This is a genomic window from Motilimonas sp. 1_MG-2023 (assembly GCF_030547455.1).
In the GTDB taxonomy this organism is placed as follows: Bacteria; Pseudomonadota; Gammaproteobacteria; order Enterobacterales; family CBDFNC01; genus Motilimonas.
Window position 1 is genome coordinate 1 of sequence record NZ_JAUOPX010000020.1, and the last position, 82072, is coordinate 82072.

The window sequence follows — 82072 nt, forward strand, 5'->3', positions numbered from 1 at the left end:
CAGATAGCTCAGTCGGTAGAGCAGGGGATTGAAAATCCCCGTGTCCGTGGTTCAATTCCGCGTCTGGGCACCATATTAAAGGCCTCGCTAAAAGCGAGGCCTTTTTTTTACGTTGAATTTGTCCGAACACCACTCTGTCTATACATTTATCATTTGGCTATCTTTATCTCTCGGTGAGGGCGTGTTGTTTAAATTACGATATTGGTTGCTACTGCCGTTAATCCTTACGTTTTTGTTCCATGTTGGCAGTTCAATCTATTACGCTTATGGTGGATACAATGGTGCGCATTGCGCAGGATTGCTTGGTGCTGTTTGGTCATGTTCATGGCTCGAATATTATTTAGACTATCTGCTTAACCCATTTGCTCTGTTTACTTTGGCCTTCTATCTGAGTGCTTATATGATTATTATTGTGCTTACATGGACGGTTATTCGGGCAATAAAAAAAGCGCCGTAGCGCTTTTTATTTAAGTGGCAGGTTTTGTTAAACCTTAAACTGTGCGACCAGTCTATCCAAGTTTTCACACTGTTGCGCCAATGACTCGCAAGCGTTTTCTGCACTAGCGACCATTTCAACCACCTGGTGACTATTGTCGGCGATACGTTGCACATTACTGCTCACTTCTTCGCTGACATGGTTTTGTTCTTTCGCTGCGGTGGATATTTGAATATTGAGATCGTTGATCATCGCGATAGCGTTGACAATCGCATCCAGTGACGCACCAGCTTCGCCAGCCTGCGTTGCTGTTTGCTCTCCACTTTCTTGGCTTGAAGTCATGACACTGACGGCTTGCTTGGCGCCGTTTTGCAATTTTTCAATCATATTGTGAATTTCGCCAGTACTGGCTTGTGTTTTACTGGCGAGGGAGCGTACCTCATCGGCCACAACAGCAAAGCCTCGACCTTGTTCTCCAGCTCTGGCTGCCTCGATCGCGGCATTTAAAGCGAGTAGGTTAGTCTGGTCTGCAATGCCTCTAATAACGTCTAAAATTGATGCAATATCACCTACATCATGTTCTAAGGTATTAATCACTTGTGATGCTTGAGCCAATTCATTCGATAGCGCTTGAATTGACACTACGGTCGTGCTGATGATGTGTTTTGCGCTGGTGGCTTCATCATTGGCATCTTGACTTGAGTGAGCCGCGTCTTCAGCATTCTGACTCACGGTTTCGCTGGTGGCGTTGAGCTCATGAACTGCTGTGGCTACCGCATCACTTTCTAGTTGTTGGTTACTGGCGCCATGAGCAACCCCCTGAGTGATAGATTGAATGTTGGTCATCTCAGCACGTACCGCATTCGATGAGATAATCACTTCAGTGATAGTCTCTTGTATTCTTTGGGTAAAAGTATTGAACGACTCAGCTAGATCGCCAATTTCATCTTGGGTCTCAACGGGCACTCGTGCGGTTAAGTCACCTTCACCCGATGCGATATTTTTCATGGCTGTGGTTAGGCGTTTTATCGGTGCGATCAAAATATTACCGAGTAGCCAAGTGATCGCAGCGGCAGCGACCAAGGCGCTGATACCGCCTACTTCCATCATCATTTTTGCACTACTAATACTGGCAAGTTTATCTTGTTCGAATCCATGAACAGTATCAACAAGGTTATCTTCAATGCGTTTTAGCGCTTCACGCATAGTATCAAAGGCTTGCTCTAACTCTTCCCCATTAACGGCGAATAATTGAGGAGCTTGATTTGGATTATCGATATAAGGCTTAGTCATAGCTAACCAAGCATCAAAGGTACGTGCCATTTCATCTAAGTGAGTTTGATTTGATGGGGCGAATAGGCCGATATCGATTAAGCGCTGCGCTGCCAAAATTCGTTTCCGTGCTTTTGGGGCGTTATCGTTATACTCAAAAACTTGTTTTTCGATCAGTGCTTTATTGCCATTGGCTATCACTAAACCTTGGATGGCCGCAGTGGCTTGGTAAAGGTCGCGATAACCGTCACCTAAATCTGCTAGGACAGGCTGTATTTCTTGGCTATATAAAATATTGAACTCAGCTTGTTGATTGAACTTGTGAATCGTGAATAAGAAAATAGCAACGAATACTACTGTTACTAGCACCACCGGGATGGCTAACTTGGCTCTAAAGTTTAATTTTTTTAACACGTGACACCTCATCGAATGGCTGAATGTGGAACTAAAAGTAGCAATATAAGTTTTACAGCTAAACTAAAAGTATGGGTTTATAAATAAAATATCTATGTAAGTATCAGGTTTTTTGATGTTGTACTTGTTGTTTTGGCGAATTAATCTAACTTCATCACGAAATGCAAACATGGATGTTTTTTAATGCCTGCCAAGCAGCATGATATTGTTTGAATTTTTCTGGAGACTGATAACCACGATCAGGATGATAAATGAGGGCAAGCTCTCGCCAGCGTTGTTTTATTTCGGCAAAAGTTGCATCTTCATTCAGTTGAAATAGTTCTAGCGCTTGCTGTTCACTTAGGCTGGATGGTTGTGTAGGCTGTTGTTGAAATTGTTGCCAAAACTGGGCGAGTAATTGGGCTATTTCCTCATTACTGGTGAGGTAGTTTTGCCAATCTAAATAGTAGGCTTTCAAGTTATGAGTGGTGCTTGTGTTAACTAGCTGAATGTCCCTTTCCGGCTTTACCAGTAACTCGATATGCAAGCTGCTTATCTGTAGATAATATTCGTTGATAAGCTCATCTTGCAGCTGGTAAAGCGCATTCATAATTAAGAAGTTAAGCTTAAATAGATGGCTGTTGGGGTCATCGTCTAGTTGAGCTTGTTGTAACGGCTTGAGGGCTTGACCTATATCGTGAATCTTCAGTGGCTGTTGGGTGTTTAGTAACAGCTCGAAAATTGGTTCAATAAATGGATTCTCCATATTCAGGCTCCTACTAATCCTATTAAATACTGGCCACTGCTTTGCAGTGGCCAGTTGGGCTTTAATGGAAGGGGAAGAAGTAGCTCATCCAAGATGACATACGTAGCAAAATCTTACGCATTATTGCTACATGGTGGAAGTGGTCGGAATAAACCGCTGCTTGACCAAATGAGCCACCAGGCACTTGATCACTAAATTCGTCAAATGCAGGATCGGTTATTTTTAATAACACAGCAACCCGACCTGCTTGTGGTGCGGTAAGCGGTGAAATCATAGTACCAGATGGTTGCACTTGACCTTCAACCATTGCTGGAGCGACGCTGGCCACTTCTGCTGTAAATACGCGTCCTGGAATACCATCAAACGCAATCTCGGCCTCATAGCCTGGCTTCAAGCGCAGTAGGCTGTTTTGTCTAAACCAAGCGGTGTAATAGTTTTGTCCGTCTTTGTTAACAAAAATCATTACTGGTCGCAATGGCATCGCCACTGCAAGCATTCCTGGATATAAAGCCTGCTGTACAACGTAGCCATCACTCATGGCTTTAACTTCGGTTTGTGCCAATTTAAACTCAGCACTGACTAATTGTGCTTTGATGTCGTCAACAGAGGCGCGGGCGACATCGACATCGCGCGCTTTACCTACGCCACGTTTTTTTAGTTCAATAGCACGGTTAAGATCATCATTGGCACTTTTTAAACGTGCTTTGAGAGAGTCAACTATGCTTTGGAATGGGGTGGGATCAATCTTAAACAGTAAGTCGCCTTTTTTCAGTGGCACATTTGGTTGCACAGGTACTTCTATCACTTGCCCTGTTACTGCCGGCACGATAGGGGTGGTGACATAATATTCACGGGCCATCTCAGAGTAAGGATGGTTGTAATTCATCATGAAAATTAAGGTGCCAATTAAGGCTATACCGCCAAGCACAGCTGTGGGTACAGTCCATTTATTTAATGGAATTTTAAAGACTTTGAATACCACTACGCAGATTGCGGTGTAAGTCAGTACTAGTAGTAAATCCATTTATTTGTCTCCTTCGCTTTCTAGTTCACGCAAACGACTCTCTAATTCGTCTACTTTGAGACAAAGGGTTTCTACCGTATTGTCTTGGCCTGTTGTGCCGAAGCCCCAGCCACGATCCTCTCGATATAACGTGGCCCAAATCCATAAAAATGGCCACAGTACGTGTAAAGTAAATAAGCTAACCCAACCAGCAACATGAATCGCATCTTGATGTGGGTGATTGCGATGTTGCGCAATTTCATAAGGAATATCATGTATGGCAATCACGCCATAGAAAAAGGTGATGGCGACGAACACCAATAACCCAAGAGCAAAATAATCAAGCACTATTTGATCCTTTTTTAATGTGGTTGTTAAATTTTTTTAGTATATGTGTTTTATGTGTCAGAAGGTAGTTTGAAATTGTCTAGGGGAAATATTGTGGTATGAGCGACCCTTTATTTTTCTAAGAGCTTGTTGAAGTTGTATTGTAAATAAGATGCTTAATTCTAACCCTTTGTAGTCGTTCTGCTGAACGATAAAAATCAAGATAAAATGGTTAAATAGTCTCAGAGATTACTAGACATTTGGGCTCTTGCTCCTTAGCATGCGCGCGAATGCTGATTATGCTAGGCCTTAATTATTAAAAGCCATGGCGGGAACAGGGTGTAAATCCCTGACTGACGCGCAGCGGTGATAGAGAATACTAAAATACCGAGGGCAACCTCAGACACTGGAGCCGATAGTTTAACTTTACTCTGGGAAGTCGTGTTTTAGCGCCCACTTGGGCAGTCTCTTAAGTCCGAATACCGGTCAGCAACTAAGCGATGGACGCTTAGGTTTTTAACGCGAATAAGGTTTTCAAAAAATGAAAAAAACACTTCTCGCAGTGGCATTGACGCCGCTGTGCTTGCCCTATGCAACCGCAAAAAATATTGCTGAGGATGACACTATTATCGTCACCGCTAATCGAACCGAGCAGCCATTAGCTAGTTCATTAGCGTCGGTCGCTGTGATTGAAAAGGAAGAAATCGAAGCGATTCAAGCCAAGTCATTTGCTGAGGTACTGCGTCGTTTACCTGGTATTCAAGTCAATGAAGGCGGCTTCGGCCAGCAAACTGACATTTTTGTTCGTGGCTCCTCCAGTAAGCATATTCTACTGTTAATCAATGGCGTGCGTATCGGCAGCGCGACCACTGGCTCGGCAAACTTTGGCCAAATACCGTTAACCGGAATTGAGCGCATTGAATTTGTGCGTGGCCCGCGTGCGGCGATTTATGGCTCTGATGCCATGGGCGGCGTGATTAATGTGATCACCAGTTATCAAGGCGAAGAGTACGGTGAATTGAGTACTAGCCTGGGCTCTCGTGAGTTTTCTAGTATTGAAACCGCAGCAGCAGCGGCGCTTAAAGACGACGCTTGGGTTAAATTTGCAGTCAAGCATGACAATGCAGAAGGTTTCTCCGCGCAAAAAGCGCCGGTCGATCAAGATAAAGATGGCTTTCATAACACTAGTTTTGTGGCTGAACTGGGCAAGCAATTTAACCAACAGTGGCGTGCCAGCTTGCAAGGGTATTTTCAGCAAGGTCAATCTGACTATGATAGTGCATGGGCTGAAGATACTTATAGTGAAACTGAAAACTACAACGTGGCTGGTAAGCTTAATTACCAAGGGGAGTGGCTATTTGGTGAACTAACGTTGGCGACAAACCAAGACAAAAGTGACGACTATTCAGCAACATCCCATGATGTATTCAAAACTAATCGTGATTTAGTTAATCTTTTAGTCAGTGCTGCGGCTAATGAAGCTGTCACTATTACTTCTGGTGTTGAGTGGTATCAAGACGAAGTGGGCACTGATAGCGCGGCTTATGCTAAGTCGACACGCGACAACAAAGCGATTTATATCAATCTAGATTATCAACTTGCGCCATTAAGTATTGAAGCCAGCGCGCGCCTAGATGATAACCAAAGCTATGGTAGTAAAACCACGTGGCAATTAGCGACAGGTTATCAAGTTGTCGAGCAAGTACGCCTGCTAGGTTCAATTGGCACTGCATTTAAAGCGCCAACCTTTAATGACCTGTATTATCCAGAATCGCCTTACAGTAAAGGTAACCCAAAGCTCAAACCAGAGCAGTCGTTGAGCTACGATTTAGGCGCAGAAGTGGTGCTTGATAGTGTTGATTTTCGTTTCACTGCCTATCAAAGTGAGATTGAAGACCTGATAATTTGGCCTGCCCCTAATTATTACATGCCTGAAAATGTAAGTGAGGCAGAGATAAAAGGCCTAGAAATTCAAGCCGAATTTGCCACGGGGGCGCTAAATCATCAGTTGTCATATGATCATGTTAATGCCAAGGATAAAAAAACAAATAAGTATTTGCCTCGCCGCGCTCGACATTTAGCCAAATGGAATCTGAATTATCGCTACCAAGACCTCCAGTTTGATGTCATTACCTTATATCAAGGTGATAGTTACGATAATGCTGCTAATACAAATAAGCTAAAGGGGTACTTCTTAGCTGACCTAGCAACTAGCTATTACTTCAGTAACGGCTTGGTGTTACGAGGTCGTATAGCTAACTTGTTCGATAAAGAATATGAAGTGAAGAAAAACTACAACACCGCAGAGCGTAGTTATTATGTAACCGGCTCATACCGCTTTTAAGTGTTTTAGTTGTAGCGCTAAATGAACAAAGGGCCAAAAGGCCCTTTTTAGTGTCGTTGTCTTTAACTTAGCTTACTCGTCCATAAATAACGCTAATAGTTCATTCAAATAGCGATGGCCGAGTGGGCTAACTTGCCACTGCTCATCCAGATCCAGTAGTAAACCTTTGCTTAGTGCGGCATCAATTGCTGTTTGCAACATATCTGGTGATTGGCCGGTGCGTTGGCTAAATTCGTTTTTATCAAACGGCTCAAATAGGCGCAGGCGGTTCATCATGTACTCAAAGGGCAATTCATCCGGCTTAACTTCATTAAGCTGATCTAAATATGCGCGCTCAGGATCAAGATAGCCATTAGGATGTTTCACCTTAGTGGTGCGGATAATCTTATTTTGCTCTGGCAGCGTCACTTTACCATGAGCGCCACAGCCAATACCTAAGTAGTCGCCGAAGCGCCAGTAATTTAAGTTGTGCTGACATTGCTTACTAGGTTTCGCGTAACCGGATATTTCATATTGCTGATAACCTGCAGCAATTAAGCGCTGGTGGCCCTGCTCATAAATATCCCACAAGATATCGTCATCAGGTAGCGTTGGCGGTTTAGATGCAAATTGCGTATTGGGTTCGATTGTTAGTTGATACCAAGATAAATGGGGCGGCGCTAAATCGATTGCGGTGGTTAAATCAAACAGTGCGTCATCAAGGTTTTGATTTGGCAAACCGTGCATCAAATCGAGATTAAAGCTATTGAGTGGGCTAGCACTGGCAAGCTTGGCGGCATTAACGGCTTCATCTTCGCCGTGAATGCGGCCTAACAAATTGAGCTTAGGTTGTTGAAAGCTTTGCACGCCAATGGAAATACGGTTTACACCGGCGGCGATAAAGCCAGCAAAACGCTCGGTTTCTACCGTGCCAGGATTTGCTTCCATGGTGATTTCAATATTTTGGCTAAACGGGATTTGTTGTGCAACGCCTTTGAGCAGCCTTGCCATCGCTTCTGCGGTTAATAGGCTCGGCGTACCGCCACCAATAAAGATACTGTGCAGCGCTCGGCCTTGGACATATTGCGCTTCAAGGCTTAAGTCTTCGAGTAGGGCATCAATATACTCAGCTTCAGGAATGTCGCCTTTTAAGCCATGGGAGTTAAAGTCGCAATACGGGCATTTTTGTACACACCAAGGTATGTGAATATATAAGCTCAGCGGTGGCAGGGTTAGCATTATTGGCCCAGTTTCTTGTTGATTTTAGTGCTCAGTAACTGCAGCGCTTTGCCGCGATGGCTTAATTGGTTTTTACGCGATTTATCCAGTTGCGCACTGACCACGCCTTCTGTTGGCACAAAAAATACGGGGTCATAACCAAAGCCATTTTCGCCGACGGCTTCGGTGGTGATGTATCCTTCCCATTTACCATGACAAATAACGGGGGTGGGATCATCAGCGTGGTTCATCAATACTAATACACAATGAAAGCGAGCAGTGCGTTGTGACTCAGGCACTCCTTCGAGTTCTTTCAGCAATTTATTGATGTTATCTTGGTCGGTAGCGCGTTCGCCAGCATAGCGGGCGGAATAAATACCCGGAGCCCCCTTTAGAAAGTCAACTTCTAAGCCTGAATCATCAGCAATCGCAGGTAAGCCAGTAATATAAGCAGCATGACGCGCTTTAATAATGGCATTCTCAACAAAAGTGGTGCCGGTTTCTGGTACGTCTGACACCTTAAAGTGGCTTTGTGGTAATACTTCTAGATCAAAAGCGGCTAATAATTCACTTAACTCTTTTACTTTTCCTAGATTACCTGTGGCTAATACTAATTGTTTCATGCTGGTCTCAATTATCTTCAACGTAGAATTTTTGAATGAACTTCAATTTGTTACTTTTTCCTTGGCTTTCCACCTTAATGTCAAAGGTGAAGGTTTCTTCATTGCGAAACGGCACTTCGGCTAAATAATAAATGGCATTGCCTTCTTTTACTTCGCGAAACGCTAAAGTGATGCTGTTGCCTAATAGGTTTCTGGCGGTACCAGTTAATTTTGCTTCTACTCCGGGATTGCCAACTTGGTTGGTATCAAGCACGCTGATATTTATCAAGCCGTTATAAGCACTGCGTTTAATCTTGTAGGCTCGGGCAATTTTTGGCGTTAAAAACGTTGAGTTTAAAGCGATGTAATGAATATCAAGGTTGGCAAAGGTTTGTTTTTGCTCTGCTTGACCCATTGGGCTAATGAACAGCATTAGGCTGGTTATCAAGCCTAATATAGGCAGTTTGAGGATTGACATTACTAACTCCGGTTTGGCTGTGCTGAATGGTCGTTTTAAGTATGATCTATTAGTGGTAAAAGCGCTGATGGGATCACTTTGGGCGCACAGATCCGCACTTGTTTATGTCGGCCTAACTCACCTTTCTCTATCAAGATCTGACCCTTAGCAACCTTACATATTTTACTGAAAAATTTAATTAGGTGACTATTGGCTTTGCCGTCCACAGGCGGTGCGGTAATGCTCACTTTCAGCTCGTCACCGTGTAGCCCCATGATTTTATCTTGGCTAGCCTTAGGTTGAATATAAAGGCGAAGCACTAAGTCTTCGCCTTGTCGGGTTATGGCATTCATCGACTAATCTAGAGCATTAGCCAAAGTGGGCCGATTAAGCTCAACATACCGTAATTGATAAACTGCAGTAGGATAAAAATCACTAATATGGATAAATCCAGTCCGCCCATTGAAGGGAGCATACGTCTAATCGGCGCCATGAGAGGTTCAGTTAACTGATACATTACATATTCTATAGGGCTACGGCCTTGGCTAACCCAGCTTAATATGGCGCGAATAATCAGTACCCAAAACAGCAAGTAACCGATTTTCTTTAGGGCAACTAATGCCGTTATTAGCAATAAACCACCGACACTGTTCATGGCATAAGGTAAAAAGTTAAGGTATTGCAGCAACAATAACTTAGCTAATACGATAATCAGCAGTAACACCACACTGGCAAAGTCAAAGCCACCAAAGCCGGGGATCACGCGGCGCAGTGGTTTGAGCAATGGGTTTGTTGCCTTTACCACAAACTGACAGAATGGATTATAAAAATCGGCCCGAACTACTTGTAGCCACAAGCGTAAAATAACCACTGAAATATATAAATCAAACAGGGTGTTAATTAAAAAATCAAACGGGTTAGTGCCCATTTTGCCTCCTAGAAGAGTTGTTCCATTTGCGCGCCGCGCTTGGCAGCTGCGGTCATGGCTTGCTTAACTGTGTCAGTTAAACCTTGTTCGTTAAAAGTGCGAACAGCTTCGGCAGTGGTACCACCTTTAGAAGTAACATTGGTGCGTAAGGTGGCTAAATCAAGGTCAGGGTTTTGTACCACCATTTGCGCGCTGCCTAATGCTGACTGTTGCACCAATAGACGTGCTTGCTCTGGGGTAAAGCCCATTTCAATCGCAGTTTGCTCCATTGCTTCCATGAATAAGAAGAAATAGGCCGGCGCACTGCCAGAGGCGGCGATAATGCCGTTAATTTGTGCCTCGTCTTCAACCCAAACGGTTTTACCTACCGCTGCCATTAGATCGCCTGCAAAGGTTTTATCGCTGTCACTGACTTGAGCAGATGCAAATAAGCCGGTCATGCCAAGCTGTAACAGGGCTGGCGTGTTGGGCATGGTGCGCACTACTGGTACGTTACCTAAAATGCCTTGTAAACGTGACACCGAGATGCCTGCTGCAATTGAAACAAATAGTTTACCGGATAAGTCGGCGCCTTGGTCGACGATGTCTTGGCACACTGCAGCCATAATCTGTGGCTTAACCGCTAGTACAACCACATCTGCCCAAGCTACCGCTTCTGCGTTGTTAGTTTGGGTGCCAATAGCAAACTGTTGCTGCATTTTGCTGCGGTTTTCATCACTAGGGTCACTGGCTAATAAACACGTTTTATCATAACCGTCTTGAAGTAGGCCGCCGATCAAACTGCTTGCCATGTTGCCGGCACCGATAAAGGTAATCTTTTTTTGTTCCATGTGAGTCTCTTTATAAATCCGTTGTTAATGTTATGCGCTGATATCTTAAGCGGAATAATCGCGCGCGCCAAAAATGGCGGTTCCCACTCTAACCATGCTACTGCCATTAGCGATGGCCGGTATCATATCACCACTCATGCCCATGGATAGGGTGTCCATCTCGGGGTAGGTTTGCTGTAGTTGCAAATATAACCGATGTAATTGTTGAAAGCTGTTATTTAAGATGTTTTCGTCATCGGTTGCTTGCGGTATGGCCATGATGCCACGCAGTTTTAAACGTGGTAATGCACTTACTTGTGATGCGAGTTCAATAACTTGAGATAAAGTGGTTCCCGACTTACTGGCTTCTCCGCTAATATTGACCTGTAAGCAGATATTCAGTGGCGAGAGGTGTGCGGGGCGTTGATCGCTTAGGCGCTGCGCTATTTTTAAACGGTCGATACTTTGTACCCAATTAAAATGCTCAGCCACGGGTTTAGTTTTATTTGATTGCAGTGGTCCGATAAAATGCCACTCAATTGGCTCAACGATATCTGCGTCTTGGCTGAGAGCTTGAATTTTTTCTATGCCTTCTTGCACATAGTTCTCACCAAACAGGCGTTGGCCTGCGGCGTAGGCCATTTTAATTTGTGCTATTGGCTTGGTTTTACTGACCGCCAGTAGTTTTATTTCATGTTTTTCTCGATTAGCAGCGGATGCCGCTTGTTCAATTTGAGATAAAACCGTAGTGAGTTGCTTCGATAGTGTGCTCATAATAGTTTACTACAGGAATCTTAGGTTATGGATATTACAGAGTTATTGGCGTTTAGTGTAAAGCATAAAGCGTCGGATCTACACCTTTCTGCCGGTGTATCACCCATGATCCGTGTTGACGGTGAAGTGCGCAAGATTAACTTACCGGCTCTCGACCATAAGCAAGTACACAGCTTGATTTATGACATCATGAACGACAAGCAGCGTAAAGATTTTGAAGAAAAATTAGAAACGGATTTCTCGTTTGAAGTGCCAGAGTTAGCGCGTTTTCGTGTTAACGCCTTCAACCAAAATCGCGGTGCCGGTGCGGTATTTCGTACTATCCCAAGTGAAGTATTAACCTTAGATGATTTAAACGCCCCTGATATTTTCAAGAAAATTTCAAAGACTCCCCGTGGTTTAGTGTTAGTTACCGGGCCAACGGGCTCGGGTAAATCAACCACCCTCGCGGCGATGATCGATTACATTAACGACAACGATTACAAACATATCTTAACCATTGAAGACCCGATCGAATTCGTCCATCAAAACAAAAAATGTTTGATTAACCAGCGTGAAGTGCACAAAGACACCCATGGCTTTGACGCCGCGCTGCGTAGTGCGCTTCGTGAAGACCCGGATGTGATTCTGGTGGGTGAGATGCGTGACTTAGAAACCATTCGTTTAGCATTAACAGCGGCAGAAACGGGTCACTTAGTGTTTGGTACCTTGCACACCACCTCAGCTGCGAAAACCATTGACCGTATCGTGGATGTATTCCCCGGCGCGGAGAAAGACATGGTGCGCTCGATGCTGTCGGAATCGTTGCGTGCAGTAATTTCACAAACCTTGTTAAAGAAAAATGGCGGTGGCCGTGTTGCAGCCCATGAAATAATGATGGGGATTCCTGCAATTCGTAACTTGATCCGCGAGGATAAGATTGCTCAGATGTACTCTGTGATCCAAACAGGTATGACTCATGGCATGCAAACATTAGATCAGTGCTTGCGTCAGCTAGTTAATACGGGGCAAGTTTCTCAAGCCGATGCAGCGACCAAGGCAAGTGATGCTAATACTTTCTAAGGGGCAAGTGATGCTAAAGCGACAATTACAACTACTGTCTAGGAGTTACGGATGACACTGGAGCAATTATTAACCGGTATGCATAAGCTGAAAGGCTCGGATGTCTATATTTCGGTAGGCATGCCGCCAGCCATTAAAGTAAATGGTCAGCTGCAATCAGCGGGCAAAGAGTCATTTTCAGAAGCGGCTGTCTATGAGCTGGCTAGCCAGGCCATGAATGAACAGCAGCTGGCGGAGTTTAAAGAGAAAAAAGAATCTAACTTTGCTTTTAACGTTGAAAAAGTCGGCCGGTTTCGTATTAGCGCATTCTTTCAAAAAGACATGCCTGGTATGGTTATTCGCCGCATTGAAATGCGCATCCCCACCTTTGAAGAGCTGCACTTACCGCAAGTGCTTAAAGAAGTATGTATGGCAAAGCGCGGCCTGATCTTGTTTGTTGGTGCGACAGGCTCGGGTAAGTCGACCTCACAAGCCACGATGATCGGCTATCGCAATATGCATGCTAGTGGTCATATCATTACAGTTGAAGACCCGATTGAATTTGTGCATCAGCATGGCAAATCCATTATCACACAGCGTGAAGTGGGGTTAGATACCGAGTCATTTGAAATGGCGCTGAAAAACTCATTGCGTCAAGCACCTGATGTGATCCTTTTGGGTGAGATCCGTACACGTGAGACTATGGAGTTTGCCATTGCGTTTGCAGAAACGGGGCATTTATGTATGGCGACCCTTCACGCTAACAATGCTAACCAAGCGCTAGATCGTATTTTGCACTTAGTGCCAGAAGATATGCAGCGGCAGTTCTTATTTGACCTGTCGGTTAACTTGCGCTGCGTGGTGGCCCAGCAATTAATTAAAACGCAAGACGGTGGTACTCGTCGTGGTGCATTTGAAATTTTGCTCAATACGCCTTTGGTATCAGATATTATTCGTAAGGGTGAGTTACATGAACTGAAAGAGATCATGAGCAAATCGACCGAGCTGGGCATGAACACCTTTGACCAAGCCTTGTTTGAATTGTTCCAGCAAGGTTTAATTGGCTACGCTGATGCCCTTGCTCATGCTGATTCTCCGAACGATCTGCGTCTAATGATAAAGCTAAAAGGCAATGATAATCTGGGCACAGGCATGATGGATGATGTCACAGTAGACATGTAATGTCAGCGCGGTAAGATGTCACTATTCTAAGCCCAGTTCGCGTACGCGGCTGGGCTTTATTGCTTATAAAAAGAGTATTGTTGTTATGTTAGTGCTAATTTCTCCTGCAAAAACCTTAGATTATGAATCTCCTTTAGCGACAGACACTTTTAGTCAGCCTGAATTTGTTGCGCACAGCCATGAGTTGATCAAACGTTGCCGTGAGCTGACGCCATTGCAAATTTCGCAGTTGATGAAAATCAGCGACAAATTAGCTGGTTTAAATGCGGCGCGGTTTGCTGAGTGGCAACCTGAGTTTAACTTAGAAAACTCACGCCAAGCCTTGCTTGCGTTTAAAGGGGATGTTTATACCGGATTAGATGCGGCGAGTTTTAGCGAGCAAGACTTTGCCTTTGCTCAGCAGCATTTACGGATGCTGTCTGGCCTTTATGGCTTACTGAAACCGTTAGATCTAATGCAACCCTATCGCCTAGAAATGGGCACAAAATTGGATACCGCTCGCGGTAAAAATTTGTATGAATTTTGGGGCGATATAATTACCGACAAAGTTAACCAAGCCCTTGCAGAGCAAGGTGATGAACTGGTGGTTAACTTAGCATCTAATGAATACTTTAAAGCGGTAAAACGTAAAGACCTAAAAGGTAAGTTAGTCACCCCTGTTTTTAAAGATAATAAAAACGGTCAGTACAAGGTGATCAGTTTTTACGCGAAAAAGGCGCGCGGCTTAATGGCGCGCTACATTATTCAAAATCAGTTGACGACTGTGGCACAACTTAAGCAGTTTGATTTAGATGGGTATTTCTTCTCAGAAATAGACTCTAAGCCTTATGAGTTAGTATTTAAGCGCGATCAGCAAGATTAATTTTGCTGAAAGGGCACCGTAAAATGGGGGGACTCCCCATTTTACACAGCTGGGTTATTTTTTAAGACGTTTTTGAATTTGCTTTTCTTCCCAATCCTTGCCAAATTTTGGCCAAATATTAAATACGCCTAGAGCATGATTAACAATGCCGATACCCCAACCTAGCATTGGCCAAATTGCCCAAAAGTAATAGGGACTAAAAAATAAATTGATCGCAGTAAGTAATAACATGACCAAGACATAGGTTGAAAGGTGACTGTAAAAGCCTTTCAGCTCTTGCACCTCAGCTTTGGCTTGGGCTAGTTTTATCGCCTCTGGATCTTGTGGTTCACTAGCTTGACTTGTGTTCATGTTGGCTTCCTCAGTGTTAGGCATATTCTGTAATTTTTGAATGTCTACGTCCAAGGTTGCCGCAATGGCTTTTAGTGTCTCAAGTGCACCTTGTCCGCCTTTTTCTAAGCGTTGAATGGTGCGTACACTGACGCCACTAAATTCCGATAGTTGCTCTTGCGACCAAGCCTTTTGTAAGCGATATGTTTTAATCATATTGGGTTTCGACATCCTGTTATCCTTTCATGCCTCTAAGGTTACTAGAGCATACCTTTTTAACCACGACATGCAAGTGACACTAAGGTGACACGTATTTAATATCAATAACTTAGCTTTGTTTTCTTATTGGGAAGATTTGGTTCAGAAAAGGGGATGTCGGGTCTGTCAGTTGATGTAGGCAATAAAAAGGCCACCGAAGGTGACCTTGAAAAATGCGATTAATTGAGCAATTACAACGCAGCGATGGTCGCCTGTTGCTCGGTAATTTTATCGAGTGTACCTTGCAGCTCTTCCTGCTTGGCACGCTCTTTGGCGATAACCTCTTCCGGCGCTTTACCAACAAATTTCTCATTGCCTAGTTTCGCGGTGACCTTATCAAGATCTTTAGTCACTTTCTCAGCTTGTTTCGCTAAACGTGCCAGCTCTGCTTCTTTATCGATTAAGCCCGCCATTGGGATTAATAGCTCCATTTTGCCAACTAAATTAGTGACTGAAGCCGGAGCAATTTCGCCTTCTTGCAGTACCGTGACTGTCTCTAATTTTGCTAGCGAGTTTAAGAAACTACGGTTGTCGTTAAAGCGGCGTTGATCTTCCGCGGATGCATTTTTAAGTAACGCATTCAGTGGCAGGTTAGGGCTAATGTCCATTTCACCACGAATATTACGTACCGCGAGGATCACCTGCTTAACCCATTCTAAATCGGCAATTGCAGTGGCATCGAGTTTGCTGTCATCACATTCTGGGAAGGCTTCCAGCATGATGGTATCGCCCGTTTTACCTGCGAGTGGCTTCACGCGTAGCCAAATCTCTTCAGTGATATAAGGCAGCATAGGATGTGCTAAACGCAGTAGCGTTTCTAACACGTCAACCAAGGTTTGACGGGTACCACGTTGCTGCTCTGGCGTACCTTTAAACAGCACTGGTTTGGTTAGCTCTAAGTACCATGAACAGAACTCGTTCCAGGTAAAGTCGTATAAAGTGTTTGCCGCTAAGTCAAAACGGTAGGCATCAAGGTGATCGCGGTAGGTTTTGATGGTTTTTTGTAGTTGACCTTGGATCCAGCGATCCGCCAAGCTAAATTCGCCCGCGCCTGCTAAGTCTTGGTCTTCGGTGTGCATGAACACATAGTTACTGGCGTTCCAAAGCTTGTTACAGAAGTTGCGGTAGCCTTCTAAACGCTTCATGTCCCAGTTAATGTCACGGCCAGTTGAGGCCAGTGCCGCTAGGGTGAAACGCAGGGCATCGGTGCCGTGGGTTTCAATGCCTTCAGGGAAAGCTTTGCGAGTGTTCTTTTCGATTTTTGCCGCCAGCTGTGGTTGCATCATGTTGCCGCAGCGTTTATTCACTAAACTTTCTAAGTCGATGCCATCAATCATGTCTAACGGATCGAGTACGTTACCTTTAGACTTTGACATCTTATCGCCGTTTTCATCGCGAATAAGACCAGTAACATAAACGGTTTTAAACGGCACTTGCGGTTTGCCATTCTCATCTTTGATGAAGTGCATAGTCATCATGATCATGCGTGCCACCCAGAAGAAAATGATGTCAAAACCGGTGACCAACACATCGGTAGGGTGGAAGGTTTTTAGGGCTTCCGTATCGTCTGGCCAACCTAAGGTTGAGAAGGTCCACAGGGCGGATGAAAACCAGGTATCGAGTACGTCATCATCTTGGCGCAGTGCAACATCGGCAGGGATGTTATTTTCGCTACGAACTTGTGCTTCGTCATGGCCTACGTACACGCCGCCTTTATCATCATACCAAGCTGGAATGCGATGGCCCCACCAAAGTTGGCGTGAGATACACCAGTCTTGTACGTCACGCATCCAAGAAAAGTACATGTTCTCGTATTGCTTAGGCACAAACTGAATATCACCATTTTCAACTGCTTCAGTGGCGGTTTTGGCTAGCGGTGCAACACGTACATACCACTGGTCAGTCAGCATTGGCTCGATCACCACGCCACCACGGTCGCCGTAAGGAATGGTTAAATCGTGATCTTTGACTTCGTCTAATAAGCCCAGCTCATCTAATGCTGCAACCACGGCTTTACGCGCGGCAAAGCGCTCGAGGCCTTGAAATTGCGCTGGTAATTCAGTGCTGTAAGCATCTGATTTTTCACCATTGGTGTTAAACACTTCGGCGCTGTCGCGAATTTCTGCGTTGAAGGTCAGGATATTAATCATCGGTAGTTGATGACGTTTACCTACCTCATAGTCATTAAAATCATGAGCTGGAGTGATTTTTACACAACCCGTGCCTTTTTCCATATCGGCATGCTCATCAGCAACGATAGGAATGCGGCGGCCTACTAGAGGTAATTCAATAAATTTACCAATCAGGCTTTGGTAGCGTGGATCTTCTGGGTTGACGGCGACACCAGTATCGCCCAGCATGGTTTCAGGACGTGTGGTGGCGACAATAATGTAATCTTTACCATCTGCTGTGGTTGCGCCATCGGCTAATGGATAGCGGAAATGCCACATAAAGCCTTTTTTCTCTTGGTTTTCAACTTCCAAGTCAGAAATAGCGGTGTGCAGTTTTGGATCCCAGTTGACTAAGCGCTTACCGCGATAGATTAAATCTTCTTGGAATAGCTTAACGAATACTTCTTGTACCGCTTTTGACATGCCCGGATCCATGGTAAAACGTTCACGATCCCAGTCTACCGAGGCACCAAGGCGACGTAGTTGTTTGGTGATGGTGCCACCTGACTCGGCTTTCCAATCCCAAATTTTTTCAATAAAGGCTTCACGGCCGTAATCATTTTTAGTTTTGCCTTCTTCGGCGGCAATTTTACGCTCAACCACCATTTGCGTGGCGATCCCGGCGTGGTCGGTGCCTACTTGCCACAGTGTGTTTTTTCCTTTCATACGTTGGTAACGTACTAAGGTATCCATGATCGTATCTTGGAAGGCATGACCCATATGCAGGCTACCAGTGACGTTTGGCGGCGGGATCATGATGCAGTAGCTGTCTTGGGTGGTATCACCATGGGGTTTGAAATAGCCTTTCTGTTCCCAGTTTTGGTAATGCTTTTGCTCAATTGATTGAGGGTTATAGGTCTTTTCCATATTCAGTGTCAGCTTCTGTCAAATTAATGCCATGCAAGTAAACAGCTTGCATGTCGGGTTAGCTCTTAGCCAGAGAATGCTCTCTGTCGGCGGTATTCGTTACTGGTTATTAGGCGTTGGCATAACATACCGTGGACGCTTATTCCAGTTGAGTGGTTGCAAGCGTTATGCCCCATTGTTTGTATGTGACATAACGTTGCCGAGCTTGCTGCTTGAGCAGTTCGTCTATAGGGACGAAATCTACCACTTGTGCAAACTCAGTTGCAAATTCTGGCGCTATTTTACGCAAGTTAATCAGTACTTGTCGTCTTTGTTTTGATTTTTGCCAGCCTATTTCAACTGGCGTGCCGTAATAGGGTGGTTCGCCTGTTAAATTATGTGGCACAAAACTGTCGCCACTAAATTGCCATAAGTATTCATCGAGTAAAAATGCATCGGCTTGATTGTCGGTGGCGATAAATACTTTTTGCCCTTGTTGGTAGTGATATGCCGCCAATTGGCAAGCATAAGCAAAATGAGCCGGAAGGTTAACTTCCGGCTCATTTGCCTGACTCATTAGGTAAAACAGCCCTTGAGTCATTATTCTTCGACGCTGACGCCGCTTTTGTTGATTAAAAACTGTGTCAGCATGGGCACGGGTCGCCCGGTCGAGCCCTTATCTTTGCCGCCACTGCGCCAAGCTGTGCCCGCTATGTCTAAATGAGCCCAATGGTATTTCTTAGTAAAGCGCGCTAAAAAGCAAGCTGCGGTGATTGTGCCAGCTGACTTACCGCCGATGTTAGCCATATCTGCAAAGGGGCTTTCGAGTTGCTCTTGGTATTCATCGGCCATTGGCAAACGCCAAGCGCGATCGCCAGCTTGTTCGGAAGCATTGATTAATTCATGGGCCAGTGGGTTATGGCTGCTCATTAAACCCGTGATGTGGTGGCCCAATGCAACAATACAAGCGCCAGTTAAGGTGGCGACATCAATGACTAGCTCTGGTTCAAAGCGTTCAACATAGGTTAGGGCGTCACATAATACTAGGCGGCCTTCAGCATCAGTGTTGAGTACTTCTACCGTTTGCCCTGACATCGTCGTTAAGATATCCCCTGGGCGATAGGCATTTGCGTCTGGCATGTTTTCTGCCGCTGCGATGACGCCAATGACATGTAACGGTAAATCCAGCTCAGCTAAAGCGAGCATAGTACCAAATACACTGGCAGCGCCGCCCATGTCATATTTCATTTCATCCATGCCAGCGCCGGGTTTTAATGAAATGCCGCCAGCATCAAAAGTTAAGCCTTTGCCCACGAGTACAATGGGCTTGCCGGATGCGTCGCCTTGTTTATATTCAATAATCGACATTTTCGATTCATTATGCGAGCCACGCCCTACGGCTAGGTATGAATTCATTCCTAGTTCGGCCATTTCTTGCTCGCCAATAACCTTAGTGGTGATCGTGTCGTATTTTTCCGCTAACTGCAGTGATTGTGTGGCAAGGTAGTCAGGGTTACAAATGTTGGGCGGTAGGTTGCCAAGATCTTTACACTTTTTAACACCGCGCGCGACAGCTAAGCCATGAGCAATGGCACTTTCGCCTAAGCCTAGCTCTTTACGTGTTGGCACATTAAAGACCAGTTTGCGTAATGGGCGGCGGGTTTCACCTGGGTTACTTTTTAATTGATTAAAAGTGTAGAGACTGTCATCTGCCGCTTCGACGGCTTGGCGTACTTTCCAGTAGGTGTCACGGCTTTTGACATGTAACTCTGTCAAAAAACAGACCGCTTCCATTGAGCCTGTTTCATTCAGGGTACCAATGGTTTTACGAATAATTTGTTTGTATTGGCGCTCATCGAGTTCGCGCTCTTTACCACAACCAACAAGAAGTACGCGCTCACTGAGCATGTTTGGTACATGGTGTAATAGCAGCATCTGTCCGGCTTTGCCTTCAAGATCACCGCGGCGCAATAAAGCACTTAAATAGCCATCACTCACTTTATCTAACTGCTCAGCAACGGGAGTCAGGCGGCGAGGTTCAAATACACCCACCACAATACAGGCGCTGCGCTGTTTCTCTGGGCTGCCACTTTTTACGCTAAACTCCATGGACTCTCCTTCATTATGAGGTCAAAAGCTGCTATTTTTCGCATATCAAAACGGCGCTGAAGGCCAATATTCGCTTTTGTGTTTGATTTAGTAAGTGCTAAAAATAATAAGTTTACCTAAAATACAGGTCTACGCCAGTAAAAACACAAGTTTAGCTAGGAACGCTCGTGATTCTTTTCCGTTATTTATTAAAAGAAACAGCCAAGACACAAATTGCTGTGTTGTTCATTTTACTATTGATTTTTATTAGCCAAAAATTTGTTCGGGTATTGGCTGATGCGGTCAATGGTAATATTCCTGCCGACTTGGTGATGACCATTTTGTGGTTAAATCTGCCTTCACTCGGCACCTTAATGATTCCCATAAGTTTATTTATTGCGGTGTTGTTTGCTCATGGGCGGCTACACGCAGAAAGTGAAATGGTGGTGATGACGGCCTGTGGCTATAGCCCCAGAAATGTGCTAAACGCGACCATGGTATTAGCGCTTATCACCGCTGCCTTTGCGGCCTACATTACTTTTTATATTTCGCCTGCAGCGAACTTAAAAGAGCGGCAAGTGATTGAGGAGGCACAGGCTGATGCTGGACTTGCCACTTTAATCGAAGGTCGTTTTCACTCTGCACCGGATGGCTCGGGAGTCGTTTATGTTGAAAATTATTCCGAAGGTTACAATTTAAGTAAAATTTTTGCTGCTCACTGGCCCAAGGAAGGAGAGCAGCGACCGTCGGTGCTGACTGCCCGCACTGGTAAGGTGGTAGAAAAGAAAGGCGCTGAAATTCTGACCTTATATGACGGCCAACGTTATGAGGGGATACAGGGACAAAAAGATTACCAGATCACTGAGTTTGATAGCTTTTCCATGGTACTAGAAAGCCGTGAGGTAAAGGAGAGTCGGCGTAAGGTTGATACTATTCCCACTGCTGAGCTAATTGGCTCCAAGGACTTAGCGGAGCAAGTGGAGCTGCAATGGCGTATTGCGCTGCCTATTTCTATTTTGATCCTCACGTTTATAGTGGTGCCGATGGCGGTAGTGAACCCTCGTCAGGGTCGTTATGCTAAGTTATTTCCTGCCCTGTTGATTTATTTATCCTATTTTCTATTACTCAGTGCAAGTCGTAGTGGCATTGAAGATAAGACTTTGCCTCTGTTAAGTATGTGGCTAGTACAAGGGATTTTCTTATTGGTGGGCATCTATCTCAACATTAAAGATGCTCCTGCGATTGCTCAGTTATTTAACAAAACAGCCAAGACAGTGGCAAGCTCAGGAAAAGGTGAAAGATAATGGGGATTCTTGATCGTTATATTGGCCGTACCATTATTGCCGCAACGTTATTGTGTTTGCTCACGTTAGTTGGGTTAAGTGCCATTATCAAGTTTGTAGAACAGCTGGGTAAAGTGGGTGAGGGCGATTACGATGTGATGCTTGCCGGGTTATATGTGTTACTTAAAATGCCGAAAGAAATAGAGTTATTTTTTCCGATGGCGGCATTACTTGGCTCTTTAGTTGGTTTGGGCTCTCTTGCTAGTAGTAGTGAATTGGTGGTGATGCAGGCTGCTGGCATATCAAAAATGCGCATTGCGCTGTCGGTATTAAAAACTGCAGTACCGATTATGGTCTTAGTGATGGTGATTGGCGAGTTTGTTTCGCCAGTGTCTGAAACGGCAGCGAAAGAGCTACGACGAGGGGCGACTTATGGCGGCAATGTCATTAGTTCGCAATACGGCGTGTGGGCTAAAGACGGAGATAATTTTGTTAGTATCGGTGAAGTGAGAAATAAAACACAAGTGTTTGATGTTAAAGTATTTGTGTTTGATGATGAATTAAAGCTAAGCCAGTCTGTACATGCCGAAAGAGCTGAGTTTACCGAGCAAGGTTGGCAGGCATTTAATATTCAAAAAACCTTCTTCAATGAGCAGTCTGTTACATCTACATCAATCGAACAAGAAATTTGGCAGTCTAGCCTAACGCCAGATAAATTAAGTGTGGTTACGATCAAACCCGAAGATATGTCGATGCGAAACTTATGGGCTTATATTGATTATTTAAAAACTAACCGACAAGATGCTAGCCGTTACGAGTTAGCATTGTGGCGTGCGGTAATGGTGCCATTTACGGTATTGGTAACTATGTTATTGGCGATTTCGTTTATTTTTGGTCCGTTGCGTACGGTAACAATGGGGGCCAGATTAATGATGGGGATAGTCGTTGGTTTTACATTTTATGTTTCTAATGAAATGTTTGGCCCTGTTAGTTTGGTTTTTAACATTCCACCTTTTATTGGTGCGCTTGCGCCAAGCTTCGGTTTTATTTTACTTTCTGCCTTCTTACTTAAACGGCAAAGCTAAAACAACCATCGTTTAAACACAAAAGGTCACCCAAGGGTGACCTTTTGTTTGTCGGAGCTTGCTGGTTAGTACCACTTAATCCCTTTGATTGTGACTCGCTGGTTCAATTCTTTTGTTAATACTACTACTTCACATTCAGCCCAATGATCTTGGAAGCTACGGTGTTTAGGCTTGTTGAATGGCACGAATAAGTTACCTAGGCCACAGGTTGCGGTCGCTAATCGGATCACCGCTTGTGATTTAGTTATCGGGCTACCATCTTCATTTTGGACACGCAAGCGCCATGCTCGCATGCCAATGGTTTGCCCACCTCGAGTCCAAAAGAACACATAAAAGCTAATAAATACAAACCAAATCCAAAGTTGATAGAAAATGTTATGGCTTAAGTAAGCTGCCATATCGACATGACCCGCGGTTGAAATAAGCCCCATCTTTTCCAATAGAATGGCTACCACGGCGCCCAGTGCTGCGGAAAATAGCATCACAGCTATAACCACCAGTGCATCGTATATGAGTGCGCCCAAACGTCGCCCTAAACCCGCAGATGGCAGACCGATAAAGGGGTTCACTGGCTTGCTAGGGGTTGCAGTCTTATTCTTCTTATTTTTTTTCATCGTTCGTCTACTTTAAATAATAGTGTCAGATTATGGAGCGCCAAATAACAGTGCTAGATTTTGGAGCGGTGATTGTAGCAAATTTATTTGATTTAGCAGTGTGATAGGTCATTAAAATTGCTGAATTGCTGAATTGCTGAATAAGTGAGCGGTTGATTTGATTGTCAAACAGATTGGCATAAAAGCACTTGCCAAGGCGTTTGCCTTGAGTATAATCGGCAACACTTAACAGGGAATAGCGTTTAGGCTAAACCCAAATTGTTAGCCCGAGTGGTGAAATTGGTAGACACGCCTGATTCAAAATCAGGTTTCTTCGGAAGTGGCGGTTCAAGTCCGCCCTCGGGCACCATTTTTAAAAAAAAGCCTCAACTTATGTTGAGGCTTTTTTTTGCGGTTATTTTATTATAAGTAGGGCGGAGTAACCATTTCATCACTGACTAAGTGGTCTAAGATGGGGGTCATTAGCACAGGTGGATAGCTTCGCAAAATTGCACTGACCATTTTCTTTCGAGCTTCTTGATGGGAATCATCCATATTAAATGCCGCTTCCCAGCATGCTTTACTGGTCCACTGGCTATAAGAATACCAATTATTGTCACTTCCTTTATGTAGTTTGGAGCCTAAGGCACCGTATTTTTCAATATTACGATGAACGATTTCAGTCCAACCTTCTTGGAAGGATCTTAGGCGTTCAGGAGTAAGCTGCCATTGATATAAAACTACAAACATATTCACCTCCAAAACAACTTGCTAATAGTAATTATTATCATTAAAGTGTTTTCCATATCCATTTATTTAAGCATAGACGAAACTAAGTGATTGTCTTTATTGTTTTTTGAGCAGAAGTAACAAAAGGATTTTATGGAGATGAACGTTTTAGTTGCCGTGTGTATTTTAATCGCTCCTGTATTGTTAATGGTACCTTCGATGCGGCCGTTTATACTTATATCGCCAATGTTTACCTTATTTGCATTGGCGATATTGTTGGCATTCGAACACGCTGGATTTAACTAGTCAGAGTTATTATTCAGTATCTTTTGGTTCGCGGCTGAATTTGATTTGTTTTTCATCAAACAAAAACGCAATAGATTCATCAACGGCAGCTTCAACTTTTTGCTTTAAAGATGTTTTATCTTCATCTTTCATGTAGTTATACATGTCGACATCGTATCGAATGTAATGGACGGGTAATTTATTTAGCACAATACAGGCTAAATCTTCTAAAAATTCACTATCAAATCGACTATATAAGTCGAGCTGTTTAAAGCGTTCGCTTACGAATCTTTCTGTGAAGTTATGTACATCAATACCAAGTGCCATAATAAACCCTGCTTATATGTGATTTTTTAAGTATACCCAAACATCTACAAAATGCCTTTAGCATGATGCATATTCATTATGCTGGTCATAAAGCGTAACGTTCTAGAGCTTTGGCATACAAACGTTCGTATTGAATAACCGATTCAGACCAGTAGAAATGAGACTGCATTGCTTGTGTTTTCAACCTTGTAATTTCATCTGGGCGCTCTATGTAAAGCAATAAAACCCGGCGTAATAGGTTAATTAAATCAACAGGCTCAGGTTCATAAAACATAAAGCCGTTGCCGTTATCATTGTCTTGATCGTAGTCATTCACTGTATCTTTTAGCCCGCCAACACCCCGTACAATCGGCAAGGTGCCATAAGCTAAGCTGTATAATTGGTTTAAACCACAAGGTTCAAATAAGGATGGCATTAAGAAAAAGTCAGCTCCGGCTTCCACCAAGTGAGAAAGGTAGTCACTATAGGTATTCACAAACTTAAATTTCTCAGGATGATGTTGCTCTAATGAACGTAAATGACCTGTGATAGCGGGATCGCCAGTGCCGACAATAATGAGCTGAATATCGTGCAGCAATAAATCTTCTAATGCTGGCAGTAAAATATTAAAGCCTTTTTGCTCGGTTAAGCGGCACACCATACCAAAGATGGCTTTATCTGATTGTGCTAAGCCAACCTCTTGTTGTAGCTTGGCTTTACAAACGGTTTTGCCGGATAAATCTTGGGCTGAATAGTTTTGTGGTAGATGCGGATCAACCTCAGGATTCCAGTCATTGTAATCGCAGCCGTTGATAATGCCTTCAAAGTCTCGGATTCGATTAACAAAGCAATGCGACATGCCATGTGAGCCAAGTGGTGTTAAAAGCTCAGAGGCATAGTTAGGACTGACGGCGTTAATTTTGTCCGCATAAAGTACCCCTGCTTTGAGGTAGTTAATGTAGCTGTAATTCTCTAGTACTTGATGATCCATACAGCTATTAATTTCTGGAATTAATTTCAGTTGGGACTTATCGAAAATGCCCTGATAAGCTGCGTTGTGACAAGTGAGGACCGTTTTTGTATGACTAAAACGGCCATTATCGCGGTAGCGTGTTTTAAGTAAAAAGGGCACTAACGAAGTATGCCAATCATTACAATGAATGATATCGGGAATAAAATCTAAGGTTTCACAGCTTTGTAAAATAGCTAGAGAGAAAAAAGCAAAGCGCTCGCCGTTATCATTGTAAGCATGATCATCTTCGCCGTAGAGACCTGCGCGATCAAAATAATGTGGGCTGTCGATACCATAAACGGGGACATTACCCATTTTTAATCGTTTTATAGCATAAGGGATTTCAGGCAAGCCACTTTGAGGGCACATGGTTTGGTTACATAAAAACTCAGCTGTTTCAGCACCTTTTACCGTGCGATAAAGTGGCATCATGACGCGCACGTCATGGCCATGCTCATGCAAGGCTAGAGGCAGTGCTTTGGCCACATCGGCAAGCCCACCTGTTTTCGCGAAGCCTTCAACTTCGGAAGCAACAAACAGAATTTTTAGTTTTGTATCGGTCAAAATGCGCTCCTTTTGATGCGCTGTATTTATAGTTCTAATTTTAGAAACGAAAAAGCGGCCAATCAGCCGCTTTAGGAGTGGCTAAAAGCCGACTTTAGAGCCCTTAGGAATAACAACTATCCCCTCATCGGAAACGGTAAAACGACGACGGTCGAGTTCAAGATCTTCACCGATCAAGGTACCAGGTGCAATCTCAACATCTTTATCTATGATAGCATTTCGGATGACGCAGTTTTCACCTACCTTGGTATTACCTAGCATGATGGTTCCGCTGATCCTTGAGCCCGCTCGGATGTGGCAGCGAAAGCCAAGTACACTTTTATCAATACTTGAGCCCAAAATGTAACAACCGCCAGAAACCAACGATTGGCTTACTTGAGTTTCATGGCTTTCACAGTCTTTAAAGGTCGCAGGTGGCAGCGGTGGATAATAAGTGTGTAAGGGCCATTTACGATTGTATAGTGAGAATGGTGGCTCATCTTCAAGTAAATCCATATGAGCCTGCCAGTAAGCACTTATGGTCCCTACATCACGCCAATAGCTTCCCTCTTGTTCACCATTAATTTTGTTATCGTTAAAATTGTATACAAACACTTTTCCATTTGGATAAAGTTTCGGAATAATATCTTTACCAAAATCGTGGCTAGAGCTTTCGTCTTCGGCATCACTTTTTAATTCACGCATTAAACACTTAGCTTCAAATACGTAGTTACCCATGGACGCTAAGACATGATCTGGGTCGCCAGGGATAGTTTTTGGATTTGAAGTTGGTTTTTCTTCAAAACCTATCATGCGACCTTCTTCATCCACTTCAATAATGCCAAACTGGTTGGCCTCACTGACAGGAACTTGAATCGCGGCAACGGTCAACTCAGCCTCATTGTGTTGATGGAAGTCTACCATCTGACGGATGTCCATCTTATAGATATGGTCACTACCAAAAATACATACATGGTCAGGCTCATCAATTTCAATAAAGCGTGAATTTTGATAAATAGCGTCAGCGGTACCATCATACCAGCGTTTACCCATGCGCATTTGTGCCGGTATTGCATCAATAAAGCGATCTGTTATGCCAGTTAAGTGCCAAGCTTTACGTAAATGCACGTTTAGCGATTGTGATTTAAATTGTGTTAATACGTAAATACGTAAAAAGTCCGAGTTGACAAAGTTGTTCAGCGCAAAGTCGATCAAACGATAACTGCCACCAAAGGGAACCGAGGGCTTAGAGCGTGATTGTGTGAGTGGATAAAGGCGTGTGCCTTCACCGCCAGCCAGCACCATGGAAAGAATTCGTGCCATTAATACATCCTTAATTTAATTCATTTATTTGGGGGGGGCCCCTGCCTTGGCCCTATATCAATCTGTTCACAACCATTATTATTATTTTCTTAGTGTGTTGTGATTAGTCTGCCTAATTTGTTAATTAAGACAGTGCGGTAGCTCAAGCTTTAAGATATCTGCTTCAGTTCCGCGTAGTGATCGTTAAAATCCAACTTTAGAGTTTTTCGCGATGACTACAATGCCGTTTTCAGATACGGTAAAACGGGCTTTATCTTGCTCTAGATCTTCACCAATAATGGTGCCTGGTGCAATTTCAACGTTTTTATCAATAATTGCACGAGTAATTCGGCAGCCTTCACCTATTTTTACACTGCCTAGCATCACGGTTTCGCTAATTTTAGAGCCGCTGCGAATATGGCTGTGAAAGCCTAAAACACTGCGTTCAATCACGGTTCCAAGGACAAAACACCCGGCTGAAAGCAGAGATTGGCTTACTTTTGTTTTATGTCCGTCACTGTCTTTAAAGGTGGCTGGTGGCAGTGGTGGGTGATAGGTATGAAGTGGCCATTTTCGGTTATATAAAGAGAAAGGGGCTTCATCATCGAGTAAGTCCATGTGGGCCTCCCAATATGCATCTAAGGTGCCCACATCACGCCAGTAGACAGCATCCGGCTCACCAGCAATTTTGTTCTCATTAAAGTTGTAAACGAAAACCTTACCTTGCGGGTATAAGTGCGGAATGATGTCCTTGCCAAAGTCATGCTCGGAGTCTTCTAAATCGGCATCACGTCTTAATTCACTTAATAAGGTGTCGGTTTCAAAGATGTAGTTACCCATGGAAGCTAACACATGTTCAGGATCGCCTGGGATGGTTTTAGCTTCTTCAACGGAAGGCTTTTCTTGGAAACCTATCATGCAGCCATTCTCATCAACTTCAATAATACCAAAGTGATAGGCTTGATCTTTGGTTACTTTTATTGCCGCAACGGTCAACTCTGCCGCTTTACGTTTATGGAAATCAACCATTTGGCGAATATCCATTTTATAGATATGGTCACTGCCAAAAATACAGACTTGATCAGGCTCATTACTTTCAATGGACTTATCATTTTGGTAAATCGCATCGGCGGTACCGTCATACCAACGTTTGCCAATGCGCTGTTGCGCTGGAACGGGGTCAATGAAGCGGTCTGTAATACCTGACAGGTGCCATGCTTGTCGCAGGTGGATATTGAGAGATTGTGATTTAAACTGGGTCAGTACGTATATTTTTAGAATGTCCGCATTAACAAAATTGTTGAGTGCAAAGTCCAGTAAGCGGTAGCTGCCTCCGAATGGCACTGCGGGTTTAGAGCGAGTCTCTGTTAGGGGGTGAAGGCGTTTTCCTTCCCCTCCCGCGAGGATCATCGCGAGAATACCGGCCATATGTTCTCCATTTTAAGTTATTAGATAAGCACAAGAATTTTCGGGTGTAGTGAGTTCATTTGAATAAAAAATCATGACACTAAAATGAATTCTGATATTTTTATTACTTATTAATAGTTTTATCTTTTTTTGCTTATTTTGTGAATAGTTAATATCTAGAAATGGCGGTTGAAGGGAGGATATGAGGACTAAGCCGCTATTTTTGCGGCTTAGGAAGGATTGTTGCTGGTTTTTTAATCGGGATAATTGCTCAAAAGCTTAAACTTAGTGGTTTCTGTAAGTAATTCGCAATGGGTGAAGGCTTTTTCGAATAAAGGCTCGTAGCGTAAAAATTTATTCGCCACTAAAATCAGCCGGCCGCGGATCTTTAGGTGCTGTTTGGCATCAGCGATTATTTGCTCGACCGCGCCATAATTGGTGTTTAATCCAGCATGGAAAGGCGGATTGGATATTAAGGTGGTATATCTTTGTTTGACTTCGCTATAAACGTCACTAGGGAATACATGGGCGTTTAGGCCATTTTTTGCCAAGGTAAGCTTGGCCGATTCGACCGCTAGTGCACTTACATCGGTCATTTCAACTTTTAGCTCAGGGTTTTGTTTAAGCAAAAAGCTGCCAATAACCCCTGCACCACAGCCGATATCCAAGGCATTTCCTTTAAGGGGGGCGATATTTTCTAACAGTAAACGCGTGCCAAGATCGAGCTCTTTAGCACTAAATACACCTGGTAGGCTAACTATGTCGAGGTGTTCGCCTTTCACTTCGCAAGGATAGGTTGTTAGCCAGTCGTCAAGTTGGAAAGGCTGACACTGTTGAGATATTTCCAGGGCAAGTAAGCTGCAACGGCGTGCACTGTCGAGCTTAATGGCTTTATTACCGTAGGGCTGTAATTGTTTATCTACTGATTTTATGCCGCCGCGATTATCGCCGACGAGATAGAGTATCCCACCTATTTTGATTTGTGGCACAACATTAGCGAGTAGGTAGTCAACTTCTGCTTTTGTTTTCGGTAAATATAATATTGCCGCATCAACTTCAAGTGGGCTTTCTGGTGCAAAGCTCGCACCAAAGCTTAATCCAATCTGATCCGATTGTTGCAAAGCTTGATAAGCGGAATAGTAGGTTGTAAACACGTGAACTGAACGACAACTGTTAGCTAATTCAATTGCATAAGTGTCTTCAATGGCACCGGTAACGAGTACAGACTTATCATTAAATTGGCTGATATTTCTTTCTAACACTTGGCTAGCTGAGGTTGGGGATGAACTTATCGCGGTCATATTGAGGCTTATAGCAAAAAAAGTGTTGCTATTATACCCGATGAATAGCCCCCAAACAGCCTTTGGTGGCTATTTTAGTTGTAGTTAAGTTTGAGGTTTTTATTAAAAGCCATTAAAGGGAGTCATAAATATTACCTAATTAGGTTATAGCTAACGTTTTTTATTGATTGTATGTATTAGTTTGGCTTGCAACAGGTGAAGTCAAAACCTTGGTTTAAAGGCCTGTTATAATCAGGTGTAAGAAGTGCTCCTCTATCGCACTAATTGGTTGAGGTGCTGAACCAACAAAGCTGGCTTGGATGTTATGGAAGAAAACAGTTTTTTTGCATTATTAACCCAGCAAGTGGCTGCAGCTGGCGATATGACGGGCGTATATCAGCAAGCCCTCGATGAGCTGCAACTGTACAGTGATGCGGATAACTGCGCGATTATTTTAGTGCATCAAGGCTTTCAAGTATTAGCGAAAAAGAACGGCTGCGATGATGTGGTTTTTTACGATGGCGACTCAACGTTACGTCAACACACTGACTTACCTGAATCTTTCATTAAGTCAGTTGCTTATTCTAAAAAGTTTGAATATCAAATTAATTTTCAAGCGGAAGATGATATTTGGCAAACACAATCTTTAGATATCCATGAAAGCGTACAGGTCGCGGCACCTATTTTTCATGACGATATGGTATTTGCGATTTTATTTTTAGAAACCAATCATGATGTTGATGCGCTAGAGCTTGATGAACAGAACATTATCAAACTGTTCGCTCAAACCATCGGTGCTGAGTTTGAAAAGCGTTACCTCTCCGAGCAGGCCCAGCTTGCGCAAGCTGAGAATGTAACAACGGCTAAGGCGCTTGGCGAAAAAGTTGCACAATCTGAGATGTTTTTGTCGTTACTCACACAATTACACCGAGTGAGTATTGAGCTATCTCAAAGCACCACTCTGAATGACCTTTACTACAATTCAGTACGCTTAGCACAGCAGCACCTGCAAATTGACCGCATGGCGATTTTTTTGATCGATCATGAGTCAAATAAAATGTTTGGTACCTATGGCACCGATGAAAATGGCAAAGTGGTGAATGAGTCATATTTTAGTAGCCCGATTCCAGAACACCCCGTGGTACAAGAAACCCTGCGACGTAAAGACTACGTTATTGTAATAGAAGATACCGCGTTGCAGCACAATAAAAAAGATGTTGGGCGGGGATGGAATGCCATGGTCGCTTTATGGGACGGCGATCAAGCATTGGGTTGGATTGCTGTCGATAATTTGATTAACCAAAAGCCACTGGAATTACATCATAAAGAAGTACTTAAGCTGTATGCAGCAAACCTATCTCAGCTGATTTTTAGAAAACGTCAAGACGAGAAGTTAGTTCAGTTTAACAAAGAGTTAGAACAAAGGGTGTTAGAGCGTACCGCGGAGTTAGCATCGGCAAACAATGCTTTAGAGAGTGCAAACCGTGCATTAGAGTCTGCCAACATACAGCTTGAGCGCCTTTCTATGATGGATGGATTGACTGGCGTAAGTAATCGGCGCTTTTTTGATATTTCCCTGCAAGCCGAGTGGGACCGCGCACAGCGACATGGCTATCGTTTGACTCTACTGATGATCGATGTCGATAAATTTAAAGAATATAACGATTGTTATGGCCATATTGAGGGCGATAAAACATTGCAACGTGTTGCGCAAAGTTTGCTTATTCATGCTCGTCGTGCTGGCGAAGTGGTTGCTCGCTATGGCGGTGAAGAGTTTGCTATTTTGCTTCCGAATATGGCAGAGGCAGCTGTACATGCAGTGGCGGATAATATTTTAGAGGGAGTTAAAAAGCTGGGTATTATTCATAAAGCAAGCAACGTTGGTGGTGTTGTAAGTGTCAGCGTAGGTGTGGCCAGTATTATTCCTAACAAGGAGTTGTTATCAACTGAGTTGGTTGAACAAGCAGACAAAGCATTGTATCGGGCAAAAGCACTGGGGCGTGATCAATGTGTATTCACTTAGGAATAATAGCTTGCGGCTTGCTCTTTGCTAACGACTAATTTTCTATTTTAATCAGTTTATCGAAATGAGCAATTTTTAGAATTTTTAGCACAGTATTAGAAGGGTGACTGATTTTTACTGTGCCATTCTCAGATTTTTCGGTGTGCTCCTTTAACAGCAGCATCATCCCCAATGCCGAACTATCCATGTACTGGGCTTCACTAAGATTGATGTTATAAACCAAATCAGGCTGCTGGTCTTGATAGCAGGCCCTAAACTCACGATGTAAAGAATAATCAAATCGGCCATGGATGATAATTTCTAATTCCGAATCGTTATTTATTAAGCGTTTAGTAATTGACATAATCTTATCCACTTAAGTGTGATTTGACACTAAGCTGCAAGCAGCGAATAGTTTTTAGCGATTTCAAAGCTCTATAGGAATATAGCAGCAATCTGCTTATTCGTTTATTTTAGCTTCGATATATTTGACTATCTTTTCACATAATTTATGTGTTGTTAATAAGCTATCTAAATAATCATGCTCTGGCTGGCTTTTTTTGATCTGAGATAGCCAGGCATCTAATAAATTGTCAAATCCACGTTTGTAGAGTGTGCTTTGCCAATCTGAGAACAACATAGGGGTCATGGTGTTGTCGCTACAGTGTTGGCCTTGTCGTAAATTATCAATTTGCCAGTTTTGGTTGTCTGTAAATGCTTCAATTCGTTCAAATGTTTGCCCGCTGATACGGTTCATGCTGCCTTCTAATAAAGTATTTTCGGTGGCAATGCGTAAAAACACGGCAGCCAGTTGTTGTTCTTTCATGACAAAGCTAATTTGTGGCTCTATGGGAGTGGCTGGACGGCCAAAATAGAGCAGGCTGTCAACAACATGAATAAAGTCATCATAAATAAACTGGCGAATGTTGCCGGGTAGGTTGTGACGATTTTTTTGCCAACGCAATTGATTGAGAGGGTGGCCTTTTAGGGGCTGCAACAAGGGGGCAAAACGACGGTTAAAGCCGGTGCACAAAGGCGTGTTATTTGTCTTTGCTAAATCGATTAACTGGCAAACTTGTTCTATATTATCGCTAATAGGCTTGTCGACTAAGGTGGCGATGCCTGCTTTTATGCTAGCAGAGGCTATCGCAAAATGGCTGTCGGTAGAGCTGTGGATCATTATTGCATCAGGGGCTGCATTAATCGCATCTTTTACATCTGTATAGGTCTCTTTGACGCGGTACTGTTGCGCTAGCTGCGATAAGGTCTCTTTATTCCGGGTGCAAAAAATAGGCTCAATTTCGGGGTGCTGACAAACTATGGGGAGCCAAGCCTTTTGCGCTATATCTCCTAATCCCACTAATGCGATTCTGACTTTTTTTGTCATGACCATGGCTTCCTCAATCATCAAATGTGGTCGTAACTGAGCGGTTTTTTCCCAGCTAAGTGTTTGCTAGTGTTATCATAGCGCCACCTTATGAGTCTGTACCAGAGTGATAGTGAAAATAAGTCGAGCTCCCGTTGTATTTATTATATTAAGTGTAAGCTTATTGGCTATCATGCTGTTTTCTCTCATGATCGGCCCGCTTTCTTTCAGTCCTTGGCAAAGCTTGCAAACCTTAGGGGCGCTGTTAGTGCCACAGGCATTTCCTGAAATAACCGCCACACATATCATGGTGATGCAAAACTTACGTTTACCTCGTACCTTGTTGTGCCTGTTGGTGGGAGCTAATTTGGCGTTATGTGGCGCTATGATGCAAGGGTTGTTTCGTAATGCGCTTGCAGATCCTGCCATCATTGGCGTTTCAAGTGGTGCGGCATTGGGGGCGGCGGGAGCTATCTTTCTCAGCAGTTTAGTGATTCCTTTTACCTCGACGCTCAGTACTGAACTGCTAGTGGCTTTGTTTGCTTTTTTAGGGGGCTTGATTGTTACTTTTTTAGTGCTCCGCATTGCATCGACTCGTCATGGTACGTCGGTTAGCGTGATGTTATTGGCAGGGATTGCTGTTACAGCACTCGCAGGAGCTGGGATTGCGATTTTGTCTTATTTTGCTGATGACACTGTATTGCGCAATATCGTCGCATGGCAATTAGGCAGTTTGGTTGGAGCTAACTGGGTCATGGTTAGCCTTTGCGCCCTGGTTAGCATGGCATTATTTGCTTTTATTATGCCCGTTGCCAAGCCTTTAAATGCATTATTACTTGGCGAGTCAGAAGCGCGTCACTTGGGCGTTGATGTGCAAAGGTTAAAATATACATTAGTGGTGTTGACAGCTTTAGCGGTTGGCGTCAGCGTAGCTTGCGTGGGTTTAATTGGTTTTGTTGGGTTGGTGGTACCGCACTTAATTCGTTTACTCGTTGGACCTGACCATCGCTATTTGCTACCACTTTCTGGTTTACTTGGTGCGTGCTTTTTATTACTGGCTGATTTGTTGGCTCGTACCTTATTTATGCCGATAGAGCTACCTGTTGGCGTGGTAATGGGGTGCATTGGAGCGCCATTTTTTATCTTTTTGTTAATGCAACAAAAACAGTACATGGTTTGATATGCTGCAAGCTGTAAATATTAATTTAACCCGTGATGATAAGGCCGTGTTAACTGAGGTTAATATTGCGCTTAATTGTAATGAAGTAGTGGCTTTAGTTGGGCCTAATGGGGCTGGCAAGTCGAGCTTATTTAATGTCATCAGCGGTGAGCTTTTTAGTACAGGGCAAGTCTTGATAGAGCAGAAGCTGAGAGCTACATGGCCGCCACGTGAGTTGGCTGAGCGGCTGGCTATTTTGCCACAAAGCTCGCAGCTGAATTTTCCATTCTCCGCATTTGAAGTTGTTAACATCGGGCGAATGAACAAAACGACTGGCCACCTCGAAAATGAACAGGTGATTCGGCAAGTAATGAGCTGGACTGATATTCAAGATAAAGCGCAGAATATTTACACTCATCTATCTGGCGGTGAAAAGCAACGAGTGCAACTTGCCCGAACCTTTGCTCAGATATGGGAAAAGCCTAGCCTAGGTGGACGTTATTTATTATTGGATGAACCAACAGCAGCACTCGACTTGTATCATCAACACCAATTATTAAGCCTGCTCAAAGAATTAGCTTTACTGCAAATTGGCTCGTTAGTTGTACTTCATGATTTAAATCTTGCGGCGAGATATGCTGATCGCATTGTTGTGCTTGATCATGGCAAGGTGGTTGCGCAAGGCACGAGTGGTGAGGTTTTTACTCAGTCATTGCTAAAAAATGTGTTTTCATTAGAGGGGGAAGTTATTACTCACCCGAAATCAGGCTATCCGGTCATTTTATGTTAGCAAGTACCGAAAAAGGAGACAAACAATGCTTTCTGAGCAACAAGTGGATCATTATGGCCAGCTACTTTGGCATGATCTTGTGCTTTACTCTCCACTAAAGGCTGCCAGTTGCATCATAGTGATGGGCTCTATCGATATTAGAACGGCGCAGCGTGCAAGTGAATTAATCCTGCAGGGGCTTGCACCTTATGTGGTATTTTCTGGTAATTGTGGCCGTAATACAGAGGGACTTTTTAAAAAAACAGAGGCCGAAGTGTTTGCTGACGTTGCCCGTCAAGCTGGTGTGCCTGCAAGCCATGTTCTATTGGAGCCTAAAGCAACCAATACCGGTGAAAATGTTAAATTTTCAATGGCATTGCTGGCAGAACGAGGTATTCAGGTGGATAGTGTTATTTTGGTACATAAAGACTTTGCAACAAAGCGTGCTTTCGCTACGTTTAAACAACACTTTCCTGATATTGAGGTGATGGTCGCTGGGCCGCAGCTGACTTATTCCTCTTACCCCAATGATGTGATAGATAAAACTTTACTTATTCATACCTTGGTTGGCGATATGCAGCGTATGAAGCTATACCCTATGCTGGATTACCAAGTCGAAATGCCTATTGATAGTGAAGCTTGGCAAGCTTATCAAGCATTAGTGTTGGCAGGGTTTACAGAACAAATTATCCCTTAAACTTTTTTGTCTCGTATCTCGAGAAGGAGTGTAAATGAAGACTAAATCTGTCGGTATTGTTGGCGCTGGTAACGTTGGTGTTGCAGGTGCATATGCGATTTACTTACAACAGCTTTGCAGTGAAATTATTTTAGTTGATCTTGATAAGGCGCGAGCGGAAGGTGAAGCATTAGATCTTATGCATGGCCAAGGGATCACTGGACGAGTGAAGGTGAAGGCAGGGGATTACGCAGATCTAGTTGATTGTGATGTGATCATAGTGACAGCTGGCGCCGCGCAAAAACCGGGCGAGACGCGATTAGATTTACTCAATAAAAATGCCGCTATCTTTAAATCGATTACCGCTGAATTAGACCATTATGCGCCAAATGCTATTGTGGTCATCGCCTCTAATCCGGTTGATATTCTAACCTACATTTTCCAAGAGCTATCTAGCCGCCCCAATAGCAAAGTGATCGGAACAGGCACAGTATTAGATACAAGCCGCCTTAAGTCGTTGCTTAGTGAACATTATGATGTCGATCCGGCCTCTATTCACGGTTACATTCTGGGAGAACATGGTGACTCTGAGTTTGCGGCTTGGAGTACGATCACTATTGGTGGCGTCCCTGTCGTTGGTAATGAAGTATTAGGCATTCCTTATAGTCAGCAAAATATTGACCAATTGTACGAACAAGTAAAAAGTGCTGCATATAAGATTATTGCCGCTAAGGGCTACACCAATTGGGCGATAGGGGTGGTGCTTGCTAAGCTAGTGTCAGTGCTCATGTCTGATCGTGCTTCTGTGCAACCTATTAGTGTGCGTTTAACTGGAGAATACGGCATTAAAGATGTTTGTATCAGTGTTCCTGCTAAAATTGGCATTAAAGGTGTTGAGCAGATTGTTGAGCTCAACCTGTCTAAAGACGAACTGAAAAAATTACGTATTTCAGCTGATGTGCTGAGGGATAATTTGGCCGGGATTGACTTAGCGTAACGCTACAGTGCTAAAGCCTCTTCTTTTTAAGCAAAGGGAGGTTTTAGCCTGTTATTTATGCGATGCGCTTTTTTACCACTGCATTGGATTTCTGACTGCGTTCAACATCAACAAACTCAGTTCTTCCAGTTTCTGCATTGTACCAAAGCACACGGGTGCCAAATCCTTGGCCATCTGCTTTTCTCAGCATTTCTAAAAACATTTCGGTCGAACTGGCTAAATACACATCTTCTAGCATTTGCATAAATGAAAAGATGGCTTCTCGGAAGTAGAGTGGGGTGCAGTTTACTGGAAACATTAACCTAAGGTTCATCTCGTCATCTTTTCCGAGCATCCTGTAATTTAGGCAGCAATGCATCGAAAATATGGTGGATTTTATCGAACCATCTTTATTTCTTAATTGGAAGGGCTCCTGAGCTTGGATCATTTTCTGATACAACTCAGTTTCGATCAGTTGTTTTAATGGAGCCACAAAACTTTCACGCGCTGGATCTAGCTGAGTTTCGTAAAATGGTTTGACTAATTCCATTGTCACACCACAAGGAAGCAACCAATCAAATCGGGCCAATGCGCCAGTTGGCCTGAATTGGCTCACAGAAGCTTGGCAACTGATTTGCTTAAATAGGTTACATAATGGCTGGTAAACAGAATTATCTAAATGTGGGAGCACTTTAAATTCTAGGCTAAACATTCCTGCCTCACTGTATGACATATTTTACAGCAGAAAAAGCACAGCCAATATTAAGGCTGTGCAGATAAAAGATTACTCTAAGCAGATAACCAGAGCTGCTTTGTCTTGACCCCAAGTTATAGGGATTACAAACGAGCGTATTTCGCGGGGTAATTTAATATCTTCAAGCTGACCTTTTACAATGACCGGAACAGAGATAACAAACTCAGGCCCTAAATCTCTGCGAGCATTCCCTGAAACGGTATTGGCTACTTCACCTACCACATCACATAAGTTGTCATCTTCTAAATCATCTTCGCCTAAAGCTTGCAGTAACTTTGCCAATAATCGACCTGGCGCAGAAAAGTAAACACAGCCTTTTCGCGCGCCTGCAATACCGATAATGCCTGTGTAATCAAAAGCCACTTTAGTATCGCTAGAGACTAAATAAGGAACGCCGACATCGACTTGTTGGCCGGCAAAGGTGCTAAAGAAATATTTTGTACCTTCAATAAATACTTGTAATTGTTCTTCTTTCATTTTGCTTAAATATCCTCTAGCAATTGCTCAAATGCATCATTGAGCTCATCTTCCGTAAACGGTTTACAAATGAAGCCTCGAGCGCCAATCGTGAGGGCGCGAATTGCGGTTGCTTTATCCGCTAGTGCTGACACAACCAAAATGCGCGTGTCAGGCTTAACTTCTAGAATTTTTTCAATACTTTCAATGCCATCCATCTCTGGCATAGTTAAATCCATGGTGACTAGATCGGGTTGGGTTTGCTTTACAAGTTCAACAGCCTCAAGACCATTACATGCACTGCCAACAACTTCTAGATCACCTACTTTATTGCTTCGTCTAATTTTACGACGAATAATATTTGAATCATCAACTATTAACAACTTCATGGTTAACCTGCTCTACCCCAATATTTTGATCTGTTTCATTATAAGTTTTTGTTGTCGTTGTAATTTTACCTGGTAATACAATCTCAAAACGACAACCTTTATTTTGTTTGTAGCTTAGCTTCATCTTACCGCCAGCTTCCATTACAGATTGCTTAATTACATCCAGTCCAACGCCACGACCTGCGTGCATAGATACGTTTGATGCAGTGGAGAATCCTGGCTGGAAAATCAGATTGAGGATTTCACCATTAGACATTTTTTCAATATCTTGCTCAGACACTAAGTCGTTTTGTAGCGCATGACGTTTGATGCGATTAACCGATAAACCAGCACCGTCATCAATAATGGTTAGTGAGTAATTGCCATCAGATTTTTGTTGGAAGCTTGCTTTTACAGTTCCTTGCGGTGATTTACCTAGTTCAACCCGTTTGTTTGGCTCTTCGATACCATGAACAACAGCGTTACGTACTAATTGTATTGCGACTTCACGCACCTTACGAATATATGCCGGTGGAACATGATGGCTGTCTAGTCCTTGAGTGACTAGGTTAACCATTTTGTTTTCATCTTCAGCAACGCGTTTAACCAAGCTATTTATTTCAGCAAACGACTGCGTATTTGAGTGTGTCACTGGCTGTGCCGTGTCTGAATGCTGGTCGCTAATGTTCGCAATTTGTTCACTTAAAAGACGCAAGCTACCAATCTGTGAAAATAGTTCGTCAAGTTTTACGGTGAATGGTAGGAAACTATTACCCGTGATTTCATCGCTATTGCGAATGTCGGTCAATACATCTTCCATTTCGTGAGTCTTCTTCTCAACAGGGGATACATCTAATGCCGAAGCATCGCCTTTGATTGAGTGAATAATGCGCTGGAATTGCACCACGTTTGCCATATAGGCTTTGTGGTCTTGATTGGAAGACTTTAACTCTTCATTGATTAAGTTAATGCCGTCGCTAGCCTTGTCAAGAAAGTCGATAAAGGCACTTTTCTCGATACTTAAGATACTCACTAAGCTATCAACTTCACCTTTTGCTTTGGTTTTTGCTTCTTCTAGTTCGCGTTCTAGCTCAACCTCAACGGTTCGATCCATTACGGTTACCAGTACATGTGATACCCGTTTATTAACGCGTACACGGTTGAACTGGAAGGAAAGATACTTAGTTTCAAACAGACCAGTAGGACCAAGCAGGTTTACTTCAATTTGTTTTAGCGGGTTTAAGCTTTGGATAAGGTTTTCATTTACGTGTTCTTTAAAGAGTAGGCCGATGTAATCTTCAGAAAGCTGTAGCTCGCTGTCTGATACCATGTCTTTTAAAAGTACCGCTAGTTTTTTACCGTCTAAATCTTGGCGACCAAAGATGTTAACCAGCTCTTGAGAATACTGTGAGCCGATGATTAGTTCTTGGTCAAGTAGGAATAAGCCTTCTTTTACCGTACCAAGAATTTCGGCGTTTTCTTTTTGTGACAGCTCAAGTTGTTCATCGTTTTTCTTCAAACGACCAACAAAAATAAACATGATAACAAAGAAGTTCAATATCGCCGCAACCACAGCTGCTAGCTCTACGTACTGCAGCATCTGCGTTTTCTCGTTAGCTTGCTGCTCCATGTAACGGGTTAAATCGTTCATGAATGTAAGTAGTGTTGCGTTCGTTTCTTTTACCGTGGCGATTGACTCATGGATATCAAGAAGTGAAACCTGCTCGCTGCCGTTATTTATGATAGGGCCGAGTATTTCCCGATATTGTTGCCAAAGTTGTAAGCCCGCATCCACTGATTGCATCGCTGCTTCAGAGTTTACCGGTTGAACTTCAATTTGTTCGGTATCATTGATATCGGTGACTGGTACCATGCCACCTTCTTTTAGCGCTACGAGCGTGACATCAAACAACTCGAAAGTATCAGCAAACTCCTGAAAATTATCTGTAACGTCAAGGTTTACAGCTAAGTCGTCCTGTAACTCGTAAAGAGATTTTAATAGCTTTTGCGTCAACATCCCTTGTCGACCAGCTAAATTAACACTTTCAGTTTCTTGTTGAATTTCTTTTGACACGAAATAGTTCAGCGCCAACACACAGGTATCTAAGACAAGAAATAAAGTAATTGCAGCTACAATACCGCGGTATTTGCCCAAATCGTGCAACAACATGGTTTAACTTCCTTATACAAAGCTATTGAAGATTTAAAATATCTTTATAAACAATAGGTTTTAATGTTTAACACATTTAATTGTCTGAATATAACATGCCGTTTTTAGAAAACCTAGTTACAACAATTCGCTATGTGAGCTTAAGCAAGTAACTGACACCTTTAAACTAGGTCGATAGGGTTAATTTATCTTGTAGTTTATTAAGTCTATAAGCTGGTTTAAGCCTACCTTATTTACGCTTTCCAAATCATCGACTTCACATTGTAAGGCCTTCTCTATTTCGACTAAATTAAAACCTGAGGAAAAACAGGCGTCTAGAATTGTTGTTAACACGCTCTGGTTTATGGTGCCAGTTGATTCTAACTCTAAATTAGCTTGTTCTATTAATTGTGTTAGAGAGGGGAAATTATTTTGCGGAAGTGAAAATTTCATGCTTATCCTTGGCTGGCATTAGCGATGGCTGAGTGTGAACTTGAGGGCGTTGCTTGCCCTTATAAATATTATTCTTTATTCTGCCAGACTCCCCTCGAAGGGCAAGGGTTTAGGTCATATATAAGGATAATGTCACCATGAACGTGCAAGAATACATGCAAAATTTAGGTAAAAGCGCGAGAGCGGCGTCACGTCAGATTGCCGCGGCAACCTCTGGCACTAAAAATAACGCGCTACTCGCGATCGCTGATGCATTAAATGAAACACGTGATTTTTTGATTGCAGAGAATGAAAAAGATTTACAGGCGGGTCGTGAAAAAGGGCTTGATGAAGCCATGATTGACCGCTTGGCCTTAACGTCTCAAGGCATTGATAAAATGATAGAAGGCTTAACTCAAGTCGCCGCATTACCCGATCCTTGTGGTGCGATTACTGACCTAAACTACATGCCTTCAGGTATTCAAGTGGGCAAAATGCGTGTGCCACTGGGAGTGATCGGTATTATTTACGAATCGCGTCCTAACGTGACGATTGATGCGGCGAGTTTGTGCCTTAAATCTGGCAATGCAACCATCTTGCGTGGCGGTAGTGAAGCAATACATTCTAATCGTGCTGTCGCGCAATGTATTAAATCGGGTTTACAAAAAGCCGGATTGCCGGAAACGGCTGTGCAGGTTGTTGAAACAACAGATCGCGCGGCGGTAGGTGAGCTAATCACTATGGCCGAGTATGTGGATGTGATTGTGCCTCGTGGCGGCAAGAGCTTAATTGAGCGTATTTCTAAAGATGCTAAGGTGACAGTGATTAAACACTTAGATGGTATTTGTCATGTCTACATTGATGATCAGGCCGATTTAGACAAAGCTTATGACATTGCCATTAATGCTAAGACTCATCGCTATGGGGTTTGTAATGCAATGGAAACCTTGTTAATCAACCAAGCGGTCGCGGCTGATATTCTTCCTCGCTTAGCAAAAGGTTACGGTGAAAAAGGGGTGGAGTTAAGAGGTTGCCCAGAAACACGCGCAATTATTGCTGCAGAAGTGGCCACAGATGAAGATTGGGCAACTGAATATTTAGCGCCTATTTTATCGATTAAAGTCGTACCCGATATGGATGCCGCTATGGATCACATAGCTAAATACAGCTCTGCACATTCTGAATCCATTGTTACTCAGGATTATTCAAAAGGGCGTCGCTTTATTACTGAAGTTGATTCAAGCTCTGTCATGATAAATGCGTCTACGCGCTTCGCCGATGGTTTTGAATATGGGTTAGGCGCTGAAATTGGCATTTCAACTGATAAAATTCATGCGCGAGGGCCTGTTGGATTGGAGGGGCTAACCTCGCAAAAGTGGGTTGTGCTTGGTGATGGGCATATTCGTCAATAATCAAATGCTAACAAGAAAAAAGCCGAACATAGGTTCGGCTTTATTGTATTAACTAACTGAGCTTTGAAAAAGTACTTTTTAAAGCCAGGGTTTAAACTAAGAAAAATTTCTCAGCATATCCGGTACAAAAATTAGCGGTAGTAACGAATTTCAACACGCTTGTTAGCTTGTTGGCCCGCTTTCGTATCATTAGTCGCGACAGGTTGTGTTTCGCCGTAACCGACGGCTGTCATGCGTGATACTTCAACACCTTGAGATGCAAGAAATGCTTTTACAGATTCAGCGCGTTTTTGTGATAGCGTCATATTGTAGTCATCGCTACCTGTACTAGATGTATGTCCAGCAATTTCTACATCGCTAGATTCGCGAACTAGGCGAGATGCAACAGCTTCAAGAATTGTTTTCGCTTCTATAGTTAGCTCTGCAGAAGCTTCACCAAAAACAACACCTGGTAGATGTTGGACTTGTGTGTATGTGCCAGTCTCTTCTTTAACGATTAATTGTGAAAGAAGTATTTTTAGCTCTTCAGTACATTGAGTGCTGGCTTCTTCTTTATACATAGCAGCATTATTCGCGGCTTTTTCAGCTGCTGAATATTCAACTTCACTTAGTTGGCCATCAGATGCTTTTCCAATTAGTCTGTTCGCTTGCTCTAATGCTTGAGCAGTGTTGTGAATGGCAACAATACATTGACCACTAGCGTTATTTTGTACTTCATTGATTGTTTGTTGGATTGGTTCAACATTTTTATTAGTTGAACAGCCAGCAAGAACTGCGATTGCTGCGGTAGTTAGTAGCAGTTTTTTCATCGTTTTTCCTTTGGTTGGTTTTTTTGACTATAGAAAATACAAAAACAAATATTGATCCTAACCAGTTTAATATAATACAGAGTATGTATTATGACTGGTTTTTTATTTAATTTTGATTTTTATCACTAATTATATGCTAATTCAAGAGTGTTGCATCATTGTGACACAAAAAAAGCAGTTGTAGATTTTAAATTATTAATTTCAATTGTTTTTATTTTGTTGTTTCTATTTGTATTTTTCTCATGTAATGGACTCAATACTATCACGTTAGGCAAGCCAAACCGAGTTATTTTAGTGACGCCAATAGGAGGTGGGCTCGTGATTGTCAAGCCGTGATCTTGGCTTTGTTTTTCTTGTCTGCTCTCAATTATATTAAAGAAACTGGCGAGTAAGCCGATAATTACCTAGCTTTTATAATAATAAGGTAACCGTTTAGTTACCTAGGCTGCAGTAAGCATGATTGAGGATGCAAAATGACACTAAAAACAAAAGTATGGGGCATGGCTACGTTGACCTTAGTTGCCCTCTTAGGGGTTATGCTAATGGGCCTTTATACCTTGAGGCAGGCCAGTGATATCGATAATAAGTCGAGAATATATCAATTACTTAAGAGTACCTTTTCTACTGTTAACCAAATCGAGTTGTATGTCGCGTCAGGCAAAATGAGCGATGAGCAAGGTAAAGAGTTGGCGGCGCAGATTCTTCGTGAGAATAAATATAATGACTCCGAATATGTCTACGTGGCTGACGAAAATATGAATTTTGTGGCTGCGCCTCATGATCCTCAGCTTCATGGCACCAGCTTCCATGATTTTAAAGATGCGCAAGGGGCAAGCGTTGGACAAATTCTACTGAATGCGGTGAAAGCAAACCCCAATGGCATTGTTGAATATGAGTGGACGTCGCGAAATGCAGATGGTGACGTTGCTGATTTACTTTCTGTTGCTCAAGTGTCAAAACGCTGGAAATGGGCTGTCGGAACGGGGATTCGCTCTACTGAAGTAGACGAACGTTTTTGGAATTCGGCACAAAATCAGCTGATTCTGTGTTTAATTATTGCTGCTATTCTGGGCTTTATCATTATTACGACGATTCGCAAAATAACGACTGACTTAGGTGGTGAGCCTGAAGATGTATTGACCTTAGTTCGAGCGGTTGCTGCGGGGGATTTATCAACCAAAGTGAAACGCGATGGTGAAGATTTTGATGAGTCGAGCATTTATGGTTCGGTAGTGACCATGCAAGCGTCACTACGAGATATTATGAACAGCGTTGCGGCTGCGACTGCTGAGCTGCGCAATGAAGCAACCAATGCTGATAGTCGCTCAAGCCAGGTTGATCAGGTATCGGATGTACAGCGCAGTGAAACGGACATGGTTGCCACTTCGATGACAGAAATGTCATCGTCTGCTAGAACCGTTGCAGAAAGTGCAAATAATGCTGCAGCCTCAACTCAAGAAGCGGACGCAGAAGGTCAAAGGGCGCAAAATATCGTATTAAGTTCGGTTAGTTCAATTGAAGGCTTGGCTTCTCAAATTGATGAAGCCGCGCAAGTGATTGGTGAGCTTGGACGTGATGTAGATAATATCGTGTCGGTGTTAGATGTTATTCGAGGCATTGCTGAGCAAACTAACTTGTTGGCGTTAAATGCAGCAATTGAAGCAGCAAGGGCTGGTGAGCAAGGTCGTGGTTTTGCGGTCGTTGCAGACGAAGTGCGAAATTTAGCGAAACGAACTCAAGATAGCACCGCAGAAATTCAGCAAATGATAGAACGCTTACAAAGTGGTTCGCAAAAAGCCGTCAGTTCAATGGAGAACAGTAAAACGTCAAGTATTGATACAGTATCGGGCGCGCAAGAGGCGGCACAAGCCTTACAACAAATTGCTGATTCGTTAGGCACTATAACCGAAATGAACCATCAAATAGCCAGTGCTGCAGATGAACAAACTAAGGTAGGGGATGATATCTCTCATCGTATCAACGCTATTGCTGACAGCTCTCACCAAGCTGCGGAGCTCGCCCGTGAAAACCGAGCTTCGACTAACGTTATAATGGATTTAGCCGATAACCTAGAGCAGCAAATACGTAAGTTCAAAGTAAGTTAATGGCGCTTGCCGATATGAAAGCGCAGCATTAAGCTGCGCTTTTTTTTGCCTAACGAAGAAGAGGCCTGCTTTTTGTTTGATCCCAACGTTGGCATCACTGAGTTAGCAGCGGTATGATGCGCCCTAGGGATATTTATTGCTGTCACCTGAGCTTTAGCTAAGCAATTTAGTCTGTTTTTAGCTATGAAAACAAAGCTTATCAGTGAAAACATACTTGATATTATGAAGATAAGTTAAACAGAGTTACAGTGATTGTGGTAAACGAGATAGGTTAAATGTAGTTAGCGACGCTTTGTAAGCGTCGCAATTTGGAGTCAAGCATGAACGATTTTGAGCAAGAATTAAAAGCAATGGAAGAAGAAGCGGTAGATGAAACACCGCTTCCGAGTATTGAAGAGCAGCGAGCCATTGTTGCTAAATTGAAAGCATTAGAGGAAAAAGGCGAACTCACTCCGGAAGTGATGGCTGAGCATTTTGCCACTTATGCCACTGAAACTAATCGTGTTAAGAATTTGGCGGCAACGGAAGAAGAAGAGTAATTTCAAATACTCGAAACAATGTAAAAAGCATAGCTCGCGATGGTGTTGACAAACTAGAGCTATGCTTTTTTGAACTGATTAGTTAGTGACTTGTTGCCAAGCCCAGCTTAACCATGGAAGTAGCGCTTCAAGATCACTGGCCTCAACCGTGCTACCACACCAAATTCGTAATCCATCTGGCGCATCGCGGTATGAGCCAATGTCATAGGCCACGCCTTCATTCTCAAGTAATTTAATGAATTGTTTCACTTGGTCTGCACTCGCTTTTAATGTAAAGCAAGCACTGGTATTTGAAATGGTTTCGGGGGCTTGAGCAAGAAATTCAATCCAATCATTTTCTGCTACAAATTTCGCTAATACAGCGAGGTTGTCTTTCGACTTTTGGATCGCTGCCGGTAAGCCTCCAATCCCATCAACCCAATCTAATGCATCTTGATAATCCGCAACACACAACATTGAAGGTGTATTAATTGTCGCACCACTGAAAATCCCCTCGATTAATTTGCCTTTAGCGGTTAAGCGGAAAATTTTTGGTAGCGGCCACGCTGGGGTGTAACTTTCAAGGCGCGCTACTGCGCGAGGGCTTAAAATAATCATGCCGTGTGCGCCTTCACCGCCCAGTACTTTTTGCCAGCTAAAGGTGATTACGTCTAGCTTTTCCCAAGGCATTTCCATCGCAAAAACAGCGGATGTTGCATCGCAAATCATCAAGCCTTGGCGATCATCTTTGATCCAATCTCCGTTAGGTACTTTTACCCCTGAAGTAGTGCCATTCCAAGTGAATACCACGTCATTATCTTGATTGATGTTGGTTAGATCGGGTAATAAACCATAATCAGCAAAGTGGGTGTTTACATTTTCAAGCTTCAGCTGTTGACTAATATCCGTAAACCATTCTTGACCAAATGATTCCCAAGCAACCACGTCCACCCCACGGGCTCCGAGCATAGACCACATGATCATTTCCATCGCACCAGTATCAGAGCCTGGAACGATACCGACTCGATAGCCTTCAGGTAAACCTAAAATGCGCGCGGTATCATCAATCGCCTTACCTAAAGCATTTTTACCAACAGCGGCACGGTGCGAGCGGCCTAAAGTCTCAGTTTTTAACTCAGCTAAGCTGTAACCAGGTCGTTTGCTACATGGGCCTGATGAAAAATTTGGGTTCGCGGGCTTGTTCAAAATAGTCATATGTTCCTGAGATCCTTGGTATTAAGATATTATATTTGTGGGCTGGCGCCCAAATTGAACGAGTTAACCAAACTATGCTAAAAAGATGCGAAAAGTGAGGTTGGTATTATCAGGCTTAGTGTGCGATAAGCGCGTTAATGAGGCAAAAATACCACGAAGCTTTAACCTTAATCTATAGTTTTAACGATGGCTTTCGTCATTGTCGCGTCACTAATAAAGGTTTTTAATATAAGGAAACTGGCATGGCAATAAATATCACCAGTCAAGAACGGGCATTGCTCAAAAGTATCAGTATTCCACCTCGGCCTGCTGTGTTACTAACTGTTGCCGAAGAGGCAGGCAAGCCTGAGCCGGATGTTTCAGTGATAGCTAAAGCCATTAGTTCCGATGTCAGTATTGCTTCTGCTGTGTTGCAAGTTGTCAATTCAGCGGCTTTTCGCCGTGCTAAAGAAATACAATCAATCAACCAAGCCGTCATGATGCTAGGGTTAAAACGAATTATTCCTCTGGTGAAAGCGGTCGCCCTCAGATCGGCGATGAGCTCTCATGCGTTACTTGATGATTTTTGGGAGCAAGCAACGGAAGTTGCACAAGCAAGCTCTGTTGTCGCCAAATTATTAGGTAAAGATGCCTTGGTTGATAACGCTTATATGCTAGGCCTATTCCATTTATCGGGTGTACCAGTGATGATGCTGGGTTTTGAGCAATACCCTGCGCTTTATGCTCAACTTGATGAGTTAGGCTGGCCTGCTTTGACAGAGCGAGAGCACCAATCATTTGGTACTGCACACACAACGATTGGCGCTTTATTGTCACAGCAATGGATGTTGCCAAAGGCATTAGTTGAAATTATCTACTACCAACAAGATGCCGCAGGTTTTTATCAATCTGGCGAGATGCCTCCTGTGGCGTTAGATTTATTATCTATTTTAAAAATCGCGCGACATGTGGTGTTGAATAATTCCGACTCGGAATGGGCTCAGGTACAAGTCCCCATTGGCGAGCACTTTAATCTGGATGATATTCAATTAGAGGAGCTTCTTGACCGCGCAGATGAAGAATTAACAACCCAATGTTGAGAGCCAGATCACGTAAACTCGATAACACGGTGATAAATTCAGCAGTCGAAAATAATTTGTCATAAAAGGCTTTACCTTTAAAAATCATTTGGTATTATCTGCCTCGTTCTTCAGCAGGGGTGTAGTTCCAACGGCAGAACGTCGGATTCCAAATCCGAATGTTGGGAGTTCGAATCTCTCCACCCCTGCCACATTTTAAAAAGCCTGACTTAGTGTCAGGCTTTTTTCGTTTACAATTCCTGCTTTTCTTCAGTTCTAACATAGCTACCAGTCAGACATTTCGGTAATATTCTTTTTCTTACTTCTGCGCTAACCGAGCTAATGAATCAATACCAAGCTTTTATATTAAAAGAAATGGGCATTACACTATGGCTGTCAAATCAAAGCCTAGATCAACCTATCAAGGATGACTTATCGGCAGCCGATGATCCCCTTATCATTGATGATGAAACTGAAATAGTCATTTTGGCTGAGTCGGACGTGTTGCAAAATGAATTTGTTAGCGCTGTGCTTAAATCGATGGGGCTTACTGTAGCGCAAGCACAGGTCGTCACGCAGGAACGTTTTTTGCAATACCAAGGCCCGTTACCTTTGTGGGTATGGAGTACTCAGTCACCACTTGCGCTTCGTCGTTCAACACAGGTAATAAACAGCGCCAGTATTGATCAAGTCAGTCAAGACCCGCTGCAAAAGCGAGGTTTATGGCAGCAAATAAAATCCTATCAGACACAATAGAGAATATGAATGACTGATTATTCAGAGCTTTGTATCATGCCAATGGCCCTTAATGATTTACCACAGGTGATCCGTATTGAGGCTCAAGCTCATGCTTTTCCGTGGAGTGAGAAGTTATTTAGCAGTAATTTTGGTACCCGATATTTTAATCATGTTTTGTCACAAGATGAGCGGGTGCTTGGCTACTATGTCGCGAGTCAGGCGGGTGTTGAAGCAACGTTACTTAACATTGCTATTGCTCCAAATGAGCAAGGTAAGGGGTTGGGACGTAAACTACTAGAGCACTTACTTGACCACGCAAGTACTAAGCAGATCGAAGAAATTTGGCTGGAAGTTAGAGAGTCAAACCAAAGTGCTCATCATTTGTATAATGAACTAGGTTTTGTCGAAGTAGACCGAAGGAAAGGTTACTACCCCACAGCAGAAGGACGCGAAGATGCGATTGTTATGTGTTGCTACCTTGATCCCGTTGTTTAAATATGTGCTAGCGGTCTGTTTGACGATGAGCGTCTGTCTCCCGAGTTTGGCTGCTCGCGATGTTTATAAATATCAAGATGAGCAGGGTAACTGGGTGTTTACTGCTATTAAACCTCAGGTCGTGTTTGAGGTAGAGCATGAGCGTGTGGCAGAGCCTGAGGTATCTCCCGTGCGCGTGTTACATAAAGTTATCAACGGGGAAAACCAAGCAGAAGTGATTGCTGTTAACAATTATGGTATGCCCGTGACCGTTAAATTAGCGTTTACTGAGCTGACTAACACAAAAACTTCCATCTCAATACCTGAGGCATTTGCACTCGCACCAAACAGCCGGCAAACGTTATTTACTATCTTTCCTGAGCAGCCTGGCCAATGGCGTTTTCAGTATCAATATAGTTTCACCCCCGGTAAGCTGGATCCTGAGTTTTACGCTGATTATGCTTATCAAGTGCCCTTTAACCTGCCCCAAGCCGCCTATATCTCGCAAGGTTTTAATGGCAGTTTTACGCATTCTGAGCCTCACAGCCAATACGCAATTGATGTTCCGCTACCTGAAGGGACCGAAGTTGTTGCCGCAAGAGAGGGCACTGTCGTTGAAGTGGTCGAAAACAATAGTGGCGCTGCAACGGCTGACTTTGCCAAAACGAAGGCTAATGTGGTCCGCATTGCTCATGCCGATGGTACGATGACGGTTTATGCCCACCTTAAAACCTTTTCTTCTAAGGTCAGAGTCGGGCAGTTGGTGAAGCGGGGTGAGCCTATTGCCTTATCTGGCAACACGGGGTTCAGTACAGGTCCTCATTTACACTTTGCGGTACAAATTAATCAGCAACATGAATTAGTCGCGGTGCCATTTTTGTTGCAGATAAATGGTGCCGTGGTAGAGCCTAAACCTGGCCTTAAAATAGCGCCTCAAGGTTAAGTCATTATTTATCTGAGTTTTGCTTAATGAGGGGTTTAGTGGAATAATCCGCGGCTGCATAAATAGGAGTAAGAACTCGATGATCACCAAAAATCAAATTAAGCTGATTAACTCTCTCGCACAGAAAAAATACCGTAAACAACACGGTTTATTTATCGTGCAAGGTGAAAAAAATGTCGTCGAGCTATTTGCATCGAACTTTGAAATTCATCAGGTTTTTGCTACTGAATCATTTTTAGATAAATATCAAGCTCATCTAACCACTACTCACTTTGTCGCCGCCACGTCAGAGGAATTAGCGAAAGCGGGTACTTTTAGTTCCAATAACACCGCGATAGCCTTAGTTAAAACGCGACAACTTGCGTTACCCGACAACAATTTAAATGAACTGGTATTGGCCTTAGATGGCGTATCTGACCCCGGTAACCTAGGCACCCTAATCCGCCTTGCTGATTGGTATGGCATAAAGCAGATTGTAGCAAGTGAAGACTGTGCGGATGTTTATAATCCAAAAGTGATCAGCGCTACCATGGGCTCATTTTGCCGAATTAATGTGGTTAATACCGATCTTGTCGCTTACTTGTCGCAGCAAACTGTGCCAATTTATGGTGCTTTTCTAGAAGGTGAAAATATTCATCAAGCAGCATTAAGTCAGCAAGGGGTGATACTGCTAGGCAGTGAATCTCACGGTATTCGGGGGAGTGTATCTAACTTAGTTAGCCACAAAATAACTATACCGAGTTTTGGTCTGGCTGAATCGTTAAATGTGGCCATGGCTGGGGCAATTATTTTAGATAACTTCAAGCGGCTATAAGGACAACTGAAGCTTAATTATTGGGTGGATAGCCAAGATGTTCCTTGGCTTAAACCAAACTGTGTATCTTGATCATAGTTTTTTTCCGCGTTAGCTATTTTCAATATATGTTGTTGTGCTAGGTCTTCAGCTTGAAGTTTGATCTCTTCGCAGGTTGCTGCTGCAGGTAATGTTAATATCGACTTTTCTATCGCCTGTAGTGCTTCTACCGCAATTTTTTTATGGCCATCTAAGTGCATAAAGATACCTTGATAAAACCCCTCCCACTTGAGCTGTAATGCTTCCGGTGCTGTGGCTTGATCAAGCCAGCGCGGTAACCGGTAATCAATTTTGAGCCAAGTGTTTACGTGGGTGATTTTGCAGCCTGATGGTGATTCTTTCGTGATCAGTACCCAACCTTTTTGCCAATGGTTGTCATTGTGAAACACCTTGTGCTGGGCAAAGTAATCATTTTGCTTACTCAGTTGTTCACTAATCGCGTGCTCTGTTTGACCATAAAAGCCAAGGTGCTTGTAATGGATGGTAATTTCAGGTGTCGCCCAAAGTGGAAATGAAATCAACACTGAGAGAAGACTAGATAAACAAAAAAATAATCGGATCATATTGTCTTCTTTATTATGTCTAAGAAAGATTGCTATTCAGCAGGTTGCATTATTATAACGCTGACTTATAGTTTTTTCTTAGCGTCTCAAGTGATTATTTGGTTTTATTACATTAATTTGATTATGGAGTAGGGATACGCCAGCGTTGCCAAAGAGCTAGTTTCACGTGCCTTTTGCTGTCTTATTGATTTTGATTTACCTGAAAGCAAGTATTTTAAAGTTGAAGTACATCGAGGGGCATAAAAAAGGCCTCATTAAGAGGCCTTAAGGGTAACTTGCTTACACTCAGATACTTGCTTCCTGCGTTGTACCTAATCGGGTATAAGACCAAATTGATTACCGTGAAAAACTGGTTTAAGAAGCTATTTACTAGCTAAAGATTGCTTTCAAGGTGCTGAGTCTATTGAGCATATCTGTTAAGTAAGACCGAGCATTTTTGTAATGGTTCAATCTTTTTTCTCTTTTTTAAGAAATATTTTTCAACTGGTTTAAAAGTCGAGTTAAATCAATATCTGACGCCAACTTCAACTGTTGCGCAGCTGATTTACTCTGGGTTAATTTCACCGCTATGTCAGCTTGTGACGCAAATACAATCCAGTTGCCAGAGCTAACATGGCAACCATACAGGTAAGGGAAATTTTTTCTTAGGGCGGCGGCAAAGTCGTGATTTTCACTGTGTTCATGCCAACAATTAAGGACGAGTATGCCTTCAGCTTTTAACTGTGAGCAACAGTGCTGTAGGAAGTCATCACTTAATTGGGCTTGATCAACCCCTAGTGCGTGATAAATGTCAGCAAACAGCAAGTCTACTTTTTTGTGCTGATTTTGCTTAATGAAAGCCACGGCATCATCATTGATTAAGGTTATTTTTTTACCATGAGGGAGTCGAAAAAAACGTTTTGCAATTTCGATAACCGCGCTCCTTAATTCCACGGCGGTTAGTTTTATACCAGGAACCGCATGATGTAATGCACTCACCAAGCAACCTGCGCCTAAGCCTAATACCATGGCACTTTTCGGCTGACTGAATAACAGGGCTAATAACATCCCCTGAATATATTCATGCTCAGGTAGGTGGGGATGACGTTTGTCTTGACGGCTTTGTTCATCACCAGGACCAAATGAAAGTTTACGAATAGTACCTTCTTCACTCACTTCAATGGGGCCCCATTTATCTTGAGTTTGAAACAGTAATTGCGCAGACATATAACTTGGCCCTAATGCGAGAAAAGCGGCATTATCCTGACTATTTCAAGGGGGGTCAATCTAGCGCGTTATGCTGCGTGAGTTGATATCCGTCAAAACAGTGAGTTCGCAGTGATTTTTTCGTACTACTGATACTTTCTACTCGCGCAAAAGTGCTCGCTTGTTTATATTGTTTTGTTTTTATATAGATGATTTAAGTTGAGGGTAAGATGCAAGGTACGGTTTTAGATATCAATGAAGCAGCGCAGACTGGCCTGATCAAATGTGATGAAGGTGATCGTTATGAATTTTCACTGGCAATTTGGGGGGGAAATATCCCGCCGAAAACCTTAGATAAGGTTGAATTTTTTGTTGAGAATGGGGAGGTCAAGCATATTGCTCCACTGGGCCAGGTCCAATCCAGTGCTCCTAGCCAGCCGAATCTTGCCGCTACAATGCCGAACAAGCCTGTAGAAACATCGCCTTTAGCCGTTGTGAGTCTTATTTTTGGTATTTTAGGTATTTTTATCTTTGGCTCACTTATCGCGATTATCTGTGGCCATATCGCACGCAGTAATATACGTCAAAGCCAAGGTAAATTATCCGGAGATGGCATGGCCTTAGCGGGATTAATAACCGGCTATATTGGCATGGTTTTGTTTATTGGCACTTTAGTGATGTATGCCATTATTGGTGCGGCAGAATTTGGCTATTAACAGGGCATCGATGATTTTTGTTGTAGTTAAACTTAGATCTCTTATTTAATCGCTTTTAAGTAGCCTATGCCTAATTGCCGCATTTGCTGCCTGATCCATTGCTCGCGCTTTATTTGATAAGTACTCGGCGCCGCGGCGCTGAAACGATAAGGGTTAGGTAGCACTGCGGCCAATCGCGCACTCTGCGCCGCAGAAAGTTGCTTAGCGCTTACGCCAAAATAATGCTGACTCGCCGCTTCTACGCCATAAATGCCGGGGCCAAACTCAACAATGTTGAGGTAAATTTCTAAGATCCGTTGCTTATTCCATTGCCACTCAATTAGTAACGTCAGCCAAGCTTCAATGGCTTTGCGCGGAATACTTTTACCTGACCACAAATACAAATTTTTTACCGTTTGTTGGCTTAGCGTACTTGCGCCGCGAAAACGTTTACCACTGATCATATCGTCGATTGCTTGCTTAGTAGACTCAACATCAATGCCATTATGGCTTAAGAATAATTGATCTTCGGCCGCTATCACCGCCAGCTGCATTGAGCTAGAAATGTCCTCAATCGATACCCAGTGATACTTAGCATCTTCGGGATAGAGTGCTGGAGGATTGAACTCACGTTGTAGTTGCCAACTCCAAAAAATGGGGTTGATATATTTAAGGGGGAAAGTGATCAAGAGTGAGCTGACAACAATAAAAACCCCAACCGTAAAGCAGGCTTTTAACAACCATTTCATATGCATTTCCCCTGACGTTAGAGTGCTAATATATAAAGGTTTGTAAGGGATTGAAAGGGGTTGGGGGCCAGAGGTTGGCCGCCAACAGTTATTGATGAGTTTACAGATGCAGGAATACTGCGATTACATAATGAGTCAAGCCTAGTTCGGCCGGACTAGTATTTGATAAGTGAGCTATGAGTTTGCGGACTGCAAAATAGTGCTGGTTAAATAATTAGCGACGCCGAGTTGATGTGCATGGCCAATGATCTCAGCGTGCGGCACCGCGGCTTTAACACTTTCGGCGGCATTGAGCATCACTTTTGGGTGGGCGGCATATTGTAGCATTTCAATGTCGTTTTCACCGTCGCCAAACGCCATCACTTGATGAGCGGCCAAGCCTAGATGTTTACATAAAGCATCAACTGCGGTGGCCTTTGAAATGCCTCTTGGCATAAGCTCTAAACAATGAGGTAGCGAAAATAAGCAATCTAATTGGCCTTGGTATTTTGTTGTTAGCTCAGCTTGCAGTGCCAATAGTCCCATACGGTCGCCCCATAAGAAAAATTTTACCGCTTGTTTGTCTTGAATAAAGTGAGGTGTTACTAATTCACACTTAAAGCCCGCCTTGTCACTGTATGCTTCTAGCTTGGCATTGGTTTCGGTGGCATACCAATTAAAGTCGGTATACATGTTTAAAAATACGCCTTCTGGCATTGGGTGATGCACTAGTTCTTGGGTAATGTGATCTGGAATGTAAGCACTCGCTATCACCTCGCCATTTGGCGCAATTGCCATACCACCATTACAGCTGATCATGCCAATGGGGCGGTCAATTTTTTTTGCTAAATCAGCTACGTCAGTGTGGTGGCGTCCTGTGGCGATAGCAAATATGCGTCCTGCATCATGTAAGTTACGAATAGCGGCTAAGGTCTCAGGCGCTAAGGAATGATCTTCCTGTAATAGGGTTCCATCAAGATCACTAACAAAAAGCACAGGCATGGCATCTCCAGTAGATAATAGGAAAAAGGGAAAAGCAGTGGCAGTCTATCCTTTGCCTGCGGCTAAATAAAGAGCAAGTGTGTTACTAAATGTAACTTGCTCTTTATTCGTATTATTTCAAAATACAAGGGATGAGTTGCATTAGTATTGCTGATAAATGCTCAGTTTATCTTCAGAAAAAGCTATCACATCAAAGCCTTTATACGGCTGGCCTGGTAGTGCCATGCCAGGCGAATGCTGTGGCATACCGGGGGCTGCTAAGCCTTTAATATCGGTTGGACGCTCTTTTAATAAACGAGCGATATCTGCTTCCGGTACATGGCCCTCAATAAGGTAACCATCAATGACAGCGCTGTGGCATGACTGCAGTTGTGGCGGCATAAAGTGGGCTTTTTTCACGTCGGTCCAATCAGACTGGTGATGCACATTAACGGCATAGCCTTTTTGCTCCATGATGGTGGCCCACTCGGTGCAACAGCCACAAGTCGGCGATTTATAAAGTTCTATGGTCGGATTGGCGTAAAGCCAGTTGCTCCACATGAGTAATACAAAGCTTGATACATAAGCGATTTTTTTCATTGATAATTCTCTTGATTAGTTGGTAATGAAGCACCAAGGTTAATTGGCGCTTATTATTCGTTGAGATTAGAGTTGAATGTTTTTCACCATTCCCGCTTCGCTGTGGCCGGGAATATTACAAGCAAACTGAACTTGAGTTTCACCATGGAAATGCCAAAGTAACTGCTTTGCTTTACCAGGCTTAACGGTCACAGCATTACCACTTTCATGGGCGTGACTGGCCATGGTTTTCATCATTTCACGGTGCTCTCGCATTTCCTCTATTGAGCCAATTGCAAATTCGTGATCAATTTTACCTGTGTTCATCACCACAAATTGCACTACATCATTGGGCTTGATAGTGCCTTCTTGCTTAAAGGTGATTTTCATATCATCACTTAATATCACATGCACCACTTTGTCTGGCTTAGCACCGGGTGCAGGCATACCCACCGCGGTCATTCCCGGCATTCCTGCCATGCTGGTGGCATCCATTTGAGAATGATCCATATTGGAATGGTCTACTGTCTCTGCAGGCATTTCCATCTGGCTGTGATCCTCCATTTGCGAATGGTCCATATTCGAGTGATCCATTGTTGAATGGTCAACCTTGTCTGTTGTCGCCCAGCTGGTGGTTGATGCTAGTGTGATGGCTAATGCTAATAATGATTTTTTCATGGTATTTATCCTTTTAAATTAATTTAGTTTGATGTTTCAGTTGTTTGATTAATAAGTGCGTGGCGCTTAATTTCTTGGTTTTTCCACAGTTTGAAAATAGCGGGAAGGACGAGTAAGGTCAGCATTAGCGCTGAGGCCATGCCGCCGATCATTGGCGCGGCAATGCGTTGCATCACTTCTGAGCCGGTACCTGAGCCATACATGATCGGGATTAAACCTATGATCACCGTCAGTACCGTCATCATCACCGGGCGTACGCGCAGCCCTGCGCCTTCTTCGATGGCTTGGCTTAAATCTTGCGCCGAGATGGCTTGCTGATTTTCTTCGGCATGCAATTTTTTGTAATGCCACGCTTGGTTTAAATAGACCAACATGATCACGCCAATTTCGACTGCCACGCCTGCCAGTGCAATAAAGCCCACACCCACGGCAATAGAGAAGTTATAGCCAAGCACATGCATTAGCCATAAGCCGCCGACCATGGCTAACGGCAAGGTTGCCATGATGATTAGCACCTCACCAACACGGCGAAAACTTAAATAAAGCAGCAACATAATGATGGACAGCGTGATCGGCGTCACGATGCTCAAGCGTGCCTTGGCGCGCTCCATATACTCATATTGTCCAGACCACGCGAGGGAATAACCTGCGGGTAAGTCCAGTTGCTCGGCCACCACTTGCTTGGCGTCTGCTACATAGGAGCTAAGATCGCGCCCTTCAATATCGACAAATACCCAGCCATTGGGGCGGGCGTTTTCGGTTTTGATCATTGGTGGACCGTCTTCATAGCGAATATCTGCGACATCGGCTAATGCAATGCGGGCACCATTAGGTGTGACTAAAGGTAAATTTTGTAGCTTCACGACCGAATCACGGTAATCTTGTGGATAGCGCACATTGATGGGATAGCGTTGCAGCCCTTCAACGGTTTCACCGACATTCATGCCGCCCACGGCAGTTGAGATCACTTGCTGCACCTCATTGATGTTAAGGCCATAGCGTGCGGCATGATGACGTTTAATATCGATGGTGACATAGCGACCGCCTGCTACGCGCTCGGCGTAAACCGATGCGGTGCCTGCTACTTGGTTCAAAATAGGCTCAAGGGCGGCGCCGATGGCTTCGATCTGTTTCAGGTCGGGACCCGCTATCTTGACGCCGATTGGGGTTTTTATTCCCGTTGCTAGCATGTCGATGCGGGTTTTAATCGGCATGACCCAAGCATTGGTGATACCGGGAAATTGAATTAGCTGATCGAGTTCTTTATGCAGTTTTTCCGGTGTCATGCCTTCACGCCATTGATCGCGCGGCTTAAATTGGATCACCGTTTCTATCATGGTTAACGGCGCTGGATCGGTAGCCGATTCGGCGCGGCCGACTTTACCCCAAGCCGTTTTCACTTCAGGCACGGTTTTAATCAGCTTGTTAGTTTGCTGCAAGATCTCACGCGCTTTACCAATGGAGACACCGGGGAAGGTGGTCGGCATGTACATTAAATCCCCTTCATCGAGTGGCGGTATAAATTCACCGCCAAGCTTAGTGATGGGGTAATAAGCCGAGGCCATTAACGTTAAAGCCACCACTATCATGGTTTTAGGGAAAGTTAAGCTGAGCTTTAACAAAGGACGATACAGCGCCACTAAGCTGCGGTTCACTGGGTTTTTATGCTCAGGTAAAATGTTACCGCGAATAAAATAACCCATTAATACCGGCACTAAGGTAATGGCGAGGCCCGCTGCGGCGGCCATGGCATAGGTTTTAGTAAACGCCAGTGGCGAGAACATTTTGCCTTCTTGACCTTCTAAGGCAAACACCGGCACAAAGCTTAAGGTAATGATTAGCAATGAGAAAAATAGCGGCGCGCCGACTTCTTCAGCGGCTTTGCCGATCACCTGCCAGCGGTTTTTGTCGGTCAGCGGCGTACGCTCAATGTGTTTGTGTACGTTTTCTATCATCACTATCGCGCCATCAACCATGGCACCAATCGCAATGGCAATGCCGCCCAATGACATGATGTTGGCGTTAATGCCTTGCCAATGCATGATGATAAAAGCCGACAGAATGCCGACAGGTAAACTCAGTGCTATGACCAGTGATGAGCGAATATGGAATAAAAACAAGGCACAAACCACTGCTACCACAATGAATTCTTCGGCTAGCTTGGTCCAAAGGTTATCGACCGCGGCATTGATCAAAGTCGATCTATCATAGGTAGTGACAATTTCGACGCCATCGGGCAAGCCTTTTTGCAGCTCGGCAAGTTTGATTTTGACATTGTCGATCACTTCACTGGCATTTTCGCCAAAGCGCATCACCACCACGCCGCCGACAGCTTCCCCTTCACCATTGAGCTCCGAAATACCGCGGCGCATTTGTGGCCCTAAGCTAATATCAGCAATGTCGCCTAACAATAATGGCGTGCCTTTATCGGTGACCTTTAACGGCAGCGCTTTAATGTCTTCGATATTAGACAGGTAGCCAGTCGTACGCACCATATGCTCGGCTTCGGCGACTTCAATCACCGAGGCGCCGGACTCTTGGTTACCGTTTTTTATCGCCATATTAACTTGTTGCAAGGTCAGGTTATACGCGCGCAATTTGGCTGGATCGATTTGCACCTGGTATTGCTTAACCATGCCGCCAACGGTGGCTATTTCCGACACGCCAGCAACGGTTTGTAGCTCGTATTTTAAAAACCAATCTTGCAAACTGCGCAGCTCTGCTAAATCGTGTTGGCCGGTTTTATCTTGCAATACATAATTGAAGATCCAGCCAACCCCAGTGGCATCAGGGCCTAAGGTTGGTTTAGCGCTCTCCGGTAATTTCGGGGCTACTTGACTTAAGTACTCCAGCACTCGCGAGCGCGCCCAGTACATATCGGTTTGATCATTAAAAATAATGTAAACGTACGAGTCGCCAAAAAATGAGTAACCACGCACCGTGACTGCGCCGGGTACCGCTAGCATCGCGGTGGTAAGTGGATAGGTGACTTGATCTTCCACTACTTGCGGCGCTTGGCCGGGATAGCTGGTTTTGATGATCACTTGCACATCGGATAGATCCGGCAAGGCATCAACGGGCGTGTTTTTTACGCTGTATAAGCCGCCAAGCACTAGAAATACCGTGGCTACTAACACCAAGAAGCGGTTGTTAATGGACCAGCGAATAATCAGTGGGATCATAATTTATCCCCTTTATTAACCACTTGGATTAACTGAAATGCTTGCCCCTGTTTTTGCAGTAAAAACCTCACCTCTTGTCCTTCGGTAAACTGGCGGAGATCAATCTTGTTTGCTGCGCTGTCGTTAACACTAAAGTTCATTTCGCCCGCTTGCCAATTGAGTTCGTTCACGGCTTGATGGGCGATAGTGAGTATGCCAAAGTCCGCCATCAGCATCGAAATCGTGCCACTTGCCCAAACTTCAGTCGGGGCTGTGCTTTCGCTCACTTGGTAATTGATGATTTCATAGCCACCGGCAGCAGTTTTTTGCATTTCAAAATCAATATTTTGACCTACTTTTTCATCTGTTAACTGCAAACCATCCGCTAAGGTAAAATCCATCACCATCCCCGGCCAATCCCATTCTTTTACCGGCTGGTGGTTGATAGTGAGCATGTTATGCCCCGCCATCACTTGGGTGATTTCGCCTTTGGCCCATACGCTGTTTAGCGCCGGCTCAATACCATTGATACGCGATAAATCGGCGGTTTGGCTGGATTCTGAATCCAATAAAAAATGCGCCGAGGTCACCACTAAATCTTGCTCGGTTAAGCCCGCTAAAACTTCAATTTGCTCGCCCGCTTCTCGGCCCACTTCAATGCGCGCCGAGCGGTATTTGCCATTACCTTCAGATAATACGACTCGGGTCATACCACCAGAGCGGATCACTGAAGATCTCGGAATGGTCATCACGGCTTGCTGAGTTTGTGGTTGTAAGGTGATGTTGGCAAACATGTTTGGCTTTAGGGCGTAGTCTGCATTGCTAAATTTTAAACGCATTCTCAAGGTGCGCGTTTTAGGGTCAAGGATCGGATAGACGTAATCCACTTCTCCTTGCCAATTTTGCCCTGGCAGTGCGTCTAAGCGCATGCTGGCTTTTGAGCCTGCTTTGATCCAATGGGCTTGGCGCTCAAACACTTCGGCATCAACCCACACTTCATCAATCGGACCGCCGCTGATCACCGCTTGCGCAGGTGAAAGGTAGCCACCTTCGCGAATGTTTAAACTGGCGATGATGCCGCTGTCTAAGGCTTTTACTTGGATGTTTTGTTGCGCTTTGCCTTGGCGCACGATTTGTTTTATTTGCGCGCGATCCACCCCTAAGGTGACTAACCGCTCGGTTGCGCCCTTAATCAGTCCTGAGCGCTCGGTGCGATAGGCGTTGAGTAATTCTTCTTGGGCTTTGACTAGTTCAGGTGAATACAAGGTAAACAGGACATCGCCTTTATTGACTCGCTCACCGACGGCGTTAATGTTGAGTTTTTCTACCCAGCCACTGACGCGCACGTTCGTTTGCCAAAGACGACTTTCATCAAAGGCGATGTAACCGACGGTTTCAATTTGCGGGGTTAAGGGCGCAATGGTGACGCCTTGGGTTTTAACACCTAGGTTATTCTCCACTGCAGGGTTAATTTTAACGGTGCCCGCAATGTCATTATTGCCCGCTAAATCTTCAGCATAAACAGGAACTAAGTCCATGCCCATCGGGGATTTACCCGGCTTGTCGCGCTGATAGTTGGGATCCATTGGCGCGACCCAATAAAGGGGCTTATCACTGGCGGCTGGGTTTTCTTGGTTTGCTGCTGCGCCAGTCAGTGCAACAAGATAAGGCTGACCTGCATCACTGGCGACATAACCGAGTGCAACGCCCACTAATAAGGTGATGGTGGCAATACTAAATGTTTTCATTGTTGTTATTCTCTATTATTTTCTTGCACTTGGGCGCGCAACCTGAGGCTGTTCAACCTGATAATCAAAACCGCCTAACAGGGCAGCAAGATTGCTTTGGGTGATATTCAAGTCGGTGACTAATCGCGATTGTTCAAGGGATAGGGCGAGCTCAGCTCTGACCGCGCCGATGACGTCATTAAATTGTGCGGTGTTATTTTCATAACCGCGCTCAACCGCTTTCGTGGTGGCCTTGGCTTGTTTGAGCAAGGTGTTTTGATAGAGAGCAATGCGCTCATTGAGATTATGTTTGTCTACCAACAAAGCATTCACTTGGGCATTCATTTGCCGCAGCAGTTGATCGCGCTGCGCCTTGGCCGCGCCCAATTGGTATTGCGCCGCGGCGTGATTGCGGTCTTGCCGGTTGCCGGTGAATAAAGGTACATCGACCGTTAAATAAGCGCTGATTAAATCGGAGGCCGGTTTACCGCCCATGCCGTTGGCTTGGCGATTGGCATACATCACTTCAATACTAAACTCAGGTTTGTAGGCCTCGTTGGCGATAGCCACTTGGGTTTGATTACCTGCAATACTGGCTTTGGTTATGGCAATCATAGGGTGTTTTTCTAACAGCGAGTAATGTTCGTTATTGTGCTGATTACGTGACAATAACTCGTCAAGTTTAGGCCATTCTAGCTGGTTTGAAGTGGCCAGTGGGCGGCCGTCTTTAAGCCAATCTGCACCTAACCATTCAGAGAGCTGTGACATAATACGGCGCTGCATTTGTTGGTTAGCTTGCAGCTTTTCATCAAGTTGGCTGACTTGCAGTTGTGCTTGCAGTAAATCTTGCGTTTCACCTTTGCCAATGGCGTAGTTGGTATCAATAAAGCGCACCATTTCTACCATTAAGCTACGATTTTGCAGCAAAATTTGTTCAGCTTGCTGTTGATAACCTAGCTCTAGCCAAAGCTTGGTCATGGTATTGGCGATTTCTAATTCGCGTACACCCAGTTGCAGTTCAATGCTATCTGCTTGTTGATTCATCTTTTGTTGTTGTAGCGCGAGTGTATCGCCACGGCTAAATTGCTGCATAAAGCCAATGGCTATATTGGTCATCGGGTCGTCATCGAAACCTAAGGTATCAAGGGGGAGGCCGCCTACACCGATTTTTACTTTAGGGTCCATTAAGGTGGCACTGGCCATGCCAGTTTCGCGTATGGCTAGAGACTGGCTAAGTAATTGCTCACGGCTAAGATCACGTTCAAGCGCATATTCAATCAGTTGCTTTAGGCTAATTTGTGTTTCGCTCGCCCAAACATGGACGAAAAATACAGGGCTAGCAACGAATGCTAACGCTAACATCGTAAGTTTAATATTCACGATAAATTCCAATATTTAGTAAAAAATAGGATAAGAAAAGGCCAAGGCCTTAACAGAAACAGACTTTTTTACTTCGACATATTCGCACCGTAGGGGGGGGCTCAATATGCGTTGGAATTAGCTAATAGGGGGGCGATATAAAGAGGATGCACGAACGATAACTTGACCAGCGCTCTCAATGGCAACTTGGGTGCGATGAGGCTGGCGTACAATAAGCTGTTCGCTGGGGGTTAAGGGAAGCGCTAAACTAATACATACCGCAGGACAACAATCATTAGCGGCCATTTTACTGCAATGGTCGGCACTGCTAGTTGTCGTTGTAAGGGGAGCTGAGTTAGGCGTGCTCATCATTTGTTCATTACAATGAGGAGCCTTAGTCTTGGACATTTGCTCATGCCCGATGTCCACATCACCTGCTAAAGGCTGATGTACCATAACCGTATTATTGATTAAGCTAGTCATTTGCATATTCATCATTGCGGAACTGGAGGCACTGCCTGACATCACCAAGGCGGCGAGTGTGAGTAAGTTAATCCAAATTTTGTGAAAGCTGTTAAGCCGCATCACAATATCCCCAATAATTATACGCTTTGATTATAACCACTTTTTATAAGCAAAAGTCAATTATAAGGTTAAGCTTTGAGTTATTGATATAAAATAGTTTTTCTTATTTTAATTTAACCGAACTTGGTTGTTGCGCGAGATTCTGAGTAAATAACCAAGCCACAAAATCATCTTCAGACATAGGTTTAGCGTAGTAGTAGCCCTGGTAAATATGACAGCCTAATGCGGCCAACCGGTTTGATTGCGCTAGCGTTTCCACACCTTCGGCGATCACGCTAAGATGCATACTTCTGCCAATTGAAATGATCGATTCTGTAATAGGGGAATAATCGCTCGTGGCGAGCTCGTCGATAAAGGTTTTATCTATCTTGAGTAAATCGAGCGGCAGATCTCGCAAGTAGGCCATTGACGAGTAGCCTGTGCCAAAATCATCTAAGGCTATTTCTATGCCGAACTTACGCATTTGAGAGAGTTTTTGGATAGTATCAGGTATGTCTATCAGTAAGCCCGTTTCTGTTACTTCTAGCATGATAGAGCTTGGTTTAATGCCTTTATTTTTTACTGCATGGATAATGTCGTCAGCGAATGCGGGTAAGGCAAATTGCCAAGCTGATACGTTAACCGAAAGGTGTCCTTTAAAGGGAATAGAGTTTTCTTGCCATTGCTCTATACGATGCAAAGATTGGTTAAATACCCACTCGCCAATGCTGTGGATCAACCCAGTTTCCTCAGCTAAAGGAATAAATTTAGCGGGTGAGACAAAGCCAAAAGTGGGTGAAAACCAGCGTAGTAAGACCTCCGCACCAAACTGTGAGCCATCTTGCCTAACTTGAGGTTGAAAAAATAATGACAGCTCTTCGTTGGCAATAGCGTTTTTCAATGCTTGTTGCATTTTCATGCGCTCTTGCGCCACTTTTTCTAAGTTATGCTCGTATACCTGATAGCGTCCTCGGCCATTGCTTTTTGCTTTATATAAAGCCAGTTCGGCATGGCGTATGACATCGAGTGCAGTTTCATCGGTCTTAGGAAATAGACAAATACCAAAACTCGCTCCTATGTCTATTTTATGTTCGCCTATTTGCAACGGTTGATTGATTATTTTTTGCAGTTTATCGAGTGACACTTTGATCTGGCTGCCATATAAGCACAGGTGACGACTGATTAAGGCAAACTCATCGCCGCCTTGACGAGCAATGAAAAATTCATCAGAACAGTGCTCTGCTAGGCGTTTACCTATGTGGCGTAAGATGTCATCGCCAATATCATGGCCTAACACGTCGTTAATGGTTTTAAAGTGGTCTAGATCCATCACGATGAGCATGGCTTGCTCTTGGCTAGATTGTAGTTTGGCAATCTGCCCGTTCAAGTGTTCAAGTAGCAGGGCTCGGTTAGGCAAATGGGTGAGGTAATCCTCAAACGCCATTTTCCTAATATCGGCTTGTGCTTGGCTGCGTTGCATTTCGGCGCCTGCTCGCGATGAAAAAATATCCAAAATATCACGAAGTTGCATATCGTCGGGCATTTTTTCGTCATGCATTAATACAATCAGCCCTTTTGCTATGCCATGTTCGTCTTTGATCTTGGTGCAAATATAACTCTCAATTGCTCTTTCTTTAATTAGCGCATCATTTGGGAACAGTGTTTGGACTTGATCTGGGAAGCTGCATACATCGCATTGAGACAAATGGGTACAGGGTGAATGAGTGAGTTCATAATTAAAATTACTGACTACCTTGTCATTTTCTACTACAGAGCAAGTTCTAATGATATTTTTGTTTTGTTCTGAGAGAAAGCCGATAAAGCCATACTTGGCATTAAATAACTTGGCTAGGTTGGCGATCAGATCATGATAAAAGTCGTCACCTTGTGCGGAAGCAACGCCTCGAGCTATATGGCGAATTGCTTGTTGTTGTTGCTCTTGAGCGGTGACATCAGAGCAGGAGACGATGATTTTTTTCGCCTGATTATATTCACGAGTGATAAAAATTTTAAATGTTAAAATAGACTGCTTACGGTGCTCCGCAAAATAAGGTGTGCTGTATTCGTTAAGACTAACAGGAGGCAGGTGGATATTTTCTTTGTGGCTAATATCGGTAATTTCACCACGTTTTTTTGGGTAAAGCAGGCATAAAAAATCTAGAAAATTCACCCGCTCTACAGCTAGCTGACGGTGCCAGAAGTTATCACAAGCTTGATTACATTCAACGACGAAACCGTTTAAATCTAAAATCAATAAAGCAGAAGGAGATTGGTCGACGACTTGAGCCATCATATTGAGACTTTTTTGCGCAATTAAACGTTGACGACGTTCTGCGGTAAGCTTAACGGTTTGCGCGACAATGCGCTGGTTGGTTCTTCTGAAGTCAAGAGCAAGACTAAAGCTCATTAGCATCACTAAAATTACAAAGGCAAAGCCGACGGTGTAGAATATTTTTATCAAGCCCGCGTCGATCATGATGCCTATGATGGCAGAGCTTAGTTGAGCCAAAATATAAAGACTAAAGAAGATGGCAATTCGGGGTTCATTTTTTTTAAACAGCCTCCAGCTACGGTAAGCAACCCAGAGCAACAAAGCTTGGTAGAGGCCGTGCATTAGCTTACCCCAAGGTGAAATTTCGCCTCTTATCAAATTAATACTTTGCTGCCAAGGTAACACTATGTTGACGCGCTCAACTACCTGTTCAAACCTTATTGTGAGTGGCTGTTCATAGTTAATAAACATCATAAACAAACAAACTAACGTGATGATATTAAAAAATATTTTGTAGTTTTTTTGCTGCGTATAAATTGCAATAAAGATAAAGAATGAGGGCGTAAGAGCAAGCACAGAAAATACCTGCCAGCGTAATAGCTCAATGGCAGCGTAAGTGTCAGCTGCAATAAGATACTGAACCGAAAATACTTGATAGCTTGCTATGCATAAACATACCCAAGCAAAGTGAAGGAATAGCTTTTCTTTTTGCTTTAATAAGGCAACGAAGCCGCTAAAGCTGGCGGCAAAAATACAAATTCCTGCGGAAACATAATACAGAGCTTCTAACAAGAGCACTCCTAAATTCTAAGTTAGTATACTTTTGGCTTTCAGAAGTTAGTTTAGTCAAAAACAAATCATGTTGAGTTAAATGTTTATTTCGAGGTTAATTTTGCAAATACAATGACTCTAGGCATAATGCTGTCGAGATAGTCTAAGGAAGTACAGCGTTGGAACTTTTACACCTGCATTTTTTCGATAAACCATTACGTTTGGAGGGCTCTACCTCTGGTGAACAGAAGCTATTTTGGAATGAAGTATTAGTTTCTCAATCTCCAGCGATAGACGGTTCAAAGCGTCAATTCATTCATACTTTTCAATTGCAAAAAGCCGCAACAGACGAGGCAGAGCCGAGCTCGATAGATGCTATTGAGGTCAAATTAGAGATCGACTTAACTTGGCAGCCTTTTAGGTTAGTATATTGCCTAAGCCATAATGACGTGATTGACGCACAAGGCGAGCGCACTGAGCGCGATATCGAGCGTCAGCAAGTAAGCCAACCCATAGTGGTAGAGAGAAAGTGGAGCACGCTAGGGCTTATGTCCTTGGGCTTTAAGCTGTTTAAGAGTGCCAAGCTGATTAAGGTTGCGTTAGCTGGAGCCAGTTTAGCCGCTTACTCTTGGCTGTTTTCGCTGCAGTTTGCACTTGCGTTATTGGCTTGCTTAGTTTTTCATGAGTATGGCCATATTCGGGCCATGAAATATTTTGGTATGAAAACCAAAGGTATATACCTAATTCCGTTTTTAGGTGGGTTAGCGCTCAGTGATGAAAAAATTAATACCCGCTGGCAAGATGTGGTGATCTCCATCATGGGGCCATTTTTTGGCTTGATCATGTCTATTGCCTGCTTAGTTGCTTATTGGGTAACGGGAAATATCTTTTTTGCTGGCTTAGCGGCGTTTAATTCTTTATTGAATTTATTTAATTTGTTGCCTGTCTTACCCCTTGATGGTGGCCATATATTGAAAAGTATCAGCTTTTCGATGAACACTAAAGTTGGCCTGATTGCTTGTTTAGCGGGGGCGGGGTTAGGCGTTTGGGTAAGTTATTCTTTTGGTCTCGCGTTACTCGGCTTTTTGTTGCTGATTGGCTCAATAGAGATTTTGCTCGAATGGCGGATGCGTCATCAAAGTCATTTATTGCCCCTGAATCGCTATGCTCAAACCGTGTCGCTGGTTTGGTATGTGGCAACAGTTGCCGCCTTTGTTAGCATTATTTGGCATCTAGCGGGCACTGGTGATGCAATGTTGGGCTTGCCATTACAAATATTAAGTAGCTAAACAAAGCCGCTTTAAATCTACTTTAATACTAAGGTCGCTGTTGCTGGTGGCCCCATTACTTTTACAATTGGAAACTACCATGGCCATTGGCGCTACAATTATTAAAGCAAGATTACAACTTGCTAATATGGATACTCACCTTTACCAAGACTTTAATCTAACCTTGGCGCAGCACCCTTCAGAAAACGAACAACGATTGATGGTGCGTTTATTGGCATTTGCGTTAAATGCCAGTGATGAACTGATGTTTACTAAAGGCCTTTCATCTGACGATGAGCCTGAGCTGTGGGCTAAATCCATGACCGATGAAATAGATCTTTGGGTTGAGCTGGGCACACCGGAAGAGAAACGTTTGAAAAAAGCCTGCTCACGAGCTAAAAAAGTCGTGTTATATACTTATGGTGGCGGCACTGCAGATGTTTGGTGGAAGCAAAACCAAAAGCAAGCCAGCAAGTTGAGTAAGCTAACGGTGGTTAATTTACCATTGGAACAAACTCAAGAGTTGGCCGCTATGTGCCAAAAAAGTATGGATATTCAGGTTTCAATTCAAGATGGCGAAGTATTAGTCAGCTCTGAGCAAGGCAGTGTTGCGGTGACGCCGATTATCTTGCAATAGCCACAGCAAAGGAAACTAAGTCATGATTAAATTAGCGATCGTAGGTACAAATTGGATCTCCCGTCAGTTTGCAGAGGCCGCGCTACAGAGCCAGCAATTTACAATTAGCGCAGTCTACTCGCGCGATATTGCCCGTGCTCAAGACTTTGCTCAAGGTTTGGCATGTTCGCATTATTTTGATGATTTAAATGCGTTAGCAAATAGTGATGAGGTGGCCGCTGTTTATATAGCGAGCCCTAATTCGTTGCATTACGAGCAAGCTTTATTGCTGTTAAATCAGGGCAAGCATGTTATTTGTGAAAAGCCGATGGCGGCTAATCCGATACAAGTAGCGACGCTATTGGCTGCAGCAAAAGAGCATAACGTGGTGCTGTTTGAAGCCTTTATGACCCAGCATAGGCCGAATTTTTTTCAACTAAAGCAGCACATTGAGAAAATTGCCCCCCTGCGTCAAGTGCTACTCAGTTATTGTCAGTATTCATCGCGTTATCCTGCTTACTTAGCGGGGGATAATCCCAATACATTTAACCCCAATTTTGCCAATGGCTCTATTGTGGACATTGGCTATTACTGTGTTGCCACTGCTGTTGCGCTATTTGGTGCGCCGCGTCAGGTGTTGGCAAGTGCTTACTTGCTTCCTTCTGGGGTGGATGGCCAAGGCTGTGTCATTTTACAATATCCTGAGTTTGAAGTGATACTGCGCCATTCAAAGATCAGCGATTCTAAATTGGAAAGTGAGCTTCAAGGAGAGGGCGGCAGATTATTAATCAGCCACCCAGTGTCACTGTGCCAACAGGTGCAATGGGTCGATCAAGATGGCGCCGTGACTGATATTTCTTTAGTGCAGGCAGACAATCCAATGCGAGAAGAAGCATTGGCTTTTGCGCAGCAAGTTAAATCGGGTGCGATGGATCCTGTTATGTGTCAGCGCTCGCAGCAGGTTGCTGATATTTTGTATGAAGTGCGCCGTCAAACGGGGGTCGTGTTTCCAACAGATGAGGATTAACCTTAGTTAGGTCTTAGCCATTTCATACAGTTCGATACTGTGAGTATGGTTAAGACCGGCTTAAAAAATAGTATTTTCTTTGCTGGTTAAGGCATCTTCATTGGCTCCCAGTAAGGACATGAGTTGTTTTAATACTTGGTGCTTCTGATAGACCCAGCGGGTGTAGGTTAAGGGATACAAAATGAGCCCCGCGCGTTGAAATATTTTGTAGCGGCTTAAATGATAGTAATCTTGCGATTCTCCCGGATAGCCAATTAAATCTAAGGCAACGGTATTCTCACCATATTGGCAGACTAAATCTAATTCAGCGCCCGCAATGGGGTAGTTTTTCCAAGTATTGATACCGTTTATTGTCAATAAACGCGAAACCTCTGCCTGAAATGCATCAAAGTCACTGACATCATCTAGCGAGTAGCTTTGGTTACGTTCTATGCTATGGATGTACTCAAATAACAGCGATTGAGATGGCAATTTGTGTGGGCGAGTAGAGAGGAATATATATTGCTCATCACGCGCGCGCGTGATGGCTACATTAAACACGTCTTCACGATTCATGTAACGATATTGTTGCCCTGAGCTACTCTCATCGACACACATACTGATTAACATAATGTCACGCTCTTCCCCTTGGAAGCCATAGGCGGTTTCTATTTTTATTTTATGGCGCTCAATTTGGTCTGGGGAAAGATACTTACCAATTAATTTGGTGAGCAAAATGGTTTGTTCACGAAATGGCGATAGGATGCCAATGCTAGAAGTCAGCTCCATTTCTGTGAGGTTGTGGATCTTGTTACGCAAAAATTCTAATAAGGTGATGGCTTCTTGTTGGTTTTTGCCACTGTTATATTCGCCCTGACATTTAATGATACTGATTGGGTATTCACCTTGATTTCCGGGCTTATGGCGCATGATCTTGAGTTGACGGTGATAAAATTTACGGTTACTAAAATCAATCAGTGCACTTTTACTACGAAAGTGTTCATCTAACACCACAATAGCATGTTGATTTTGAATACGTCGATTAGCCAAATCTAACGCACTGACGTTGCGATAGTTAAATTCGTCAGTTTGGCTGGCTAAATCATATCGCGCCTGTAACTTATTTTGTTTCTTACTGGATAAAAAAGAGATAAATCTGAGCTGTTTATTATCGCCTACTATCACTAAGTGTTTAGCTCGATAGATAGCGGGTAATACACTGGCGATATCACATTGGCTCGCTTCATCAATGATCACTAAGTCAAACAACTCAGCTTTAAGGGGTAAGCTACGGTGCAAGTCACCTAAAGTTCCAAGCCAAACTGGCATAGCTTGCAGCAGGACACTGTAGTCAATTTTGTCAAAACTGGCCTCTTGCTGCGCTGAGTTATTGGCATTAATAGCTTCACGAAAGCTATTAAGCTGGCGACGATGATGGGTTAATACTTTGTGTAAGCGCTTGCGTCGACTTTCACTAATGTAGTGGCCTAAAGCCACATGGCGAATACGTTGTTGTTGAGTTATTTGGGCAAAGACATCGAATAAAATATCTTGATTCAAGGTGGCACGTTTTGCCCACCAAGCACTAAAGCGGTTTAAAAAATTGGCATTTTGCTGCACTTTCCAAGTCGACATTCCGTAACGAATGGCTTTTTTACAGCGCTTGGCAAACTGTCGCTCCAGTTTCTCCATTTTTAGCTTTTGTTTTTGCAGGCTATCGAGTGGTGTATGGGTTTCATTTTGCTGCGTTAGGTAACCACTTAACAAATCTTTTAAGTAGCGTTTTAATTTTTTATGGTAGCTAGCGTTACCGACGCGTACCACAAAGTCTTGCTGACCTAACATAGATTCAATTTTATCGCCAACAATGTTGACACTTTCATTATTTTGACCCACCACAAGAACCGATTCGCCTTGTAAATAACGCTCAAGTGCGAGACAAGCTATTGTGTATGACTTGCCTGTTCCTGGCGGCCCGATTATTTGACTAACAGTATGGCGCGAGGCGTTATATAGCGCATCACGTTGAGCTTTACTGAGTACCGCGGGAATATTATCTGGCATGGCAGGCGCAAGCTGAGGGGTTGGGCGCAGATCGTCAGGGGGTTGTGGCCCATATTTATCGTTAGGCCTGTTTTGCTCGTTGTCGTTACTTTTCTCACCAAGCAAAAATTGCGTCACAGAGTTGGGCATATATGAGGCCACGGCCATGGCTTTTAAGTCATGGAGTATCCCTCTAGAGGCGACCGAGTAGTTGATTAAAGTAACAGCAGAGGCGGCGATTAAGCTAAACTGGTCGGTTTTTATTTGAGTTTGTTTAGCCTCAATTTGCTCCGCCGTGGCCAACTTTGGATAATGATAAAGCTCTAAACAGTTTATGTTATTACTTAATGAGCTGATCCAGTGGCTTAGTTTTGCAACATCGCGTTCGGTAATATCTTTATTAATAAACTCAGGCTCTGAGCTTTGACTCGATTCCGCTAAGATCCAGCGTAATAAAGGCCAATTAACAATAGGCTTGCTCTTTTCAATGGTGAGGTAATATTCGTTGTTTTCCACGCTCACTTGTGCTTGATAATAGAGCAGGGGGGCGCAAACCGTGCGTTTGCCTGGGTAGCTGGGGGGCAATTTTCCGAGTAAAAAAAAGCTACCGTAGAGTAATGTCTTTTCGCGTTTGTATAGGGTTTGCGATTGATATAAACCTTCACCATAACTGCGTGGCAGTGGATAACGTGGCAGCTCACCTGATATTAACGACTCTCTACCTTGAATAAACCGCGTCGATTCGCAATTTCGATGGAATACATTGAACAGAGTTAAATCTCGATTATCAGCTTGATAACAAGCACGATAATATCGAATGAGATTGCGACAACTCCGGTCTAACATAAAATTCCCTGAAATAATGAACTGTGCTGATGCATCAACAGGACATTCTGCAATGCTAGGCAAAAAATTTAAAGCTGCTAAATAGCAAAATTTGAACTGGGCGAAGAGAGATACTCTTCGCCGCGTAACATATCAAGTTAACTTAGGAGGGAAAACCGGAATTCTATTAATTATTGTTTAGAAATTGAATTCGCTAGGTTAGAAGAGGCATTAGCCCAACTTGGTCCATAACCGCTCAAACTCATAACTAAAAGCTTGTACTAACTTAGGGTTATCGGTAGTAGCGATATTCTCTTGGTTAAATTTTGAGGCACTTCGGGTCCAGTTAAAGCTGCCGTTTAACAGAATTTTCTTGTCAAATAAGGCAAACTTGTTGTGCATATGATGCTCAGTGCGATCGACCACTACTGGAATACCGGCTTCATCAAGTTGATAGACATCTGACCCTTTGTCGTTGCGCTTATCATTATCCGAGATGATACGCACATTAATACCGCGTTGGTGGGCCTTAAGTAAGGCGGCGGTAATCTCATTACATGAGATAGTAAAGACACAAACATCAATACTATGGCGTGCTTGGTTACACAAGCTAACAATGCGGTTTAAGCAATCGTTACCTGGGCTAAAACAAGCGTCGGCGACGATGCTAGGCTGCTGGCTATTTTTGTCTAAGGTTTTGACCACATTCTCTAGCCATTTGATGGCGCGAAACTGTGCTTCGTTAAAATCACCTTGCTCTAACAGAACCGCAAAAGCTTTATTACGGATAAAACTAATTTTATCGGGCTGATTTTGCAGTTCTTGGGTTAATTCCGCTAATTGATTTTTCTCACTTTGATCAAGTTTATTGTCGGCCAAGCTGTCAATTAACGCTTGTTCTATCTCTTGTTGATTCATTCTTATTTACCTTGTTCGTGTTTGGGCTTTTTGCTAATACTCACCTGAGTTTTACCTGTTTCAGTGGTGGTACGCTTAAAGCGATAGCGAGTTTGACTTAAGGTATCGTTAATGCCGGTTAAGTTGGCATTAATATCAAGTAATTGCGATACCGCTTTGAGAGTCATGTCGCCATCACCGCCTAAGGTTTTATGTTTAATAAAATCGGCTTTTATTTGCTGCCAGCGTTGAACTTGCTCGGCAGTCATGTTGCCACGTAACTCGGCTAATTTAAGTAAGTTTTCTTCGGCTCCTGCGGCGAGCATTTGCGCTTCGCCTAAATAGTGGTCTTCAATCAGTTGCATCAGTTCATTGTCATTCATCACCGATGAGACCTTTTCCGCCATTTTATTCATGTTACGGTAACTACCTTGTAACTTGAACGGTGGCTCTTGGCGGTATTTATCAGCTTGCGCAGCAGAGGCGATATAACTTTGGTTTACCGACAAAACAACTTCTTGAATACGTAGCAACTTGGCCAATACGCCAGTGATTTCATTGAGCTCAGCGCCACTGTAACCGTGCTCTAGCTCACTGCTATCGACTTGGTTGCCTTGGGCCATGTTCACTAGTTTATAAATATCTTGCTGTGAACGCGTAGCCAACGGTGCCAGTACTGGGTTTGAGGTCATGGCATTTTCCAAGTAACTCAAAGCAAATGCTTCGTCCATGCCACCTAAAATATCGCCTAGGTTATAAATATCGGCGCGGTTAGCCAGCATGTCTGGAATTTGGAATGCTTCACCTGATTCGGTGTAAGGGTTACCTGCCATGATGACGCAGAATTTTTTACCGCGTAAATCATAGGTTTTCGGTTTTCCTTGCCAGATACCTTCAATACGGCGAGTACCATCACACAGCGAAATGAACTTTTGTAGGAACTCTGGGTTGGTGTGCTGAATATCATCAAGATACAGCATCACGTTGCTACCCATTTCTAGACCTAAGTTAAGTTTAATCAGCTCTGCTTTTGCCGTCGCGTTCGGTGCTTGTGCAGGGTCGAGAGAGTCAACTTCATGACCAATTGATGGACAGTTGATCTTCATAAAGATCAAGCCTAAGCGACTGGCAATGTACTCCATCAAGGTGGTTTTACCGTAACCCGGCGGTGAAATGAGCATTAATAAGCCCATCAAGTCGGTACGCTTGGTGTCGCCCACAGTGCCCATTTGCTTGGCGAGGTTATCACCAATAATAGGTAGGTAAGCGTCGTTGATCAGTTTGTTGCGAACAAAAGAAGACAACGGACGCGCTTTAAATTCAGAAAGGCGTAATTGTGCTTTCTGATTTTGCGTTACCTGGCTGCGTACTTGTAAAAATTCATTATAACCGGGCAAGACAACCTGCTGATGGTGCTCAAGGCGCTGCAAAAAGTTATCAAGTGATAAGTTTAAGCTGCGATCTTTGATCCGCGTATGTTGTCCCATTAAGCCGCTAACCGTGAAATCAAGATTGATATCTAATACGCGACGGCTAACTCTACCTTCACCATTGATGAGGGCAATAGCTTCCGGGATGTAGCCTTGGTATGGCTGCATTTTCTTGTTGCTGACTAAGGCTTGTAACCAAGCTTGGGTGAGTGCCCAGCGTTGTCCTATTTGTCCTTTGAGTTTCTCTAAGGTGTGCTGATAAGAGTTCCACGATGCCGTATCCATGGCGCGTTTCAGCTCATCTGCTAGATGGGTGGCGTATTTGCTACTGGAGAAAACCACAGGCTCTTTGGCGAGCTCTTGCACTAAATAGCGCGAAGCTAAGTCAATCGCGGTGTCATCAACCGGTAATTCAAACTGCTGAGCAAATGCTTGCTGCGCTTGTTTTATTTCACGCTCAAGTAGTTGCTTGGCATCGCTGGAGCCAAACAAGGCTTCCATGCGCAGCGCTGATTTAGCGCGCTCAACCCAAGTTTGTTGCTGCGGCTCTTGTTGGTTGTTGGCCCAATAAATCGCGGCAAAACCACGGCTGAGTGGTGGATACTTGAGCACATCTGCACCAGTTAGAGCCGGTAATAATTGCGCCAAGATCAAACTCGCATCATGATCATGAATACCCCGCTCGTAACCCTCTTTATAGCGCGGTGCGGCAAAATCTTTAACCAGCTGGCTAAGTTGTTGCTCATCGGTTTGTGCCAATCTTAGGGCTTCTAACGTTAGCCCATTTTCGTTGCGCTCAGCAGCATCTAAAATTTGCTTAACGAGGTATTCGGCGCGATAAACATCGGCGGTTTCTGATTCAATTTCTTGTGGCCAAAAGGGTTTAAGGCGGTTTAGTGCTTGATCATCAGCAACGTCAAAGTAGTCGGTGCCGGTTAAGTGAAACACCAGTTTGTCGTCTTTTGGTAATAAGGTGAGGTCTAACTCTTGAGTGTTTACGGTAAACTTATGACGCGGCCCCAATTTGATAACGTTACCACCGTCCTCAAATATTTCCGACTTATCGCGTAATGAGCGTACGGCTTGATCTTTGCTATTTTTAAATTTGGCTTCAACATCATCGGCTTTGACCGAATCATCGAGATCTCTAAGCTGGGATACTAAATCATAAATCTTAAGCGCTAAGGCATCGGAAGCAAAAAAAGTATTAAGCTCGTCAAGCTCGGTAAATTTTTGTACTCGGCGTGTAATACTGGCCAGAATTCGCTCGGCAGCATCTTTTAGGGAGCTGGCTTTGCGTTGGCGGGTTTCCACCATACGCTGGCGGTGCGCTTCAAAGCTTTCGATAACCTCTTCACGTTTGGTCAGAATATCGGTGAGAAACTCTTCTTGCTCACTAAACTGGCTTTCCAGCTCTTCTAACTGCACCAGTAAACGAGACAATTGTTCATCGGCTTTTTCTGGGGTATTAGCTAAGCCTAAAGCGTTGGTAATACTTTGGCTAAATAGCTTAAATTGCGCTGAAAATTGCGCTAAGGATTCGGCACTGCCTAAGCTGCTTTTTTTATGCTTAGCGCTGGCTTTAGTTTGATTTAAACGGCCATAAATTTCTGAAATGGTGTCGATGATGCGGGTGCGCACCGTGGCATCGTTAACTTTCAAGGTTGCCATTAACTCGGACAGTAAATCGAGCCCTGAAGCCATTAACTCCAGTTTTTCGGCAACTGGCTCAAGCTCGGCGACGGAAACGACACTCTCTAACTCGTGATTAAGTTGATCTAATTTATCGTTATAAGGTGCTAATGAGGCGTCTTTAGCCAAGAAATCAACGGTCTTTTGGCTTAACTTCGCTTCTTCTTGCTCGAGCTTTGTGCCCATCTCGGCAATTTTTTGCTCATCCATGTAGCGCATGGATTTAATGGTTAGTAAATGCCCTTTTTGTTTGCGTAGTGAATCTAATCCGCCAACAAACAGCTCAGGTGTTTGCCAAGAGTCAGGTGTTAACGCGCTAATAATGCGAGCTTGCTTTTGCTGGGCTTGTTGTAGCGCTTGTTGCGCTTGCTGACGGATGGTTTCAACTTTTTCAAACTCATCCAAAACCAGCTCGGACGTTTCTGATATTTGTCGTAGTAACGGATCAATTCCGTTTACTTGGGGGGCGTTCATCCAGTGATAGCTATCAAACATGCGGTTAACATTTTTGATTAGCTCGCCATAAAGCTTAATAGACACCGCTTGGTTATTAATGGCTTTCACTGTACTAAATAGCTCAGAAATACCGCGGACTAATTCAGCATTACCTATTTTGCCAAAAAAGCTTTGCTTACTGGGTTGAGTGCTGGCGTAAAAATCACTGCAATAAGGCGTTTGCCAAATTTGCATTGGGTGCACGCGTGTTGGCTCGTCTTCAGCATAAAACAGTACCACACGACCATCGGCGAGGGCGGCGTAGCCGTGGCCGAATAGTGGGTTTTCCAATGATTTATTGATCAGATTGTAAGAGTATAAGGCGACTTTACCTTCAACGGGTTCATAAAATACATACAGCACATCTTCGCCATTGGGGCTTTTGATGGTTCGCTTATATTCAAGACCAGTGATGTCATCATCAAAGGTTTTGTATTCGCCATTTTGTAAATAATAACCACCGGGGAAAATAATGCCGTGGTTTTCAGGTAGCTGAATGCAGGCGTGGCCAATATTATCAATGCGTACCACGGTTTCGGTATTGCGGTTGTAAACTAAATAACGCCAAGTTTCTTCGCGATAGGGCAATATTTTCAATAAGATCAATGAACCAACTTCGGCATAGCAAAAGCGCGCATCATCCAGTGATTGGTTATCATCAACCACATCTTCGGCGTAAATACCAAGGCCTGAATTAGTGTTGTTTTCGATCTTGATGGTTAAGTCACCTTGGGTGGTTTCCACAAACAAGGTGTCTAAAATATTCATGTGCGGGAAGCGTCCCGCCACTTCATTTTCACGAGTACACTCACGCCATTCAAAATCATATTGATTAGGAGGGAGAAGATCGCGTTCGCCGCGATTATCAATATACTCGATGGTTTGGCCATCGCTGCTAATACTCCAACGGAATACTCGTACGTCAGACAGCTTTAAACCAATTTGAAAACTGGCCAGTAACTTGCCATCACGCACCGCCAGGCGCAGTAGACGGGCTTCTTTGTAATAGGTGTAAAGCTCGGTGAAATCTTGCTCAAAGCGTCCGTTATCTAAGAAACTGCCAGCCATGGGTTCGGCATGCATCTCATAACCAGCTTCGGTTTGATTTAATTTATACAGGCCAAATACATCCGAAATTTTAATTTCTTGTTTCAGGCCGATAAAAACGTTGTAGCCAAATAACAGGTAATCGCCCGCACACACGATATCACGTGCTTGGCAGTTATTTTCGGTTCTGACTCTGACTCGCCCCAGCACATGCATGTCTTCACGGCCAAATTCTTCTAGGCGTGCTTGGTTGAGTTGCTGGGTTTTTTGTTCAAGCTCTGCGCCTTGCTGATTAAGGCGCGCTCGAATAACTTGGTAAGCTCCGCCTTGGGCGACGGCGGCTAAATCTTGTTCATTTTCTGCAACAGTTTGATCCGACATCATGCATCCTTTTCAAATACTAGGTGTAAAAACCGGCTCAATCGAGCCGGTTTGTAAACAATGACGTGGTTAAACGTTATGCTTCAGTGGACTCTGTTGTCGGTTTTTTCGCTTTGGTTTTTTCGTTCAATAAGCCACCTAGTACATCAGATGAGTCTTTCGCTGGCTGTTGCGCAGTTTCTTCATTACCAATGAATTTGTTTAGTAGCGCGGCTACCGATGGGCTTTTACCCACTAAGCCGTTGATAGATTTGCCTACCGTAAGCGCTTTGCTGAGTGAGTTAAAGTAGTCACCTTGACCACCAACAATATCAATGTTGGCTTTTTCAAGAGCAGAAGACAGTACATTCGCTTGTTGTACGGCAATGTCTTTGTTAACCGAAATCGCTTCCATTGCTTGCTCGAAGTCTTTCTCTAGCTGCATACGGAACTCTTCATGCTCACGTGCATCTTTTGACATCGTAGCCATGGCGCTGAACTTCTCAACCAAGCCTTGTGCTTCGGCGTGGAATTTCGCGCTAAGCACGTCGGCTTCGGCCATACCTTGTTCTTTATCACCTTTGGCTTGAGCAGACAGTTTCATTGCTAATACGTCAGCTTCAGCTGTACCCAATTCGCGTGAAGCAAGGGCTTTAGCCAAGCCAATGTCTTTATCACCTTTAGCTTGAGCAGACAGTTTCTCTGCCAGTACCGCCGCTTGTGAAAGGCCGATATCTTTATCACCTTGGGCTTGAGCGGTGAGTTTCTCAGCCAGAACCTTCGCTTCTGCTAGACCATCTTTTTCTTTCGCGCTGGCGTTCGCTTCTAGTACGCGGGCTTTAGATAGGCCAATTTGCTCATCACCTTGTGCTTTAGCAATTAAGGTTTCTTGTTCAATTCTCGCCTTCGCTAAGCCTTCTTTTTCTAGGGCATCGGCAAGGGCTTCTTTCACCCGTGCTTCTGCTAGACCTGGTGCTGATTGCTCAGCCTCAATGCCTTCTGCAAGTTTCTTCATTGCATCAGCATTTTTCGCTGATGCTTCCAGATCAGCTTGGGCCATGGTGATGATTTTTTGCGCTTCGTGTTTCGCTTTGATTTCATCTGCTTCAGCTTGTTTCACTTGTTTAACAAGCTCTTCTTGTGCTTCGGCTTCAGCATTTAGGATCACCACTTGGCGATTACGATCGGCCTCTGAAACTTCACGAACTTCTTTGATTCGCTCTTCTTCTTCCGCCACGGTTTTTTCTACCGCAATGCGCTCACGAACCACGTTAGCGATTTCTTTTTTCTCAACTTCTAGAGCGCGTTCTTTCTCAATGGTTTGCAGCGCTACTTCTCGTTCACGAGAAACGACTTCTAGGTCTTTCGCGCGTTGTACCCGTTCTTGCTCAACGCCAATGGCGCGTTCGCGGTTTTGTTGTGCTACTTCAATTTCACGTAGCTTGTTTTCTTCTTGAATAGAAATTTCTTGTTCTGTTGTAATGCGAGCTGATTCCGCTTTTAAGCGCTCTTCCTCGCTAACACGCATTTGTTCTGATTGTTCACGCGCTTGAATGTTAGCTACTTCGCGCTCTTGTTTCGCACGGGCTTCTTTTTCTTGGCGATCTAGTGATAGCAAGTGCTCGATGGTTTCAACGTTTTTCTTCTTAATCGCACGCTCTTCATCGCGAATAAATTCGTTGGTTTTTACATTTTCTCTTGAAGTCACTTCTGTGATTTTACGAATACCTTCAGAGTCCATGATGTTGTTTGGATCCAATGCCGATTTTGGCGTTTGTTCCAGATAGTCGATTGCCACGTCTTCAAGGGCGTAACCGTTTAAGTCATTGCCGATGGTTTTTACTATTTCATCGCGGAAAAATGCTCGCTCTTCAAATAGTTGTAAAAACTCCATCTTTTTACCCACGCTTTTTAGCGCTTCAGAGAATTTGGCATTAAATAGATCATTTACGGCATCTTTATCTGAGGCGCGATCGGCGCCAATCGATTTAGCCACTTTCAAAACGTCTTCAGCGGTTTCATTTACACGCAAATAGAATGCAACTGTGATGTCGGCGCGCATATTATCCAAACAAATTAGGCCGTCTTTACCGCGACGGTCAATTTCTAAGGTAATTAATGAGATGCGCATTTTTTCCATTTTGTGGATAACTGGAATGACTAAGGCTCCAGTGAAGCGAACCTTTGGCACGGCTTGAGTGGTGTTAACAATCAGTGCAGTACCTTGTGGCACCTTAATGTAGAAGGCTTTAACAAGCATTGCCATGGCCAGTAGGCCGATGAATGCAATGCCAACAATGATCAGAATAGTTGTTATGTCTAACATATTTTGTCCCTAAAAATAATTACGAATGAGGGGTTACGTGGTAAATGTCTTGCTCTGCTTGGTATTCCACCAACAAAACAGTATCGCCACGATTAAGTTGGTTAGGTTGTTGTGCTCTTATTTTTATAATGATACCGGCTGCGCCATTGTTAAAATTGGCTTCACCAAAGGTATCGGTCACTGTGTTGCTGCGGATTACCGCGGTTTGACCAACAAGATCTTTTTTGCTTAAGACTTCTTGATCGCGAAAAACTTTCCTTAAGGGCTTTACACATTGGCAGGCAATGAGGTCGCCGAGCAGAAGGCTAATGAGCATTACTGCCAAGCCAACTCCCAATTGAGCGAGTAAAGGAAGCTCCCATTGATTCATTTGATTTTGCATTATCATGCTAACTATCCACGAAAAATAAAATAGTAATGACAATGCAATGGTGGCAGGCACGCCATCCAATTTTAGCTTGGCCAGTATGCCAGTCATGTCTAAAAATGAGTCGTCGACGTCAATATCAAGCATTTCAATTTCGGTCATGCCTATCATGGTGGCTAACCAATATAAGGTAAACAAAATAACAAAGCCGGTATAAATGGCAGTTGGCAAACTAAATGCAAGATTGAAAAACATGCTCATTGTGTCTATTTCCTACCTAATGATTAGCATTTTTATTGTTATTTGATTATCAAGGCAATATTAAACGCTTGTTTATATCAGTATTAAAAAGCCAGCGCAATTATGTGTTTGACTATTTTTTGCCATCTTGGGTTAACCTCGATCTATGACTCATTTTTGCGTCATCACTTTTTAGAATCGGGCCTGAAAAAATAGTCAAGTAAACTCAATAAACTCTAATTAACGAAAGTTAATCTTCTAAACACCGGATGTTTACCAATGGGGTTATATGATAGCCACAAGTTTTAGGCAGTTACCTTGTTTTATTGTTAGTTCGCTCTTTGTTAATTGCTCAATGTTATTGATTAATTTACAGCTAGAAGTCAGATTAGCAAAAGATAAAAGGGAGCAATATGAAGTCTTATTTTCAAACTATTCGTTCACAAGCAGGAGCTAATGCACCTGTTAATGGTTTTCCGGCAGTGCTACGAGCGTTTATTCTCGTGTCATTTTTTCTGTTAGCACTGCCACTTCTTTTTATACTGTTGGCGCTGCAGCTAGTGATAGGGGTCGGTTTATTTATTGCCGCAATGGTGATGAAAAATCGGCAGCATCATCAAGCTGAAAGCTGGAGTAATGGTGAGAAGGTTATTAACCCTCTCTAGTTAATTGTGCAGTGTGTATTGAGTGTTTTAGTTTTAATGTGTTCCATGTTCCACTTGTTCCATCCGTAAATTGTGTTTCTATTGTGCTTGTCACCATCCCTTTGCCCAACCTTGCGTTGGGCTTTTTTTGTCGTTATTAATCGGGTGGTTTATTGTGCTTATACTCAAATAATGCCCTTTGCCCAACCTTGTGTTGGGCTTTTTTTTGTTGTTATTGGTCGGGTGGTTTATTGTGCTTATACTCAAATAATGCCCTTTGCCCAACCTTGCGTTGGGCTTTTTTTTGTCGTTATTAATCGGGGGGGGTTATTGTGCTTATACTCAAATAATGCCCTTTGCCCAACCTTGCGTTGGGCTTTTTTTTGTTGTTATTGGTCGGGTGGTTTATT

The 82072-nt window shown here is 43.6% G+C and carries 71 protein-coding genes, 2 tRNA genes and 1 riboswitch; of the genes, 26 read left to right on the forward strand and 47 right to left on the reverse strand.

Translation table 11 applies throughout. The features are described from left to right. Positions 1–484 precede the first annotated feature (484 nt). The 4 genes from Q4519_RS11780 to Q4519_RS11795 all read right to left on the reverse strand — a co-directional run bounded on the left by Q4519_RS11780 (position 485) and on the right by Q4519_RS11795 (position 4221). Positions 485–2122: a methyl-accepting chemotaxis protein gene (locus Q4519_RS11780; RefSeq protein WP_303512440.1), complete on the reverse strand. Its 1638-nt coding sequence runs from the start codon at positions 2120–2122 to the stop codon at positions 485–487. Between the two features lie 154 nt (positions 2123–2276). Next, positions 2277–2867 carry a DNA-J related domain-containing protein gene (locus Q4519_RS11785; protein ID WP_232802788.1) on the reverse strand — a complete coding sequence of 197 codons (591 nt, stop codon included), beginning with the start codon at positions 2865–2867 and terminating at the stop codon, positions 2277–2279. Positions 2868–2928: 61 nt separating this feature from the next. Then, positions 2929–3891, reverse strand: a complete 963-nt coding sequence (locus Q4519_RS11790) for an HlyD family secretion protein (protein ID WP_303512442.1) — start codon at positions 3889–3891, stop codon at positions 2929–2931. Then, on the reverse strand, positions 3892–4221 hold the full coding sequence (locus tag Q4519_RS11795) for a DUF3302 domain-containing protein (protein WP_303512532.1): 330 nt from the start codon (positions 4219–4221) through the stop codon (positions 3892–3894). A gap of 253 nt (positions 4222–4474) precedes the next feature. Then, a riboswitch (cobalamin riboswitch) is annotated at positions 4475–4703 on the forward strand. Positions 4704–4738: 35 nt separating this feature from the next. Between Q4519_RS11795 and Q4519_RS11800 the strand changes: the two genes are divergently transcribed. After that, positions 4739–6541: a TonB-dependent receptor gene (locus Q4519_RS11800; protein ID WP_303512444.1), complete on the forward strand. Its 1803-nt coding sequence runs from the start codon at positions 4739–4741 to the stop codon at positions 6539–6541. A gap of 72 nt (positions 6542–6613) precedes the next feature. On the opposite strand, the gene hemW is transcribed toward Q4519_RS11800, so the two are convergent. From hemW to Q4519_RS11835, 7 genes are all read right to left on the reverse strand, one after another. Continuing rightward, a complete protein-coding gene (gene hemW / locus Q4519_RS11805; RefSeq protein WP_303512447.1) occupies positions 6614–7759 on the reverse strand; it encodes a radical SAM family heme chaperone HemW in 1146 nt (381 codons plus the stop codon). Beyond that, complete coding sequence (locus Q4519_RS11810) at positions 7759–8361, reverse strand: XTP/dITP diphosphatase (protein WP_233053913.1); 603 nt, start codon at positions 8359–8361, stop codon at positions 7759–7761. The genes hemW and Q4519_RS11810 overlap by 1 nt, the downstream gene beginning before the upstream one ends. Before the next feature lie 7 nt (positions 8362–8368). Further along, positions 8369–8773 (reverse strand): DUF4426 domain-containing protein, encoded by a 405-nt coding sequence (locus Q4519_RS11815; protein WP_232802862.1) that lies wholly within the window; start codon positions 8771–8773, stop codon positions 8369–8371. 80 nt (positions 8774–8853) lie between these two features. Next, entirely contained in the window at positions 8854–9150 is a 297-nt protein-coding gene (gene yggU / locus Q4519_RS11820; RefSeq protein ID WP_232802792.1) for a DUF167 family protein YggU, read from the reverse strand. Positions 9151–9158: 8 nt separating this feature from the next. Next, positions 9159–9725 carry a YggT family protein gene (locus tag Q4519_RS11825; protein ID WP_232802793.1) on the reverse strand — a complete coding sequence of 189 codons (567 nt, stop codon included), beginning with the start codon at positions 9723–9725 and terminating at the stop codon, positions 9159–9161. A gap of 8 nt (positions 9726–9733) precedes the next feature. Continuing rightward, complete coding sequence (gene proC / locus Q4519_RS11830; RefSeq protein ID WP_303512453.1) at positions 9734–10555, reverse strand: pyrroline-5-carboxylate reductase; 822 nt, start codon at positions 10553–10555, stop codon at positions 9734–9736. Positions 10556–10600: 45 nt separating this feature from the next. Beyond that, positions 10601–11308, reverse strand: a complete 708-nt coding sequence (locus Q4519_RS11835; protein ID WP_303512455.1) for a YggS family pyridoxal phosphate-dependent enzyme — start codon at positions 11306–11308, stop codon at positions 10601–10603. A 27-nt stretch (positions 11309–11335) separates the two neighbouring features. Here Q4519_RS11835 and Q4519_RS11840 point away from each other — a divergent pair, with 27 nt between their 5' ends. The 3 genes from Q4519_RS11840 (at position 11336) to yaaA (ending at position 14393) form a co-directional block, all read left to right on the forward strand. Beyond that, the gene (locus tag Q4519_RS11840; RefSeq protein WP_232802796.1) at positions 11336–12370 is read left to right on the forward strand and encodes a type IV pilus twitching motility protein PilT; all 1035 of its coding nucleotides are present in this window, start codon (positions 11336–11338) and stop codon (positions 12368–12370) included. A gap of 51 nt (positions 12371–12421) precedes the next feature. Next, on the forward strand, positions 12422–13531 hold the full coding sequence (locus Q4519_RS11845; protein WP_303512456.1) for a PilT/PilU family type 4a pilus ATPase: 1110 nt from the start codon (positions 12422–12424) through the stop codon (positions 13529–13531). Between the two features lie 85 nt (positions 13532–13616). Further along, entirely contained in the window at positions 13617–14393 is a 777-nt protein-coding gene (gene yaaA / locus Q4519_RS11850; RefSeq protein ID WP_232802798.1) for a peroxide stress protein YaaA, read from the forward strand. 54 nt (positions 14394–14447) lie between these two features. Here yaaA and Q4519_RS11855 read toward each other — a convergent pair whose 3' ends face one another. The 4 genes from Q4519_RS11855 to pepA all read right to left on the reverse strand — a co-directional run bounded on the left by Q4519_RS11855 (position 14448) and on the right by pepA (position 20107). Next, on the reverse strand, positions 14448–14954 hold the full coding sequence (locus Q4519_RS11855) for a 2TM domain-containing protein (protein WP_303512458.1): 507 nt from the start codon (positions 14952–14954) through the stop codon (positions 14448–14450). A 218-nt stretch (positions 14955–15172) separates the two neighbouring features. Further along, positions 15173–18019: a valine--tRNA ligase gene (locus Q4519_RS11860; protein WP_303512461.1), complete on the reverse strand. Its 2847-nt coding sequence runs from the start codon at positions 18017–18019 to the stop codon at positions 15173–15175. Positions 18020–18158: 139 nt separating this feature from the next. After that, entirely contained in the window at positions 18159–18599 is a 441-nt protein-coding gene (locus tag Q4519_RS11865) for a DNA polymerase III subunit chi (RefSeq protein ID WP_282561156.1), read from the reverse strand. Further along, positions 18599–20107 carry a leucyl aminopeptidase gene (gene pepA / locus Q4519_RS11870; protein WP_232802802.1) on the reverse strand — a complete coding sequence of 503 codons (1509 nt, stop codon included), beginning with the start codon at positions 20105–20107 and terminating at the stop codon, positions 18599–18601. Before pepA ends, Q4519_RS11865 begins: the two co-directional genes overlap by 1 nt. Positions 20108–20274: 167 nt before the next feature. Here pepA and lptF point away from each other — a divergent pair, with 167 nt between their 5' ends. Together lptF and lptG are read left to right on the forward strand one after the other, a co-directional pair. Beyond that, entirely contained in the window at positions 20275–21390 is a 1116-nt protein-coding gene (gene lptF / locus Q4519_RS11875) for an LPS export ABC transporter permease LptF (RefSeq protein WP_232802803.1), read from the forward strand. Then, complete coding sequence (gene lptG, locus Q4519_RS11880) at positions 21390–22454, forward strand: LPS export ABC transporter permease LptG (RefSeq protein WP_232802804.1); 1065 nt, start codon at positions 21390–21392, stop codon at positions 22452–22454. The genes lptF and lptG overlap by 1 nt, the downstream gene beginning before the upstream one ends. A 65-nt stretch (positions 22455–22519) precedes the next feature. On the opposite strand, the gene Q4519_RS11885 is transcribed toward lptG, so the two are convergent. Next, positions 22520–23068 (reverse strand): RDD family protein, encoded by a 549-nt coding sequence (locus Q4519_RS11885; protein ID WP_232802805.1) that lies wholly within the window; start codon positions 23066–23068, stop codon positions 22520–22522. A gap of 264 nt (positions 23069–23332) precedes the next feature. Here Q4519_RS11885 and Q4519_RS11890 point away from each other — a divergent pair. Further along, a tRNA-Leu gene (locus Q4519_RS11890) sits at positions 23333–23417 on the forward strand. Positions 23418–23470: 53 nt separating this feature from the next. On the opposite strand, the gene Q4519_RS11895 is transcribed toward Q4519_RS11890, so the two are convergent. From Q4519_RS11895 to rsmC, 6 genes are all read right to left on the reverse strand, one after another. After that, positions 23471–23797: an antibiotic biosynthesis monooxygenase gene (locus tag Q4519_RS11895; protein ID WP_232802806.1), complete on the reverse strand. Its 327-nt coding sequence runs from the start codon at positions 23795–23797 to the stop codon at positions 23471–23473. A gap of 294 nt (positions 23798–24091) precedes the next feature. Further along, the gene (locus tag Q4519_RS11900) at positions 24092–24388 is read right to left on the reverse strand and encodes a late competence development ComFB family protein (protein WP_303512466.1); all 297 of its coding nucleotides are present in this window, start codon (positions 24386–24388) and stop codon (positions 24092–24094) included. Positions 24389–24473: 85 nt separating this feature from the next. Next, positions 24474–25943, reverse strand: a complete 1470-nt coding sequence (glgA, locus tag Q4519_RS11905; RefSeq protein WP_303512468.1) for a glycogen synthase GlgA — start codon at positions 25941–25943, stop codon at positions 24474–24476. An 81-nt stretch (positions 25944–26024) separates the two neighbouring features. Continuing rightward, positions 26025–27245, reverse strand: a complete 1221-nt coding sequence (glgC, locus tag Q4519_RS11910; protein ID WP_232802809.1) for a glucose-1-phosphate adenylyltransferase — start codon at positions 27243–27245, stop codon at positions 26025–26027. Positions 27246–27428: 183 nt separating this feature from the next. Beyond that, positions 27429–28652: a glucose-1-phosphate adenylyltransferase gene (gene glgC / locus Q4519_RS11915; protein WP_232802810.1), complete on the reverse strand. Its 1224-nt coding sequence runs from the start codon at positions 28650–28652 to the stop codon at positions 27429–27431. A gap of 233 nt (positions 28653–28885) precedes the next feature. Next, a complete protein-coding gene (gene rsmC / locus Q4519_RS11920; protein WP_232802811.1) occupies positions 28886–29932 on the reverse strand; it encodes a 16S rRNA (guanine(1207)-N(2))-methyltransferase RsmC in 1047 nt (348 codons plus the stop codon). 304 nt (positions 29933–30236) lie between these two features. On the opposite strand from rsmC, the gene Q4519_RS11925 reads away from it, so the two are divergent. Beyond that, positions 30237–31934, forward strand: coding sequence for a diguanylate cyclase (locus tag Q4519_RS11925; protein WP_303512471.1), 1698 nt, complete (start codon positions 30237–30239; stop codon positions 31932–31934). Positions 31935–31968: 34 nt separating this feature from the next. Here Q4519_RS11925 and Q4519_RS11930 read toward each other — a convergent pair whose 3' ends face one another. Together Q4519_RS11930 and Q4519_RS11935 are read right to left on the reverse strand one after the other, a co-directional pair. Next, positions 31969–32277, reverse strand: a complete 309-nt coding sequence (locus Q4519_RS11930) for an STAS domain-containing protein (RefSeq protein WP_232802813.1) — start codon at positions 32275–32277, stop codon at positions 31969–31971. A 96-nt stretch (positions 32278–32373) separates the two neighbouring features. Then, positions 32374–33300, reverse strand: coding sequence for a Gfo/Idh/MocA family protein (locus Q4519_RS11935; RefSeq protein WP_303512475.1), 927 nt, complete (start codon positions 33298–33300; stop codon positions 32374–32376). Positions 33301–33472: 172 nt separating this feature from the next. Here Q4519_RS11935 and Q4519_RS11940 point away from each other — a divergent pair, with 172 nt between their 5' ends. From Q4519_RS11940 to Q4519_RS11955, 4 genes are read left to right on the forward strand one after another with little or no spacing between them, the layout of a single operon-like run. Beyond that, entirely contained in the window at positions 33473–34459 is a 987-nt protein-coding gene (locus Q4519_RS11940) for an iron ABC transporter permease (RefSeq protein ID WP_303512535.1), read from the forward strand. A gap of 1 nt (position 34460) precedes the next feature. After that, positions 34461–35228, forward strand: a complete 768-nt coding sequence (locus tag Q4519_RS11945; RefSeq protein ID WP_232802815.1) for a heme ABC transporter ATP-binding protein — start codon at positions 34461–34463, stop codon at positions 35226–35228. Between the two features lie 25 nt (positions 35229–35253). Next, complete coding sequence (locus Q4519_RS11950; RefSeq protein ID WP_303512476.1) at positions 35254–35904, forward strand: YdcF family protein; 651 nt, start codon at positions 35254–35256, stop codon at positions 35902–35904. A 34-nt stretch (positions 35905–35938) separates the two neighbouring features. Next, entirely contained in the window at positions 35939–36880 is a 942-nt protein-coding gene (locus Q4519_RS11955) for an L-lactate dehydrogenase (protein ID WP_232802817.1), read from the forward strand. A 55-nt stretch (positions 36881–36935) separates the two neighbouring features. Here the strand turns inward: Q4519_RS11955 and Q4519_RS11960 are convergent, their stop codons facing one another. The 5 genes from Q4519_RS11960 to Q4519_RS11980 form a co-directional block, all read right to left on the reverse strand. Further along, positions 36936–37571, reverse strand: coding sequence for a hypothetical protein (locus Q4519_RS11960; RefSeq protein WP_232802818.1), 636 nt, complete (start codon positions 37569–37571; stop codon positions 36936–36938). Between the two features lie 72 nt (positions 37572–37643). After that, positions 37644–38090, reverse strand: a complete 447-nt coding sequence (locus Q4519_RS11965; protein WP_232802819.1) for a chemotaxis protein CheX — start codon at positions 38088–38090, stop codon at positions 37644–37646. Between the two features lie 5 nt (positions 38091–38095). Then, entirely contained in the window at positions 38096–38458 is a 363-nt protein-coding gene (locus Q4519_RS11970) for a response regulator (protein WP_232802820.1), read from the reverse strand. Then, complete coding sequence (locus tag Q4519_RS11975) at positions 38439–40607, reverse strand: ATP-binding protein (protein WP_232802821.1); 2169 nt, start codon at positions 40605–40607, stop codon at positions 38439–38441. Before Q4519_RS11975 ends, Q4519_RS11970 begins: the two co-directional genes overlap by 20 nt. 180 nt (positions 40608–40787) lie before the next feature. Beyond that, entirely contained in the window at positions 40788–41039 is a 252-nt protein-coding gene (locus Q4519_RS11980; RefSeq protein ID WP_303512482.1) for a hypothetical protein, read from the reverse strand. A 137-nt stretch (positions 41040–41176) separates the two neighbouring features. On the opposite strand from Q4519_RS11980, the gene Q4519_RS11985 reads away from it, so the two are divergent. Continuing rightward, positions 41177–42430, forward strand: coding sequence for a glutamate-5-semialdehyde dehydrogenase (locus Q4519_RS11985; RefSeq protein WP_303512485.1), 1254 nt, complete (start codon positions 41177–41179; stop codon positions 42428–42430). A gap of 131 nt (positions 42431–42561) precedes the next feature. Here the strand turns inward: Q4519_RS11985 and Q4519_RS11990 are convergent, their stop codons facing one another. Further along, positions 42562–43239: an OmpA family protein gene (locus tag Q4519_RS11990; RefSeq protein WP_232802824.1), complete on the reverse strand. Its 678-nt coding sequence runs from the start codon at positions 43237–43239 to the stop codon at positions 42562–42564. 473 nt (positions 43240–43712) lie between these two features. On the opposite strand from Q4519_RS11990, the gene Q4519_RS11995 reads away from it, so the two are divergent. Both Q4519_RS11995 and Q4519_RS12000 read left to right on the forward strand, forming a co-directional pair. Beyond that, positions 43713–45344: a methyl-accepting chemotaxis protein gene (locus Q4519_RS11995; protein ID WP_303512486.1), complete on the forward strand. Its 1632-nt coding sequence runs from the start codon at positions 43713–43715 to the stop codon at positions 45342–45344. A gap of 320 nt (positions 45345–45664) precedes the next feature. Then, a complete protein-coding gene (locus Q4519_RS12000; RefSeq protein ID WP_232802826.1) occupies positions 45665–45883 on the forward strand; it encodes a hypothetical protein in 219 nt (72 codons plus the stop codon). Positions 45884–45961: 78 nt separating this feature from the next. Here the strand turns inward: Q4519_RS12000 and Q4519_RS12005 are convergent, their stop codons facing one another. Beyond that, the gene (locus Q4519_RS12005; RefSeq protein ID WP_303512488.1) at positions 45962–47077 is read right to left on the reverse strand and encodes a phosphoserine transaminase; all 1116 of its coding nucleotides are present in this window, start codon (positions 47075–47077) and stop codon (positions 45962–45964) included. Positions 47078–47319: 242 nt separating this feature from the next. Here Q4519_RS12005 and Q4519_RS12010 point away from each other — a divergent pair, with 242 nt between their 5' ends. The 6 genes from Q4519_RS12010 (at position 47320) to Q4519_RS12035 (ending at position 51104) form a co-directional block, all read left to right on the forward strand. After that, complete coding sequence (locus Q4519_RS12010; RefSeq protein ID WP_232802828.1) at positions 47320–48156, forward strand: HDOD domain-containing protein; 837 nt, start codon at positions 47320–47322, stop codon at positions 48154–48156. 115 nt (positions 48157–48271) lie between these two features. Continuing rightward, a tRNA-Trp gene (locus Q4519_RS12015) sits at positions 48272–48347 on the forward strand. A 130-nt stretch (positions 48348–48477) separates the two neighbouring features. Continuing rightward, positions 48478–48891, forward strand: coding sequence for a DNA polymerase III subunit psi (locus tag Q4519_RS12020; RefSeq protein WP_303512490.1), 414 nt, complete (start codon positions 48478–48480; stop codon positions 48889–48891). Between the two features lie 9 nt (positions 48892–48900). Beyond that, positions 48901–49368 carry a ribosomal protein S18-alanine N-acetyltransferase gene (gene rimI / locus Q4519_RS12025; RefSeq protein ID WP_303512492.1) on the forward strand — a complete coding sequence of 156 codons (468 nt, stop codon included), beginning with the start codon at positions 48901–48903 and terminating at the stop codon, positions 49366–49368. Continuing rightward, positions 49328–50290 carry a M23 family metallopeptidase gene (locus Q4519_RS12030; protein WP_303512494.1) on the forward strand — a complete coding sequence of 321 codons (963 nt, stop codon included), beginning with the start codon at positions 49328–49330 and terminating at the stop codon, positions 50288–50290. Before rimI ends, Q4519_RS12030 begins: the two co-directional genes overlap by 41 nt. A gap of 79 nt (positions 50291–50369) precedes the next feature. Continuing rightward, positions 50370–51104, forward strand: a complete 735-nt coding sequence (locus Q4519_RS12035; RefSeq protein ID WP_303512495.1) for an RNA methyltransferase — start codon at positions 50370–50372, stop codon at positions 51102–51104. Between the two features lie 17 nt (positions 51105–51121). On the opposite strand, the gene Q4519_RS12040 is transcribed toward Q4519_RS12035, so the two are convergent. After that, complete coding sequence (locus Q4519_RS12040; protein WP_232802832.1) at positions 51122–51706, reverse strand: DUF922 domain-containing protein; 585 nt, start codon at positions 51704–51706, stop codon at positions 51122–51124. A 465-nt stretch (positions 51707–52171) separates the two neighbouring features. After that, positions 52172–52912, reverse strand: a complete 741-nt coding sequence (locus Q4519_RS12045; protein WP_303512496.1) for a spermidine synthase — start codon at positions 52910–52912, stop codon at positions 52172–52174. 209 nt (positions 52913–53121) lie between these two features. Here Q4519_RS12045 and Q4519_RS12050 point away from each other — a divergent pair, with 209 nt between their 5' ends. Further along, positions 53122–53607 carry a DUF4190 domain-containing protein gene (locus tag Q4519_RS12050; protein ID WP_232802834.1) on the forward strand — a complete coding sequence of 162 codons (486 nt, stop codon included), beginning with the start codon at positions 53122–53124 and terminating at the stop codon, positions 53605–53607. Between the two features lie 41 nt (positions 53608–53648). On the opposite strand, the gene mtgA is transcribed toward Q4519_RS12050, so the two are convergent. From mtgA to Q4519_RS12095, 9 genes are all read right to left on the reverse strand, one after another. Beyond that, entirely contained in the window at positions 53649–54335 is a 687-nt protein-coding gene (mtgA, locus tag Q4519_RS12055; protein ID WP_232802835.1) for a monofunctional biosynthetic peptidoglycan transglycosylase, read from the reverse strand. Positions 54336–54509: 174 nt separating this feature from the next. Next, positions 54510–55316 (reverse strand): HAD family hydrolase, encoded by an 807-nt coding sequence (locus Q4519_RS12060; protein WP_303512497.1) that lies wholly within the window; start codon positions 55314–55316, stop codon positions 54510–54512. A gap of 141 nt (positions 55317–55457) precedes the next feature. Then, on the reverse strand, positions 55458–55895 hold the full coding sequence (locus Q4519_RS12065) for a DUF411 domain-containing protein (protein WP_303512499.1): 438 nt from the start codon (positions 55893–55895) through the stop codon (positions 55458–55460). 66 nt (positions 55896–55961) lie between these two features. Then, positions 55962–56552 carry a hypothetical protein gene (locus Q4519_RS12070; protein WP_303512502.1) on the reverse strand — a complete coding sequence of 197 codons (591 nt, stop codon included), beginning with the start codon at positions 56550–56552 and terminating at the stop codon, positions 55962–55964. Between the two features lie 23 nt (positions 56553–56575). After that, complete coding sequence (locus Q4519_RS12075) at positions 56576–59734, reverse strand: efflux RND transporter permease subunit (protein WP_303512504.1); 3159 nt, start codon at positions 59732–59734, stop codon at positions 56576–56578. Further along, positions 59731–61461 carry an efflux RND transporter periplasmic adaptor subunit gene (locus tag Q4519_RS12080; protein WP_303512506.1) on the reverse strand — a complete coding sequence of 577 codons (1731 nt, stop codon included), beginning with the start codon at positions 61459–61461 and terminating at the stop codon, positions 59731–59733. The genes Q4519_RS12075 and Q4519_RS12080 overlap by 4 nt, the downstream gene beginning before the upstream one ends. A gap of 15 nt (positions 61462–61476) precedes the next feature. Then, on the reverse strand, positions 61477–62820 hold the full coding sequence (locus tag Q4519_RS12085; RefSeq protein WP_303512509.1) for a TolC family protein: 1344 nt from the start codon (positions 62818–62820) through the stop codon (positions 61477–61479). Between the two features lie 117 nt (positions 62821–62937). Further along, the gene (locus Q4519_RS12090; protein ID WP_303512511.1) at positions 62938–63384 is read right to left on the reverse strand and encodes a hypothetical protein; all 447 of its coding nucleotides are present in this window, start codon (positions 63382–63384) and stop codon (positions 62938–62940) included. Between the two features lie 103 nt (positions 63385–63487). Further along, positions 63488–66427 carry an EAL domain-containing protein gene (locus Q4519_RS12095; RefSeq protein WP_303512514.1) on the reverse strand — a complete coding sequence of 980 codons (2940 nt, stop codon included), beginning with the start codon at positions 66425–66427 and terminating at the stop codon, positions 63488–63490. A gap of 158 nt (positions 66428–66585) precedes the next feature. Here Q4519_RS12095 and Q4519_RS12100 point away from each other — a divergent pair, with 158 nt between their 5' ends. The 3 genes from Q4519_RS12100 to Q4519_RS12110 all read left to right on the forward strand — a co-directional run bounded on the left by Q4519_RS12100 (position 66586) and on the right by Q4519_RS12110 (position 69317). After that, on the forward strand, positions 66586–67695 hold the full coding sequence (locus tag Q4519_RS12100; protein WP_303512518.1) for a site-2 protease family protein: 1110 nt from the start codon (positions 66586–66588) through the stop codon (positions 67693–67695). A 79-nt stretch (positions 67696–67774) separates the two neighbouring features. Next, positions 67775–68311: a YaeQ family protein gene (locus Q4519_RS12105; RefSeq protein WP_232802845.1), complete on the forward strand. Its 537-nt coding sequence runs from the start codon at positions 67775–67777 to the stop codon at positions 68309–68311. A gap of 22 nt (positions 68312–68333) precedes the next feature. Continuing rightward, positions 68334–69317, forward strand: a complete 984-nt coding sequence (locus tag Q4519_RS12110; protein ID WP_303512521.1) for a Gfo/Idh/MocA family protein — start codon at positions 68334–68336, stop codon at positions 69315–69317. A 60-nt stretch (positions 69318–69377) separates the two neighbouring features. Here the strand turns inward: Q4519_RS12110 and Q4519_RS12115 are convergent, their stop codons facing one another. The 5 genes from Q4519_RS12115 to Q4519_RS12135 all read right to left on the reverse strand — a co-directional run bounded on the left by Q4519_RS12115 (position 69378) and on the right by Q4519_RS12135 (position 81039). Further along, positions 69378–72185 carry an AAA domain-containing protein gene (locus Q4519_RS12115; protein ID WP_303512523.1) on the reverse strand — a complete coding sequence of 936 codons (2808 nt, stop codon included), beginning with the start codon at positions 72183–72185 and terminating at the stop codon, positions 69378–69380. A 210-nt stretch (positions 72186–72395) separates the two neighbouring features. Continuing rightward, entirely contained in the window at positions 72396–73082 is a 687-nt protein-coding gene (locus tag Q4519_RS12120; RefSeq protein ID WP_232802848.1) for a phospholipase D-like domain-containing protein, read from the reverse strand. Positions 73083–73084: 2 nt separating this feature from the next. Continuing rightward, on the reverse strand, positions 73085–78106 hold the full coding sequence (locus Q4519_RS12125; protein WP_303512528.1) for a DNA repair ATPase: 5022 nt from the start codon (positions 78104–78106) through the stop codon (positions 73085–73087). A gap of 76 nt (positions 78107–78182) precedes the next feature. Next, the gene (locus Q4519_RS12130; RefSeq protein ID WP_232802850.1) at positions 78183–80411 is read right to left on the reverse strand and encodes a hypothetical protein; all 2229 of its coding nucleotides are present in this window, start codon (positions 80409–80411) and stop codon (positions 78183–78185) included. Between the two features lie 19 nt (positions 80412–80430). Continuing rightward, the gene (locus tag Q4519_RS12135; protein WP_232802851.1) at positions 80431–81039 is read right to left on the reverse strand and encodes an OB-fold-containig protein; all 609 of its coding nucleotides are present in this window, start codon (positions 81037–81039) and stop codon (positions 80431–80433) included. A 392-nt stretch (positions 81040–81431) separates the two neighbouring features. Here Q4519_RS12135 and Q4519_RS12140 point away from each other — a divergent pair, with 392 nt between their 5' ends. Next, entirely contained in the window at positions 81432–81683 is a 252-nt protein-coding gene (locus Q4519_RS12140; protein ID WP_232802852.1) for a hypothetical protein, read from the forward strand. Positions 81684–82072 lie beyond the last annotated feature (389 nt).

Excerpts from the sequence above, each read along its gene's own strand:
- Q4519_RS11785 (WP_232802788.1), bottom strand. The coding sequence starts at position 2,867 with ATGGAGAATCCATTTATTGAACCAATTTTCGAGCTGTTACTAAACACC.
- Q4519_RS11790 (WP_303512442.1), bottom strand. The coding sequence starts at position 3,891 with ATGGATTTACTACTAGTACTGACTTACACCGCAATCTGCGTAGTGGTA.
- Q4519_RS11800 (WP_303512444.1), top strand. The coding sequence starts at position 4,739 with ATGAAAAAAACACTTCTCGCAGTGGCATTGACGCCGCTGTGCTTGCCC.
- hemW (WP_303512447.1), bottom strand. The coding sequence starts at position 7,759 with ATGCTAACCCTGCCACCGCTGAGCTTATATATTCACATACCTTGGTGT.
- Q4519_RS11810 (WP_233053913.1), bottom strand. The coding sequence starts at position 8,361 with ATGAAACAATTAGTATTAGCCACAGGTAATCTAGGAAAAGTAAAAGAG.
- Q4519_RS11815 (WP_232802862.1), bottom strand. The coding sequence starts at position 8,773 with ATGCTGTTCATTAGCCCAATGGGTCAAGCAGAGCAAAAACAAACCTTT.
- yggU (WP_232802792.1), bottom strand. The coding sequence starts at position 9,150 with ATGAATGCCATAACCCGACAAGGCGAAGACTTAGTGCTTCGCCTTTAT.
- Q4519_RS11825 (WP_232802793.1), bottom strand. The coding sequence starts at position 9,725 with ATGGGCACTAACCCGTTTGATTTTTTAATTAACACCCTGTTTGATTTA.
- proC (WP_303512453.1), bottom strand. The coding sequence starts at position 10,555 with ATGGAACAAAAAAAGATTACCTTTATCGGTGCCGGCAACATGGCAAGC.
- Q4519_RS11835 (WP_303512455.1), bottom strand. The coding sequence starts at position 11,308 with ATGAGCACACTATCGAAGCAACTCACTACGGTTTTATCTCAAATTGAA.
- Q4519_RS11840 (WP_232802796.1), top strand. The coding sequence starts at position 11,336 with ATGGATATTACAGAGTTATTGGCGTTTAGTGTAAAGCATAAAGCGTCG.
- Q4519_RS11845 (WP_303512456.1), top strand. The coding sequence starts at position 12,422 with ATGACACTGGAGCAATTATTAACCGGTATGCATAAGCTGAAAGGCTCG.
- yaaA (WP_232802798.1), top strand. The coding sequence starts at position 13,617 with ATGTTAGTGCTAATTTCTCCTGCAAAAACCTTAGATTATGAATCTCCT.
- Q4519_RS11855 (WP_303512458.1), bottom strand. The coding sequence starts at position 14,954 with ATGTCGAAACCCAATATGATTAAAACATATCGCTTACAAAAGGCTTGG.
- Q4519_RS11860 (WP_303512461.1), bottom strand. The coding sequence starts at position 18,019 with ATGGAAAAGACCTATAACCCTCAATCAATTGAGCAAAAGCATTACCAA.
- Q4519_RS11865 (WP_282561156.1), bottom strand. The coding sequence starts at position 18,599 with ATGACTCAAGGGCTGTTTTACCTAATGAGTCAGGCAAATGAGCCGGAA.
- pepA (WP_232802802.1), bottom strand. The coding sequence starts at position 20,107 with ATGGAGTTTAGCGTAAAAAGTGGCAGCCCAGAGAAACAGCGCAGCGCC.
- lptG (WP_232802804.1), top strand. The coding sequence starts at position 21,390 with ATGGGGATTCTTGATCGTTATATTGGCCGTACCATTATTGCCGCAACG.
- Q4519_RS11885 (WP_232802805.1), bottom strand. The coding sequence starts at position 23,068 with ATGAAAAAAAATAAGAAGAATAAGACTGCAACCCCTAGCAAGCCAGTG.
- Q4519_RS11895 (WP_232802806.1), bottom strand. The coding sequence starts at position 23,797 with ATGTTTGTAGTTTTATATCAATGGCAGCTTACTCCTGAACGCCTAAGA.
- Q4519_RS11900 (WP_303512466.1), bottom strand. The coding sequence starts at position 24,388 with ATGGCACTTGGTATTGATGTACATAACTTCACAGAAAGATTCGTAAGC.
- glgC (WP_232802809.1), bottom strand. The coding sequence starts at position 27,245 with ATGGCACGAATTCTTTCCATGGTGCTGGCTGGCGGTGAAGGCACACGC.
- glgC (WP_232802810.1), bottom strand. The coding sequence starts at position 28,652 with ATGGCCGGTATTCTCGCGATGATCCTCGCGGGAGGGGAAGGAAAACGC.
- rsmC (WP_232802811.1), bottom strand. The coding sequence starts at position 29,932 with ATGACCGCGATAAGTTCATCCCCAACCTCAGCTAGCCAAGTGTTAGAA.
- Q4519_RS11925 (WP_303512471.1), top strand. The coding sequence starts at position 30,237 with ATGGAAGAAAACAGTTTTTTTGCATTATTAACCCAGCAAGTGGCTGCA.
- Q4519_RS11930 (WP_232802813.1), bottom strand. The coding sequence starts at position 32,277 with ATGTCAATTACTAAACGCTTAATAAATAACGATTCGGAATTAGAAATT.
- Q4519_RS11935 (WP_303512475.1), bottom strand. The coding sequence starts at position 33,300 with ATGACAAAAAAAGTCAGAATCGCATTAGTGGGATTAGGAGATATAGCG.
- Q4519_RS11940 (WP_303512535.1), top strand. The coding sequence starts at position 33,473 with ATGCTGTTTTCTCTCATGATCGGCCCGCTTTCTTTCAGTCCTTGGCAA.
- Q4519_RS11945 (WP_232802815.1), top strand. The coding sequence starts at position 34,461 with ATGCTGCAAGCTGTAAATATTAATTTAACCCGTGATGATAAGGCCGTG.
- Q4519_RS11950 (WP_303512476.1), top strand. The coding sequence starts at position 35,254 with ATGCTTTCTGAGCAACAAGTGGATCATTATGGCCAGCTACTTTGGCAT.
- Q4519_RS11955 (WP_232802817.1), top strand. The coding sequence starts at position 35,939 with ATGAAGACTAAATCTGTCGGTATTGTTGGCGCTGGTAACGTTGGTGTT.
- Q4519_RS11960 (WP_232802818.1), bottom strand. The coding sequence starts at position 37,571 with ATGTTTAGCCTAGAATTTAAAGTGCTCCCACATTTAGATAATTCTGTT.
- Q4519_RS11965 (WP_232802819.1), bottom strand. The coding sequence starts at position 38,090 with ATGAAAGAAGAACAATTACAAGTATTTATTGAAGGTACAAAATATTTC.
- Q4519_RS11970 (WP_232802820.1), bottom strand. The coding sequence starts at position 38,458 with ATGAAGTTGTTAATAGTTGATGATTCAAATATTATTCGTCGTAAAATT.
- Q4519_RS11975 (WP_232802821.1), bottom strand. The coding sequence starts at position 40,607 with ATGTTGTTGCACGATTTGGGCAAATACCGCGGTATTGTAGCTGCAATT.
- Q4519_RS11980 (WP_303512482.1), bottom strand. The coding sequence starts at position 41,039 with ATGAAATTTTCACTTCCGCAAAATAATTTCCCCTCTCTAACACAATTA.
- Q4519_RS11985 (WP_303512485.1), top strand. The coding sequence starts at position 41,177 with ATGAACGTGCAAGAATACATGCAAAATTTAGGTAAAAGCGCGAGAGCG.
- Q4519_RS11990 (WP_232802824.1), bottom strand. The coding sequence starts at position 43,239 with ATGAAAAAACTGCTACTAACTACCGCAGCAATCGCAGTTCTTGCTGGC.
- Q4519_RS11995 (WP_303512486.1), top strand. The coding sequence starts at position 43,713 with ATGACACTAAAAACAAAAGTATGGGGCATGGCTACGTTGACCTTAGTT.
- Q4519_RS12000 (WP_232802826.1), top strand. The coding sequence starts at position 45,665 with ATGAACGATTTTGAGCAAGAATTAAAAGCAATGGAAGAAGAAGCGGTA.
- Q4519_RS12005 (WP_303512488.1), bottom strand. The coding sequence starts at position 47,077 with ATGACTATTTTGAACAAGCCCGCGAACCCAAATTTTTCATCAGGCCCA.
- Q4519_RS12010 (WP_232802828.1), top strand. The coding sequence starts at position 47,320 with ATGGCAATAAATATCACCAGTCAAGAACGGGCATTGCTCAAAAGTATC.
- Q4519_RS12020 (WP_303512490.1), top strand. The coding sequence starts at position 48,478 with ATGAATCAATACCAAGCTTTTATATTAAAAGAAATGGGCATTACACTA.
- rimI (WP_303512492.1), top strand. The coding sequence starts at position 48,901 with ATGACTGATTATTCAGAGCTTTGTATCATGCCAATGGCCCTTAATGAT.
- Q4519_RS12030 (WP_303512494.1), top strand. The coding sequence starts at position 49,328 with ATGCGATTGTTATGTGTTGCTACCTTGATCCCGTTGTTTAAATATGTG.
- Q4519_RS12035 (WP_303512495.1), top strand. The coding sequence starts at position 50,370 with ATGATCACCAAAAATCAAATTAAGCTGATTAACTCTCTCGCACAGAAA.
- Q4519_RS12040 (WP_232802832.1), bottom strand. The coding sequence starts at position 51,706 with ATGATCCGATTATTTTTTTGTTTATCTAGTCTTCTCTCAGTGTTGATT.
- Q4519_RS12045 (WP_303512496.1), bottom strand. The coding sequence starts at position 52,912 with ATGTCTGCGCAATTACTGTTTCAAACTCAAGATAAATGGGGCCCCATT.
- Q4519_RS12050 (WP_232802834.1), top strand. The coding sequence starts at position 53,122 with ATGCAAGGTACGGTTTTAGATATCAATGAAGCAGCGCAGACTGGCCTG.
- mtgA (WP_232802835.1), bottom strand. The coding sequence starts at position 54,335 with ATGAAATGGTTGTTAAAAGCCTGCTTTACGGTTGGGGTTTTTATTGTT.
- Q4519_RS12060 (WP_303512497.1), bottom strand. The coding sequence starts at position 55,316 with ATGCCTGTGCTTTTTGTTAGTGATCTTGATGGAACCCTATTACAGGAA.
- Q4519_RS12065 (WP_303512499.1), bottom strand. The coding sequence starts at position 55,895 with ATGAAAAAAATCGCTTATGTATCAAGCTTTGTATTACTCATGTGGAGC.
- Q4519_RS12070 (WP_303512502.1), bottom strand. The coding sequence starts at position 56,552 with ATGAAAAAATCATTATTAGCATTAGCCATCACACTAGCATCAACCACC.
- Q4519_RS12075 (WP_303512504.1), bottom strand. The coding sequence starts at position 59,734 with ATGATCCCACTGATTATTCGCTGGTCCATTAACAACCGCTTCTTGGTG.
- Q4519_RS12080 (WP_303512506.1), bottom strand. The coding sequence starts at position 61,461 with ATGAAAACATTTAGTATTGCCACCATCACCTTATTAGTGGGCGTTGCA.
- Q4519_RS12090 (WP_303512511.1), bottom strand. The coding sequence starts at position 63,384 with ATGCGGCTTAACAGCTTTCACAAAATTTGGATTAACTTACTCACACTC.
- Q4519_RS12105 (WP_232802845.1), top strand. The coding sequence starts at position 67,775 with ATGGCCATTGGCGCTACAATTATTAAAGCAAGATTACAACTTGCTAAT.
- Q4519_RS12110 (WP_303512521.1), top strand. The coding sequence starts at position 68,334 with ATGATTAAATTAGCGATCGTAGGTACAAATTGGATCTCCCGTCAGTTT.
- Q4519_RS12115 (WP_303512523.1), bottom strand. The coding sequence starts at position 72,185 with ATGTTAGACCGGAGTTGTCGCAATCTCATTCGATATTATCGTGCTTGT.
- Q4519_RS12120 (WP_232802848.1), bottom strand. The coding sequence starts at position 73,082 with ATGAATCAACAAGAGATAGAACAAGCGTTAATTGACAGCTTGGCCGAC.
- Q4519_RS12125 (WP_303512528.1), bottom strand. The coding sequence starts at position 78,106 with ATGTCGGATCAAACTGTTGCAGAAAATGAACAAGATTTAGCCGCCGTC.
- Q4519_RS12130 (WP_232802850.1), bottom strand. The coding sequence starts at position 80,411 with ATGTTAGACATAACAACTATTCTGATCATTGTTGGCATTGCATTCATC.
- Q4519_RS12135 (WP_232802851.1), bottom strand. The coding sequence starts at position 81,039 with ATGAGCATGTTTTTCAATCTTGCATTTAGTTTGCCAACTGCCATTTAT.
- Q4519_RS12140 (WP_232802852.1), top strand. The coding sequence starts at position 81,432 with ATGAAGTCTTATTTTCAAACTATTCGTTCACAAGCAGGAGCTAATGCA.